Genomic DNA, 115,343 nt, shown 5'->3' with positions numbered 1-115,343 from the left:
TCAGCGGCGGCGGCTAGGTGTCCTGCTAATGGGAAATGTAACGGAAATGCACCCAGCCGTGCATCATAAGGTTCGAGAATTGAATCGGAAGGAAGGGACATGACGAAATCCGGGGCGCATCCCTTCAGCCAGTTCGGTATCGCCGAGCTGGAGAAAATAGTTGCTGGAAACCTGACCGATCGCGCGACGCTGGAGGCTGTTCTGAGTGAACTGGGCTTTCGCCATACACAGCAGGCAGAGCGCCTGCGTCTGCGGCTGGAAAAGACGCTCCAGACGGCTTGCCCAAGTTCGAGGGAGGCCGAAGCTGTGACCGATCGCGCCGCTGAGGCCAATAGCGGCTCGCAGCCCAAACCGTCGCCCGAACTCCCGTTCTCGGCGCATCAGCATCGCAGGGCTGAAGCGCAGCCTCGCAAAGGTGAAGCGGCGCCGGTGGTCCCGGAACCGCTTCCCGGTCGCGCGCAGGAAAACCGAATGGAGGACATTCTTCGCGCCTGGACGGTGCTGGAGGTTCTCTCACCCGCGACCTTCCGGCGCCCGGCCGATCTTGCTGCCGGCGACAACCGGCGGATCGCACGGCTCGATCGCGGACTGCCCTGGGATGATGGCCCTGCAAGGGGAGCCATGGGCACCAGGGTCTATTTCCAGATCGTGCTCGGGACCGTCTCCATGAAGCCGGCGATGGACCAGCTTTTGGCCCGCTTCGCGGATAAACGGCCGGAAAAACCTCAGGCAAGGGGAGAGAACCCGCTCGCGATCGTCGTTGTCGACCGCTTCGGCAGGCCTGTTCCGGACGCCTGCGCGACCATTTCCAGCTTTGCCTGGGGACTGCCCCGGGCGCTGCGCGACGAGCCATCGACACTGGCAGCCTGGACCGCGCAGGAGGAGCGGCTGCAGGGTGAGCTCCATTCCCGCCTTTACTGCGAGGATGAAACAGACGGTGTGCGCCCGCTCACCCTTGCAACCCTGAACGCCGCTTTCGAATGGCTCGTCGATGAATGCGGGCTGGAGCGCGGCAGTGTCTCGCGCCCGTCCTTTGCGGTCCGTTCGCTGGTATCGTCGAGATCCAACGAACCGCCTGAGCCGATCCTGCTCAACAGTTTTTACCTGAAAGATCTGGCAAGAGCGGGCGAGCTCGTTCGCAAGGGCCAGTGCCCCGAGACCTTGCAGCGCTTCCTCGGTGCAAAGCCGCCCGCCGAGCGCCGCGACCTGCTGAGTGACAGGGACGCGGTAGAAAGCGCGCTCGCACCGGCGCGATTTCCTCTCGCCCGCTGGCCGGGGGCAGGGCGCCATCCGCTCGTCCTCATGCAGCAGGCCGCAGTCAACCTGGCAAGCGAGCAGCGCGCGGGCGAGATCCTTGCCGTCAACGGTCCGCCGGGTACGGGCAAGACAACGCTGCTGCGCGATGTCGTGGCGGCGCTGGTCAGCCAGCGGGCTGATGCGATGGCGCGGTTCGACGATCCGGAAACGGCGTTCACCGCATCGGGCCAGAAGCAGCGCTTCGGCAGCGCCTTCGTGCACCTCTACCGGCTGGACCCAAGCCTGAAAGGCTTCGAGATGCTGATTGCATCCTCGAACAACAAGGCGGTCGAGAACGTCAGCGCCGAGCTTCCGGCAATCGGGGCGGTGGCCGAGGATGCCGCGAGCCTTCGGTACTTCGAGCCTTTGGCCGACGAGCTGCTTGGTACCAAGGCATGGGGGGCGATTGCGGCGGTGCTCGGCAACGCCGGCAACCGTGCTGCGTTCCGTGACCGGTTCTGGTGGAACAAGGAAACCGGGCTTTTTGGGTATTTGAAGACGGTCTGCGGCACGCCTGCTGAAATCGATCTGCCCGGCGGCGCGACCCGGCCGCCGAAAATCGTCTCCGACATGCAGCCGCCGAAAGATCGCCGCGAGGCACTGCGCCGATGGCATGCCGCGCGTGCTCGTTACACGCAGCTTCGCGGGCGCGTCGAAGCGCAGCACGAGGCGGCTGAAACGCTTCGCCTTGCATCCGTGCATCTGCCCCGACTTGAACGTGCATTCGAGGCCTGCCGGGAGCACGCGGCGATGCGGCCCGGTCTTCTCGCGCGCCTGTTCGGTTCGGCCGCCTGGCGTCAGTGGAAGGCCGAGCACCTGGACCTCTCGGCTACACTGGCGAAATCCGGCCGGCCCCTCGCGAAAGGCGGGGCCTTGCCGTTATCCGAAGCCGTGCTGGCAGCTTCGCCGTGGCTGCGGTTCCGGCCCGGGCAAGCGGTGGAGGCAATCTCCGGCGCGCTTCGTCCAGCCCTCGCGGCTTTGCGCGGGCAGCAGACGATCCGAGGCGTGCCTGTGCTCGATGACGCGTTCTTCGATGGCCCGCGGGAGACCGTCCAGACGGCTGCCCCCTGGCTCACGCCCGCCGAGCACCGCGACCGGGATGCGTTGTTCGAAGCCGCGCTCGATCTGCACCGGGCCTTCATCGACGCCGCCGCCAAACCGCTGCGGCAGAACCTTGGCATGGCCATGCAGGTGCTCGACGGCAAAGGGCTCGATGCTCCCGAAAAGGACAGCCTGATACCGGACCTGTGGTCCAGCCTCTTTCTGGTGGTGCCTGCGGTGTCCACGACATTTGCCTCTGTTGGCAACATGCTGAAGATGGTCCCGCCCGAAGGGCTGGGCTGGCTCCTTGTCGACGAGGCAGGGCAGGCAAGCCCCCAGCAGGCCGTCGGCGCTCTCATGCGTGTGAAGGGGGCGATTGTTGTCGGCGATCCCGTCCAGGTCGAGCCCGTTGTCCTTCTCCCGGAAAGCCTCACGGGCGCTATCTGCCGAAGCTTCGGCGTCAATCCTGATCGGTTTTCCGCTCCGGCCGGATCGGTGCAGACGCTGGCGGATGGAGCAACGTCTTCCTTCGCCGAGTTTCCGGCAAGGTCTGGCACGCGCACCGTCGGCGTCCCGCTTCTCGTTCACCGGCGCTGCGCCGACCCCATGTTCAAGGTGGCCAACCGCGTAGCCTACGAAGGACTGATGGTGCAGGCGAAAGCTGCAAGGACTTCGCCGATCCGCGACCTCCTCGGCCCCGCGCGCTGGATCGATGTTCGGGGCAGCGGTGAAGACAAGTGGTGCGAGGCGGAAGGGCAGACGGTTGTCGGCTTGCTTGAAGAGATCGCTCGGGCAGGGCTGGAGTTTGATCTCTATATCGTTACGCCGTTTGTCATCGTCGCCGATGGCTTGAGGCGGATGATTGCGGAGAGCCCGGTGCTGGCGCAAGCAATCCCGGATATTGCGGCCTGGGCGCGTAGCCGGGTCGGAACTGTCCATACCGTCCAGGGCAGGGAGGCTGAAGCGGTTTTGTTCGTGCTGGGCGCGCCCGATGCTGCGCAGTCAGCGGCAAGGAACTGGGCGGGTAAGACGCCGAACTTGCTGAATGTCGCCATGACCCGCGCGAAGGAAGTCGCTTATGTGATCGGTAATCGGGAATTGTGGAAACGGGCGGGGGTGTTTGCCGATCTTGACGGGTTGGTGGGGTGATGGGCTGGCGTCGTTCATGTCAGTGAAGTCGGACAGTCCGGAACGGCGGCTTCGCAGGCATGAGAACGGGATAGCGGACATTCTATCGCCCCGGTGCCGACCCTGTGTGGACGGCTCTCCGTTGGCAAGTGGCATATTGAGCTTTTGCAGCGGTGGTTGGTGCGGCCATGTGTCCGGCCTTTTGATGCGGCACATATTACCGCTGGCCATAATGCCATTAGCGCGGCTCGGGTCCCAACCATTCTCGCGCACTCGAGGTGCTGGGTCGAAACATGGGTTTTCCCGATCCGGCGGTTTCAACCGACTTTGTGCATTAGCTCCTGTCCGCCCTTCCCAACATCGTCAGCGCTGAGCGCTATACTCTATGCAATCTGCGGCTCGCGGTACCGTTCACCGTTGGTCATCATCGCCCAGATCATGCGGGCATTCTTGTTGGCGAGCGCCACGGCGGCAACCTTGACCTTCTTACGCGCCAGCAACTGCACGAGCCAGGGCCGCTTCGACTTATGGCGCTCAGCAAAGCGAATGACCGCCACAGCACCGACGATGAGCATTTGCCGCAAATAGCGATGTCCTGCCTTCGTGATGGCACCAAGGCGCTCCTTCCCGCCGCTGGAGTTTTGTCGAGGCACCAGCCCGATCCAAGCCGCTAGGTCGCGGCCTGAGCGAAAGATTGAGGGATCAGGGACAGTCGCAACGATCGCGCTTGCCAATAATGGTCCCACGCCCGGTATCTCCATCAGCCGCCGGCCGATTTCCGTTTTCCGCGCACTTGCCATGATCCGGCGATCATTCTCGAGGATCTGCTCTTTCACAATGCGCAGTTGGGCTGCCAGCATGTCCAGGCAGGTCCGGACATCGGTGGGTAAACGAGCGTCTTCCGTGTCAGCCACAATATCGAGGAGCTGGTCGATTCCATTCCTGCCGATTGGCGCGACGATACCAAACTCTGCGATATGCGCTCGCAGGGCGTTGGATAGCTGTGTCCGCTGGCGGTTGAGAATAAGGCGAACACGATGCAACATCATCGCGCCTTGCTGTTCCGGTGACTTGATTCCGACGAACCGCATGGTCGGGCGCGTAACCGCTTCGCAGATCGCTTCGGCATCGGCAGCATCATTCTTGCCGCGTTTGACGTACGGCTTCACATACTGCGCCGGCATCAGCTTTATATCATGACCCAGCGCCATGAGCTGACGCGCCCAGAAATGTGATGAGGCGCAGGCCTCGATCCCGATCAAGCAAGGCGGCAGCTTCGCAAAGAACTTCAGCATGCGCCCGCGCGTCAATCGCTGGCGCAATACCGCCGCACCATCGGCATCCACACCGTGCACCTGGAACACGTTCTTCGCTAGGTCCAAACCAATCGTCGTGACTGTTCCCATCGTGGCTCTCCTTCCGGCTCATCCGCAGGTCATCCTGCGGGAGGGTTGGAGAGCCGTCCACGTCATCATTCTCGGAAGCCTGGCACCCAATTTCCCGTCGCTACGAACAGACTGTCCCCCTTTTCATCGGACTCGCAGGCTAGCTGCTAGCGATTTTCAGCGCATCTAACGTCTCCGGAGTTATCGTACCGGTCACAGTGAGTTTGTGGGTTGCTTGGAATTTGCGTAGGGCCTTGCGCATTGCAGGTCCAACATGACCATCGATTGTACCCGCATAATCACCGTGGCCAAGAAGTCCGATCTGGACGCGGCGGACCACGGCCTTGAACCTTTCCGTCCGTCCGTCCATCGTCGCCGACGGCCCTGACTGGGGAGGCGACGCTCTGTCGGGTCCCGCTGTGCTTGGCAGATCGGCGAGCGATCGCGGACGCAAGGTTGAATTCTGATCCGGGCTCGCTGTGGAAGTGTCCTCCGCCGTGCTATTTTCCGGAGCCGAGTAGACGGGACTTGATACAGGTGGAGAATAATAGGGTGAGCCATATCCTCCCGTGCTCGATCGGTGACTGGTATGGCTGTAATGGCCGCCCCCGCCCGAGCGATGGCTGCTGTGGCTCCTGTGACTGCTGTGGCTCCTGTGATCTGCAAAATGCATCGGATGGTCTTGGGTGAACCGTTGAAGCAGTTTTGCATCGTTCGGGTCGTCCACGGGGGTGGAGGCTGCATGCGCCAGCGCAACTTGAAGACTGTCAGGCCTGAACAGGCCAGCGGCGATGAGGCTGGGGATAAGGAATTTCTTAGGAATCATAGCGGCGTGACTTTCGTGCCAGCTTCATCATCTGGATGCCATTCGAAGAATCCAGAGCACATGTCCCGTTCCCTGCACGGTGCGCAAGCGGGTTGGTATTTGCGCTTCCAGTCGGAGATCGATGCCGGCGCAAGCTCTCGGTAGGGAGCGGGCACAGAACATCGCGGAAAGTTGAACAATCGGATGTCGATCCCATGGAGCAAAGCGTGGTCGACAGCGTTTCCGATCGGATCGAACTGTCCCGAATGGTCTACGAAGAGTTCCGACCACCGGTTTCTGGCAAAGCCGATGTTCTCAAGTTGCATGATCGACCACGTTTCAATGAAGCGCAGCCGTGCTGCAACATATTGCGATAGCGCAAGCAAATCATCGAGGTTGCTCGACGTGAGTACGGTGCGCAGCTCGATCCTCGAGCGCGCCTGCAGAAGAGCGCCCAGACTGGCGTGGAGGCGATGGAAGGCACCCTGCTTGCCAACGATGAAGTCATGCGTGGCTGGCACGTTCGAATATAAGGGAATGCCCCACGCCACGCGGTCGTAGAGCGGGGCGCGAAGCCTTGCGATGTCCTCGGGACCAAAATGCTGCGCGTTGGTCAATATGTGAAAGGTGAGATCAGGGCGCCGGGTAAGAACTGTCTCAACGAGATCGAGCAGTTGGGGCTTGTATAAAGTTGGTTCACCGCCGGAAATGCCGATCACGCTATCAGCCTCAGCCAGCAGGCAGGCGTCTTTGAAATGGTCGAAGCGATCGACGTGGGTCTTCTTCGGCGGCTGCGAGCACATCACACACAACTGGTCACAGCGTTCGGTGACGAGGAGGGTATTGTGCGCTGATTGACTGCGAAGAAGTCGCTCTGCACGCCCAATCGCTGGTTCCACGAGCAAGACGTCGCCTGCAAGCTGCTCACCGTTGAAACCATCGATGGAGATGAGGCCCTGCGCGCCGGCGAAGACTGTTCCACTTTCATCATCGGTCAGCAGGAGAGAATCCATTTCGTCCTGAAGCTGGGCCTTATCCGCGCGCAAACGGGTAACGAACGCCTTGTCCGCTTCGGCCGCTATCTGGAGAGTGAGTGGGATCATGACAGCCGCGGCCCCAGCTCATTGGGCACAGCGGGCAGGCGCAACCATTTTGCTAAGGAGAAACGCACGGCCGGATCATCTGAGTACGCAAGTTCAAATATGAAATCGTAGATGTGCATATGCCGGCGGCAGAATTCGGTATCCGTACGTTCGCGATCCACCCTCCCGTAGCGCGCAAGGTCATCTACAAGATCGCGGCCACAGTAGGGCTGATACGCGCACACGCTACAACTTGGGTCGAACTGGTTAGTCGACGCCTCGTTCAGGATCTGACGTTTCTCGGTGTTCCACCCGGTGGCCACGTCGCCAATGGAGAGGTCGATAATTCCCGAACGCGCCAACATGCGGGCTTCATCGGTCGGAAATACGGTTCCGTCGTAGTCGATCACCACGTAGTCGACCCCAATAGGGTTGGGATTCCTGAGATCCACATGTCGGTCGGATCCGGGCTGGAAAATCCTGCGGAGACAGATGCTGAAGTAAGTTTCTTCCAGGCACTGAGATTGGTCGAGCCAATTTCGTTCGATGATGCGCCGCACGAAACTTTCGTAATAGCCGCGCCAGGCCTGATCCTGCTCCTGCGATTCCTTGTGGCGCTTTCGGGCGAAACCCTGAAAGTTGATCGGGCGAAGGAAGACGCTCGAGAGACCAAAAGCTGTAAAGGTGTCGATGATCTCGTCGATTTCGGGAGGATTGCGTGGGTCCAGCGTCGGCAGTGCCGAGATCTTCCCAGGGCCGTAACGCGAGGCCAAGAACTGTAGATTATCGAGGAAAGTAGAAGTGGCCGGCCCCGTTCGGTGCGCTTCGTGCGAGGATATCGTGCCATCAAGGGAGGTGCTGATATACACGTCCTTGCGGTCGAAGATCGAGAGCACTTCGTCCGGGATTTGCTGCAGGTTGGTGCAGATCACGAATTGCTTATGCGAAAAGCGCTCGCAACGCTCCATGACGGCCCGAATGAGGTCGGGACGCAGCGTTGGCTCCCCACCCTGGAATTCGATCTTGATGCTGTCTGTCGCGAGTTCATCGATGATCTTGCAGACAGCAGCAAGGGTTTCATCGTTCCAGTCGAACCCCTGCTGGTTGAGACCTGCACGAGAGACCTGGCAATAGCTGCAATTCAAATTGCAGCGCAGCGTAGGAACGACAATCAGGTAATCTAGAGAATTTGCGTGATCGAGGCGTTCGGCAAGGGCATAGGCATGGCTGTGCACGCAGAATTCGTCATCGGGATCCACAGCATGGCCTAACGCGCGCAGCGCGGCGCCATCCGCTTCAGAGATACCGCTGGTGACCGCACGCTCCACAAAGGCATCGGAAGCCAGCAAAAAGCGTCCGGTATCGCTTACGAACAGACTGCCGGTCGACAGGGCACGCACTCTCGCAGGATGGACTATCATCGCAAGAGGCGCTCCCAGATGTCATGGCGGAAATCAGCAGTGCGCGCGGCAAATCGTACTGTGAGGGAGGCTGTAAGGAACGCTCGTCGCAGGTCCGCCTCAAGGCTGCCCGCGTGGCCGAGAGTCAGGGATCCTTCGCCTGCCTCCACCATGACATGGGGATGAAACTTGGCGAGATGAGACTGTATAGCTGGCAGATTGTCGGCGTCTTCCGGCACCGGCCGGCACACGATACTTGTCATCAGGTCCCCCACTAGCGCACGATTAATAGGAGTTTCCCATGATCAGGCAAGAGGCGTTTGATTAGGAAAGTGAAGATGGCCACGAAGCAACAAGTTGCTTGCAAAGGCTATTTGCTCCGCCGATAGCGTTAGTCTTTGCTGGGGAACGGACTGAATTGAAATGACGGGGGCAGGAATGTCAAAGCCAAACAATGGCGCCGCGGGATGTGGCATCTTGGTCGTCATCATTGTGATTGTGATTGCGATGGGGAAGTGCTCGTCAGCCCCAAAGAGTGAACAGCAACAGGCCGCCGCGAACTTCACCTCACAGACGAGCGAGGCAATCGCAAGTGCCGCCCCGCCGGCCGTCGAACCGCTGGAATCCCCGAGCATCAAGTCCGCCGCCAAAAATTTCAAAACGGTCTACACCGCTGAAGCGCTGGCTGGAGCGATGATATTCAGCCAGAATTGCTATGAGGGGCTGGCTCATGAGTTTTCATGGGCACGCTTGGATGAGTGCGGTGCGTTCGACGTGATGGCTGTTCAGAAACTTGATGCAGATCCGGGTAACACATCGAGCGAAGCAGCGTATTTTGAGCCTGAGACTACGGCGGGGCGCTATCTCGCGGCTGTTACTAGCGCAGGCGAGAACCCTGATTCTGCAGATCAACGGCTGGAAGAGCTGCAGTCGAAAAGTGTGGCGCTGGCTCCGCGCACGATCGTGCCACCTAGCGAACCTATCCAAGCCCCGGAGACCGAGACCAACCAAGAGGGTGACGCGGGTTGGGAGGCGCAAGCTTGAATGGAAATCCCTGCAGGCGATATTCCATAATTGGATCCAAAGGTGGAAGGTCATTGGCCCGGCATTGCCGAACGGCAAGGTTGCCATCCATTACCGTGGATTGATATCGACCCTTCTTTGCCGCTCAGCCGCCAATTTGCGCTCCTCAGCTGCGGAATGTCCGGTTTGGAGTTTGGCTCTGAGAATGCAATGCTGAACGTTTCAGCAGCCCTTCGTATTCCGCTGAGGCAATTCCAGTCTGGCTGGATGGTTATGAAAGACATCAGCAGCAATCCGGTGGGTGGGCGAATAAACCTCCGCGAGGACGGCGAAGAGCAGAAGTGGCTCGGTTTGTCTGAACAGCCTTTGACATTTGATAAGTGGATCGTCTGCGGGTTGGTTGTTCAAGCTGCCTCCTGCGGGGCGTCATGGAGGTCGGGCGTAGCCCGGCCGGAGTGACGCCCCGCAAGTCGCGGCCAATTCACGCTGCCACGGCCTGTGGCAGATTGTCAAAGTAGGTTTGATCGGGCGGACGCCCACCGAGGCTCGAGTGAGGTCTCCGGGCGTTATAGAAACCCAGATTCGGCCGATCGCGTTGCGCGCTTCGCTGACCGAAGCGTAGGCGTGCAGGTAGACTTCTTCGTACTTCACCGAGCGCCACAGCCGCTCGACCACGACATTGTCGCGCCAGGCGCCGCGGCCGTCCATGCTAATCGCGATACCCTCGCGTCGGAGCACGCCGGTGAAGGCCTGGCTCGTGAATTGGCTCCCCTGATCTGTATTGAAAATCTCCGGCTTGCCATAGCGCGCCAGGGCTTCCTCGAGCGCTTCCACGCAGAAGTCGGCCTCCAGCGTGATCGAAATCCGATGGCTGAGAACCTTGCGGCTGAACCAGTCGACGATAGCTACGAGATAAACGAAGCCCCGCGCCATGGGGATGTAACTGATGTCTGTCGCCCAGACTTGATTGGGCCTCACGATCGGAAGCTTGCGCAGGAGATAGGGGTAGATCTTGTGCCCTGGCGCCGGCTTCGAGGTGCTGGGGCGGCGATAGACCGCCTCGATCGCCATCTTCTTCATCATGCTCGCGACATGGCAGCGGCCAATCTCGATACCCTCCTGGCGCAGAAAATCACGTAGCATTCGGCTTCCCGCGAACGGAAACTCCAGGTGCAACGCGTCGATGCGCCGCATGATCGCGAGATTCTCCGACGAAACCGGCCGGGGCAGATAATAGACACTGCCCCGGCTGATCCCCAGTTCCTTCGCCTGACGCTTCACCGGTAAGGTGTGCGTTCGGTCAATCATCGCTTTGCGCTCGGCAACAGTCCTGCCTTGCCGAGCGCGCCTTCCAAAAAATCGTTCGCCAACGTCAGTTCGCCTATCTTGGCATGCAGCGTCTTCACGTCGACGGCGGGCTCGTCCGAGGACTTCTCCGACCCGAATACGCCGGCCGCTCCTTCGAGCAACTGCGTGCGCCACGTCGTGATCTGGTTGGGATGCAAGTCATAGTCCTGCGCCAGCTCTGCCAGCGTCTTCTCGCCCTTGATCGCGGCAAGTGCTACCTTCGCCTTGAATGCCGGGCTGTGATTGCGCCGGGGTCGTCTGCTCATTCTCTGCTCCTGTCTCGCAGCCTTCCTGGCTGCTCTAAGGCAGAAAATCCAATTATCTCAGTGTGCAGATTCTCCAGGCCACCTCTCTTTGCTGCGGATAGACGATCTTGAACTTGATCGGGTGAAGCGGACCGTGATGCGCGGCGGCCAGCGCATCGACCTGCAGCAGCAGGAACTCAAATTGCTGGAATACCTGATGCTCCACGCGGGCGCGGTGGTTACACGGGCGATGCTGCTGGAAAACGTCTGGTCATTTCACTTCGACCCCAAGACCAATGTCATCGAAAGCCACATGAGCCGATTGCGCGCGAAAGTGGATCGCCGGTTCGGCAAGGAACTGATCCAGACGGTGCGAGGTGCGGGGTATCGTATTGGTGACGCCTGAGCGCCGGGCATCTGGCCCGATTCGCAGCGCGGCTTTCCGTTTTACGCTGCTTCTTGCCGGCGTGTTCGCTATCGGTGCGGCCGCGCTGCTGATCGTCGTCGAACAGCAGATCGGGCGTTATGCCGCCGAAGCGACGAACGGCGGCCTCCAGGCAGAGATGATCGTGCTTAAGAGCGAATACGCGCAACTCGGGCAATCCGGGCTGACCGATGCGATGGCGCGACATGCAGGGGTTCGTCCCGAGGCGCCCTATCGCTACCTTTTGCTGGATGCCGAAGGCCGCCGCCTGTTCGGCGATCTTCCCGCGGAGGCAATGGAGGACGGCTGGAGTACGGTCAACGTAACGGAGCCCGCACCGGGCCAGCAAGGCACGCGCCAGGAAAGCATGACGACGCTAGGCGCGCAGCTGCCTGACGGACTGAGGCTTGTCGTGGCCAGCGACAATTACGATGTCCAGATGCTGCGCCACCGGCTCGGCCGATTTACGCTGTTCAGCGGGGTTGGCATCACCCTATTCGCGCTGCTGGGCGGATACCTTACCGGCAGGCTATTCCTGCGCCGTCTCGACCGGGTAAACCGCGCAGTCGATCGCATCGTCGAGGGCGACCGTGCTGAGCGCCTGCCGATGATCGGCCTCGGCCCGGAATTCGACGAGCTGGCGCGGAACCTGAACCGGATGCTCGATCGCAATGCGGCGGCGATGGAGGCCTTGCGACAGGTTTCGACCGACATTGCCCATGACTTGCGCACGCCGCTAAGCCGCCTGCACCAGCGGCTTGAACAGATGCAGGATAGCTCCGAGGTCGAACCGGCGATGATCGACGATGCCCTTGAGCAGACCTCGGGTATCCTCGCGACTTTCCAGGCCCTGCTGCGGATCGGCGCGCTGGAAGGCGGGGTTGGCCGCAGGCGCTTCACGCGGGTCGATCTCAGCGAACTGATGGACCGCGTTCAGCAGGCCTATGCCCCCGTGGCCGAGGATGCGGAGCATACCTATCTTGCCGACCATGCACCGGGCATCGTAGTGGACGGCGACTGTGAACTGCTGGCGCAGCTCTTCACCAATCTGGTGGAGAACGCCATCGTCCACACGCCCACCGGAACGATGATCACTTCGCGGCTCTTCGTGGACGATGGCGGCGTCGTGGCCGAGGTGTCCGATACCGGGCAGGGCATCCCGGCATTGGAGCGCGCCAAAGTCTTCCGGCGGTTCTATCGCCTCGATGCCAGTCGCCATACCGAAGGCTCGGGCCTTGGCCTGGCACTGGTGGCGGCGATCGCGGCCCTGCACGACGCGGCCTGGACCATACCGGAGCATTCTCACGGCCTTACGGTCCGGATCACGTTCCCGTCCGCTCCTTCCTGACGGGTCGGTCTTCGGCGCCGATCCCGTCACTCACTTTGCCCCTCACGGAATCTGCGTGGAGAGGCTGATCCTGACCGTGGCTGGAAGGCCTTGTGCGAGCAGGCTCGATCCGGTGGATGCCCAGTAGCGCTTGCCCGTGACATTCTCTCCGTAAATGCGCGCCGTGGTGCGGTTTCCAAGAAGATCGAACGTGTAGCTCGCGCCAAGGTCGAACGTCTCGTAGCCCGGGACGAAGCCCTGGTTGAGCGCATTCACGGCCCTGCGCCCGACATGGAACATGCCCGCAGAAACCCGCAAGTCCTGGACCATCGGCACGTGGTATTCGAGGAAGAGCGATCCGGAGTACTTGGACACGTTCTCGATCAGCTTGCCGACCACCGACGCGTTGCCGGACTTCTGCATGGCGTCGAGATACATGGCGCTCGCGGCGATCGACAGGTTGGGCACCACCTCGCCGACTAGGCTGAACTCGGCCCCTTCGTATGCGGCTTCGGCATCCTGGACGAAGAAGTTCGCGCTGTTGAGGTAGGCCGAAGGCCGCTTGATGTGGAAGTAGGCACCGGTTGCGAGCAGGCCCCGGATCGGTTCGATCTTGACGCCGACTTCTTTCTGCTTGCTGATCGCGGCAGGCAGGATTTCGCCTGCGTTGTTCGCGATCTGTTGGGCGATGGGGCCGGGCTCCAGCCCTTCGATGTAGTTGGCGTAGATGTTGGCCCAACTGATCGGCTTCACCATGACCCCGTAAGTCCAGGTGCCCGGCTTGATCTTGTAACTCGTGGTGCGACTGACGTCGCTGTAGTCGGTCTTGCGATAGCCGACGGTCGCTTGCAGCCAGTCGCCAAGCGATACCCGGTCGAAGATGTAGAGCCCGAGGTCTTCGACACGCGAGGGGTTGGCGATGATCCGGGGCGGGGTCGGCTGGCGCGGGATCACCACCGGATCATAGAGGTTCTGCGCGAAGCTATAGCGCACGGCGGTCGGCACATTGCTGGCGCGGGTATAGAACGACACGCCGAGCAGCAGGTTGTGCTCGATCGGTCCGGTGCGGAACTTGCCGGAAAGATCGCCGCGATAGATCACGTTCTTGTAGTCGTTGCCGTCCGTCATCGCGACCGTCACGGTGCCGTCACCGGTCGACAGATTGTAACCGCCGAACGAGGAATAGGCTCGGCTGCGGGACAGGTAGGATTGTCCGATCGCGGCGGAAATGCGCCAATCGGGCGTCAGGTCGTAGTTGACGCGGGCCAGCAGGTTGGTTTCCCAGCCGCGCCCTTGCATCCAGGCCGCGCCGAGGTTCTTCGACGGCGATTGCAGCGGCGGTATCGCGATGACGCCGTTCACCGCAGCCGGCAGGCTGAATTCGGTCGGCTCGGTGACGGACTTGTAATTGTATTCGGCGTCGAGGAGGATTTCGAGCCCGTCGGCTGGGCGCCAGTCGAACGACCCTGAGGCAAAGCGGCGAATGCCCTCGCTGCGCTTGAGGCCGGTCTCGATGATCGAGGTTCCGGCGTTCACGCGTAGGCCCGCCGAGCCGAAGCTGCGCCCGATGTCGAAGCCCGCGCCGACCGATCCGTTGCTGTCGCCCTGGACATCGAAGCGGGTCACAGGCGCGGCGGTCGGCCGCTCGGTCACCAGGTTGACGATGCCGGACGGCGTTGCGAACCCGTAGTAGAGCCCCGCTGCGCCCTTGAGCACTTCGATACGGTCCTTGCTCTCGATGGGCTGCTCGATCAGGTTGACGATCGGCAGCACGCCGTTCCAGCGCACGTTGGTGAAGTTGTTGAGGACGATCCCGCGAATGGCGAGGTTACTGTAGATCGCGGTATTGATCTGCGCCTGCGTGACGCCCGGCGTGTTGCGGACGGCGTCGATCAGTCCGCGCGCCTGCTGGGTTTCGAGCAGGTCCTTGGTCATGACCGCAATCGTCAGCGGCGTATCGCGCAGCAAAGAATCACGGAACGTGCCCGCCTGCACGTAGTCGGCGCTGAAGGTATCCCGCCGGTCCGCCGTCACCACAATCTCGTCGGCACGCACCCCTGGTTTCTCGTCGGCAGTCTGCGCTGCGGTTGTAATCGGGATTGAGGCCGTGATGGCCGCAGCGATGAGGCCCGCTCGGCAAAGAGCGTTCTTCGAAAGCACGTGAATGCGTGTTGCGGCCAAAGTGTTGCTCCCTACGATATTTGTCGCGGGGGGCATTGAAGTATTTGAGACGCATTTGCAATAAGTGGGAAACGTTTCGTTTGCTTGATGCGGGCCGGTTGCCGCTCCGGCTTTGGCCCATTGTGCCGCAGGGCCTGGAGGGCGCTGATGCGGACCAGCGGCGATGCCGATCATGCTCAAAAACTATATGCTGATCCACGGTTGTCCTCCGTATGATGCTGGGCCCGGTCCAAAATCGTGAGCCCGTTCTTCATCTTATCGGGGGGCAACCAACCTTCCAGTATCCCGTGCACCTGGCCAACGGCCACCGCTCCCGCAAATACGTCATGTTCGTACAAGTCCCATCGCCGGCCGTTCAGCGTATCTGATCCCTCGGTGAATGTACGGCCGCTTCGGGGGGCGCTCATATGAGGGGCTGAACGGGGGCTCTGTCGGCGGAATCTTGAGGTAAGCTGGGCAGGGCGCTTACGGCGGGTCGCGACCCTTCCCGGTCATTCAGCGCCAGACTTGCAATCTCCACCTGCGGAACGTCAGCTATTGAGAGGCGGCCGGCCGAAGTAGTCTATTGCCTGGCGCCAAAGATATCCCATCCCAACTGGAACCTGTTGATCAAGCTTCTTTGACAAAACCTTGCTCGGAATGTGCGCCAATTGAGAGAAAATGGTGGAAGAGCGGCTTGCCTCCCACCATTTAACTTCTCGCGTTTCGATTAATCTGCTGTCAGTCAATGCGAAGACCTGAACCTTCCTTCAGGATCAGGGCTTTGCGGCGACGGGAAGGCGAAACGGCGCGCCGAGCCGATTGAAGGCATTCATAGCGGCAATCACTAATGTAAGATCGACGAGATCCTTCGCCTCAAACACCTCCGCGACTGCTGCATAAGCCTCATCCGATGAATGGGTTTCACTGAGGTTGGTCACTTCCTCGGCCCACGCCAGTGCGGCTCGATACTGGTCGCTGAAGAGATGAGGAACCTCGTCCCACACCGGCACCAGCACCACTGTGTCGATCGGCATGGTCTTGAGCAGATCGCGGGTATGCAGATCGATGCAGTGGGCGCAGCCGTTGATCTGGGATACGCGCAGGAACACGAGGTGGATGAGCTCCTCCGGCAGGCTGGTGCCTTTGGTGATGTAGTGGTGGACGCCCATCAAGGCCTTTGCGCCGTCGGGAGCGATTTCAAACCAGTTCAGGCGGTTCATGACATATCCTTTCTATGTCTCGGTGTCGTGATGGTGGGAGTGCGGGTCAGTTCTGCTTTGCTGGTGTCGTCAGGACGGCATCGTCAGTGTCGACGATGAAGACCGCGAGCAGCTTGGCCGGCTCGGTCTTGCTGGCGTTGGCGCTGATGTTGTGGAAGTCGCCGGGCAGTTCGGTGAAGTTCTCGCCGGTCTTGAAGGTGCGGATCTCCCCGCCATTCACCTGACTGACGACGGCGCCCTGGATGACGGTGGCATAGATGAGCGCCGAGCGCGCGTGGACATGCGATCCGTTGGAGCCGCCCGGCTGATACTCGACGAGTACGCCCTTGACGCTCTTGCCGGGGACGTCCGGGATCGCATGCTGGTAGACGAGCGTCGCCTTGACGCCCGATGGTGAGGGAGCCGTCTCCCGGGCCGCCGCGTGATCGTGGGCGTGCGCCTGCGCGTGGGCGACTGGGGTAAGTGCCGCGAAGGCGGCGGCGATGGCGAGCGTGGAAATCAGGGTTTTCATGGGACTGTCCTTTCACGAGCGGATTGTGAAGAGTTCGGGCGGCATCAGGCGGTGGGTATGGCCTGCGCGCTCATCCAGGTGGTGAGATCCTGCTTGCCCTGCCGATGGAGACCGAGCGGGACGAGCGAGAGATCGTCGACGCGGCCTCCGAAATAGTCGGCATCGGGATCCCGTTCGACGCGGCGAGCATCGCCCCGCATCTTGAGATAGCGGCCGATGATGAGATCGAAGGGCCTGCGTTCCGGCCCGGCGATCTCGACGATGCCGTTTACAGGTGCCTCCAGCGCGATCGAGGCGAGGTTCGCGGCGACATCGTCGGCAGCGATCGGCTGAAACTGCGCGCCGCTCACCCTTACGACACCATCGGCGGTGTATCCGTCGGCGATGGCGGCCAGGAATTCGAAGAACTGGGCCGAGCGCACGATGGTGTAAGGCAGCCCGGAACCGGCGGCTATCCGCTCCTGGATGAGCTTGCCGTCGAAATAGCCGTTGCCGGGCATGCGGTCGGCACCGACAATGGATAGAACCACATGGTGCTTCACGCCGGCAGCAGCGGCCGCGCGGATGAGGTTCCGGCCCGAGGCGTCGAAGAAAGCGCGCACCTCGGCGGGATCGAACGACATGGCATTCGATACGTCCACGAGGATGTCGGCGCCGGCCAGCGCCTCGTCGAGCCCCAGGCCGGTGACGCTGTTGACCCCGGTGCCGGGTGAGGCCGCGACGACCTCGTGCCCTGCCACCCCGAGCAGCCGGGCCAGCTTCGCACCGACAAGGCCGGTGCCACCGATGATCGTGATCTTCTTCCTGTCCATCTTGTCCTCCTGTCGGGCGCAGCATGCGCCTCCTGTGAGAAGAGATGTACGGGATTGCCCGGTTCGCTTCTGTCGCGGGGTTGCGGCGACTGTCGCCAGATTGCGGTTGATGCAGAACGGCGTTCGGATAGTGTCAGGCGACACGCCGAGGATGAACGATGGCCGCTTCCCCGTCCGAGACAGCGAATGTTCCGTCAGCAGGCGAACGCGCGTCCACACGCGCGGAGATGGAGCATATCCTCGATACGCCGCCGGTGCTGGCCGACCAGGATTTGCGCGGCGGCACCCGGCTCACCCGGCCCTGGACCCACGGCGCGCTCCACGCAGCGCTTCCGGGCTTGGATACCCACGTTGTCATGACGTACTACGGCACTGCCCAGCAGGCGACCTGGCGGCAGGGCAGCAAGCGCGTGGAATCGCGCACGCGCCGAGGATCGATCACCCTCATTCCGGAGGGCGAGGACGGGCGCTGGGATGTCGAAGGGCCGATCCAGGTTTCGCACGTTTACCTGCCGGATTGGCGGCTTCAGTCGGCGGCGGAAGCGATGGCCGTGCCACACCGCGTCGAACTGATCGGCCGGAACTGCTTCGATGATCCGACGTCGGCGCAGATCATGGCGATCCTCGGCAAGGAAGCAGCCTCGTCCGATGCCGGGGCCTCGCTGTTCGTGGAGCAAGCGGTGGATCTTCTGTGCACCCAGCTGATCCGCGCGCACTCCAGCTTCGGCGCCGCACAGGCTGTCGCACCGCGACGGGGTTTGGCGGATTGGCAGGTCCGGCGGATCAACGATTACATGATCGCCCATCTCGACCACGCGATCAGCCTCGACGAACTAGCCGGGATCGTCGAACTGAGCCGCTTCCATTTTGCCACCTCGTTCCGGCTGGCGACCGGGATGACGCCGCATGAATGGCTCACGTCCTTGCGCATGAACCGCGCCCGGGAGCTGCTGGCCCACACCGGGTTACCGATCATCGCGATCGCGCTCGAGGTGGGGTTTGAGACCCCCTCGGCGTTTAGCACGCCGCGGAAAAAGTCAGTTTCGGACCGTTTGAGCGCCTGATTTTGATTAGGTTTAGCGCCAACGGGGTGGTGTCATCGGTATCTGTTGACTGCCGCGCTTGCCAGGACCCTTCTTTCTGCGGATTTCGGGCACAGTTATGCTGCCACCAGCAGCTTTGGTAGCCTGATGAGATTGTAAGCCGCAGCGGTCAATGTGAAGTTCCACCCCACGCGGGCTTGCCCTCGATGTCGGGTCTTGCGCAGGTTTCCGCTGGTCTTGGCCCAGCCAAAGACCTCTTCGATCCGTTTCCTGATCCGCTGAGAAACCGCGTAACCAGGGTGGCGGGTGGTGCGCCCATCAATGGCGGAGCGCCTGCCATTGACGTTCTGTGCCACGTGCGGGGTAACTCCGATCTCGCGCAACGCGGCGACGAAGTGGACGGTATCGTAGGCTTTGTCTGCCGCCAGCGTGATGCGATGACGCCCCTTCATACGGCTAAGCATGGTCAGCGCGGCCTCCCGTTCGGCCGTGCCCGTGGCATGGGTGAGCGTTGCATCCACAACCAGACCGTGCCGGTTTTCCATGAGGACATGGGCCATGTGGCACAGCTTCGCGGCCTGACCGCGTGCCTTCTTGAATAGCCGGGCATCAGGATCGGTGGTTGAGGCGTGGGTGAGGTTGCTCCACTTCTCGCCATGGAAATCGCGCTCAGCATTGCGCCCCTTGGCCTTGGCGTGACCGTTTTGTCCGGTACCCGAAGCGCTGTCGTCGTCGTCACCGTCCGAGGCGGTGTCATCCTTGGGCCTGAAGCTCTTTATGCTCGCCCAGGCTTCGATCAGCGTACCGTCCACCGAGAAGTGGTCGTCTGACAGCAGCGCCTGCACGCGCGATTGCCCTACGATCGCGGACAGAAACTTGGCGGCGATATCGCCGCCAAGCAGCCTCTCGCGGTTCTTGGTGAAGACCGTCACATCCCAGATCGGCGCATCCATCGCCAGCCCTACGAACCAGCGGAAAAGCAGATTGTAATCCATCTGCTCCATCAGCTGGCGTTCCGAGCGGATCGTATAGAAGGCCTGCAGCAGCAGCGCACGCAGCAGCTTCTCGGGCGGGATCGACGGCCGGCCAATACGCGAGTACATCGCGTCGAAATCCCCCGACATCACCTCAAACGCCTCGTCGACAATTGCACGGATTGCCCGCAGCGGATGATCCGCCGGTACCCGAGCTTCGCAGCTCACGTAAGAAAACAGCCCTTCGCTCCGGTGATCGCCGCCGCGCATCTTCAATCCTTCAACCTCGGTCGAGGCGACTTGAATCACCTCAACGGCCTCAAGGGAAGTTCCTTTTTCCGCGACCTGTTAGCGCCAGCTTCCGCAAGTCCGCCAAGATGACACCCAGCGCCTACCGCCGCGAGACGTCGACAAGATGATCGCGACGCGCGGCCCACGGCGAGAACGAGCCGTGGAAACGTGCGCAGCGAGCATGAGGAACAGATGATCCAGGTGCCAATGCTGGAGTGAGAGCCGCTGCGCGCGCCCGACGATACTACCATTCCTACGAATATCGCTTTGCGATTGTCTAGAAAGAACACCCCGTCCATCGCGAGGAGACTGACCAGAGACGCTCTGCGGCTTCATCGTCGATAGCCCAAGGCGCCACGCCTTTGCGGCCGGTTTCTTCGGCATTGATGCCAGCGATGTCGCAATCCTCGCAATAGACGCCGCCCATGCCCTCAAGAAGCGGGCTCGTAGCGCACCAAAGGGCCGTTGCCGCGCCTTGCTCAACGGTCTTCATGCCGCGTGCAGGGTCGATGATCGGCATGCCTTGCGCGTCGAATGCATCGAACCCTGCCATTTCCTCTTTCGAGAGATGCCGTGCCAGATCGGTAATGATCTGTCCGGGGTGCAGCGAGAAGGCGCGAACTCCCTGCTCCTCGCCCCTCTGGTCCAGAGCACGGGCGAACAGGACGTTAGCCGTCTTGGACTGTCCGTAGGCTGCCCATTTGTCATAGGCGCGGCGTTCGAAATCGATGTCCTCGAAATCGACACCCGCAATCTGGTGTCCGCGCGAGGATACGGCAACGACGCGGGCACCCTCGCGCGCCAAGGCCGGCCAGAGATGGCAGGTAAGTCGGAAATGGCCGAGATGGTTTGTCGCGAACTGCGCCTCATGGCCGGCCGCGTCGCGCCGCAAGGGTGTGGCCATGATGCCTGCGCTGTTGATCAGCAGGTGAAGCGGCTGCCTGCGAGCGATGAAGGCACTGGCAAAATCGGCAACCGATGCTGCGTCGATCAGGTCCATGGGCGCGATTTCCACCCGCTCGATACCCGCGAGCGCGGCTTCGGCCCGTTCAAGGTCGCGCGCAGGCACGATCACCTCTGCGCCCGCACTGCAGAGCGCTTTTGTCGTAACAAGGCCGAGGCCGGAATAGCCGCCGGTGACAATGGCGGTGCGGCCGGAAAGGTCGAGGCCGGCGAGTACATCGCCAGCGGTGGAGGCGGCGCCGAAGGGCGATCCGATGGGTTCTTGCAAGCTCGTCATGAGCCAATTTCTGAAGTAAGGCGATCGGATGATCGACCCTCATTCATCCGAAATCATGTCGTGATCGTCCAGGAAGCGCCGGCAGACCCCTTGTCCGATGTGCTTGGTCTGGTGCAAGCGCGCGCGGCATGCACCGTCCGTTTCACCGCGGGCGGTGCATGGGCGCTGCGGTTCTCGCCCACGCACGTCAAGTTCAACGTCGTTCGCTCCGGCACCTGCTGGATTTTGGCTGAAGGCTCCGTCCGGCAGTTGTCGGCCGGAAGTTGCTTCATGGTGGCGGCCACACCCTTTGTACTGGCCAGCGACCCGACATTGCAGCCGATCGATGCATCGCTAGTGTTCGAGGATGATGCCACTCGTGGCCAGGTAGGAGCGGCTGCGGAAACAGAGATCCTCGGCGGGAGCGTGAACTTTGACGACGCCCAGGCGGACTTGCTGCTGCCGCTGCTACCTGGCCTGTTGCTGATCGACGCGGAGCAGGCCTCCACAACGCCGATGGGATGGTTGATCGCCCAACTCGACGCCGAGTGGCGAAGCAATCTACCCGGCGCGCGAGCCGCGTGTAACGACATGATCCGCCTGCTCTTCGTGCAAGCCCTTCGCAGCCAGCTCGGTGCCAGGACGGAGGTCCCCAGCTGGCTCGGCGGCCTGTCGGACCCTCCGGTCGCAAAGGCGCTGCATGCCATCCATGCGGATCCGGCACGCCCTTGGCGGCTCGACGAACTCGCCTCGCTAGCAGGACTGTCACGATCTTCCTTTGCCGAGCGGTTTGCGCGCCGCGTCGGCATGCCGCCGGTCAGCTATGCCACCAATTGGCGAATGCGGGTGGCCGCGCGCCAGCTTGCCGCAAGCACGACGACCGTCAGCGCCGTGGCAGCACAGGCAGGCTACCTCAGCGACAGCGCCTTCCATGCCGCTTTCCGCCGCGAGATCGGCCTATCGCCTGTTGCATATCGACGAAAACTTCGTCGACCATAAAGCGTAGTTCATTTGCTCGCCCCTGTGATATCTTAGATTGAGGTGCCTTCTGTAGGTGCAGGCTCCATCATCCCGCATATCTTGACAAATCCGCAGGTTTGCATCGGGCGCGAAGGATGAATCGACCCTTACCGGGCGTTCAGAGGCAATTTTTGTTGCCCAGGTGCGGACGGGCAGCTTTCCCTCTCAGGGTTCCCAAGCTGCCTGCCAGAAGAGGAGGTCGACGAAGCCCTTGCTTGTCGATGGAATCAGAGACTCCTGGGCCGGCTGGTGCGCCGGCCCCGTCTAACGTCAATAATCCATCGCCGGCATCGGGGCGGATTTCTCCTCTTTCGGCAGTTCGGCCACGAGCGCCTCGGTGGTGATGAGCAGCGAAGCGACCGACGCTGCATCCTGGAGCGCAGTACGCACGACCTTTGCCGGATCGATGACGCCAGCCTTTACCAGATCCTCGTACGTGCCGGTGGCAGCGTTGAAACCCCAGTTGTAGTCCTCGCTCTCGAGCAGCTTGCCGACGATGAACGCGCCGTCCTCGCCGGCATTGTCAACGATCTGCCTAACGGGTGCCCGAAGAGCTCGGCGAACGATGTCGATGCCTGACTGCTGATCGTCATTCGCCACCTTGAGACCATCAAGTGCTTTCAATGCTCGCAGTAGTGCGATCCCGCCGCCCGGCAGGATGCCTTCCTCTACGGCAGCACGGGTCGCATGAAGTGCATCGTCGACGCGGTCCTTGCGCTCTTTGACCTCCACCTCGGTGGCACCACCGACGCGGATCACCGCCACACCGCCCGCGAGCTTGGCCACACGCTCCTGCAGTTTCTCACGGTCGTAATCGCTGGTCGTGTTTTCGATCTGTGAGCGGATCTGGGCGAGGCGGGCATCGATGTCGGAACGCGAGCCCGCGCCATCGACGACGGTCGTGTTATCCTTGTCGATGATGATCTTCTTGGCGCTACCCAGCATCGAGACGGCGACGGTCTCGAGCTTGATCCCGAGATCGTCGCTAACGACATTGCCGCCGGTGAGGACGGCGATGTCCTCGAGCATCGCCTTGCGCCGATCGCCGAAGCCCGGCGCCTTGACCGCCGCGACCTTGAGCCCGCCGCGCAGCCTGTTGACGACCAGCGTTGCCAAGGCCTCGCCTTCGACGTCCTCGGCGATGATGAGTAGCGGGCGCCCCGACTGCACCACCTTCTCGAGCAGCGGGACGAGCGCCTGCAGATTCGAGAGCTTCTTCTCGTGGATGAGGATATAGGGATCGTCGAACTCAACCTTGAGCTTCTCGGCATCGGTGACGAAGTAGGGCGAGAGATAGCCGCGGTCGAACTGCATGCCCTCGACCGTTTCGAGTTCGGTCGCGAGGCTCTTGGCCTCCTCGACGGTGATGACGCCTTCGTTGCCGACCTTATCCATCGCCTCGGCGAGAATACGGCCGACTTCCTCGTCGCCATTAGCCGAGATGGTCGCGACCTGCGCGATTTCGCTGTTGGCGCTTACCTTCCTGGCGTGGCTTTCGAGATCGTTGACGACGGCGTTCACGGCGAGATCGATACCCCGCTTGACGTCCATCGGGTTCATCCCCGCGGCGACCGCTTTTGCCCCCTCACGAACAATCGCCTGGGCTAGAACGGTGGCGGTGGTGGTGCCGTCACCGGCCTTGTCGTTCTGCTTGTTGGCGACTTCGCGCAGCATCTGCGCGCCCATGTTCTCGAACTTGTCCTTGAGTTCGATTTCCTTGGCGACGGTGACGCCGTCCTTGGTGATGCGCGGCGCACCGAACGACTTCTCGATCACGACGTTGCGGCCCTTGGGCCCAAGCGTCACCTTCACCGCGTTGGCCAGCGTATCCACGCCGCGCAGCATGCGATCACGCGCATCGGACGCAAACTTTACTTCCTTGGCAGCCATTGCCAAACTCCTTTCCGATTTTTCCTTCCTGAACGTTAGAGGGACGGCAGGCGTGCTCAGGCCGCCTGCTTCAGCTCAGCCTGGGTTTCGACTACGCCAAGGATATCGCTCTCCTTCATGATGAGCAGATCCTCGTCATCGATCTTGACCTCGGTCCCCGACCATTTGCCGAACAGGATCCGGTCACCGACCTTGACAGATAGTTCGGCGAGTTGCCCGCGATCGTCGCGCGTACCAGGACCGACGGCGAGGACTTCGCCTTCTTGCGGCTTTTCCTTGGCGGTGTCGGGGATAATGATGCCGCCTGAAGTCTTCTCTTCAGCTTCAATGCGGCGGACGACCACACGGTCGTGCAAGGGGCGGAAATGCATGGCAAAACCTCCAGATGCAAAACAAGATGTGATGGGCCTATCGCTCTTCTGCGCGACAGGTGCGGGCAAATTATGAAAACCCCTTTTGCGCTTCAAGAGGGTGCCAAAAAAATTTTGGCAGTCCCGCCCAACGAGTGCCAAAAGCGCGCGTTCGAGCGGCATGCAGCCACTGCATTGGCATCTTGACGCGACTCAATGAACCACCAAAATATCTCGTGTGCGGCATCACCGCGCACTTGATCACCGCGACTCAAGGAAAGGAGAGACGGCCATGTCGCAGCCATTCTCGCGTTTTCTTCACCCCTTCGATGTTGCACATCACCCGAGCCTGGAGCCGGAAGTGAAGCGTGCCATACTCGCATCGTGGGCTTCCGATCGGTCCGCGGTCCGAAATGAGCCCGCCTTGCGCAAACCGCCCGGTGCGAAACGCGCCGTACCGATCGACGACATCCTTGCCGCAATGCGCGATCTTGAACGAGGCGAGAATCCGATCCGCTCGCGCCAATGATGGACCGCAGCTTTCTGGCGCAGTTGGAAGGTTACGGGCTGACGACTGCGGAAATTCATTTCTACCTTCCGGATGCGCCCTCGATCTTGCAACCGTTCATCTGGCAGGAATACGATCTTGCGCCTGATTTTCCGGTGCTGTTCGACTTTCTCGACCACTGGCGGCGCGAGATCGAGGGCGCTCTCCATTCAGTCAGAATTGCCCATGACCGTCTGATCCGACCGACCGAATGGCGGCCGGTGAACCATGTCCTGCGGCTGGAATGATATTCTGTCGCGCCAGGGATGAGACGCCGTTGCCGCCGATGCATCCCGTTCTGCAAAAAATCTTCGAGCCCCATCTTGAAGCGGAATTCGACTACATTAGCTAGCGATTGCCGGGCGCCGCGTTCGGGCCCGGTGGGTCATGGAGAACGCCGGCTCTTTTGCTACCGGCGTAGCTCATGCCCAGATCGCTCAACAGAGGATTTGGAAAAATGAGAACCAACTTTGACTTTACGCCTTATCAGCGCTCGACGGTCGGTTTTGACCGGTTGTTCAATCTGCTCGAAGCAGGCGCGCGTGAGGAGGACGGCTATCCGCCCTTCGATATTTTGAAGCTCGGCGAGGATAGCTACCGCATTACGCTCGCGGTCGCTGGGTTTAGACCCGAAGATATCGAACTGGTCGCTCAACAGAACTTGCTCATTGTCACCGGCAAGCGCGCTGAAGGCGACAGCAAATGCGAGTATCTGCATCGCGGCATTGCGGCGCGCTCTTTTGAGCGGCGGTTCCAGCTTGCTGATTTCGTCGAAGCCGGAAATGCCACATTCGAAAACGGCCTGCTTTCCGTCGATCTCAAACGTGTCGTGCCCGAGGCGATGAAGCCGCGGCGCATCGAGATCCGCGGCGGCGAGCCGGTCACTGCTCGACTTGGCGAGACGAAGGATCAGGTTAGCGAAGCTGCCTGACCCTGGTTGCTGGCCTGTCGGTGTCGCGTCTTTCCCAATTTCCTTAGCGGCGGCGACAGGCCAGAGTGCCACTCGCGACCGATCCCGCCACGCCGGGGCGCAACGGCGTCCATGGGGGCAGCGAAGGACTTGCAGCTCTAATCCACCGAAACGGTGATCTCTGATACGGCAAAGGAGAAGCAGTCCTGGACGATGGTGCAAAGGATTTGTGATGCGAGGGGAAGAGCCGACCGGGACGGCTCCGTATGCTTTTCCGAGGCTTTGCGCGACAGAGTGGAGACAAAGAGGATGAGACAGATTGATCCCTCGGACCTGACTCTCTATGCGCTGACGAGCACCGAACTCACGCGGTTCTCACGCGGCGTCGCCCTTGGGCTGCTCGAACCGCCATGTTCCGTGATCCGTCGATCCGACACCGAAATTAGCGTCAGATTTCGCTCCCATCGCGAAGCGGAACGAACGAGAAAGTACATTTCCTAGCACTCGGATTGCTCGGCACTGGTAGCGCAAAGCGGTGCGAATGATCAGTCGGCGGGCCGCGCACCTTGATCAGCCGATATCTGAGGTGGTTGGCCACCCTTATAGGCCGGAAGTCGGGCTTGTGGATCGCAATCCGCCGGCCGTTGGATTATCGGGACTTGCAGAAGCGTTATTATTGGCATGCGTGCGAGACGCGTTCCCTGGTGCCAGGGCGTCAATGGCCAATCGATCTGTCGTTCTATATACGACGAAGTTTTACGCGGCTGACGAAGACGCGGGAGTAACCTCGCGCAGCCACAGTACCCTCAGTCACCAAGCTTCTTGGTTGATGAGCGTGGCAAGACGGAGGGGAGCCAAGCGGCTCCCCTCGCTGGCCTTATAGAGATTTGGCCATCAAGCGCTCAAGCCGCTCCACGAATCCCCGCGGGTCGGCCGGTGCTTCGCCCTCGGCGATCCGGGCTTCGTCGAGGAGAAGAAACGAAAGGTCGCGCCGTTCATCGTTCGTGGCACTGCTCTGCGCCAGCTTACCGATCAACGTGTGCCCGGCATTGACTTCCAGAACAGGCTTCGCCCGCTCCGGTGCACGGCCGGCGGACGCCAGCATCTTCTCGAGCTGGAGGTCCATCGCGTTGTCGGGGGCGACAATGCAAACCGCGCTCGTGGTCAGGCGGTCTGAAATCCGAACGTCGGAGACATGATCTGCCAGGGCTTCCTTTGCGAAATCAATGAACCCGGTCACATCCTCGGCGGCCTTGGCTGGCTCGCGACCTTCCGCCAGGGGAATGAGGCTGAGATCGGCCGCACCCTGTGTAACCGACTTGAACGGCTTGCCTTCGTATTCCGCGCCCATCGACGTCCAGAAGTTGTCGATCTGGTCGGGTAGCAGCAGTACTTCGATGCCGCGTGCCTTGAAACCCTCAAGCTGCGGGGAATCGGCGATCCGTTCGAGGTCGGTACCGGTCGCATAGTAGATTGCCGTCTGGTTTTCCTTCAGTGCGGAAACGTAATCCTTGAGCGAGCGCCACTCACTGTTCGAGGTCGTGGTCTTGAAGCGGGTAAGGCCGAGCAGGGTCTCGCGCCGTGCAAAGTCTTCGTAGAGACCTTCCTTCAGCACGGCCCCGAAGTTTTCCCAGATCGCCGCAAAGCGTTCGGGCTCGGCGTCGGCGAGCTTCTCCAGCTCGGAAAGAACGCGGTTACTCACGCCCTTCTGGATTGCCGAAAGGACGGGGCTGTCCTGGATCATCTCGCGCGACATATTGAGCGGCAGGTCCGCGGAATCGACGAGGCCGCGCACGAAGCGCAGATAGCGCGGCAGGATCTCCGCCTCATCGGTGATGAACACGCGCCGGACGTAAAGCTTAATGCGCCCGCTGCGATCGGGATCGAACAGATCGAATGGCTTGCTTTCCGGAATGAAAGTCAGCACCGAATACTCATGCCGCCCCTCTGCCCGGTAATGGAGCGTCAGGGTGGGCTTATCGAACTGGCCCGCCACGCTGCGATAGAAGTCGGTGTAATCTTCCTCGCTGATGTCCGACTTCGGCTTGGTCCACAGCGCCAAGCCGTCCGCGAGTTGCCGAGCTTCCTCGTCGGTTCCGGCTTCCTCGATGAAAATGGGGACCGGTACATGGCCCGATTGGGCCTTGACGATCCGCTCGAGGTTGTAGCGCTCCGCATAGCTTTTCGCGTCATCAAGAAGATGGAGAGTGACTTTGGTCCCGCGGGCAGGTGCTTGCGCTGGATCTACGGGCGCAATTGTGTACGTGCCAAGTCCATCGGACGACCAGCTGGATGCATCACTTTCACCCGCTCGCCGCGACACGACGTCGACTTTGCCCGCCACCATGAACGCCGAATAGAAACCGACGCCGAACTGACCGATTAGCTGCTGGCCTTCTCCGTTCTTGTCCGCGGAGAGCCTGTCCATGAAAGCCTTGGTCCCGGAACGGGCGATGGTGCCGAGCGTTTCGCCCATATCGGCAGCGGTCATGCCGATGCCGTTGTCCGCCACGGTCAGCGTGCCGGCATCCTTGTCCAGTGTGATGGTGATTTTCGGCTGCGGATCGTCGCCTAAAAGCGACGGATCGCCAATCGCTTCATAGCGCAGCTTCTCGCACGCATCGGCGGCATTCGAGATCAGCTCGCGCAGGAATACGTCCCGGTCCGAATAGACCGAATGGACCATCATGTGCAGCAGCTTGGAGACATCCGCCTCGAAGGCGCGGGTTTCAGAGGCGATAGCGGAATCTGTCGTCATCGTATCCTTGGCTCGCATGGTTCAGATTTGCCCCGGTCAGATGGAAAGCCCCTGGGCTCTCGTCAAGGCGTTGAGCGTGATAAGGGTTTATGCGGGAGCCACCGTTCTAAGGCCAACTTGCAGGCGTGTTGGGACCTTGTGAGGGTCAGTCTAGGAGCACCGCCGTTGGGATTTCGATTCTGCGCACTGCCTGGGCCAAAACAGCTGATCTTCGACCCTGGTCTTGGCACCGCCAAAGTAGGCGATGTTCTCCAGATTCAAAGCGGCTCCGAGTGGCTGGGATGTTGGACTGTCCAGAACGACAGTTTCGAAGACGCGGAACGAGATAGCTGGCATTCGATCGGGTCGGCGTGCGGTTTCGTGACCGACCCTTCCCGGTCGTTCAGCCGCCGATTTCGCGTTCCCAGGTCCGGACTGTCCGGTAACCGGCAGTCGCGACCAGCTCAAGCGATTCCGCGACCCACGCACGAATGACCGTTCCTTCCGGGATCTGCCGTTCCGACTCCATTGAGCGGCCCGGCGGCAGTGCGCCCTTTCAAAACATCCGGCGAAAGCCCCGGCGATCCTGGAAACTGACCGACCCTGTGCCTCATACCAAGTTTTGGAAAAGCGGCTCTCGTTAGCGCATTGGGTTTTCTACGAGTCGTGTGCTGAACTGCCTTCTCAGCTCATACAGAGATTTTCAAAACGCCTGTTTCAACAAAACCGGCTTCTTCTAGCCAATGTATTTTTGAAGATTGATCTGGCCTATTCCCATTGAAGGGCGTCACAACGCAAAGAGGGCGCAACTAAATTGGCAAATCAAAATAATCCCATCGATCAAATTTCGCGACGACGGAGATGGGGGCTAACCAAAATAATATGACCGTTAATCAGTAGCTTGCCGCATCGCCTCGGGTGACGCCTAACGCACCTAACCATACACTGAGAATAACTCTCATTCTTAAACCCGTTCGACACCCGGTATAGCTATCCATTTTGATTTAGTTTTTGCCTAATTTTCCGTCCAATTCCGGGACGAAATGAGCTCCGCAAGCGCTGAAACGTGGAACTTTTCCTGTTTTTGCCGAAATATTGCCAATGTTCCACCGGTTTACCTCTAGTAAGAATCTGAATTTAATCGGGAAAAATCAGGTTAGCTTTTCCGATTGACGTTGATCCGTTCAAAAAGGATCATTGGCTCGTCTCTGGGGAGAGGCAAAAGACGGTCGGGGCCAATCAGAACAAGTACGGCATTGATCGCACAGAACCGCAGTTGCGGCTCGAAACATCTCTCGTCGGGACACGAGACGCCGCAGCGATTGCTTCGGACAACTGTACACCAACTCGAACCGTAAACCCTGTCGGTTTGTTTCCGGCAGTGGAGGTCCTGTAACTGGGAGTCCGCCATGACCAAATTCATCCGCGATTTCGTTTCCGATCAGTCCGGCGCTTCGGCAGCCGAATATGCGCTCATCCTCGCCATTGTCGGGGCAGGTATCGGCACCGCCGCCTATGCGCTGGGCACCTCGATCAAGGGCGCCATGGACGGCGCGGCGACCAAGATCACGGCCTGCAGCAGCACCGCCGGCTGCCCCTGATCCTCTCCGCGTTCCCCGCCGCCCCGGCGGCGGGGTCTTCGCCATTCCTCTGGGGGCAACTTGGGAGAGGTGCCATGGCAAAAGGGCGCAATCTTTTACTCGTCGGCGCCGCAGTCACGATCGGCCTCGGAGCCACTTTTCTGGCCAATACCTACTTTTCCGGAGTAGAGCAACGTCAGACGCAAGTCGCACAGCAGCAACAACTGACCCGCATCGTCGTTGCCGCCACCGATCTTCCGTTCGGCACCGTGCTCAACGCGCAGAACCTGAAGCTGGTGGGCTGGCCCGCCATCTCGGTTCCCGCCGGAGCCTTCACGACCATCGCCGATGCCACACGAGGCGGACAGGCCACGATACGGGCCGTCGTCCGGGGTGAACCGGTGCTGGTCTCGAAACTGTCCGGTCGTCCGACCCTGTCCGCCAACTTGCCCAAGGGCCAGTTCGCCGTGGCCGTGCCGATCAGCGCCGCCACCGCCGCTGGCGGCTTCGTCCGGCCGGGCGACATCGTCGACGTCCTACTCACCCGGCAGATGCCCGGTGACGGGGCAGGCAACCAGGACAAGATGACCGACGTGGTGCTTGCCGCAGTCCCGGTCCTGGCCGTCGATATCGATGCCAACGACAAGAGCACCGACCCGGCCGTCGGTAAGACCGCGACGCTTCAGGTCGACACGCTCGGCGCGCAGAAGCTGGCGCTTTCGCAACAGCTGGGCATTCTCAGCCTGGCGCTGCGCAATGCTGCCGATGCGACCGTCACCTCGTCCTCGACGGTGATCCCGCCGCAGCTTTCCGCCCGCAACTATCGGATCGGCGCGCCCCGTGCGAGCGCGCCTGCCGTCCCCGCCGCCCGTATCGCCCCGATGCGCGTCAACCTGACGATGCCCCGGATCGACACGCCCGCGCCCCGCCGCGCCGGACTGCTGATGAGCGTGTTCCGCGGCAACGAACGCAGCGAATACGAGGTGCAAAGTGGTTATTGATCGCAACAGGGCCGCCGCCCGTGCCATGGCTTTCGCCATCGCCCTTGCCGCGCCCGCCTTCGCCGCTTCCGAAGCCAGTGCTCAGGCAGCCCGTCCTGCCGCGCTTGCTCCGTCCCTTCACGCCGGTACGCTCGCCGTGCCGCTCAACAAGAGTCAGGTCGTCAGCGCCGACCGTCCGATCGCCAAAGCCATGGTCGGCAGCGCGGATATTGCCGATATCCTGCCGGTCACCGATCGCTCGATCTACGTGCTCGGCAAGAAGATGGGCACGACCAGCCTGACGCTCTACGACGGCGGCGGGCGGGTGATCTCGATCCTCGACGTGGCCGTCGGCCCCGATGTCGAGGCACTGGGCGACCAGATCCGCCAGCTCGTTCCGGGCGACCCGATCGAGGCGAGGATCTCCAACGACTCCGTGGTCCTGACCGGCATGGTCAGCAGCCCCGGCAATGCCGACCGTGCCATGCAGTTGGCCCGCGCCTTCGCCGGCGACAAAGTGGTCAACCTGCTTTCGGTCGGCTCCAGCCAGCAGGTCATGCTCGAAGTCCGCTTCGCCGAAGTGAACCGCTCGACCGGCAAGGAGATCGGCGTCAGCGCCTTCTTCCAGTCGCGCGGCGGATCGTTCTCGGGCGCGATCGGCAAGGGCGCACAACTGGTTCCGGGCAATGCAACCACGACAACGACTGTTCCTTTACCGGGCGGCGGGTCGACGCAAGTAACCTCCACCAGCAATGCCGGCGTTCTTGGACTGGCTGCGATCACCGATACCTTCGGGATCTTCCGCAAGGTCTTTTCGTTGGGCGGGCTCGATATCGACGCGACGCTCAACGCGCTGGAATCGCGGGGCATGGCCAAGACCCTGGCCCAGCCCACGCTGATAGCCCTCTCGGGCGAGCGTGCCTCGTTCCTGGCGGGCGGCGAGTTTCCGGTGCCGGTGGCGCAGGCCAGCAGCAATTCCAGCAACGGCAACCAAGCGATCACGGTTGAGTTCAAGCCCTTCGGCGTCAGCCTGGGCTTCACGCCCACCGTGCTTAGCGACAAGACGATCAGCCTCGTCGTCGAGCCTGAAGTGAGCGCGCTCGACCCTTCCGCCTCGATCACCGTGGGCAATATCACGATCCCCGGCCTGCGTACGCGGAGGGCGAGCACGACGCTGGAACTGCGCGACGGTGAGAGTTTCGCCATTGCGGGCCTGCTCCAGAAGGACTTCCAGACGACAGTCAGCCAGGTGCCCATTCTCGGCTCGCTGCCGATCATCGGTTCGCTGTTCCGCTCCAGCGCTTTCCAGAAGGGCGAGACCGAGCTGCTGATCGTAGTGACGCCGCATCTGGTGGCGCCGATCAAGCCCTCGCAAGTGCGCCTGCCGACCGATCGCGTCGCCGATCCCGGCGAGCTGAACACCTTCCTTGCCGGGCAGGCCTATGCTCCGCAGCCGCTGGCGCCGACCGAGCCTTCAGGCGCCCAACCTTCCACCACCAAGCCGAAGGGAGATGGCTATGACTTCTGACCGCAGGCTTCCCGCGCTCCTGCTGGCACTGCTCGTCACCGGCTGCGCCACGCCGGACGGCAAGTTCTACATGGGCGGCAAGGACAACTTCGGTGAGGCCAACCGTCAGACGATGGCCGCGCAGATTATCGATCCCGATCCGCACTACGACACCGCCGTTCCGGAGGGCAGCGCCGCCCACGCCGCCGCTGCCGTCGAGCGCTATCGCACCGACAAGGTGAAGAAGCCCGAACGCGTCCGCACCAGCCGCGATCTTGCCGGTTCCGCCGCCGGCGGGTCCGGCCCCAACTGAGTGCCCCGGAGCCCCGGCCATGATCAGCCCCGCGCCTTTCCACCGCTTCATCGCCGACCAGAGCGGCGCCGTTGCGGCCACTTACGGACTGTCGCTTTTCGCGCTGATCATGGTCGGCGGCGTCGGCTTCGACTATGCCCGGCTTGCCGGGATGGACAGCGAGTTGCAGAACGGCGCCGATCAGGCCGCACTCGCCGGAGCGACCCAGCTCGACGGCAGGAGCGGTGCCTGCTCGCGGGCCGCCGCCTCTGCAATCGGGCTGGTGACGAACGCCACGGTCCTCGCCAGCACCCACACTATCTCGATCGCCAATGAAAGCGCCTGCGACGCCAGCGGCACGGTCCGCTTCTGGCAGGATCGCGCCGGTACTCAGGCCGCCACCAGCGATGCCAATGCCCGCTATATCGAGCTCGATGTCGCCGCGCGCAGTGTCGATTATGCGCTCACGCCAGTTGGCGGATTGCTCCACGGCACCGCGAAGGCCAGTGCGATGGCGGGCATCGGATCATCGATCTGCAAGGTGCCGCCGGTCTTCATGTGCAATCCCGCCGAAGCGAGCGATGCCGCCTTCACCACCGCCAACTACATCGGCAAAGGCATCCGCCTGATCGCCAACGACGGCGGCGGCAATTATGGGCCGGGGAACTTCGGATATCTCCAGTCCAACGCAGGCAACGGCGCCCAGGCCGTGGCCCAGACGCTCGGCCGCACCGAAATTCCCGGCGACTGCCTCGGCATCGACGGCGTCGATACCAAGCCCGGCGTGCAGGTCAGCGTGCTCGATGCGCTCAACACCCGTTTCGACGTCTATGCCAATGGTCTCAACCAGGCCTGCGGTAACGGCAACGGCCTTTGCCCGCCTTCCGCCAACACACGCAAGGATCTGATGCACAAGGGCGGAACCGGTAACTGCGCGTTCCAGACCGGCAACGGCAACGGCTGGCACGAAGCGCCGCACCCCTATGCGCCCAGTTCGGCCTCTACCCCGCTGACTGCGGCGCAGATCACCGGACTCTCGCCGATGGGCTATCCGCGCGACATGTGTCACGCGGTCAGCCTGACCGGCAGCTGCGCCAAGGGCCAGATCGGCGACGGCAACTGGGACCGCAACGCCTACTTCAAGACCAACAGCGCCAATTACGCCGCGACGTTCGACATCGCCGGTACTTTCGGCACCGCCACGCCGTCCCGCTACCAGGTCTATCAGTACGAGGCGGCCAATGCAGGCTCCCGGCTGCAGAACCAGGTCGACAGCGGCAATACCTCCCGCCCGCAGCCCTATTGCCAGGCCCCCGGCGTTCCGGTGGGCGGTACGGCAGCGGACCGGCGGGTGATCTCGGTGGCGGTGATCAACTGCCAGTCGCAGGGCATCGGCGGCGCTTCCTCGGGCGTGCAGGTACAGAAGTGGATCGACGTGTTCCTCGTCGAACCCTCGGTCGCCCGCAAGAACGGCTCCACCAAGCTGACCGAACAGAGCGACGTCTATGTCGAGGTGATCCGCGAAACCTCGCTCGGCAGCGGCGGTGGCAGCACTGCCGCGCAGATGATCCGGCGCGACGTGCCGTACCTGGTGAAGTGACGATGCGCCCGCGCCCTTCCTTCCGCCGGGACCGCTCCGGCGCCGCCGCCGCCGAGATGGCGCTGCTCCTGCCGCTGGCGCTTGTCCTGCTCTTTGCGGCGGTCGAGGGCGGCTGGTACATGGTCTGCGAGCACCGCGTAGTGAAGGGCGTGCGCGACGCCGCGCGCTATGCCTCGCGCCTCGATTTCAGCAACTATACCTGCCCCTCGACTTTCAGCGGCAACGGCACGGCGGTGAAGAACCTCGCGCGGACCGGGCAGCTTACCGGCGGCACGCCGACGGTGCCGGGCTGGACCGATGCGCAAGTGACGATCGCCGTGACATGCGCTTCGGGCACCGGCGGGCTCTATTCGGTGGTTTCCGGCAATGCGCCGCGGGTGAAGATCAGCGCGCAGGTGCCTTACCCCTCGCTGTTTGGGACGCTGGGCTTCAGCGCCACTTCGCGCACGCTCAACGCTTCGGCGCAAAGCCCGGTGGCGGGCCTGTGAGCCGGGTTAGCGCCTCGATACGCGCCTTCGCGCAGGACCGCAGGGCAGCGAGCGCGGCGGAATTCGCGCTGGTCCTGCCGCTGCTCGTGCTGCTGATCCTCGGCACGATCGATGCCGGTCTCTATGCCTGGCGCATCAACCAGGCCGAGAAGGCCACGCAGACCGGCGCGCGCTGGGCCGTGGCCACCGACATGATCGCCAGCGGCTTGCAGGGTTACAGCTTCGCCAGCTCGGGCGGCATCCCGCAAGGCACCACGGTGGGCGCGAGCGCCTTTCCCGGTGTCGTCTGCCAGAGCGGCGGCTCGAGCGTAAGCTGCACGTGCGCAGCGGGCGGCTCCTGCGCCTTCCCGCTGACCGCCAACAACACGGCTTTCACCACGCTGGTGAACCGCATGAAGCAGATCGACCCGCGCATCGCCGCCAGCAACGTCGTGGTGACTTACGGCTGGTCGGGCCTCGGCTTCGCGGGCGATCCCAACGGGCCGGACGTGGCGCCGCTCACCACCGTCAGCCTGCGCAACCTGAGCTACAAGCCGATCAGCACTGCGATCTTTGCGGTGCAGGTCCCCCTGCCAACCTTCGCCTACACGCTGACCATGGAAGATGGCAGCGGCACGGTCTCCAACTAGGCGCTTCTCATGGGCAAGAACGTGCATCTCGACCAAGCGGACAGCCGGAGCAGAGCCGGGCGCGCCGCGATCCTCGTCGTCGCCTCGCAACCCGCGATCGCGGCTTTCGAAGCCGACAGCAGGAATGAACGCATGCCGGGCCTGCACCTGCTGGCGATGGCGCCGCACGCTCTTATCCCGGCCCATGTCCTTTGCGATATGACGATGGCCGTGATCGAGGTGCGCCCCGACGATCAGCATTCGATGGCGCGGCTCACCCAGGTCTGCGAGGCCTTTCCCGACCTCCCGGTCGTCGCCGCGATCAGCGATGCCAGCGTGGCGCTGGTCCGGACGCTGGTGCGCGAGGGTATCCGCGATGTCGTGGCGCTCCCGCTCGATCTCGACGAGATACTCCAGATCTCGCTCGATACGGCGGCCCGCCAGCAGGTCCATGCCCCGCAGACGAGCACTTTGGCGCCGGTCGTCGCCGTGACCCGCGCCACCGGCGGCTGCGGCGCCACCTCAATTGCCACCCATCTCGCCGCCGATCTTGCCGCTCACAAGGCAAATGGCAGGGGTACCGTCATCGTCGATCTGGACCTCCAGTTCGGAGACGTCGGTCATTATCTGGGCGTTACCGCACGCGGCGATCTCAACGATCTCCTCGCCGCAGGCAATCGCCTCGACGAGGAACTGTTGGCATCGGTCCTCGCGTCGGCGAGCGAAGGTCTCTCGGTGATTGCCGCGCCCGAGGCGATCATGCCGCTGGAGGCCGTCGATACCGACCAGCTCCTGCGTGTCATCCACTTGCTGCGCCAGCGCTTCGACCATGTCGTGCTCGACCTGCCCGCGAACTGGACCAACTGGACCCTTTCCGCCGCCGCCGGTGCCGAAGCGATCGTGCTGATCGTCGAACTGTCGATCGCCAGCCTGCGCGAGGCGCGGCGGCGGCTGGACCTCTTCGCCTCGGTCGGGATCGATCCGGAGGCGATCGCCATTGTCGTCAACCGCGCCGAAAAGCGCCTGTTCCGCACGATCGACGTTGCCGATGCCGCCCGCACCCTGGGCCATGAGGTGCTCGCCACGGTTGCGCTGGATGCGCCCCAGGTCGCAGCGGCGCAGGGACAGGGACGGCTCGTCGGCCAGATCCAGCGCAAGAGCCGCTTTGCGGCCGACATCCGGGCGCTGGGCGAAGCGCTGAGGACGGAATTACTGCGAGGGGAGAACTGACATGTGGCAACTGCGTCGATCGCCCGGAGATCTCGATCATACCGCCGAGCTGCAGATTCCTGACACGGCGCCCGCAAAATCGCTCGGCGAGCCTTATGAGCAGGCGGCGGGACAAGTCTCGACGCTCAAGATCCACATCCACCGCCAGCTGCTGGATCGCATCAATCTCTCGGTGCTGGAGAAGATGCCGCGCGAGACGATCGCCGGCGAAGTCTCCGCGATCATCACCGAACTGCTGGAAGACAGCAGCGAGATGCTGAACCGCGCGGAGCGCCTGCTGCTCTGCGAGGAAGTGCTCGACGAACTGCTGGGGCTGGGGCCACTTGAACCGCTGCTCAAGGACGAGACGATCAACGACATTCTCGTCAACGGCCCCGATGCCGTCTTCGTCGAACGCTTCGGCGTGCTGGAGAAGGTAAGCACGCGCTTTCAGGACAGCCGCCACCTGCTGCGCATCATCCAGAAGATCGTCAGCGCCGTGGGCCGCCGTGTCGACGAATCCTCGCCCTTCGTCGATGCCCGCCTGCCGGACGGTTCGCGCGTCAATGCCATCGTGCCGCCGCTGGCGATCGACGGCGCGCTGCTCTCGATCCGCAAGTTTTCCAAGAAGCCGATCAGCATGGACCGGATGATCGACCTCGGCAGCATGCCGCCCGCCATGGCGCAAGTGCTGCAGGCGGTCGTGCTTGCCCGGCGCAATGTCATCATCTCGGGCGGCACCGGCTCGGGCAAAACGACCATGCTCAATGCCCTGTCCTGCTACATCGACACCCATGAGCGGATCGTCACCATCGAGGATTCCGCCGAGCTGCAATTGCAGCAGGAACATGTCGCCCGGCTGGAAACGCGGCCCGCCAACATCGAAGGCAAGGGCGAAGTCACCCAGCGCGAACTCGTCAAGAACGCGCTGCGCATGAGGCCGGACCGGATCATCCTCGGCGAATGCCGTGCCGGAGAGGCATTCGACATGCTCCAGGCCATGAACACCGGCCACGACGGCTCAATGACCACGATCCACGCCAATACCCCGCGCGACGCGCTTTCCCGCATCGAGCAGATGGTCGGCATGAGCGGCATCGACATCGCTCCGCGCTCGGTACGGGCGCAGATCGCCTCGGCCATCAATGTCGTGCTCCAGATCGGTCGCCTGCCCGACGGCAAGCGCAAGGTTCTCTCGCTCAGCGAGATCACCGGCATGGAAGGCGAGACGATTTCCATGCAGGAAATCTTCCGCTTCCACCGCACCGGCCGCGAGGACGGCGGAACCGTTACCGGCCACTTCGAGGCCACCGGCATCCGCCCGCGCTTCATGGCGGACCTCGCCGCCCACGGCATCCATCTCGACCCGGAACTGTTCCGCCCGACCACGAGGCTGGAAGCATGAGCGCCGTCCTCGTCCGGCTCGTGACCATGGTCGCGGTTTTCGCGGCGGTGTTCCTCATCGCCCAGGTACTGCTGCGCCTGAGCTGGCAATATCAGGCCGACCGCGCGGCGGTGAACGAGCGTCTGCGCATGCTCCATGCCGGGCACGACCGCGACCGCGTGGCCTATACCCTGCTCAAGAACGCGCCGCCGCGCCTCTCGCCCGATGCGGGATGGCTGGAAAAGGCCCATGTCGCCTTCGTGCGCACGCTGATGGTCGCGGCGATCCGCATCGATGCCCGGCAGATCCTGCTGCGCATGGGGCTGGCTTTCGCTGCCGTGGTGGTCCTGGCGTTGTTCCTCGTCTCGCTGTCGGGCCGGACGGTGACGCTGGGCGTGCTCCAGCTTGTCCTCGCCTTCGGGGCAGCCCTGGCCTTCGCCCTGCCGTTGCTGCTGATCAACCGCAAGGCACAGAAGCGGCGGCGGCGGATGGAGGAACTGTTCCCCGTCGCCCTCGACATCTTCTCGCGCTCGCTTCACGCCGGGCACCCGATCGCCTCGGCCATCGCCCTCGTCGCCGAGGAGATGGACGATCCGGTAGGCTCGGAATTCGGCCTCGTCTCCGACGAAGTTTCCTACGGCGCCGAACTCAACGATGCGCTGGCCGCCATGGCCGAGCGCTGGGACCTCGAAGACATCCGCATGTTCGTTGTCTCGGTCTCGGTCCAGAGCGAGACCGGCGGCAATCTCGCGGAAATCATCGAGAACCTGACCAAGGTGATCCGCGAGCGCGCCGCGCTGTTCCTCAAGGTCCGCGCGCTCAGTTCGGAAGGGCGCATGACCGGCTGGATGCTGACCGTGCTGCCGGTGTTCACCTTCGTCAGCATGTTCCTGATGAACCCCGCCTTCTACATCGAAGTCGCGCAGGACCGCATCTTCACGATCGGCTTCCCCTGCCTCTTCGCGCTCTACGCCATCGGCATCCTCGCCATCCGCCGCATCACGGACATCAAGGTGTGACATGTTGAACCTGCTCGTCGGCAACACTTTCGCCCGCTTTCTTGCACTGGGATTGGTCTTCGCGATCGTCGCGGGTCTCGTGCTCACGATCCTGCTGATGGTGAGCCAGCGCGCGACAGTCCGAAGGCAGCTCGATACCCTCGGCCGCCGCACGCTCGACGCGCGCATGCCGGTATCGCTGCGCCGTTCCAGCGACGATGCCTGGTCGCGGCTAGCGGACCGGATCGAGAAGGCGGGGCTCAACCTCGCCGACACCAAGGGCGACGCCTTGCGCGACCTGATGGTCTCCGCAGGGTTCGAATCCCCGGCGGCGCCGCGGGTCTATACGCTGTCGCGGCTGGTGCTGGTCGTTGCGCTGCCGCTCGCCGTGATCGCGCCGCTGCTGTTCGGCGGCAGCGAGATGGGCTATCTCAAGCTCTATCTGCTCGGCGCGATCCTCGCCCTTGCGGGGCTCTACCTGCCGAACATCTATATCCGCTCCCGCGCGGCCGGGCGGCGGCGCGACATCCTCAACGGCTTCCCCGACAGCCTGGACCTGATGCTTGTCTGCATCGAGGCGGGCCTCGGCCTGGAAGCGGCGATGGACCGGGTGGGTCGCGAAATGGTGGCATCGCATCCCGCCGTCTCGCAGCTTCTCGTCACCGCCACCCTGCACCTGCGGGCGGGCGCCTCGCGCGAGATGGCGCTGCGCAACATGGCCGAGCGCGCACGGCTGGACGAGATCGCCTCCTTCGCGACGATGCTGATCCAGTCCGACCGGCTCGGCACCAGCATCGGCTCAACCCTGCGCGTCTACGCCGCCGAAATGCGCGAGAAGCGCAGGCTCCGCGCCGAGGAGCGCGCACACCGGATTCCGGTGCTGATCTCGGTCCCGCTGGTCGCCTGCCTGCTGCCGACGATGATCGGCACGCTGATGCTCCCGGCGGCGATCCGGGTGGTGCGCATTCTCATTCCCCAGATGGCAGGAGGTTGACATGACGATGAAGCCCGTCGCTACGCTCTGCATCGCAATCGGAATCTTGGTGCCCTTGAGCGGATGCAGTGGCACGCTGAAATTTCTGGGTCTGCGGCATGACAACCGCTCAGAGATCGCGGTTCGCCCTATCGGCAGCCAGCCCTTGCCGGACGGCAATGCGACCCGCCAGGGCCGCGAGGACCTCGCCGCCGGACGGACCGGCGCCGCGATCGCCCGGTTCCAGATTGCGCTGGCGGCGGGCGAACCCGTCGGCGCGGCGGCCAACGGCCTCGGCGTCGCCTATGCGCGGCTGGGCCGGTTCGAGCAGGCCCACCGCTTCTTCTCCGAAGCAATCGCTGTCGAGCCGGACAATGCGAAATACCGCGCCAACCTGGCGCTCCTCATGCGCTCGCCGCTCATGGTCGAGCGCCATTCTGCCGATTTCGCTGCACAAGTGGCCCAAGCGGTCGCTCCACGGACGATGGCGCCCCCCGCCGCCGCGAGCGCGCTCACGCGCTTATCGCGCGGCGCAGTTGCCTTGCGCACGTCTGGCGGCGCAGTACCCGGACGCGGCCCCTTGCCGCGTACGGGAGCATCCGGCAGCAAGGGCTTCCAGCCGCTCGTCCGCATCGAGTTTTCGGACGTGGCGGAAGAAGCTCCGGCAGCGCCTCAAACCGCCGATGCTACGCCGGCACCGCAGCCCGCGCCGCAATCTGCCGGGACGACCGGCCACTCGGTTCATTTCACCGCCGATGCGCGCGGTTTCAAGCCGCTCATCCATATCGAACTCGGCGGTCCCGCCGCTTCCTCCAGCACGGAGCAACAGTGATGGCAGTGACATTCTGGGCCAGTCTGGCCCTGCTTCTCCCGGCCTGCCTCCATGCAGCATGGTCCGACCTGTTCCGGCGCCTGATCCCCAACATGCTCTGCCTCGCGACCACCCTTACCGGCCTCGCCTGCGCAGGCACGACCGGCGGTTTTGACGCACTTGCCAGCCACGCCGCGCATTTTCTGCTGGCGCTCGCCGGGGGGATGCTGCTGTTCCGTCTGGGCATGGTCGGCGGCGGAGATGCCAAGTTTTACGCGGCCTGCGCTGCCTGGTTCGCCTTGCCGCAGGCGGTAAGCCTGCTGGTCACTGTGACCCTGGCCGGTTTCCTGCTGTTTCTCGGCTGGTTCGTCATCCGCCGCATCCAGCGCCGCCCGATACGCGCCGCGTCAGACCGCCTCTTCGACCGCTTGCCTTACGGACTGGCGATAGCAGGCGGCACACTGCTGCTAGCGTTCCAGATCGTCTAAAAACAATCCGTCAGCGGCGAAAAGTCGCTGACGGATCAATCGGCTGTCCGAAGCGTCGCAGTTCATAATGGAGATGAGGTCCGGTAGAACGCCCGGTGGAACCGACAAGACCGATCAGTTCCCCCGCTTCAACAGCCTCTCCGGCAGCAACACCCAACCGGGACAGATGCGCATAGCGTGTTTCCAGTCCGCCGCCGTGATCGATCGTGACTACAAGGCCATAGCCGCCGCTCCATCCCGACTGTACGACCCGTCCGGCCGCCGTGGCGAAGACTTCATCGCCCTGCCGCGCGGCGAGATCGACACCGGCATGGAAGCGAAGGCCTCCAAGCAACGGGTGCAGGCGCATGCCGAACCCGCTGCTCAATCCACTGGTCCGCAAAGGGGAACCCGCAGGTGAATGCGTCGGTCCAGCGGCTGGAGCCATCGAATACATGGATAAGGGAGGAATTCGAAAGGCCTCGACCTTTTCTTGTCCGCCTGCCAGCACATACATCGTCCCAGCACCCTTGGATAACCGAACGAAATGAGGGGTGGCCTGACCGGAAAGGTCTTGTTCCCGTCCTATCCTGATGTGCGATGGGGCGATCATCTCGACTGAGCCAGAAGGTGCGCCTTCGTCTGCAAAAGCAGCGAGAGGAAGAAGGGAGCTAATTCCGACAGCAGCTCTTACGATAACGCGAACGAACATATGCAGATCTCACGTAATCTGGATATGCAGAATATGTTTGTAACAAATATTATTCAAATTAAATCGATCTTGAAAATGTATCAATATGACGCCACTGACATAAAAATCCGTCAAAATTATATTCAAATTAATATGAGAATTTTTCTAAAATTAACATCGAAAATTATGCAAAGTTAGGGAGATATTAATACTTAATATCCCTTGCAATTCCAGTCGAGCAGCAGACGGCCAGGGTTGCTCACTCTGGGGCCGATTGCCGTGGACCACGAACGTCCGCTTCGATAACCGAAACCTGCAGCTTCCCAGCCTGATCGCGAAGGACGGTATGTCCCAAGCGCCTTCCTTCCTGCTGGTCTATCTCGTCCCTCAGCGAGTGACAGCTCCTGGGGGTCGCGTCCGAGCAGTTAAGTGACCGGGATTGGGCGCAGAGCAGCCGCCAAGCTGTAGGCCCTGGGTCCTTGCAACGGCAAGGACCCAGGGCAGTTTCAGATTTCAGTGCCCTCTGCGAGCGTCAAAGCGTCCTCCACGTCCACGCCAAGGTATCTCACCGTGCTTTCGATCTTCGTGTGCCCAAGCAAAATCTGGACGGCTCGAAGATTTCCAGTCGCCTTGTAGATGATCGACGCCTTGGTTCGGCGCAGCGAGTGAGTCCCATAATCCTCGCTGGGCAAGCCAATCCCGGTGACCCATTCGTCAACAAGGCGAGCATATTGCCTAGTGCTTATGTGGGCTGCGTGATCGGTACGGCTCGGAAATACAAAATCCTCCAAGGATCCACCTCTCAGTTCCAGCCATTTGAGCAGGCTGGCGCGAGCATCGGTCATCAGTTCAAACTGAACCGGTCTGCCGGTCTTTTGCTGTACGACCGTGGCCCGTGTTCGAATTTTCCGATCACAAACGATATCGCTGATCCTGATCTTCACCAGATCGCATCCGCGAAGCTTGCTATCGATGGCCAAGTCAAAGAGGGCACGGTCCCGGATCCGCCCATGCTGGTCGAGAAAGAAACGGATCGCCCATATCTGACGGGGCTTTAGCGCCCGCTTCGCCCCAACCTTACGCCCGGCGTTCCAAGATACCCGCTCGCGAGCGGCGGGATCAAACTCTGATAATCCCATGACACATCTCCTATGGCCGTGACGGCCATAGGTAGAACGCTTCAAAGGAGGGCCGACCCTTGTCGGTCGTTCAGCCCGTGATTTTCCGTTTCTAATTGCGGCCCGTCCGCTTCTTCATTTCGGATGCCCAAGACCGGCCGGAATGTGTGCGCCGGTCGTCGCACGCCCTATTGGACCAACCCGCATCATGCGCTAGGCGACAGGAATGCGGGGGCTGAACATTGCGATTGCCGGCTGTGGGCCGTGCGGACTGGCGGCGGCCCTGTTGCTTCACCGTGCCGGGCATCACGTTACCCTGTTCGAACGGTTCGAGACACCCCGGCCTATCGGGTCCGGACTGATGATCCAACCTACGGGGATGGCGGTCCTTGACCGGCTCGGCCTGCTGGACGCGGTGCTGGCGCGCGGCGCGCGCGTTGACCGCCTGTTCGGCATGGCGGGCGAGCGGGTCGTGCTCGATGTGCATTACGCTGCGCTGCGCCGTCCAGACACCTTCGGCATTGGCATACACCGCGCCAGCCTGTTCGCGGTCCTGCACGAGGCCGTGCTGCAATCGGGCATTCCCCTCCACTCCGGATGTACCTTGGCCGCGAGTACGCTGCTGGGAAACAAACGCGCATTGCGCTTTGCCGATGGCCAGACGAGCGGCCCCTACGATCTCGTCGTCGATGCTCTGGGTACGCGGACCCCGCTTGCTCCACCGACAGGTCGGGAACTGGCCTACGGAGCACTGTGGGCCAGCCTGGACTGGCCTCAGGGTGCCGGATTTGATCCCCACGCCCTTGCCCAGCGTTACGACCGTGCGAGCATCATGGCGGGCGTTTTGCCCATCGGAACACCACCGGGCGCGACTGTGCCTAAGGTCGCTTTCTTCTGGTCGCTCCGGGCGGATCGGCTGGACGACTGGCGCGACGTTGGACTTGCCGCCTGGAAGGCGCAGGTCGCCGCGCTCTGGCCCGATTGCGCTGCGCTACTCGATCAGATCAACGATCCGGATCAACTGACTTTCGCGCGCTATGCGCATCGCACCCTGAACTCCCCGGCGGAACCGGCGCTGGTCCATATCGGTGATGCATGGCATTCCGCCAGTCCGCAACTGGGGCAAGGCGCCAACATGGCGCTGCTCGATGCCTGGGCGCTGGCGCGTGGTCTGGAGCATGCGGACACGGTCGACGAAGGCGTTCGGCACGGCATCCGGCTGCGTCGTCGCCACGTCCTGACGTATCAATGGCTTACTGCGCTGTTCACCCCTGTCTATCAATCCGACAGCCGGCTGCTGCCGTTGATCCGTGACCGTCTCGTCGGCCCCCTGTCGAAGCTGTGGCCGGCCACTGCCATACAGGCATCGATGGTGAGTGGACTGGTAGGCAATCCGCTCCGCCCGCTGGGTCTGGAAGGCGATCTTCAGATGGCCCGGCCCGTTGAGGAAGCGGCATGACCGCCACTTCGGACAACGGCGATCACCCGATCATCGTGTTCGATGCGATGTGCGTGCTGTGCTCCGCCAATGCCGCCTTCGTGCTGCGGCATGACAAGTTCGGGCGATTCCGGCTTGCCTCGATGCAGGGGGAGGTCGGAGCCGCGCTCTATCGACGGTTCGGCATCGATCCAGCCAACCCAGAAACATTGATCGTGGTGGAGGGCGACACGGCCTTGCGGAACAGCGATGCGGTGCTGGCCATATGGGCAGGCCTTGATCGTCCGTGGAACGTGCTGGCAATGTTGCGGATGGTGCCGCGCTGGCTGCGCGATCCGGTCTATCGCTGGATCGCACGGCATCGCTACCGGCTGTTTGGGCAGAGGTCGGCCTGCTGGATACCGACGCCAGAGCAGGCTGGCCGCATCCTGTGACCCGCATTCTGCTCCTCGGCGGCTATGGCGGCTTTGGCGGGCGCATCGCCCGGCGGCTTGCTGCTGCGGGGCATGAGGTGTTGGTCGCGGGCCGGTCCTTCGACAAGGCGCGGGCCTTCTGTGGGGAAACGCCGGGCATGGTCCCGCTGGCGCTGGACCGCAGCCGGATCGCTGAGGCTCTGGGCCAGCACCAGCCTGCCATGGTGGTGGATGCATCGGGTCCGTTCCAGGCGATGGACCATGCCATTCCGAAGGCCTGCATCGCCGCCGGGGTTCATTATATCGACATCGCCGACAGCCGCGATTTCGTGTGCGGTATCGCGGTACTCGACGCTGCGGCGAAAGACGCCGGGGTCGTCGTCCTTTCCGGCGCATCAAGTGTGCCAGCCTTGTCGGGCGCGGCCGTACGGCATCTCGCAAGGGGCATGGACAGGGTCCGTTCGGTCGAAATGGCGATCAGTGCCTCGAACAAGGCGGCGGCGGGCCCGGCCGTGTCCGCGGCGATACTGGGCCAAGTCGGGCAGCCCATGCACCTGTGGCGGGGGCAGCGCTGGACGCAAGCCTTTGGATGGCAGGAGATGCATACCGCGCGGTTCGAATGCGCGGGGGTCGAAACGATCGCGCGGCGCAGTGTTGCGCTCGTCGACGTGCCTGACCTTTCCCTCCTGCCCCTCAGGCTGGCAGGCCGTCCCGCCGTCGCTTTTCGCGCGGGCACGGAGCTGGGGTTTCAGAATTGGGCGCTGTGGTTCGCAAGCTGGCTAGTGCGCACGCGCCTCGTCGCATCTCTCGCGCCGTTCGCATGGCTCCTCAACCCGCTCCAGACACTAACCCGTTCGCTCGGCAGCGATCGCTCCGCTATGATCGTACGGCTGTTCGGCGATACGGCCGGACAACGAGTGGAGCGGCGATGGACACTGATTGCGGAACGGGGGGACGGGCCGGAAATACCGACCTTGTCCGTCGCGCCGATCGTCGCGCGCATCCTTTCGGGCAAGGCGGCGGCGGGCGCGCGCGATGCCGGCGAGGCGCTGACGCTCGACGACTATGCAGATGCGTTCAGGCAATTAACCATCCACTGCTGCACGCAGGAACTGACGGCATCGCCCTCTTTGTATGAGCGCGTGATGGGCGACCGCTTCGCGCAACTGCCGCTGGAACTCCGCACAATCCACGATGTGCATCGCGATGCGGGCGCGACCGGAGAAGCGCAGGTAACGGGCGCCGCGAACCCCATCGCCGCATTCGTCGCCCGGATCGTGTGAGAACGGCGGAGCAATATTCGGCCACGCTAGCGGCGGGATAGTCCCGCTGCGGACGGCGTAAAAGTCGTCCACCTTGAAGCCTTTCTGCCAAGTCAGGGAGGTGTGGGGATCTACAGCGTGGAACTTTATCTTCAGGTCCGTTTGGCTTGCGCGGAAGGTATGAGCCAGCGGGCGGCGGCGAAGCGTTTCAATGTGTCGCGCGATACGGTACGCAAGATGCTGTCGTTTTCATCGCCGCCGGGTTACCGGCGTCAGTCTGTACCGCAGCGCCCGAAGCTGGACGGGTTTGTGGCGATCATCGATGGATGGCTTGAAAGGGACCGCAGTGTCCCGCGCAAGCAGCGCCATACGGCGAAGCGGGTATTTGACCGTTTGCGCACCGAGCATGGTTTCACCGGCGGCTATACGATCATCAAGGATTACATCCGGGAGCGTGAGCAGCGCGGCCGGGAGATGTTCGTGCCGCTGGCGCACCCGGCGGGAGATGCGCAGGCCGATTTCGGGGAAGCGCTGGTGGAGATCGGCGGGGTGGAGCAGAAGGCCTACTTCTTCGCGCTCGATCTGCCGCACAGTGATGCCTGCTATGTGCGGGCCTATCCGGCGGCAGTGGCGGAGGCCTGGGTGGACGGGCACGTTCATGCCTTCGCGTTCTTCGGCGCGGTGCCGCGCTCGATCGTCTATGACAACGATCGCTGCCTTGTGGCGAAGATCCTGCCAGACGGCACGCGCAAGCGTGCTACGCTATTCAGCGCTTTCCTGTCACATTACGTGATCCGCGACCGCTATGCCCGCCCGGGCAAGGGGAACGAGAAAGGCAATGTGGAAGGGCTGGTTGGTTACTGCCGCCGCAATTTCATGGTGCCGATCCCGAAGTTCCCGACCTGGGAGGCCTTCAACCTGTGGCTGGAGGAGCAATGCCGCAAGCGCCAGCAGGACAAGGTGCGCGGGGAGAGCGAGACGATCGGTGAGCGCTTGCAGCGCGATCTCGCGGCCATGCGGCCTCTGCCCGCAACACCCTTCGAGGCCTGCGACCAGACCGGTGGGCGGGTCTCCTCGCAATCTCTGGTGCGCTACAAGACCAACGATTATTCGGTTCCGGTGGCCTGGGGCCATCAGGAGGTCTGGATCAGGGCCTATGTCGATGAAGTGGTGATCGGATGCCGCAGCGAAGTCATCGCCCGTCATCCTCGTTGCTATGCCCGCGAGGAGGTTATCTTCGACCCGCTCCACTATCTCCCGCTGATCGAGCAGAAGATCAACGCATTCGACCAGGCCGCCCCTTTGCAGGGGTGGGACCTGCCCGAAGCGTTCACGACACTGCAGCGGTTGATGGAAGGGCGCATGCACAAACATGGCAGGCGCGAATATGTACAGGTGCTGCGCCTGCTGGAAACGTTCGCCGTCGCCGATCTCCAGGCAGCGGTGGAACAGGCCATCGACCTTGGCGCCATCGGCTTCGATGCCGTCAAGCACCTCGTGCTGTGCCGGGTCGAACGCGTACCGCCCAGACTGGACCTGGACGTCTATCCCTTCCTGCCACGCACCACGGTCGAGAAGACCTTTGCCAGAGCCTATCTGAGCCTCCTGTCCGACCAGCAGGAGGCCGCATGAGCGATCAGGCCCCGGAGATTCTTCTCGCTCACCATCTCAAGGCACTCAAGCTGCCTACGTGCCTGCGAGAGCATCACAAGCTCGCGCGGCAATGTGCCGCTGAAGGCGTCGATCACATCCGCTTCCTCGCTCGTCTCGTCGAGATGGAGATGATCGACAGGGAGCGTCGTATGGTCGAGCGGCGCATCAAGGCTGCGCGCTTCCCCGCCGTCAAAAGCCTCGACAGCTTCGACTTCGCCGTCATCCCCAAGCTCAACAAGATGCAGGTGCTCGAGATGGCGCGCTGCGAGTGGATCGAGCGGCGTGAGAACGCCATCGCTCTGGGGCCATCGGGCACCGGAAAGACGCACGTAGCTTTGGGGCTCGGACTGGCTGCATGCCAGAAAGGACTGTCGGTGGGCTTCACCACTGCGGCGGCGCTGGTCAGCGAAATGATGGAGGCGCGCGACGAGCGGCGTCTCCTCCGCTTCCAGAAGCAGATGATCGGATACAAGCTGCTCATCATCGACGAACTGGGCTTCGTACCGCTCTCCAAGACCGGCGCCGAACTGTTGTTCGAGCTGATCTCCCAGCGTTACGAACGCGGCTCCACCTTGATCACCAGCAACCTGCCCTTCGACGAATGGACCGAAACCTTCGGATCCGAGCGGCTTACAGGCGCGCTCCTCGACCGCCTGACCCATCACGTCAGCATCCTCGAGATGAATGGCGAAAGCTATCGCCTCGCTCACAGCCGGGCCCGCAAGGCCAAAACCAGACCCTGAAAATTACGCCAATGCCGGGGGGAGTGCCCCTCGGGCTACGCCCTCACGCCACTCCCCCCGGCATGTAACACGATGGCCTGGTTTTACGCCGCCGCATGGCCGACTTTTGCTCCGCCGTTGACAGCGATGGGTGTCGTGTCCGGCCGGCGGCTATGCTGGACAGCTCCATGAGAGGCGCAGCCACCGGCATTCCCGGTCCCTCGGCGCCGCGCTCGCGTGCTGCGCCGAGGGTCCGCCAGATCTAAAAGGAAGGCTCAGGGGGCCTTCGCCGGCCTGGCGTAAGCAGCGTCCAGAAACGCCTGGAGTTCACCTTGCTGAAAGCCCGAGACAAGCTTGCCGTCCACAATCAGCGTCGGCGTGCCGGATATTCCCATCTTGCGGATGGCCTCCGCTTCGCGTGCGACGCGCTCGGCGCCTGTCTTGCACTTTCGCAGCGGAGCGGGGCGGGCGCCCGCGTAAATCGCCTTGAACTCCTTTTCCGGATCGGGCGAGCACAGGATGTGCTCGGCCTTGGCGGCAGCGGCCGGATGAATGCCGCTCACGAAGTAGACCTGCCTTTGAACCGGCTGTCCTTCGGCTATCCGCGATATCCAGAACCGCTCGAGCGCCTGGCAGTAAGGGCAGTCGGGATCAGTGAACTCGATAACCTTCGGCGCACCATCGGGTCCGATCAGCAGGGCATCGGCGGGATCGATTGCGTTTAACCGCTTCCTTGCGGCGGCATCCTGGGCGAGAGCCGTCAGATTCGCGCCGCCCCTGTCATAGACAGCTCCGAAGATCAGATGCTCTGTCTCGGGGGCGAAGTAGATCACCTTGCCTCCGGCGAGGGCTTGGTAGAGCGGGCCGTGAACCGGAGCGGGGCCGAATTCCTCGAAGGTCAGGTTCATGAAGGTCTGATGGAGCAGCTTCTCGGCCTCTTTCGCAGAGCTGCCCAGCATGACTGCAGTCTCGTTCCTGCCTGCATCTCCGGCATATGCGCTCGTGCTCAAGCCGAGCGCCATGAGTGCAGCGCCGGCGAGTGCGGAGCCGGCGGCGAATTTAGCGCTTGGTCGCATGGCGCATCTCCTCGCGAGATGAAAACAAGGCTCGATCGAGCTTCGTCGAGCCGCCGACACGAACGGACGGCTGCGGCCTTGAGGGACGGCTCGGCTCACTTGCCCGGATCGAGAAGACGCCGCCGGTCTCGACGATGTCCAGGACAGGCGCAATTTGGGTTGGTTCGACGGGCAGCGCGGGCTTATCCGGCATTGCTTGCGCTGCTACCGAGACAAGGGCGACAGTGGTATACAGGGCAGCAAATGTCATTCGACATGCCTCCTTCTCGCGGGATAGCCCGCGCAGTGAGATTGCGCTCGTTGATGTCAGGAACGCTGTGCTGGCTCGGTAACCACCGAATGCAGTTTGCGTCTGGAGCAAGAACATCACGGCGGCCCTCGGCCCGCAAGCACGAGGGCATTGAACAGCCGGTCCGGTGAAACAAAGCTCAGATGGTCCGTTTTATAGACCGCGGCGCGGAAATCTGGGCGACTTGGGCTGCAAATCAACAGAAGCGGCATTTCATTGCCGATTCCCGGACGATCCGGGTTTGTTTTTGAATGTCTGAATCGGTGAAAATGCTGTGCTCATTCCATTGGGGAGTAGGTCATGAGCCGAGCTACAAGGACTTTCAAACTGCGCCTCTCACCCGCGGGCCTTGACGTATTGATCGCATCGCATTGCCTGTTGATCCGGGAGACGCGCGCGCTCCTGGCCTGGGGAACTACCCTCCATGTCGCGGTCGAGCACCTGGACACATGTTCGGAAACCGTCCTTGCCGATTGTCTTTCGCAAGTTCGGCGTGCCGGACTGGCAGGATGCGAGGAGCACCATCTTGGAGCGCCGCACAGGATGGGGGAGATTGCCGGCGCAATAGCTGCTAGATACCGACTCGCCTACACGGATGGCCCTGCTCTCACGCTCGGAAATCTCTACCTAGCGGCGTTGCTGCAACTCGGTCAGGCGACGCGAGTGAGTTTGCTTGCTGCGTTCGTCCGTGTTCAGGCAGTTCCGACATCCGCCAGGTGAGTTGACGCTACGGTGTTCTGAGTATCTCGCGATGATACGGACAAGTTGTCTGCGGTTCTATTTGACACTGGTGGTATGCACACCTTAGCTAACCCCAATTGTATTGGCCTTGGCAGGCGGTTTCTCCCCTAAGGAGACATGGATATGTCGCTTTCGAACGCGGCTGCCGATGCCGAGAGTTCGCTCGACTACGTCAAGATGCAGTCGGGTCGGCAGATCGAACAGGCACGGAAGCGAAAACGCATTACTCAGGTTGAACTTGCCCGGGATCTTGGAATGGGTGTCAGATGGCTACGCGAGATCGAGGGCGGAAATCCGAAGTCGAAGCTCGATGATCACTTGCTCTGCACGTACAGGCTCGGGCTTTCGACCGGCCATATTCTGATTCCGCTGTTGTTCGCCGGTCAGCGAATGTGCTTTCCACGCCAGCTGGCGATCGGCGATCTCACCGAACGAGCGCACCTGCATAGAGATCATCGCCCGGCGCAATCTCGATCACCTCACCCAGGCGCTTACTCCAATCTGGCATTCCGGCCATGAACCCGCAAGGCACGGGTAAAATGTCGGCAATGGACCCCTACACCCAGGAGCGCGTCTATTGGACCCTCAAGGCGGATTACCTTGCCGGCGCCTTTGTTCCCGGAATTCGTTTTGATCTCCAGGCGTTTGCGGATCGGCATAGGGTGAGCAGAACACCTCTGCGCGAGGCAGTGTTCCGCCTGATGGGGGAACGCCTGTTCGAGCGCCATCCCGACGGCGGATTTATGGTCCTTTCCCCGCAGCCTGCACTGCTGGCGGATCTCTATGCCTGGAATGCATTGCTTGTTCTTGAGCCGATGCGCCATATCGACGCGGAAAAGCTCGCGAAGCTGTTGCGGTCTTTGGGGGATGCACCAGCGCCAGACAATGCCGTGGACCTCGCGCTACAGATAAGCCGGCTCTTCCTCACCTTGGTCTCGGAGATCGGCAATCAATCGGCGGTCGATACGATGAGGAATCTCAATGAACGGCTGCATTACGCAAGGATTGGCGAATGCGATTCGCTTCCTGATACCTTCAAGGAGCACAAGTTGCTCCTGACGACAGACGTTCGGGATCTGCAGCGCGTCTTTCGTCGTCGCTTGGAGAGCTATCACCAACGGCGCATTTCCCTCCATTTGCGGCCATAGGCGAGATGCTCCGTCAATTAACATGTCTACATCACTGTGGCGAACTGCCTGCATCTCTGAATTTTTTAAGTCACCGCTGTTGCGTTTTGAGTTCTGTATCGTATTCTTGGACATTTTGTCTGGATATACATGCTGAGCATAATCCCGATCAGCCGGTATTCCTTATCTGGTCACCAATGGAGGTGACCTAAACTGAGGAGTGCAACCATGTATCGCAATGACGAAACGCACGAGGACGAGGTGTTCGACCTGGGTTCGCTTTCCGAAGAAACCAAGGGCATCCCGCTCGGCGAGGTTCAGGACACGTTCGGCGAGTACTCGACCGGTCTCGGCCAGGACTGACCCCACGGTGGTGCGCGGCGATGCCGCGCACCATTGCTCAAGGAAATTCGATATGGATAAGGGACAATTGGCGCGGATGCGCGGATCGTGCGGCCCGGAAACCGGTTTCGTCGTCGACCTGGGAGAGGTGTCAGCGATTACTTTGGGTATCCCCGTGGGTCCGCTGACCGAAACCCTGGGAGACTACGTCTCAGCTGCTGCGCTGGCGCGGGATGTTGAGCGGCATACGGATGCGCGAGCACGTCGCCTCGTCTACGGAGCGATGTCCTGATGGGCTGCATGCTGCGATCGGGCGTGCATTTTTGCATCGTGGGCAGCAGGCCCATCTTTCTCGATCTCGTATCGGATCGGTATTTCTGCTTTGGGTCACCGGAAGAAAACCGGGCCTTCATGGCGCTACTGTCCCGGGGCAATGCCGATTTCGAGCCTCTGGAGCGGCACTACAAGACCGGGCTTCTCGTCCAGTCGGCAGGTGTCGAGGTTCCCCAAACGTGCGGTGAAAACAGCGACGGAGTTCATGAGGTCGCGCCGGTATCAGGCAATTGGCGACAGGCACTTGCCTTTGGCGCTGCATTTCTGAAATCACGCCGTGAGCTGAAGCGCAGAACCGCACGCGAACTTCTGGATCGGCGGCCGGAGTCCTTGGCATTGCCGATGAAGAGTGTCTTGCCGCCTGAGGTAGCAGCACGGATCAACGGCACTATCGCGCAAGCAGCGCTTATCTTCGGCACCTTCGATCGCTGTCTTCCAAAGGCACTCGCGCTTTCGAGACTGGTTCGTGCTCACGGTTATCAGCCGACCGTCGTTTTCGGTGTCACGGGCAGGCCGTTCTCCGCACATTGCTGGACCCGGGTCGGTAATGTGCTGCTGGCCGAGTCCGAAAGCCGCATCCGCAACTACACGCCCATCCTGGCAACCTGATGGGACGTTTTCTGCTCGCTATCGGCGCGCCGCCTGACAGAGCCAGCGATATGTGGAAACGGTTCGAGGAAAGCGGTGCAATGCGGCTCGCAGTCGAACTCGCAGGCGTGCAGCTCTGGTCGTCGATCGACCTGCCGCTGTCGATTGAACCGGGCGGCAGCCGGATGATCTTGGGTCAGGTCCATTCCCGTTCCTTGGGCGATGATGATCATTCATCGGGGATCCTTCCGCGGCATGAGCAGTGGCCCCCGTGGCCGAAGCTCATCGAGGCATTCTGGGGCCCCTGGCTCGGTATCGAATATAACCATCGCTTGCTTCAGCTCGAACTGGTCCGCAGCGCGGATATCGAGATGCCATGCTACTACGCGCTGGCATCCGGCGGCATTTATGCAGCAAGTGACGCAGATCTGCTTGTGGCCGCCGGGGCGTGCACGGGCGAGATCGATCGTGCCGCGCTTGCTTCGGCTCTGGTCTATCCCGCGCACCGCCCCTCGAGCACGGTACTCGCCGGTATCACGGAGCTCGAACCAGGGCGCTGCCTCGAATGGACACCGGGACGCCTGCGCGGGCACGCGCTCTGGAATCCGTGGGACTTCGCCTTGCCCCCCGCACAGATTCACGATCTGCAAATCGCCGCTGAGACAGTTCGCGATGCCGTGCTGATCGCGGTGCGAGGCTGCTCCGCCGGACAGCGGGTCATCCTCGGCATGTCGGGCGGGCTGGATTCGTCGATCGTGGCGGCAGCGCTCCGCGCAACCGGTGCGCAGTGGTCAGGGGTTACCACCGTCTCTGCCGAGCCCGCAGGCGACGAGCGATATTATGCGCGCTGCGTAGCAGAGCACTTGCAGGTCCAGTTGGCCGAGGTGCCGGACAACATCGAGCGGATAGATCTTCCGCAATGCCACGCGGCGCATCTGCCGCGACCAACTTCGCGATCGTTTTCCCAGTCTGCCGACAAGAGCATGCTCGAAATCGCCGCTGCGTCCGGGGCCAAGGCTTACCTTCATGGCGGGGGAGGCGACAATGTGTTTGCAATGCTGGATTCGGTCCGGCCAGTCCTCGATCGGGCGCTCGACACATCAGGTTGGGCCGCTTCTCAAACGGTCTGCGATATTGCCCGGATGACGGGGCGCAGCGTCGTCGACGTGGCGCTCAGGGCAGGACGATTGGCGCTACGGCGCGGGCGGGACGCACCCAGGATTGGAAACAGTGCCTTCCTGTCCCAAAGCGTCCTGGAGACCGCTGAATTTTCGCATCACCCCTGGCTTGATACTCCGCCCGGCGCCCGGCCCGGAAAGGTCCTGCATGTCGGTTGGCTGATCGGCATCCAGAACTTTCTGGAGGGGCACGCCGGGCAGGGCGATCTGCCGTATCGGGCACCGCTCATGGCGCAGCCCGTGATCGAGGCATGCCTGCGCGTGCCGACGTGGATGTGGTGCACCGGTGGTCGCAATCGTGCCGTTGCTCGCCTGGCGTTTGAGGCAATGCTGCCGGCGCAGATCATGACGCGCAGCGCCAAAGGGACGCCCACCAGCTTCCTCTATGACATTCTCGAAGCGAAGCGCGATGAGGCTCGCGAGATGTTGCTCGAGGGCAATCTGGCAAGCCTTGGCTGCCTCGACCGGGACAAAGTCGAGGCAGCGCTCGGCGCCGTGCAGAGGCTCATGAGCGGAGATGTACTTGCGCTCATGCGTCTCATCGACACGGAATCATGGATTCGCGCGCGCATCGCTCGGCAACGAGATTGATAGGAGCTGGCGGTCTCGCTGGGCCTGCCAGGCCGCCCATTGCTCGACTTCGTGTGTCATTTCCGGCGGCCCGCGGCGCTGGCCCTGGAGCCAGTAGGCAAACCAGTTCAGCGCGCGCAGCTGCCGCCAATAGGCATGCGCTGGTTCGCGGCCGAGCCAATGTCCTTCGTTCGGAAAAATGAACATGTCCGCGATGCCGCCTGTCCGGCGGATTTGGCGGTAGAGTTCCAGATTGTTCAGGTACTCGCTCTCGGGAAGCTCCATCAGCACCGGTGCCTCGATCCTGGCTGCGTTGAGCGAGGGAGAAATCCTGCTCCAGGTGCCGCCCGGATCCTGGTCGAGCGGCGGTAGATTGAGGAAGCTGCTCCACAAGCCGGATCGACGAGAATTCGGGGTCGCGGTTGTGAGCTGGTATACCCACGGATCGATGGTTATGGCTCCCCCGAGGACTGCAGCCTTGAACAGCCTGGTATGGCTGACGGCATAGGCGGTGACATTGGCGCTGAAACTGTGCCCGGCTATCCCCACTCTGTCCGGATCGATAATTCCCATGCGGGCGAGCAGGGCGATTGCGGCCTGATAGGATGCGAGGCTCGCTTTGTGCGGTGCCAGAACCGCCGTTTTTTCGCTGAATTGGGGCGCGAGTTCGTTGTCGCCGTTGGTGTTGATGCACAGCGCCGCGAAGCCGTGAGCGGCCAGAACGTGCTCGGAGATCAGATAGGAAGATCCGCCGCGCAGGAATCCCGAGCAGCTGTTCGTGGTGATGACCAAGGGCAGCCGGCCGGAGAATGCGCTCGGAAGTATGAGCTTGCCAGTACCTTCCCGGCCTTCTGCGTCCCGCCAGCTCAGGAACCGGGTTCTCCCGAAATCGCGTGCATCGAGCGCGGCGTTGGGATTGGCCAGCGTTGCGATCTTCGCTGTCTCGAGATTGATGGTAACCAAACGCGGCGGTGTGGACGGGCCGGAGTATGCGCAGGCAAGCAGTGCGCCGCTTTGAGCACAGGGCGTTCGCCGAAAACCTCCGCCATCGAGCAATCCGCCGGGATCGGCGATCTTGCGGACCGAGCCGCTATCGATGTCCCAACGATAGAGCACGGTTCGACCCGATGTCGCGCGCTCATAAGCGATGACGACCTCATTGCGACCAGGCACGAGAAATGCAGCCTTCAGGCTTCGCATGCTTCCGCTGCAAACCTCTGCGGAGCAGATGCGGCTCGCCCCTGACGCATCCGCGGCCTCGACGTAAAGCCGCCGCGAAGCTTGAAATCGTGTCAGCGCTCCGCGATCAGTGATGCGGACGGTCACCAGCGAGTTGCGTGATCCCGCGGTCCCATCGTCGCTTTTATAAGGACTTTTGCTGCCCTGCCGGGGCGGAGCTGGAGAACGCTCTGTCACGGAGAACAGGATCGACTTCGTTCTTGGCTGGCCTCCGAAAGCCTCCTCGGCGGCGCTGTCGCCGCTGAACCTCAAGGCCGTGACACGATCGCCGATGCTGAAGTTGTCGGTAATCCGCAGGCCTTCGGTCGAAAGTCCGGCATCGAAGTGGATGCCCATGGCCTTCTCTCGGGCCTGCCCGAGGGCGATGGTGCTGCGCGCATTGCGTACGACGTAGTCTATCCCATCCCCGTTTTTTCGCAGTGCGAAGGAAGTGACGTCGGCCTCATCGTGGGTCACTAGCCGCCGGGTACCATCCAGACCCAGCCGAAGCACCTGCACGCCCTCGGGGGTCAGACCGCGAACATAGATCGCATCGCTGGCAGGCGACCACACCTGGTCGGCTTCCTCGACGGAATCGAACATCGGAACCCAGGTGGGTTCCAACGGGCTGCCGAGGGGGATGGTCTGCTTCCCGTCGGTCGCTACGACATGCCATTGCAGCGCGGTGCGGTTAAGGTCGACCGAACGCGATACCGTGCGATAGGAAATCCAGCGCCCGTCAGGGGAGAACGAAACGCCGTCGATCGAGGCGGTCTCGATTACTTCCGTCAGCGACACTTGGGGGCTAGCCGATGTGGTGGTGGAATGGACTGCGCCTGGCGCTACGCCTGAGAGCAGAGATAGTCCGAGTGCCGACGCCAGCCATCGCCGATTGTGGCGCGGTGTTAGGCTTCTGGCAGGCACAGATCGGGCAGGCGTTACCATTGCTTGGAGACCCCCAAGCTCACGAACCGGCCGATCGCGGAATAGTTGGCCGAGTCGTAGGGCGGATCGGCAATGTAGGCCGAACGGCTGTAAGGCGGGGCCTTGTCGAAAAGGTTCTGCACCGAGAAGACTACGTCGACACCCTTGAGTATCCCGTGATCGACGTTCGTCTCATGTCGAATTGAAAGATCGACCGTCGTCTGGGCGTCGATCTGAGCGGCCGGTGTGGAGCGCGTATCGTCGAGTGCGCCGGTGTAGTTGACGCTTGCAGCAACGGTGGTTCCGGATTTCCCCCAGGACAAACCGCCCCGCAGACGCCAGTTTGGCGGATTGTAGATCGTTCCGGCAAGCTCGGTGTATTGAGATCCGGCTACGACCTGTTGCTTGCTTTCGAGATAGGTCCCGGCGAGATTTGCCTCGATCCTGCCTGCAGCGCCGATATCCCGGCCGTAGCGCAACGAAAGATCGATACCGCGAACCTGCTGGGCGGCGACGTTCGCAACGCGGTTGTCGATAATGGCGACGACTTTCGACGGGTCGTAGCTACCAACCGAATTGAACTGCAACTCCCGGCCTTCGATTGCGGCTGCAAGCTGCGCAGCGCTCGGATCGAGTGTGACCAGGCTGCCATAGGCCGGGTTTGAAAGCGATTGCCCGGGAACCGCGATGGGGGTCGCGATCCGATTCCTGTATCGAATTGAGAAAACGTCTGCCTCGAGGCGCAGTCCGGGCAATGCTGCCGGGGTAGCAGCAATGGTCGCCGTCCAGGTTTCGGCGCGCTCGGCTTTCAGATCGGGCTGACCCCCGGAGATGTCGAGCACTGTCGATCCGGAGGGATAGCCTGCGCCGCCCCTAGTCGTTGCCAGGCGAACTACGGCGATCTGGTTGTTGTAGCGCTGGTAGAGTGTCGCCGCCTTGAAGGCTTTGCCCCAGGTTGCCTTGATCTCCAGTCCATCGACAGGAACGTAATTGATCCCCAATTTGGGTGTCGCGAGGCTTTCCAGTCCGCTGTAGGATTCGTAGCGCACGGCCGCTGTCGCACTGAGCTTGCGGATGCCGGTCAATTGCATATCGGGCGAGATAAGCGGCACATTCACTTCGCCGAACGCATAGTAGACATCCTGCGTCACGTCGAAGTCGAGCGGCGAGGATAAGGTCCGCTTTGCCCTCAGGCTGTTGCTGCGGATACCTCCACCCAGCGCGACCTTCGCATCTCCGGCAGGCAGGGCAAATGCGCTGCCCTGCGCGTTGACTTCCGCACTCCAGGATGTGTTGCAGAAGCAGGCCTGAAGGGTAGGGGTGAATGCCCCGCCGGTACTGACTTGGGTAGAATAGCGCGTACGATCGATTCCGTAGGTACCGGCGAGCGTTACGGACCAATCCTTGCTGACGTCCCAGGTGAGTGATGGGGCGAAGGCGAGCATCCATGAAGCACCTCCGACGAGATACCTCGGTGAGTTTGCTGCGGCGGTAGCGGAAAACCCGCGTTCGTCGCGGCGCCAGCTATAGACCGCCGCCAGATCGAAATGGGCGGAATTGCCGATTTCCTGACTGGCATTCACGAGTGCATTGTGGCGCCTGAGGTAGGGGTAAAGCGTCAGGCCCGGATTCACATCGCGCGTGTAGGATCGCTCGCTTGCGTCGAGCCCCTCGCTCCGGGAGAACTGATAGGTAGCCATGACGGAGCCGGAATTCCATCGTGTACCCGCCGTGGCTCCCAGGATGACGGATTGCATTCCCCCTTCCGTCGAGTTGCCGAGCCGGGCGGAGGTCCTGAGCCCCTCGAAATCCTTGCGCAGGATGACGTTTGCTACGCCTGCAACCGCGTCGGAACCATAGAGAGCCGAAGCACCGTCGGTCAGAATCTCAAGGCGCTCCACGGCCTCCATCGGGATGGCGTCGATGTCGATGGCCTGGCGGTAGCCGCCATAGACGACCCTTTGCCCGTTGAGGAGCACGAGGGTGGAGTCGGCCCCCAGGCCGCGCAGGTTGATTGTGGAGCCGGAACCGACGTTTTCGCCGTTCGCCTGGGGAATGCCGAAGGCCAGGCCCGGATTCTGGCCCGCTCCGGAATTCTGCGGGATGCTTCGGATTACATCGCCGAGATCGGTGTGGCCGCCCATAATCATATCCTTCCGCGACAGGACCATGAGCGGAGAGGCAAGTTGAGCGCCCTTGATACGCGAACCTGTCACCAGGATCTCAGGGCTCTCTACCGATCGAGGAGTGTCCTCGACCGGTGCCTCGGATCGCCCCCCGATCAGGATTACATCCTTTCGGTATTGCACCTTCAGTCCGGAACCGGAAAGCAGTCGACGCACTGCCTCGTCCGCGCTGTACGTTCCCTCGAGATGAGGTGCACGTCGGCCGATGACCGCTTCCGAACTGAAGATGATTTCGCGACCCGAAAGGCGGCTAACGGCCTGGAGTGCGTCGCCAAGCGCGCCGGCTTCGAGATTGTAATGCTGCTTGCCTGCGGGATCTGCCGCTGCCGGAGAACTTAACAGTATCGATGCGAGTGCCGTTGCCGCAAGAAGGCCCCGCTTTGCCCTTTTACCCTTATGAACCACTTCGATCCCCCCTGTAGGGATCCAGTCATTTTGACTGGATTTTTCAGGAGGCATCGCTGTGGCTCGATGAACTACGGGGTCTGACGGAAAATTTTTTCAATTCTTCTGGCGCAAGGTCACTTGATCGGGAGCAGACTGCTCTACTTTCAGGTCGAACAGCGCGGCAAGGCGCTCGGCGACCTGCTGACCGTCATCGACACGGAAGCGGCCGCTGACTCGCATTTGCCCGAGAGCTGCGTCGGCAACGAAAATCGTCACCCCCGAGGCCGCGCGCGTTTCGGCCAGGACCGCCGTAAGCGGTGTTCGGTCAAATTCGCGTGGCCTAGCGTAATCGACGGGACCCGGAATTGAAGCTGGAATTCCAGCTGAAATTGCCTGGCCGATTGGCGTGCCATTTGAAAGGAAGGAAAGGCTTTCGCCGGCCGAGAGGCGCGAGAATGGCGAACTGCCACCGTCCGCCCGCTTCGGACGTTCCACGTCGATCGCCCCGCGCAGGAGTTTGACAATAACCTGGTGTCCTTCGGCTAAACGAACATCGAAGATCGTGCCGCGGGCCGTAACGATGCCGCCGCCGGCCTCGACTACGAAGGGGCGTCCTTCGTGAGCGACCTCGAAGCGGGCCTCTCCCTTTTCGAGACGCAATTCCCGCCGGTCGGCGCTGAAGTACTGGGAGACTATGCTTCCGGGCTGCAAAGTGACCAATGAGCCGTCCGAGAGGTGAACTGGCCCTGCCTGACCGTTTCCGCCGACGTGCTGCCGCTGCTCGCTGCTATCGCCAAACTGTGCGATCCCGTGGCTTTCAGCGCCGCCGCCAACGCCCATGGAGCGCTGCTGAATTCCCATGGCGACCAAGGCGATACCGAGCCCGAGGGCAGCGGCGACGGCAAGCCATTTCCATGTACCGGCCGCCGATCGAGCGTTGTCGTTCGCAATATGGGTTTGAGACTTGCGCTCGGCCGCCAGGAACCGCCCGGCGGCAAATATCTCGCCGGCCCGTTCGTAGGCGGCCTGGCGAAGCGAGCTAGCTGCCCGCCATTGCTCGAACTCTTCCTGGAAATCGCCGGCATCGGGGCCTCGCATGCGTGCAAACCAAATGGCGCCCTCCTCCAGGAGCGTGTCCGAGAGCTGCTGAGCGCTAAATGGGGGAACGTCAGTCATGACCGGCCACGCTCTTTCCAATGCGAACGACAGCTTGCGCCACGTGCCATTCCACCGTTCTTATGCTGATCCCCAAACGCTCCGCTATCTGGCGATAAGGCAAGTCCTCGGCCCGGTGCAACAGGAAAACCTCTCGGGTTTTTGCCGGAAGCGTATCGACTGCTATCCGATATTGTTCCTGCATTTGCGCCAGTTCGAGGGCTGCATCCGGCATCTCAGGTTGATGTGGCGGCGCCACCTCATCAGCGCGCGCCGCCTTCGATCGTGACCAGGCACGAGCGCGGTCAGCCAAAAGATGGCGAAGAATACCCTGCACATACGAACCGGGGTTCTCCTGGGCAGCGGATGACCGGGCCGCGACGAGGCGCGCAAAGGCCTCCTGGACGAGATCGGCCCGCTCTTCTTCGATCCAGATCCTGCGCTTCAGGAATTGAAGCAACTTCGGAGCCTCCCGACGGTAGAAACTGTCGAATGCCTTTCGGTCTTCGAACAGGGCTTTCGAAGCGCCTTGGCGCTCTTCCTCTTTAATCCGAAGCATTGCTTCTAGAATGCAATGCAATCGCCGGCGCGGACCATGCGCCTGGCCGAAAAACAATCAGAAACTCGCACGACAGAGCCACCACCGGCGGCGGGCATTAAGTTCCAGTGCCTGCGTGCGACCTACCCGGTCACGCGCCTGTTCATGCGTGGAAGGCTTTTCCTGCAGCCGGTTACCCGCCTCTCAACGCCAGCTGCAAAAGCAACTCTGCCTCCGAACTCGGATAAGTTCAAGCCTTCAGATCAACTCTCGCCTGCCAGTTCAGCCGGTGCCTGCGGCGCTGCCGTCTCGCGCTGGACCATCGCCCTGAATTCGGCACTGGAGGCCCAATCGTCCAGGAATGCCTCGATCGCCTGTCGCCCTGCATCGGTAAGCCTGACGACCGTTCTCCTGCCGTCCGTCGCGTCACGCACCGTTTCCACCAAGGTCAGTTCTTCCATGCGGTGAACGATTCTTTGCGAGTTCCGCTCGGATGTGGTCGTCACGGAGCTTAAACCGGTTAGCGAGTGAGTTTGATCGGCAGGCTTGCTGTACAGTTCGAACAGCATCTCGAGGGCTGGCTGACGAAAGAGGTCGAGACCAAGTTCTGTGATAAGAATTTGCAGCCCGCGGCGGGCCAGTTCCATCATCATCAGCCGGCGGTTGTCGAAGCCGTCATCGGCAGCCGGGATGCACATCACCGCGAACCGCCGCTGGAATCAATTTTGCGTCGGCATGACTCTGGAGGCCGCGGGGAATCCAGCCGGCCTTCTGATCCGTATACGCGGCCGGGCGAACTCTCTTGCCGGCAAGTTTGCCATTGCGAATTCGTGCTGTGAGCAAAATCGCGGGTCGCCCATTCCGGACCGTCGGCAGCGGTCATCGTCGCAATCAAGACGGAAGGTCGGTGAGGCATCGCGAAGGAACTTGGGTCAATTTGGTGGCTCGCCATCAAGAACTCCTTGAGGTGTGCGGGAGGGCTCAGAATGCCGCGTCGGTGCCGCCAATCTTGTAAGATACTGTCTTAAAAGTGTCATTAAAGGCAGTGCGTCTACGTATTCGCCAGGGAGTGGAGTGGGGGAGGAAAGAGGAAGCCCTGGCCGGGGAAACGGCCTTTCCTGAGCGAGGTTCTCTCTTGGCATCAACCCCGGAACTGGTCGCCGCTGGGCGAAGGATCGTGACAGCACTTTCCGGGACCTGGCATCGGGACCGAGGCGTATGCTGTTGTCCTGCCCACGAGGACAAGGTCGCGAGTTTGTCCGTGCGCGTGGGGGACCGGTCACTCCTGTTCAAGTGTTTCGCCGGCTGCGATACCGCATCTGTCCTCGCTGCCTTGCGGGCCAGGCGCTGCGACGTACCCCGGCTCAAGGAACGGGGGCCCGCGGATCACGAAATCGGCGGCGAGGTCCTGGCTCTCGGGCGGTTGCGCAGACTCTGGTTCGAAGCAAAGCCGCTGTCCGGCACGATCGGCGAGGCATACCTGCGCGATCGGGGGATCTGTGCGCTACCCTCCGCGCTTCGTTTCCACCCGCTCTGCCCGGTCCGGCAAGGCCGCTGGCTTCGTTTTCGGCCCGCCGTTATAGCAGCCGTCACCGGTCAAAGGGGAATGTCTGCCCTGCAGCGCATCTTTCTGGCGCCCGGCGGCAAGGGGCTTGCCTCGGATATCGGTGTTCCCAAGCTCAGTCTGGGACGGCTTCACGATGGCGCGGTCCGCCTCTCGCCCGCGGGACCGGAACTCGGCCTTGCCGAAGGTATAGAAACGGCGACGTCGGCCACAGCGCTATTGGGCATTCCGGTCTGGGCGGCCCTTGGCAGCAGCCGGCTTCATGCGGTCGGTATTCCGCCTTTCGTGAAGCGGCTCGTCCTTCTCCCCGACAATGACATGGCTGGTCATCTTGCGGCGAAAAAGGCTGCTCAAGCCTATTCCCGCTCCGACCTTGAACTGGACATCGAGTGGCCGCCGGACGGCCTCAACGATTGGAATGACGTCTTGAGGCGCCACACCCGCAGGGAGGGAAGAGGGGGGAGGTGAGGCGGATGGCAGGCTGGCTTTCAGCCGATCCGCAACAAGGAGTTTCCCATGCAATTGGTGAACATCATTTACGTCCGTGCGCTCGACTGCACGGTATCCAGCCATAATGTGCGCACTTCCAGCGATGAGGTCGCCGATGCCGAACTGGAAGCCAACATCGGTGAAACCGGCGTCATCCTGCAAAACCTGATCGGTGTGCCTGTTCCAAGAAAGAAGGGGCGGTACGAAATCGTCGGCGGGGGGCGGCGCCTTGAATGCGTACACCGCAACATTGCAAGCGGAAAGCTCGGCGAGGACTTCATGGTACCGGTCCTGGTGGTCAAGGGCACTCGCGATGCAATCGAAATGAGCTTCGCCGAGAATTACTACAATCTGCCCATGAATCCGGCCGATGAATGCCGGGCCTTCCAGGGCATGATCGAGCGTGAGAAAAAGACGCCCGAAGATCTAGCCAAGCGGTTCGGCAAGACCGAGCGGTTTGTACTTGGCCGCCTTCGCCTCGCCAATCTGGCCGAACCGATCTTCCAAGCCCTACGCAGCGGTGAGATCACGCTCGATGTGGCAAAGGCCTATGCCGCAACGGGCGATGCCGATCGGCAAGCCCAGGTTTTCGAGCAGATGGAGGCCAGCTACTATGGTCACACCGTCATCGAAATCAGGCGGCAACTGGCGACAGGATCCTACAAGGGTGGCGATCCCAAAGCGCTGCTTGTCGGCCGCGATGCCTACCTAGCCGCAGGCGGCCGCGTTGAAACCGATCTCTTCAGCGATTCCGCCACCGAGATCTGGTGCGATGGCGAACTGGTCGAACGCCTTGCCGCGGAAGAAATGACAGCAGCAGCAAGTGCACTGCGTGAGCGCGAGGGCTTCGCACAGGTCCGAACCGTGACGTCGTCCTCCATCCCCTATTCCGAGACTTTCCGGATGGCCCGCGTCGAGCCGGTTGCCACGCCCTTCGAGCCCAAGGCGCAAGCCAGGCACGATGAAATCGTGACCCGGCTCGAGGAAATCGAGACCGAAGCGAGCGTGGCTGGTGAATATACCAACGAGCAATTGGGCGAGCTGGATGCCCTCAATGAGGAAATGGAAGCTCTGGTCGGCGCCTCGCTCCAACTCACACCGGACCAAAGGGCCGGCGCGATTGCCTATCTGCTGATCGATGCCGAAGGCAAACCGCACCTCCACCATGAGTGCTTCGCGGTGGAACCCGAGATCGACGAGGATAGCGGGGACGGCGACGACGGCTGCGGCGAGGATGAAGCAGCCGATTTCGACGGCGCAAGAACCGTTGGAGGATCAGACGAAGCTGCTGAGCCCGAAGAAAGCTACAGCATGCGGCTGCTCGACGAATTGGCAACCATGAAGACCGAGTTGCTCGCGGTCCACGTCGCAAACGATCCGCGCTTCGCTCTCGATCTTGCCACCTTCATCGCAGCGGACCGGGCGACCTGCCGCGGTTGGAATGCGATGCCCAGCGAACTGCGTGCGGACGCCGCGGCTGCGCGGATCCAAGGTTTCGTCAGCGAAACTGTGGCGGCACATAAATGGGCCGACCTCGAAGATGCGCTCGACCGCAGCTGGTGCGAACATACCTATATGGCGGAGCGCTTCGATGCGTTCTGCGCGCTTGACGATGGACTGCGAGGCGCCTGGCTCGGTTGGGCCGTCGCACGCTCCCTGCATTCGGTGCCTTACGGTCAGGCCGGCGCCGACTTCCTCGACCATCTTGGCCGCGCGCTCGAAATCGATGTCTCGACCTGGTGGCGCCCAACCGCCCGCAACTTCTTCGATCGGCTGACCAAGCCGAAAATCCTCGATCTCTTCGAAGCGATCGGCGGCGTAGAACTGCGAAATCGCCATGCATCTGCGCGCAAATTCGATCTCGCGGTGTCGGCAGAACGGCTCTTTGCGGGTGAGGCGGTGATCGAGGCCGAACTCAAGGAGCGCGCGGCGGCGTGGCTTCCTGCGCCCATGAAGTTCAGCTCTGCTTCGGCGCCACCAGGCGAAGCGGCCGAGGGCGAAATCGAGAGCCCGGAGCCTGAGGAAGATTTGCCCGAAGCGGCATGAACCTGGACGGAGGCGCTTGGTAGCGGGCGTCTCCAGCTCCCCTTTTCGGTCGCAGAACATTGCGGGTCATCGCCGATGATCCGCGAGGCGGAGCCAACAAGCCGCAGGTGCGGCGCCGGTTCATCTCGGCAGAGAGGCCGGCGCCGCGCACCTGCGGTGTCTGCCTTCGACTGAGGCCCTCCCGAACCAGCACCAACATTCCGGCCGCGCGCTTCATGCCGCGCGGCTGCGCGGAGTCACGCCCATGGCACAGTTTCAGATCCTCTATTCGCCTGCCGAAACCGAATGGCGACAAATCACCACCGAATTCTGCATGGCACCGGTCAGTGACCAGCAATACGTCTGGCCTTCGTTCGAAGAAGCCGACGCCGTGCGCAAACGCCTTTCGCGTCGCTTTCCCGAAGCCCGGCTTCGCATCGCGATAGAGGGCATCGGCGCGGGCGATATCGACTGGCGAACCCGTGAAAAACTTCGGTTTGCCGATGGCACTTACACAGAGACGCCCTGGCACGACGAGCCCTGGTATCAGGCAGTGCACGGCGAGCATTTCTGCCACCTCTCGACCGACCAGGCAGGCAAGATCGCCTTCACTGAAAATTGCGGCAAGGGACAGCTCGATCGCCAGCTGGTCATGTCGCCAGGACGCTATCTCCATCGATACTTCCCGCAAATCCTCGACAACAACGCGATCGAGAGCTGGTGCGCCAGGCTTTCCGTTCTGCTTGCCGAACACGCCCTCAAGATCACCCAGGATGCGGACGAGATCGAGGAGGTTTACGTCGGAGGGCCGGCAAGCTGCATGGCGCGTGCTGCCGATGACTTCGAGAGTTGCTGCCATCCGGTACGGGTCTACGCCGGTCCCGATACGGCGCTTGCCTATATCGGTGCGCGGGATGACGCGCGGGCTCGCAGCGTGATCTGGCCGGATCGCAAGATCTACACGACCATTTACGGCGATGTCTCCAGGCTGAAACTTCTCCTGGAAGCGGCAGGGTTCTGCGAAGGCGGTCTGAACGGTGCCAGGATACAGCGCATCGAGGACGGCGAGGGATTTGTCGTTCCCTACATCGATGGCGGCGATGATCTCGGCGACAACGGCGAGTTTCTCGTTATCGGACAAGGTAGCATCTGTTCCGAAAGCACCAACGGCCTTGGGCGCGTTCCCTGGTACTGCCCGCGATGCGAGAACGACGCAACGGCCTATGACGAAGTCTGGTTCGCCGACGGCTCCTGTGAGGAATGGTGCCACGGCTGCTTCCACAACTGCACCACATTCTGCGAGCACAACGAGCGCCATTACAGCGATTCTGAAGATTTCATCGTCGTGTGCAGCACAGATGCATTCCATGACATCCTCGAGCAGTCTGCGGAAGCCTTCGGCGCTGTCTTTCTGGGCGACCGCAGCGAGTGGTGGACAGCGCCAAACTGCCGTAAATGCGATGGCTCCGGCGAAATGTTCCACATCAATGACCTCACCGAATACTTCGGTGAGTGGCTCTCCACCGACTATGTCCCGGAGCCCTTCGACGACAGCGCCGCGGATATCCCGAACGCGCATGTGATCGCGCAGCGCCGGTCCCAGGCAGGGCTCAGCGAAATTGCTTCCGACGCGCAAAGATTGAATTTCCAAGGCGAGGAAACAGACAGGGACACGTCTTCCAGGGGCTGCCCCGGCGCCGACCCGGCTGTTCTCGCTCCGCTGGCGGGCGCAATGTGGACTTCCGAACCACCGGCCGCCAGCCCGCCGCCGCTATCTGGAAATTTGTGCGAAGTCACGCCGCCTGCGCAGCATATTGCTGCGTCCTCCTCACCTGCGGGAGCCTGACCGATGAACCACGTATTGATGGGCAGGCAGGGCCTCCTCGAAATTCTCTCCTGGGCACGGCCCCATGACAGCAGCATCGAACGCGCATTCTGCCGCGAGTTTCTCGACAGCGTGCCGGGAATGAATGCCGATGGCTTCGGCAACAGGTGGCTCGCGATCGGTGACAAACCGCGTGTAATGTGGAGTTGCCATGTCGATACGGTGGCCGCGCGTTCGGGACCGCAGGAAGTCCTTGTCGATAAGCAGGGCATCGCCCGGCTGCGCAATGGCAAGCCCGGCATGTCGCTGGGGGCCGACGACGGAGCCGGCATCTGGATCATGCTGGGCATGATTGCTGCCGGACGCCCGGGTCTCTACGTCTTTCATCGCGGCGAAGAGGAGGGCTGTCTTGGCTCGGCATGGATCAGGCGCAGCAACCCCGGATTTCTGCGCGATATCGACGCCGCCATCGCATTCGACCGCGCGGGCTTCAGCGACGTCATCACCCACCAGGCCTTTGGACGCACATGTTCGGACGCCTTTGCGCTCGGTTTTGCCGCATCCCTGAACAGTCTCGACAAAGGCTTCAAGTACCGTCCGGACAACACCGGGGTCTTCACCGACACCAATGAATATGCAGGCATCGTTGCCGAATGCACAAACCTGTCGGTTGGTTATCACGGGCAGCACGGGCCTAGGGAAACGCTCGACGTCGGGCACTGCGAAAAGCTCCTTGCCGCGATGTTGGCTTTCGATGCTGCCGGTCTCCCGATCGCGCGCGATCCGGTTTCTTGCATCGGGGATAGTTGGGAATGCCTCTCCGGCTATCCGGGGGAGCTCGAAGACTTTGCTGACGCGGTTGCCCGCAGCCCCATGGCGGCCGCGCGCGTGCTCATGGAGTGCGGCATAACTCTCGACGATTTTGAGTTTGCGATGTGGGAGGCCGACAGGAGTAGCGCAACGGAACATCCTTCCTGGATCGCTCGGTAGGTCGCGGCCGGTGGCGGAGAGCTTGCTCGGCCATGGTCGTCACGGTTTGAGGGTATTGGCCGCGTTGCAAGGATCATGGCGGCGGCCGAGGGCCCATGATGGACCGTCATGGCCCGTTCCGCTTTGCGCTTTTCCCTGCCCGAAGGAGGAAAGCGGGGATGGGGGGAGGCCGCCGGGGAAAGTCGGCGGCCGCCAATCAGGAGATATGCCATGCCCCATTCGACTTCCGTCGCAGACCTCTTCGTGGCCACTTACAATGCCGATCTTGCCGAGCTGGGATCGCTTGCCCGGGTTTCGCTGCCCGACCAGAACAAGCATCCCGATACCCTGGAACTGCGGCGCGGCGACGGCGAGCTTCTCGACCTCATACCGGCAGAGACCGAGCCGGTCATGGCAGCGATCGCATGCCGGCTTTACGATCATGGATTCAATGAGGGATGCCGCGCGGGCGAAGCAGGCGCCTGGGCTGCCCTGCGCAGGTTGATCGGTGCGGCATCAGCCTGATGCTGCGAAATGGTTCATCCGCCCTGGGCGATCGCGGCCCTGCGCAAGGCTGCCTTCAGGTCGCTCTGGCTCGCGATTTCCCGGCGGCCGGTTCGGTACTGTGCGATCGGTATCGCCGGGTCAATGTCACGACAGGGATGCCGCGAGTTTCATGTCGCGGGCGGCGCAGTGCAGCCCTGTCGCCGCGCCGCGTTCCTCGCTTCATGGGCAGTGGTTCCGGCTTGCCGAAGGCATCGCGGCTCCCTGTCCTCCCGTTCGAACATGTGGTGCGTCGGCCCGGCAGGAGGAGAGGAAGGGAAAAGGGGCGACGCGGAATGGGTGTCTGCGTCTGCAACCTCATGAGGAGATTACGACATGACCAATTCCTCCAGTCTTCCGGCAGCGGCGCCCGGCGCGCCTTACCGCGTAGATATCAGCCGGGGCGAGAACGTATCGCGGGTATCATCCGAATGGTTCGCGCGGCCTGCCGACGAGCGCTTCCTTTCGCTCGGTGCGCTCTACGCCAGTGTACTTGCCCGGGCCGAAACGGCATCGACCCGAATCGTGGAGAGCAGATCGATCGAGGTTCGAGCTGAGCCGGGCAACGCCGACCGGCTGACGTTGCTGGCGCCCGGCTCAGCCGGACCTGTCGCTCCGACCAACTGGTCGTTTAGCCAACTTTGTAGTCTGGTGGGAGCCCCCGGGGCCTACTTGCGAGGCCTGCCTGCGACCTTGGCGGGGATCAATCTCCAGCACGGCCTGCTTCAGCACCGGGGCGAGCACATCAAATTGCTTGAGACAACGGACGGGCGGACCGAGCTACGCGCGGTGACCGGACCGGACTACGGCCGGATCTGGGATCACGAACTGGTCGCGGCCGTGATGGCAATCGCGGGCGACGGAACCGGAGATACCCGCTGGAAAGTACCCGGTGTGCTCGATTGGTCGACGATGACGTACAACCCTCACGTTGACGTGGCTGCCGACACGACCACGCTCTATGCCTCCGACCGGGATGTCTTTCTTTTCCTTGTCGATGATACCCATCCCATAGAGGCCGGGAAGCTGCCAAGCGGCGATCCTGATCTGTATTTTCGGGGGTTCTATTGCTGGAACAGCGAGGTCGGCTCGAAAACTCTGGGAATTGCGACCTTTTACCTCAGGGCCGTCTGCATGAACCGAAATCTCTGGGGCGTCGAGAATTTCCAGGAAATCAGCATTCGCCATTCGAAGTTTGCTCCCAGCCGGTTCACAGAACAGGCGGCTCCGGCGCTGGCGCATTTCGCCAACTCCTCGGCGCGGGGTTTTGTCGAAGGCATGCAAACGGCCAGGGCACGGATCGTTGCCCGAACTGACGAAGAGCGCACTTCTTTCCTACGCGGCCGGGGTTTCTCGAAGGCCGATACGGGCAGGATCATCGCATCTGTTCTGGAAGAAGAGGGACATCCGGCCACTTCGCTTTACGATTTCGTGCAGGGCATCACCGCCGTGGCACGTTCAAAGCCCCACCAGGATGACCGTCTCGATTACGAGAGCAAGGCGCGGCGACTGCTTGAACGCGTGAATTGAGGCTGGCCTTGCCGGTCGCAACAAGACGGAGGCTGCTGCGATAGACCTATATCGCGAGCCGCCGAAATCCTATCGGCTTGGCTGCGCAGAATTCTACAGCGCCGAGACGCTGTTTGCGGTGGAAACCTTTCTGATTGAGGCACCGAGTGCCGGAGAAGCTCTCGCCCTTGCGCGGCAATACGCGGAGCAAAGTGCTTACTTCAACCTCGCTGTCCCGGACCTTGTCTGTCTCGTGCGGGTGAAGAGGGGGGCTTCCGGTTAGCTTTGGTTTAAGACCTCCGGCGAGCCGATCGGTCGGTCGCCCGAAATTGAGATTGCGCGGCACGCAGGATCTTCCTAAGTGGAGTCCTGTGCGGTTTCCCTGAATTTGTTGGTCCGCTTGGCCGGACGATAGAGTGCTGCTCATGCAAAGCGGCACCGTGCCTTTGCTCCAAAGCGGTCATTCGTCCAGGTTGGGCCGGTCTGTCTGATGGAATAGCCGTCCCTTCCGCTCACGCCCCCTTTGCGGTCGGCCATCCGGCGATCCGCTCATCCTTAAAGCGGTTGTCGTCCGAGCCCCGCGCCGTAGAGCACTGGTGAAAACTTGCGTCGGCATTATAGAAAATGGGATAGGCCCGGCGCGGGCCGTTAATTAGGAGCCAGACATGTGATTTGGACGCGCTGGCGAGGGCAAGCTTGAGAGCCGAGGTCGAGGGATGAGCATGGATATATCTGTTGCGAACGACATATCCGCCATCGGGCGGATTGATTCCATCCCGTTTATTCTCGACCTGTGCTGCCGGAACACGGGCCTGCGGTTTGCTGCCGTTGCCCGGGTGACCGACACGTCCTGGACCGCCTGTGCGGTTCGCGATGAAATTCAATTTGGCCTCGTTGCTGGCGGCGAACTGGACCTGAAAACGACGATTTGCGATGAAATCCGCGCCAGCGGCACAGGTGTTATCATCGATCAGGTCAGCGACGACCCGATCTTCTGCGAGCATCACACGCCTCGGCAGTATGGCTTCCAGAGTTATATCTCGATCCCAATCGTTCGACCGAATGGAACGTTCTTCGGCACGCTCTGCGCGCTGGACCCTGAGCCCGCAAAGCTCAAGTCCCCAGAAGTGATCAGCATGTTCGAGGGATTCTCGCAGCTGATCGGCCTACATCTCGACGCGCAGGATCGGATTGCCGAAAGCACGGCCGCGCTTGAAGAGGCGGGCAAGGAAGGCGCCTATCGCGAGCAATTCATCGCAATCCTCGGCCATGATTTGCGCAACCCGCTGGCGTCAATCGAGGCGGGCGCGCGTATGCTTTCGAAAGCGGACATCAAGCCGCGTGAAAGCACCATAGTCTCGCGCATGTTGGAGAGTTGCAGCCGGATGTCGGGTCTCGTCAGCGATATGCTAGACTTGGCTCGAGGTCGCCTTGGCAAAGGTGTTCCATTGTCGTTTAGAGAGGGTCATGACCTCGAAGCCTCGCTCGGTCATGTCATAAACGAACTTCGGATGATCCATCCCGATCGCATGGTGGATGCGGCGATCGTACTGGGCGTGCCAGTGAAGTGCGACGTTCCCCGCATTGCCCAGTTGTTGTCCAACCTTCTGGGTAATGCACTTAGCCACGGAGATCCCCGCAAACCCGTCCGCGTAACCGCGCGATCCGACAGTGATGGTTTCGTGATCGACGTTGCCAATGGCGGCGATCCCATTCCGGCCGAGCGTCTCCCCACTCTGTTTGCGCCGTTCACTGACCGCAATACTGGAAGCGCGCACGACGGCTTGGGACTGGGCCTGTTCATAGCGGGCGAAATCGCATCGGCGCACAATGGCCGGATCAATGTCACCTCCACGAAGGACGAGACCCGGTTCACGCTTATCATGCCTTGCAGTGTGGGGGATGCATGCTCGGACGAAGCACTTCTTTCCCCGCCTGGTTAGAGGCTGCGGCAAGAAGTCGGACGGATCTCACGTCGGGCGGTACGCTGATGACCGGCGGCTTCTCTTCTTCGTCGTATGCACTCTGCTATTCCGCAGCCGGCCAACGCAACCCAAACAGCGACCGGTCAGCTGTGCGCCCAAGTCGGTCGCTAGGTGCCTGATTTGACGCAGCAGGGAGCGGACCGTCCGGTCTTCCCTTGCCGCGCCGATTCGTCAGCAGCGGAGAGAGATGAGAGCGGAATGGCCGTTTCGGCAAGGTGGATGGCGATAGCGTCATTCAGGGCTTGGTCGCTCGAAGCGGTACAACGCGCCTTCCGGCAAGATCACCTACTCAGCGGCACGCGTTCCCCTCAGCAGGACCAGCAGGACATGATCAACCAGGTCGCTCAGCCGCTCGCGCGTAATAGGCTCCCCGGCCGGTCCGCCGTAATGGGCCAGCAATGCAACGACGGTATCACGCATAAGATCGAGTTCGACACTCGAGAGAGGCTTGTATCCCTCCCGGAGGGCGCGAGCCGCGAAGCCTTCGAGTTCCTCACGCAGGAAGGCGCCAAAGCGACCGGAGACGGTACGATATAAGTCCGGGTGCGACCGTGCCATCTCATATGTCGCGGTCACTAATTCCGAATTGCCATCGCAACTGCCGGCTTGCTCTAAGAGCGCAAGCAGATCGTCGCGCATCGATGTGCCGGGGTAGCGCGGTGTCTTCATAGGACTCAGGGTAGCAACGGCATCGGCCACGAGGTCTGCCTTCGCGGTCCACCGTCTATACAGCGTCGCCTTCGACACGCCCGCCCGCGCTGCCACGTCCGTCATCGTGAGACCGTGATACCCATTGGCGCTGAGAAGATCGAGCGCCGCATTGATGATGAGGTCGTCGCGGCTGCTATCCTGTGCGCGACCGCGTTGCGCTGGGGGCAGGCGATGTTCGTGACTGCGAGGTTGATCGTTCATGACAAACATGTAGCAGCCCCTACACGAAAATCAATCGTACCGAAACTCTTGCGTTTCGTATATGGCAGCCCCATTCTTGGATCTTCAGGGCAACAGCGCACCCCGCGCCGTCCCTCATGAAAGGCTCAAGATGTTGAACACCGATACCCACCCGATCCTCGTGGCTGGCGCCACCGGAAAGCAGGGCGGCGCTGTCGCCCGCGCGTTGCTGCAGGCAGGACGCTCCGTCCGTGGTCTGGTTCGAGATCCCGCATCGGCCGCTGCGCAGGCGCTCGCGGCGCAGGGCGTCGAGATCGTGAAGGGTGATTACCACGATTCCGCTAGCCTTGATGCGGCGATGGAGGGTGCATGGGGCGCGTTCTCCGTCCAGATGGGATCGCATCCCGGCGACCCGGATACCGAGGTCGTGACCGGCAAGGCGTTCCTTGATGCGGCCAAGCGCGCCGGCGTCGCTATGGTCGTCCACACCTCCGTCGCGCGCGCGGGCGATCAGCATAATTTCGTTGGCTGGGACGGGGGTCGCTGGGAGCAGCTGTACTGGAACAACAAGTCGGCCGTGAACGACATGGTCAAAACGCAGGGCTTCCGAAATTGGACGATCCTCAAGCCAGCTATGATCATGGAAGACCTCGTGCCGCCAACGGCAGATTTTCAGTATCCGTCGCTGCGCGAGCGTGGTCAGTTCGAGACCGGGATTGAAGCGGGATCACGCGTCGACTGGATTACAGCCGACGATATCGGAGCATTCGCAGCGGCTGCCTTCGCTGATCCGCAGCGCTTCCACGGCCATGAGATCGATCTTGCTGCTGAGACCCTCACTATGCCCGACCTCGCGGCGAAGATCGCCGCTGGCACGGGGAAGTCCGTTTCAGCCGTGACCGTGTCGAAAGAAGAGGCGCTGAAAAAGCCGATGGGTGAGTTGGTTTACCAGCGTGAGACATGGGACAACGTCGAGGGCTACAAGGTCAACCTTGACGCCGTTCGCCGTTGGGGCTTGCCGCTGACGACCCTTGACGACTTCATCGCGCAAAACCGAGACAAGTTCGCCATCGGCTAATCGCTCGCACGTTTCATTCCACGGCCTGGCACGTCCCGTTGAAAGGGCGAGACGCGCCGGGCTGAATATCTGAAATGAGGGCGTGTGTTGCTTGCCCGCTTCGCGCCCATTCCGGTCGCTAATCTGAATGGGAGCCTTTCCCGAAAACCGCCATTCTAGCATGCCTCGGCAGCATGAAGGGTGGGCATCATGCCCACCCTTCTCGTATCAAGCCACGAGGTGCTGTTTGAAGAACGCGGTCAGTTTATCGAATGGAATGATGTCCACCTGGTCGTAAAGGTCGGTGTGCGTGGCGTCCGGAATGATCATCAATTCCTTGGGCTCTGCTGCCGCCGCATAGGCCGTCTCGCTGAAGTAGCGCGAATGGGCGTTTTCGCCGTGCACGAGCAAGACCGGCCGGGGCGATATTTCCGCGATATAAGTGAGGATCGGCAGGTTCATGAACGACAGCGGCGTGGTGAGCGACCATGCGGCGTTCGAGTTGATCGCACGCGGATGGAAGCCGCGCTTGGTCTTGTAGTAGGCCGCATATTGCACGACGAACTCCGGCTCGCCACCCTTCAGTTCCAGCGAGACCGGGCCGTAAGCAGGGCTGCCCTTCTCGGCGTCGGTCCAGCGCTGCCGGCTCATTTGCTCCAGCGCCTCGGTACGCTGTTGCGGGGTCGTACTGTCATTGTAGCCCTTCGACATGACCCGGGTCATGTCGTACATCGTGCTGGCGACGACGGCCTTGATCCGCTTATCAATTGCGGCGGTGCTGAGTGCCATGCCGCCCCAACCGCAGATGCCGATGACGCCGATCCGCTCGCGATCGATCTCCGGTCGCAGCCCGATGAAATCGACGGCCGCGCTGAAATCTTCCGTGTTGATGTCAGGCGATGCGACGTTACGCGGTTCACCGCCGCTCTCGCCGGTGTAGGAAGGGTCGAAGGCCAGCGTCGCGAAGCCGCGCGCAGCCATGGTCTGGGCATAGAGACCAGAGGACTGCTCCTTCACGGCACCGAAAGGCCCGCTGACCACGATTGCCGCGAGCTTGTCCGTCCCGCGCTCCTTGGGGAGATACAGATCCGCGGCGAGAGTGATACCGTAGCGGTTCTTGAACGAGACCTTCTGGTGATCGACCGCTTTGCTGCGTGGGAACGTCTTGTCCCAATCCTGTGTCATACTTGGTGCCTTTGCTGAGGAAATGTCGGGGATCGAAAGAGTGCCGAGGGTGACAAGGCCGGCAGCGCCGGCCTTCAGTACACCGCGGCGCTCGAATGAGAAGGATCGGTCGGTCATGGCGAGGCTCTCCCTGGTCAGGCGGGTTGTTCGGTGAAGCTCGGCGTGACGCCGATGCGTGATGTGACGATTGCCAGCAGCGAGGCGACCACGAGGAGACCGGCGGCGAGGCTGAATGGACCACGATAGCCCCAGGCGTCGAACAGCGTGCCGCCGACAATCGCGCCCAGCATGATCGCAAGCTGGATGATCGCGACCATCAGCCCGCCGCCGGCCTCCGCCTCGTGCGGCATGGTTTTGCTGAGCCAGGTCCACCATCCGACCGGCGCGGCGGTTGCCAGCAGGCCCCAGAGGGTCAGCAGCAGACCGACGTTCAGCGGGGTGCCGTCGATTTCGACGAGCGTTATGGCGATGACCGCCATTATGGCGGGAATGGTGATCAGCAGACTGTAGAGCTGCGACTTGAGCAGCCAGCCGATCACGATCGTGCCGACAAAGCCCGCAACGCCGAGCGCCAGCAACATGCCCGAGATCAGCGGTGCGTCGTTACCCGTCACCAGGTCCAGGAACGGGCGCAGATAGGTGAATAGGGTGAACTGGCCGAAGAAGAACAGCGACACCGCGACCATGCCAATGGCGAACTTGCGATGCTTCAGCAGAGCGAATACGTCGCGCGCGCGGATTGTCGCCTTTTCAGGTGGCAAGGCGGGAAGGCTGCGCCACTGCCACAGCAAAGCGATGACGGCGAGCGGCACTACGCAGAAGAAGGCGCCGCGCCAGCCGATCAGGCCGCCGAGCAGGCTGCCGATCGGCGCGCCCAATGTGGTCGCTACTGCATTGCCGCCATTGAGCAGGGCCAGCGCCTTGGGGACTGACTCCTCGGGCACAAGGCGCATGACGATCGCCGCCGATATCGACCAGAAGCCGCCAATCGCGACGCCGAGCAGGGCGCGTCCTGCCATTAGTAACGGGGCATTGGGCGCGAGTGCGACCATCACGCCCGACACGACCATCAGCGCAGTAAAGATTAGCACGACGCGGCGCCGGTCCGACACGCCGATAATCGCCGAGATGAACAGGCTGGTGACAAGCGCGAAGAAGCCGGAGATGGAGATCGACTGTCCGGCATGCCCCTCGGTGATCGCGAGATCGCGCGCGATCGGGGTCAACAGGCTGACCGGCATGAATTCCGATGCAATCAATATCGTGGCGCACAGCGTCATTGCGATCACCGCGCCCCAGGCGGGCGCAGTCGTGGCTTTGCCGGATGCCGGCATGGACTACCTCATTCTTCTCTGATGAATTCCTTCTCCGCTATCTAGCTCGCGCGCCGATCCATTATTAGAGGTATAAGTCTTCTGATAATCAGTAGGGATTGTAATCAATGGCGCGGGACACGCTGAGTGACATAACCGCTTTCGTGGCAGTGGCGCGCGAGCGCGGCTTCACCAAGGCAGCCGGTAAGCTCGGCCTTTCCCAGTCCGCGATAAGCCAGATCGTCAAGAAGCTGGAGGAGCGTCTCGGCGTTCAGTTGCTGGTTCGCACGACCCGTAGCGTGGCCCCGACCGAGATCGGCGAGCGGCTGCTCCAGAAGGTGAGCCCCTATCTGGACGGGATCGAGGCGGAACTGGCCGCCGTCAACGAAACGCGGGAACGGCCCGCGGGCAAGATCCGTATCAGCGCATCGGACCACGCGATCAACGAGCTTCTACTGCCGAAGCTGTCCGATTTCATGAGGGACTATCCCGATGTGAAGGTCGAGATGATCACCGATTACGGTCTGATCGACATCATCAGCGAACGCTACGATGCCGGTGTGCGCTACGGTGAAACTCTGGCCAAGGACATGATCGCCGTGCGCATCGGGCCGGACGCACGCATGGTGGCGGTCGGATCGCCGGCCTATTTCGAGCGCTATGGTCGACCCAAAAGCCCGTCCGATCTGCAATCACACAATTGCATCGGATTGCGCCAATCCTCCGGTCGCCTCTACGCGTGGGAATTGCAGCGGAAGGGCGAGGCGGAGATCAAGGTGCAGGTCAGCGGGCAATTGATCTTCAATAACAGCTATTCCTGCCTCAGCGCAGCCGTGGCGGGACTTGGCCTCGCCTTCATCCCACAGGATCTGGCCGAAGCGTATCTACAGGCTGGAAAGCTCGAAATCGTGTTGGACGAATGGAGCCTGCCGTTCCCAGGCTTCTACCTTTACTACCCGACTGTCACCCAGCCATCGCCCGCCTTCTCGCTGCTGGTTGAGGCACTCCGATATCATTGGCCAAAGCCCAAGGCACGATGACCTTGAACAGCTGAATGACTGACATTTGTCGAGGTCAGCAGGGGCAGCAACGCGCCTATTTGTCGCCGTTCAGGAGCGATATCCTCGCGCCTGGAAGCGGACATTCGTATCATGACGTGGGTCGGGACGAAGCTGTCATCCCCGTAGCTTCGCTTGCTCAAGCAGGGGAAGCCGAAAGGCGATGTCACAGGACTGGTCATCGCATTTCGACTTCTCGTGCTTCAACGAAACCGGATATTGCAAACCCTATGCTGACAGCTACCATTCCCGAGAACTGCAATGGCCACGTGGATAGCTCGGGATATGTAAAAGGTCCGGCCGGAGAAAAAGAAAGGGAGAGGTAGGTGAGCGGCAGGCAGCCCAAAGCTATCAGAGAGTTGCTTAACTTGCGACGCCCTAAAAGTAGGCTTCCCAAACCCCAAATCCAATAGTTGATGATAGCTATCAATATAGGTCGTTTCATCTTTCAAGCTCCGTATCGAGTTTTATGAATTAAGCCATGAAGGACAGCTTGATTGGGATAGTGAAGGTGATGGATTGAGCCGTGCGATGGTTTGAAGCGGCCAGGACACAATTGCCGCGACGGTCGCTGCAGTTCGCAAGACTAAACGGCGCTGCACCGCCTAGCGCGCGCTGTCGATTATCTGGCCGCCGTCAGGGGTTAGGCTGTAGCCGGTGATGAACTGGGCGTCCTTGCTGGCGAGGAACAGGGCCACGGGCGCAATATCCTCTTCCGGCGAACCGAAGCGGCCGAGCGGCGTAGTAGGAACCGGCGCGTTGGATTCGGCCGCGCCCCATGTGTCGGCTACCGGCAGCAGATTGTTGACCGTGATCTTGTCCGGGCCCCATTCGCGCGCGGCGGTGCGTGTCAGCGCCCGCACCGCCTCTTTCGCCATGTTGTAGGGCGCATAGGGCAGGAGGCCGGTGATACCGGCGAGGGAGCCGAAATTGATGATACGGCCCGCCCCGCTCGCCTTTAGGTGCGGATAGCAAGCTTGCATCGTGCGGAGGTAGGAGATTGGTCCCATATCGAAGTTGCGCTGCAACTGCTCGACGCTCAGCTCCATCAGCGAGGACGTGACCACGCTGGGGTCGAAGGCGACGTTGGCGAGAATGTCGATGCCACCCCACGTCGCCACGACCTTTTCCACGAACGCTATAATCTGTGCGGGATCGCTCACGTCCGCCGGCACGGCGAGCGCCGTCCCGCCAGCCGCCTCAATATCGGCGACGACGGCTTCGACATTGGCCGGGGTGAGTGAGACGACGGCGACCTTCGCGCCTTCCGCCGCGAACAGCTTGGCGGTGGCGCGGCCGATGCCTCGCCCCGCGCCGGTCACGACCGCGACCTTTCCTTTGAGACGATCCATATTCAACTCCGTCAGTTCGAGGGGATGGCAAACAATGCGAATGCCTCGCCGGGCGCGTAGGGCGACGGCATGGGGCGCGCGTCGTTTTGCATTAGAAAGGACGCGGCCAGCAGGACGAGCCCCACGGCGGCAGGGATAGCGCCCTTGACGCTCCGCACGCCAAGATGAGCGATGCCCGACAGGATTAGATGATAAAGGATGCCGGCATAGGCGAGGTCGCTCAGTGGCACGCTGACGCGCGTTAGGATCGCGAGCGGCCCCAGCACCTTCACGACGATCATGACCGGTACAAGGTGCGCGGCTTGATAGCCAAGATCGGCCTGCGCCTGACGGACGAAGGCGGGCTTTGCGACGTACAGCGCCGCCGACGACAGATAAAGCAACGACAACAAAGCCGTGCTGATCCAATAGGTGTAAGTCGCTGCCATGCTGCTTTCCTGATCATCCGAATCTCGGCCGAACGTCGGGCTCAACTGGCGCTTTGCGCGCTTGCCATTCCCAAAACTGCCGAATGCCTATATGGAAATTGAAGGCTTGCACGAATATCCGCAAGTAGGATGAATTGTAGGCAGTAAGTATGGAATACCAGACTAATGGCAGACACTGACTTCACAATGCAGGACGAGATGCGGCGTGCGTTCGCGATGCTCTCAGGCAAGTGGAAGCTCGAAATCATGTGGCTGCTCAATCAGCGGGTTTATCGCTTCGGGGAACTGCGTAAGGGCATCCCCGGTATCACCCAGCATATGTTGACCGCGCAGCTTCGCGAGCTGGAAGCGGACGGCCTGGTGTCGCGCACTGTCTATGCAGAAGTGCCACCCCGCGTCGAATATGAGATGACCGATCGCGCGCGCGGGCTCGCACCGACAATGGAGGCTTTAGCGGCCTGGTGGGCCGAACATGGTGCCTCTTTGCCACTGAAACCGGGGGGACGCGGCCGTAAGCTTGGACAGTGACAGGCTCAGCATCCGCTTTTCAGCAGAGATCGCCAATCAAACAAACATCAAATCGGTAGGCTTGGAACTGGACGGTAGGCAGCGAGCTTGAACGCAAATATCGCCGCATGCCGCTTTCAACCGGAAATTCTCTTGTCGGCCCTTGCCGACCAACAAACCGTCGTGCTGCTACGCGCCCATCCAAGCCGCTCAATTGGGAAATGAGCGCACCTAGGAGCGGTCAGCCCGCTTATGACCGGGGCTGGGACGAAGCTGTCGTTCGCAGATCCAGCGGCGAACGTCGGCTCTCGGCTGAAGCGGACAAGAGAGGCGCAACGGACCTTGATCGGGGAACGACAAGGGTTGAGCCGATTGCGGACTGTCCGTTTACGGGCGCAGTAGCGGGTCAAATTGCCGATCGGGGGGGCGGGCGGTACGCCGGTCGGTGGCTCCGACAAAGCGCGCTCAACGGCGCGCTTCACACGGATTCTTGTGTTGCCGATCCATTGGCTCGTGCTGGCGTCGGCTGCACAGCGGCCTGGGAACCTTGCGGCCACACCAGCAGGATCAGCATTGCCACCGCCAGCAGAGCCATCGTCAGCACGCTGCTTTCCGGCCCAGCGTTGCCGCCGGTCAGGAAATCCGGGCCAACAGGCTTCAGTTTCACAAGCAGGGCCGGCAGGTTCAGATCGAACCCGGTAATCGGCATGGCAAAGCCAACGCCTGTGATCCAGTTCCAGCCCGCATGCCATCCCATCAGACCCCAGATGCTGCCGGCGCGCCAGGCCCAAGTGCAAGCAAATAGCCCAAAGATGAACGCCAAGATAGTTATGCTAATCGGCTCGTGTGGCGAGAAGTGAAGGAATGCGAACGCTACCGAACTGGCGATGATCCCCGCCAGCAGGTTCCAGCGACGCGTCGCCGTCGAGAGCAGCCAGCCACGGAAGATGAATTCCTCCACGCCCGACTGAAACATGAACCCGAGCAGCAGGACCGCGATCCAGAACAGCGATACGGGAGAGGAAAAGACGGGAAGGACGTCGTTGCTGACATAGCCGCCGGCGAGCCAGATCGACACGACCGCTAGGACCATCATGCCAACCCCGATCGCCAGTCCCGCCATGTACTTTCGCAATCCTTGCGTGCCGGTCAAACCCAAAGTCGCGAGGCTGCGGCGTTCCACGAACCGCGACCATGCCCAGACCGCAGCCCCCATCCCCGCGAATGGCAGCGCCAGGTTCAGGCAAAATCCGGCGGCGGACCGTGGCTGCCCATTGGCATTCATTGCGCCTATCCATTCGAGGGCAAAATCGAGCGGGAGGCTGGAGAGTGCGACGAGCAGAATGCAGATCACTGGCGAAAGCCAGGCCCAGGGCAGCCAGCCGCGATGGGGTTCGGAAGAGAAGATCGTGTTGGTCATCCCGACCCCTTAGCCCACGGGCCGATCCGAATTATAGAACGATTGTGCGCGGCTGCCCGGACCGGTGCCAGGCCAATGGTGTCGTCCCGAAAGTCCGCTTGAAGACCCGACCAAAGTGGCTCTGGTCTGCGAATCCGGCCTCGTGGGCCGCTTCGGCCATGCCCAGCCCGGCACGCAGCAGCCGCCCAGCCCGCTCAAGCCTGCGGCATTGCAGATAGCGATAGGGACTGGTCCCCAGCAGTGTACGGAAGTCGCGAGAAAGCTGCCAGCGGTCATAACCGGCGAGTTCTTCGAGCTGAGCGAGATTCGTCCCCGGCGCCGGAACGCAGTCAAGGAACTCGCGCACCCGCATTACCGCTTCGCGATTGACATTCTTCCTGGCCGGCGGCGCGCGCCCCTCGCACCGCTGCATCGCGCACACGAACTGGTGGAGCGCATCCTGATAACCGAACAGATCACCCTCGGCGGTGCTCATCGCGATCAGGCCAAGCGCCGAGGCGACGAGATAGGCGTTGGTTGAAACACCTTCGGCCAGAAATGGCAGCGCCGCTCCCCCAATCACGTTCTGGATGTGAGCAGGTGGCACATAGGCCGCCCTATAGGAAAAGCCGGTCTGGTCGCAGCAATATCCATCGTGTACTTCGTCAGGGTGCAGGACCACCGCTTGCCCGGGCAGCGACTGCCAACGCTTCCCCAGATAATTGAACGATTGCACCCCGGCTGTGGTCAGCGCGATCGTATAGGTATCGTGGCGGTGCGGCGAAAACGCGCCCTCGCGAAGCTGCGCTTCTACCAGCTCGACCCCGGAACCATGCAGACAGGCTTCGTGATTCTCCGCATTGGACTGCATCGGTTGATATTGCCGCGGAACCGGGCGTTTGCAAGTGTCTGGGCTTGCCACCGGTGACGAGTTTATGTCCGCTTTCAGGCGGTCGCTAGCAGAGCAACAATGCCTGAAACTGTGGCGCAAAGCCGACCGGCCGGTTTGCGCGACCCGAATGGCGGGTTTCAGCAAAAGCCGACGCTCACATCAACGACACCGAATGTCTTGAGCTGGTCGGCAGGCGACGCAGCTGAGCGGCAACTATCTCTGTATCTGCGCTCCAAACGTGACAGTCGCCTACCGGCCATACCTGCGGTGGAGGGGGGCTTGGGACCGGACGTGACAATCGTGTAGAGAATAGCCGGGATCGAACCAGCGTCACTCGCAAATAGATTTAGCGCATCCTTCGATGCAAATTATAAAATAGGCAAATAAAGTATGTGATGTGTGGTAAGATGAAATCTCGGACGAGCTAAAAGGCCACGACATGATGTGACTTCTCGTTCCGATATGGAAAATTGGCCATGGACCTCAATGAGTTACTATACCAGCATCAGCTTGCGCTCATTCGCGCGCGAGCGTCTCAGCCCGGCGAAAATCGGGACGCGTATTCCAGGATTGCAGCCCATTACAAAGAAAGACTCCGCACCTACCGCAGTCGACGCAATATCCAGCAATATCATGGAAATGCGATCGAAGATGAATTGAGTTCACTTCTCCCTCAATTCGCCGCCCCTTCCGATGAGAAGGGATTCTCACTGGAGGAAGTTGAAATGATCAGCCTTGCCGCAACTCGACATGACGGAACCACAGAAGAGCGAAAAGTGCTGGCGTTGGAAATGATCGCCGATCAATTGCTTCTGATCCATGCCGACCTGCTTGCTATCGATGCCCACTCTCGATCCGATGTCACAGGGCAAACGGCGTCACTTGATCTCAGCGAGACAGATTTGGACGGCTGGGAAAATGAAGGCGGGCACTTGGATGTTCCTGCGGTTGGGCTGCCGCATGGAGTGACGAAAAAGACCGTAAGCGTCTACTCCGTCGGACCATACAACTATTCAGACCTCTCTTCTGCCTTGCGGGAGGCAGCGAGGCAGAGCCTTCACTGATGGGATCTGTAAGCCGAAGCTTTCTTTCTGATCCAGAGGCTTTGCCGTTGGGAGATAGCTGCAAATCTAGACCGGCGGCAGGGCTCAAGCCTGTGCCTTGCAGATATAGCTCCGGTTCATTCGACACAGGGCAAGCTGTGAAGCATGATGCTCTTTGGCTCGTTCCAGTGGCAATCGAAACGCGCAAACACTCGTCGGTAAAATGTCCGATTCGCCGGCGGCTCCGGAACGGCAGGTTCCAGATTAAAATCGTGAAAAGCTGCTATCTGACCGGTTCAGGCGCATGCCGCCCGACCGCTCGATAAAATGGGAATGGCGGGTTCCGGCATGGAGCGGCCCTTCGTGCGTGTGTCGCGGAACGGCTTAAGTTGGTCGGTTCCGGAAGCGAGCCGCCCGATAGTGGGACATTTTTGCGCGTCCCAAGCGGCATGTCGATTTATCGCCTTCGGTATACGCCCAGGGCAGCAGGCAGCCCTCAATGATCTTGGCGAGGCGGCAATGAGCTTCAGGTCTTGGCGACGAATTACGCCAGGTCATCATGAGTTCGCGCACCGAAGCCCCACGAACCAGTGGCAGGACGACGATGAGCTTTCCGCGAAGCTCGTCTGACCGAGCATGAAGGACAGGGATTAGCGACAAGCTCATTCTCGTTGTCACCATCAGCCGGAGCGTGTCGAGCGTCGTCCCTGCAAAATCCTGCGCTTGGATGGCTCCGAGATCATTGCATAAAGCAGCGATCTGATCGTGCAGCCGTTTTTGCCCCGTTTTCAGGTTTCGTAACTTCACGAAAATTCTAGGTCATTTGTGGGAAATCATTCTATGAATATTCTTGCGTTTTGACTATTATCTTTGAGAAACGTTACGGCGGCGAGGCATTCTTTCTCGGTCGAAAACCCAGAGCCCTTTGCAATCAACGCGCCGGTACTCGCGCGAAGTTTCCAACGCCAATCTCCTCCGGCGGGCCGGGTAGAGGTTAGCATGACGCGATCAGCTCGAAAAATACTGAAGCAGGCGTTTCTCGGTGGCGTTAAAGGAACTGCGAACGAGCCGCCCTCATTTTCCCACTCCTCGCGCTGGCCGCGATCCGACGCTACTTGTCGTGATCCTAGACCATCCAAAGGCCCGACCTTTTGTGGCTCGAAAGCTATAGCGATTTTAGGGTTCGTAACAGGGCGCGGGGAGTGTCGCTGCTCGACGCTCCCGAGAAAGTGTTCGCAGTAATGGCCTGTCGTCACGTAATCCTGCTCGTAAGACCCAAGATCGTGTCCCACCCCAAAGCGCACATTCAATCGCTCAAAAATTGCTGGATCGTCGTCGGCGAGATCGCAGATAAGCGCTTGTAGGATGCGTTGATGAGCAAGTACGCGCCGCTCCAGAGCAGTTTCCTCGCTCGGCTTGGCATTAGCGCCGTGCTCAGGCGAGTCCACTAAGCCAGTTTCCTTCTGGCGGGTAGCATATGCAAACTGTTCAGCCTCGTCGCTTGCCGATAAAAGGGCTGAAAATGTGCCGGCTCGGTTGTTAGATTTCCTGGTCATCGGAGTCACCGCTTGAGCGGGAGCACTTAACTCTCGGTCGCCCTTGCTCAAAAATAAAGATGGCGATTAATCTTATATGGAGGCGCCAAACGAAATTTCAACGTCGACGATAAATAATAATAAGGCAGTTACAAAGCCGCGTTATCACTCTACATCCTGCGATTTGCGTGTTTGAAGCGCTTTGATATGACACATTTTTTAACCAAAATTCACATTGTTGCGACGTCCAGCTGATCTGAAACCGACTTTATACAATAGCGCCCAGGAGGCCTCGTTACGAGGCCTGCATTCAGAAGTCATGTGCCTGGCTAGATAAGGGGCCCTCAGTCTGGAAATTACGCCGAAGGCGGATGGGCTGCTCGGTACACCCCGAACGGCAGCTTTGGACGCTCGCGGCCTTTGAGAGTATAAGGCAAGAATGTCTGGATCTGGTCGCGAGCTGCCGGGAACCGAACCGTCTGCATCTGGGCATCGGGATTGCCGTCTGAAGGGCAACAAAGGTTCGGGTTTCATCGGGGCGTAAGGCCGGATCGCGGACCGAGGCGTCATTTGCCCAGAATGCGGCCATGGCCGCTCTGGTTGGAAGCGTTCGCAGCGTAGGACCAGAGCGTTAGTGCGCCGAGGCTAAAGCAGAGGCCCGTCAGGCAAATCCCGCCCCAACTCCCGAGACTGTAGACGTATGTCGATAATGCGGTGCCGGCTGCGCTTCCGGCGAGTAGAAGACCATGTATCCGGTAATGATCCGGGCGGCGGCGTCCGGGTGCCTGTCGAAGATAAGTGTGGCCTTGGCCTGCAAGGCTTGGATAAATCCGCGCGGACCGGTTTGGGCAGTCCGCGCGGATTTGATCCATGGCTCCTGAGCGATGTCAGCCGGCGATCGGTTTCTTCACTTCGTCGGCGGGCGCCGTAACGGGAGCGGTATCGGCCGGAGCCTTGGGCTCAGTCTTCCCTTTCGCGGCAGCCGGCTTTGCGGCATTGCCCTTGGCCGGGCGAGCCTTGGCGGCAGAAGGCTTTACCGCGCTCTTTGCGGCGGGAGCCTTTGCAGCTTGCGCCTTGGGCTGCTGCGCGGATGCCGTCTCGGCCTCGACCGAAGGCACCTTGATACCAAGCTTCTTGCGGCTCTTCGCTGCGGCCGGGGCGGAAGCTGCCGCCGGTTCCGACGGCACGGCCTGGGCCGCGCTGGTCGCGGGACGTGCCATGCGCCGTCCGGCCGACTTGGCGGTGGTCTTGCCCGAAGACTTCGTCTTTGCCTCGGGCTTTGCCGAGACCTTGCCGGCATCCGTCTCGGCCGCAGCAGGCGGGGTCACGGGGGCTGCATTGGTGACCGGGGCGGCAACAGACTTTGCTGCCGACTTGGCCGATGCCGGTTTCGCCTTGGCGGCGGACTTGCCGGCCTTGGCAGGTGCCTTCGGGGAAACCGGCTTGGCTGCAGCCGCTTCCGGAGCCGGTACCGCGACTGCCGCCTTCGGCGCGGGGGAAGGCTTCGCAGCACCCGTCTTGGGGGCCGGTGCCGCGGTGGCAGTTGCTGCGGGCCTGCGTCCGCCCAGACCGCTTGCCTTGGCCACGTTACGGCGCTTCTCGGAATAACTCGGTGCGACCAGGGGGTAATCCGCCGGGAGCTTGTAGCGGGCGCGGTATTCTCCGGGGGTGAGGCCGTTGTTGGTAAGATGTCGCTTCAGGGCCTTGTAGGGCTTGCCGTCGATCAAGCTCAGGATGTGATCGCGCGAGGCAAGACTTTTCTCGATCGATACTGCCGGGGTGTACTCCAGGGCTTTTGCCTCGGCTTCTGCCAGTGCGGCCGCCTTTGCAGTACCTTCGCCTGCAAGCGCTGCGCGCGTGGACTCGATCAGCGCGGCAAGCGCATCGCTGGGAACAGAATTGTTGGCAACATAGGCGCTCAGCAATTCTACGGTGAGGCGTGCCAGTTCGGGCTGCTCGGTCTCGGACATGGGGGATTTCCCTTTTCTGGGCAGGATAGTGAAACGCTTCTCGGCTCAATGGATCGCCATGTAAAGCATCATATAGTTTCCAGTTCCCGGCCGCTTATCTTTATCACGCCCGCGCAGTCACCGAGGTACAACTCTGCCTGGACCTGCCATTTGCCGGGTTCCTCTGTTGTCGTCGCATCGCCGTTGAAAAGTGACAGGTGAAGAGCACGGGCGGATGCCCGCTGCGCGGGCACCGCGCTCGATCTGCGCGATGCATTCGCATCGCTTCGATCAAGCTTTGGCTGCGCCAAATCTTGGCCCTTCGGGTCACGATCGCTTCCGCAGGCGAGGTTGTCCGGCCGCTGCCGCGCGCACTCGCTCGATGTGTGGGCAACGGATGGGCAAGGCGCGGGGAATGGGCGCGATGCACGGGGCGCCCGGTCGGGGCGGCGAGGGCCGGGGCGGGAGAAGAGGGGGTCCTTTGAAGGTGTCGTTTCAAGCTTGTTTGAAGCGGCGGACAGTCAAAGGAGAATTGAGATGAATATTGGTGAATTCCAGCTGCGCGGCGGCCGTCTGATGGGTTCGATTGCCACCCGGACCATCGATCTGCCCCACCTCGGTCTTCGTCCCGTCGAAAGCCAGAACGAGCGCGCCCCGGTCTTCGAGATCGTCGCGCTCAATGTCGGCAATCGCTGGGTCCAGATCGGGGCACTGTGGGAAGCCGTCGCCCGCAATACGACCGGCGAAGCCTTCCTCCAGGGCTCGATCGACGATCCGAGCCTTCCCGAGCCGCTGCCGATCGCCCTGTTCGGCACCGAGCAGGAAGGTCTGCGCGTCGCATGGCGCCGCCCCCAGCGCCGCGACGACTTCGGTCCCGCGACGCGGACCGCGCGGCGCGACTACGAGGACGGCAGCGACGATGGTCGGATGGGGGCCGGAACCGGAGGTGACTTCGGCGACAGCACTGCCGATGAGGCGGGTTCGCTCTCGGGCGGATTGGCTGGCGAGCTCGATGACGAGATTGCTTTCTGAAGTCTCGTTCCACTGCCGGGGGGCGCGTGCTGCGCGTCCCCCGGTTTTACCCTGTTCAACGCGGGAGACGCATCATGTCCCATTCTTCCATCGATCGTTTTGCCGACCTCAAGACCCTCTATGCCGAAATGACCGCGACGCCTGAGTTCCGTGCGGCCTTCGGCGATCCCATGCCGCTTTCCATTTGCGAACCTGGCGAAGATGCCGGCGAGCACGAAATGCCCGAGCCTCTGGCAGCGCAGGCCGACTGCGGCGGGATCATCGCGGCGATCTTCGATCTCTTCACCGGCACCCGCCTCGAACCGCTCGCGCACGAGCTCGCCTGGGGCTTTGTGAACTCCTTTCACTTCGTTGCGGGGAAACTCGAAAGACGCGAGGACGCGCTTGCCGACGAAATCGGTGAAATGGCGCGCTCGCCCGATATGAGCGAAGTCTTCACCGGGAGCCTCGAGGAAAAGCAACTGCTGTGCCGGTCGACCGCCGAACAGCGCGAGGCCCTCGAATGCATGCGCGACTATGCCGCCGAAATGTACCGGGCCCTGTCGGGCTGGCCGTGGTCGCCGGCGCGCGGCAGTAAAGTCTCGCCCGCCTCCTCGGCAAGCCAGATCGCGGCGCAGGATTTCCTGCGCCAGCGTGCATTGGTGGCCCGGGAACGGCACCTGCCGCAGGGACCGATCGTGGTCTTTTCCGGCCCCGCGCAGTGGCATGACTGGGCGCCGATCTGGGAGCGGCTCGATCAGATTCGGATGCGGGTTCCAACCATGACGCTGGTGACGACCGGACAGCGCAAGGGTGCCGATGCGATCGCCGCGGCATGGGCGGCGCGGCCCGAGGTCGCGGTGCCGCTTGTCGCCTACGGGCTCTATGGATCGGGGCGCAAGGTTGCCTTCACGCGCAACCGCAAGCTCGTCGAACTGCAGCCCGTCGAGGCCGTCCTGTGCGAAGGATCGGGGCTTCAGGCGAACCTCTACCAGCTGCTGCGCAAAGCCGGAATCCCGATCCATGCCTTCCGCAAGGCGAAGCAGGCGGCCGACCCGGGTTCGCCGAGCGTTCCGCGCCCGCGTCTTCGCGTTGCTGCCTGAAGGAGGGAAGCCATGGCCATTCCGCGCCCCTTCCGCCGCAATTTCGAAACCCTGCGCCGCGCCGCACGTGAGGGCAATCTCGCGCTGCTTGAATGTACTTGCGTCCACACTGGTGAACGTCGCTACGTCATCTGCGCTGTGGGCCACGACGAGAAGGGCTTCGTATTTACGCCCTTTGGTCATCTCCACGACGGCAATCCGTTCGAGGCCTACATCCCGCCCGCGTCCTGATCCCTTGGGGCACTGGCGAGACCTGGCGCATCCGCTTCCAAAGGGAAGCGGATGCGCTGCTCCCTGTTGTGCTTGGCAGGACACTCTCGCCCTGCCGAAATGGCCCTCAGGGGGCATTGAACCCCCTTCGGTCCAGCTCTCCCATCTCTCTCAGGTCCTCCGAGTCTGGCACGGGGCCGCTGCGGCCTCAAGGACGACGGGGCCCCACCATTTTGCTTCGCAAAATCGTTGCCCCCATCGCCGCTGGCGCGGTCACGGGGCTAAAGCCCCGCGATCCTTGACCCCGCAGCTCGGAGCCCGTGCCGGTGAAGGGATCTCTTCAAGAAAAGGAGGTCACGATGACTGATGCTTTCCGGATTTCCCGCAGCTTCGCCGAGATTGCCGATCTGCTCGCTGAGGAGCGGCGCGAGCCCGCAGACAGTTTCGCCGCAGCATTCGCCGAGACGGCATGCGAGGTGCGGCTTGCGGCGACAGAGGATGCGGTCTCGGCAGACATGCCCGAGGCGCGCGAGGTACAGCTGGCGGTCGAGATGATGGTGACGACGCTCTTCGACGTGCTGCGCGATACCCGCCTCGAGCCCCTTGCCGAGCGCATTGGCTGGGGCGTCGTGCACAGCTTCCACAAGGTGGCGGAAGGGCTCGGGCGGGAAGCCGATCACGCGGCGCGCAAGCTCGGCGAGCGCGTGCGCGAGAACGACGGCAGCGAGATCGCGGCGGGCGAGATCGAGGAGGGACAGGCGCTCTGCAACGGGCTCGACGAAGCCTGCGAAGCGCTCGCCTGCATGCGCGACCATGCCGCGCAGATGTTCCATGCCGAGACCGGCCATCCGTGGTCTTCCCCACGCGCAACGCTTACCTCGGGCAAGCGTACGGCTTCGGTGATTGCGGCAGCCGATTTCCTTGCCGCCCGGCGGGCAAAGCGTATCGAGGCGCAGGCCCCGAGCGGGCCGATCGTGCTCTTTTCGGGAGGACAGGTCTGGGAAGATCATGCCCGGATCTGGCGAGAACTCGATGGCATCAAGATGCGCATTCCGGGGATGGTCCTGGCCACCAGCGCTCAGGACAGGGGCTGCGATGCGATAGCGGCAGCATGGGCGGCGCGCTCCGGCGTCAAGCTGGTGGCGTTCACGCTCGACCGGCGGCACGGCAAGCGCGCGGGCTTTGCGCGCAACGAGGCGATGATGCGTCTGAAGCCGGTGGAAGCGGTGGTCTGCGAAGGCTCAGGGCTCCAGTCACACCTCGCACGGCTGGTGCGTAGCGGCGGCGTGCCCGCGCACTTCATTGCCTGCGACGAGACGCGGACGCGGCATCTCGGCTGAATGCGCATGGCAGGGAGCCGGCGAGGGCGAGGCCTTCGCCGGCTCCCTTTTGTTGTGTCGTGAGGGAAGAGATCGCCGGGCTCAGGGACCCGTCAGAGGACGGGTCCGTCGCCTGGCGATGCGGCGACCTGGTCGGTCGCCGGCCTCCTGCGCGCGGCTCCGCCGTGCTCGTCGCCGGGACGCCGTTCCGGCGCAGTTTGGGTTTTGCCTGGCGGCGAGGCTTGTGCCTTGAGCGCGGAGATCGTCGCTGCGCCGCCAAGCCGGATGGCTTGGCTCACGACTTCCCTGAATTCGCGTTCGGACAGGCGCTCGACCGCAAGGTCGGTGCAAATCGCTCCGTAGCTCTGGCGCAAAGTGCGCCTGACAGTCTCGGCTTCTTCGGCAAGCTTCTTCTGGTCGTGCTCGATCTTGGCGAGGCGCTCTCGCTCTGACATCTTGGGCATCGTAGTCTCCTTGCATGAGGAGGCCTGCCCGCCGCACCAAGCATTGCGCGTCGAGTGAAGCCGCGCAAGGCAAGATTTGCTGCGGACCTTCGGTCCGCGAAGAACGAGTGGTCCCCTCCCGGGGAGCCCCGCGCCTTCCGGCACGAGGCGGCGCAGCGGGCAGGCCGCTGCGTAGAAGCGACGCACGCCGCAGGGGCGTTTGTAATGCACCGTACGCACGGGTGCTGCGGCGCGAATCGCTCATGTTTCCGGGGGCTTGCGCCGTCGCTTATGGTCTGACGGCGGGTCACAGAGTGTCGGGTGTGTCGGACACGCCGGTAGCCGATGCGGTCCAAGTGATTGATCTCGCTCGGCACCGATCGTCGCACGTGTCGGACAAGTCAAAACCTTGAGAAATCCTTGGTTTCCTGATACCAAGGAAAGGCTTCACCACGTGCCGGCGCAGCATGGACCTGCGCATGGCAAGAATTACCATCCGTCTCTCCGACGAGCTGTTCGAGCGCCTGCTCGATCAGGCAGCCACTCTTGGCACCACTCCATCGGGCTACATTCGCGATGTCCTCGAGCGCTTCGAGGGCAACGATCCCACCGGCTACCACGCCCGTTTCGACGAACTCCACGCAACCGCAATCCAGACGCTGGCGATCCTCGCCAAATCGGTCGGCGTCCGGGCGCCTGCTCTCCTTGAAGAGGGGCTGGGCGAGGCCCGCCGGCTCCTGCGCGAAAGGGGGCTGCTCGATCCCGAGCAGGACCGCTCGTGAGCATCTTCCGTCACGACACCCTCGGCTCCTGGACCCGGGGCGGACAGGCCACCGTCCACAACGTCCGAATGACGACGCAGGTCTTTTATCAGACCTGTCTTGCGGGTCTGGTCGTCTGGATCGGCGGGATCGTCTGGTATGCGCTTGAGCGCTCCAGTGCGTACGAACGCTTTGTCCTTGCCAAGATCGGCCAGGCTCTCGTGATGGGAGACACCGTCCCGGGTAATGCCACCCCCATCCTCTTCCATACCGAAAGCGGTGAGCCCTACTGGACGACACCGGCGCGGCTCATGGACGCCGAAGTTGCCAGGGATACCTTGCGGGCTTTCGAAGGGTATCTTCTCCATGGGGCCGCCATCTCCGGTGTCTTTGCCCTCGGGATGCTGCTTTGGGCTTGGTTCTACTTCACGCGAACGGGAAGGGGGTTGGGTTCCAACCAGTTCCTGCGTGGAGCCCGGTTCGGGACCATCAGGCAAGTACGCCGGGCGCTCTGGGCGCAGGCGCGCGGCAGCTTCGAAATCGGCGGTGTGCGGGTGCCCGATGCCTTCGAGCCGGAGCACATCCTGATCTGCGGAGCGCCCGGGACCGGCAAGACCAACATCATCGTCAAGATGCTGGCAGGGATCCGTTCAGCGGGGCGCCGCGCGATCGTCTACGACACGGCAGGCACATTCGTGGAGAAGTTCTACCGGCCCGGGATCGACGTCCTGCTGAACCCGCTAGACCTCCGTTCGGACCGATGGTCGCCCTGGGTCGATGTCCCGCGCGATTACCATTACGACCAGATCGCCGAGTCCACGATTCCCGATAAGTCCGGCGATCCGTTCTGGGCGAAGGCCGCTCGCGGCACTCTGGTTGCGGTCATGCGCAAGCTCGCGCGCCAGGAGCGAACACTCGTTTCGATCCTTCTCGATACCCTCCTGCGCTCGAAGCTGAAGGACCTTGCAGCCTTCGCCGCAGGCACCGATGCCGCCGCCTTCATTTCCATGGAAGGAGAGCGGACCTCGGCGGGCATCCAGGCCGAGCTGGCCTCCGTGCTGCGCAGCTTCTCCTATCTCGACGATACTGCCGACGGCCTCTCGATCCGCGATTGGGTAGCGAACGAGAAGGATGACAGCTGGCTCTTCATCAGCGTGAAGGCAGATCAGCTGCCCTCGCTGCGCCCCCTGATCACGGTCTGGCTCGACATTGCGATCAGCGCGATCATGAGCCTTACGCCAGATCGCAATCGCCGGCTTTATTGCGTCATCGACGAGCTGCCGTCGCTTCACAAGCTGCCCTCGCTATCCGACTTCCTTGCCCGTGCGCGGAAGTACGGCGGCTGCGGGGTGCTGGGGTACCAGAGCTACCCGCAGCTGGAGGCTACCTATGGCATCCAGGATGCTGCTGCGATCACCGGGTACTGCTCGACCTGGGTGGCGCTGAGGGCGAACGACACGCCGACCGCCAAGCATGTCAGCGAGAACCTCGGGCAGGTGGAACAGGTCGAAGCCAACGAGGGCATGTCCTACGGCGTCAACGACATGCGTGACGGCGTCAACCTGTCTCGCATGCAGGTGACCAGACCGCTCGTCATGCATACCGAAGTAACGAACCTGCCCAACCTGGTGGGTTACCTGCGCTTCGGACGTGATCTCCCGGTGGTACGCTTCGAGGACAGCTTTCACAAAGTGCCGTCCGTCGCCTATGCTTTCGAAGAGAAGCTCGATCCGCCGGTTCGACTGGCAGTTCACGAGCAACCTCGTGCTCCCGACATTGCGGATTCTGAAGTCCCAGTTCCCCCGAAACGAGGATCAGCGAAACGTCGCTCGTCTCCGACTGCCGATGCTGCGGCCTCACAGATGCTGCCTCTCGATCCGGTCGCGGCGACACAATCCGAGGAGGGCCTCCAAACTGACAACCGGGAGGTAGAATCCGCTCCTGCGGAGAGCGCAACGCAGCCCCTCATGCTTCTCGGCAAGCCCTCCGATTTTCGTCTTCATCAGCATGGTCGCCGCACCGGCACGCGTGACGCGGCGAGGCCGGCATGATCCATCCTCGCCGGCTCAAGGGCACACCGAAGAACCTCGCGCGGTATTATGCCGTCGGTGACTACTACACCAAAGGTGAGGGGGAACATTCGGCGTGGGGCGGGCTGATCGCCGATGAGCTGGGTCTCTCCGGCAAGGTGGATCCTGCCGTCATGCGGGATCTGCTGGCAGGCAAGATCGGCGATCTGCAGCTGGGGCGCCGAAAAAGCGACGGGACCGTCGAGCACCATCCCGGCTGGGACTTTGCGGTCAATGCGCCAAAATCGGTTTCGATCATGGCTCTCGTCATGGGGGACGAGAGGATCGTTGCCGCTCATGAGGCGGCGGTAAGCGAAGCCCTCGGGTATCTCGAGGAACACGCGACCCTGCGTCGCCGCAGCGACGGCGAAGTCGTCCACGAGAGCACGGGGCGGCTCGTTTACGCCCGTTTCACGGAGCACGCTTCGCGTGAGCTTGACCCTCATCTCCACACCCACGTGGTTATCATGAACGTGACCAACAGAGGGGAAGGTGAGCAGTTCGTGAGCCTCGAAACCCGGGCCATGTACGCCGAGCAGATGGTCGCCGGGCAGGTCTATCGAAACGAGCTTGCTCACCGGATCCGAGAGCTCGGCTATGAAGTCGATTTCGATCCTCGGCGGGGGCTGTTCGAGATCCGCGGCGTTCCCAAGGATCTGGTGAATGAAATGTCGCAGCGCGCCGAGCAGATCGACGCGCATGCGAAGGAGCATGGGCTCGAAGGCCAGGCAGCACGGCGCAAGTCGTTCTACGAAACCCGCGGGGCAAAGGCGCGCGCAACCCTCGAGGATCTTCGAGGGCAATGGGGCTCCCGTCTCGGACCACACCGGGAGGCGCTTGAAGGTGCCAGGGAGACAGCCGAAGAGCGTGGCCCACGCATTCTCGAGCCTGGCCATGCTGTCTCGGCGCGCGCCATGCTTTTCGGACTGCGTCATTCCGAAGGCAGGGAGGCGGTTAACAATCTAGGGCAGCTACTGAGGGCAGGGCTGGCTTCGCACCTGGGCGAAGTACGGCTTTCCGATATCCGGCCGTTTGTAGAGGAGCACGAAGCACGGCGCAAGCTGCTGGAAACCCGCCATCCGACTGGCGATCTGGTACTGACTCGTGGACGCACTACGCGCAGGACCGCCCGCCTTGAACTGGCCTTGTCCGATCACCTGGCTCCGGCCTTGAACGATGCCGCTCCGCTCGCACAGGACGCCCGGCTGGTTGAAACAAGCGTAGAACACGGCCTTACTCCGGCGCAGCAGGCAGGCCTGCTGCATCTTGGAACAAGCCCGGATCGCCTCGTCGGTGTCCATGGCGTCGCTGGCGCCGGCAAATCGACACTCGTGGGGGCGCTTCGCCGTGCTGCCGACGAGCGTTTCACCATGATCGCCCTAGCCCCTACCTCGTCCGCGGCAGCCGAACTTGGTGGGCGGGCCGGGATCGAAAGCCGTACAGTTGCCAGTCTTCTCGCGCGGGGAGGGCGGGGGCTGGACGAGAACTCGGTGCTGATTCTCGATGAGGCCGGGCAGCTTGGCAACCGGCAAGCCATACGCCTGCTGGAGCTGAGCCGGCTCTCGGGGGCGCGGCTCATCATGCTTGGCGACAACCGTCAGACCGGGGCCATCGAGCAGGGGAAACCCTTCTGGCTGATGCAGCAGCTGGGCTTGTCGCGGGTCGACCTCATGCAGTCCGTTCGTCAGGAAACCAAGGCGATGAAAGCCGCAGTCGCGCTCGCTCGAAGCGGCGACTATGCCGGTTCTCTTGCTAATCTCGATAAGGTCCTGACGCAGGAGAAACCCGAGGAGCTCGCGCAAAGTTTGGTTCGCGAATGGACGAGGCTCAAACCCGAAACTCGAACCACGACCAATATCCTGGTGCTGGATAACGCCACGCGGCTCATCGTGAATACGAAGGTACGCGAGGCGCTCCGAACCGAGGGAGCGATTGGTGCCGAGGACGCGCGTCTCTCGGTGCTGACGCCGGCCGGGCTTTCCGATGCCGAGAAGCGCTATGCAAGGTTCTACAGCCGTGGGCAGGTCCTGACCTTTTCGCGGGGCGATCACCGGCTCGGGATCGCGCGCGAGGGTGAATACCGTGTCGTGCGCATGGTTACGGATGATAACGATCGGCAGGTGCTCGAGCTTGCCGATGAACATGGCCGGACGGTCCGCTGGAATCCGCGGGTCGGCAAGGCGCAGCAGGTCAACGTGTTCAATGTGGAAGACCGGGATCTGACGCGCGGCGATCGCATCCAGTGGCGCTTGGTGAACCACGATCTCGACATCAAGAACGCCGAGCGGGGAACGGTCGAGGCGCTCGAAGGCAGCCGGGCAACAATTCGATGGGACCGGGATGGCCGGCGCCAGTCCATCGATCTGGATCATCACAAGACCTGGGACCACGGGTACGCGGAGACGATCTACGCGGCTCAGTCGAAGACGTACGACAGGGTCTATGTGCTGGCACCGCTTGGTTCGCCGCTGGTGAACGGAAAGAACTACTACACTGCGATCACCCGAGCTCGCTTCGGCGTAAAGCTATGGACCCAGGATGGGGGCAAGCTTGCCGAATTGCTGACCATGAGGTCGGGCGAAAAGACCTCCGCACTCGAGGGGCTGGGCCGCGTTGAGCGAGATAGCCTGAAGTCCAGGGCGGTGCGTCACTCGGCACGATGGGAGCGTATGAGGGACGAACAGGCAAACGAGCGGTACCAGCGCAAACTCCGGCTCGCTGCCGAAAGGAGTTCAGCGGGTCGGGGAGGGCGCGAGGGGCTTGCCGCAGGTCTCGCCGAGCGGGGGCGCTCCGCGGCGGCAATTCTCGATGCATGGATCCAGTCGATCTTCACCCATGGTCGTTCGGGCGATGTTGCACCCGAAATACAGGCCCGATCAACTGGCCCGAACGAAAGTGCGGCACCTCACAATGGAGGCGACCGTGATCGGTAAACCCTTAAAGCTAATCTTGAGCGTTGCCGTCCTTGCCGCGGCACTGGTTCCAAATGGAGCGGGTGCGCGTCCCACTCGGAACCTGGAGCAGGAAGCCCTGATCGGCCGGTGCATCCGCGAGGCCGCCTCTGGGCGAGAATGGCTGGAGCGAACTTTGTGGGGGCTGCGGGATCAGGAAGCCGGGTGGATCGGTGCCGAGGTTCCAAACACCAACGGGACGCATGACCTTGGGCCGATGCAGATCAACACCTGGTGGATCCCAAAGCTCTCTGCTCTCATCCACAAGCCTCCAGAGACAGTCAGGGCTTGGCTCATCCAGGATGCTTGCTTCAATGTCCAAATCGCGCGCTGGATATTTCTGACAGAGCTCAGCGCAAATCGCGACTATTGGAGGGCAATCGGCGCGTATCACAGTCCGACCGATTGGAGGCGCCGAGATTATGCACTCTCGGTCTCGAAAAAGCTGAGAGCACGGTTCGGCACGAATTGACGAGTGTTAACTCCCTTTCGTTCAGGTCGTTGCTATGGTCTCATGGCGGGCGGATGCGCATAGCGATTGGTAAAACATGCTGACTGATCTCGATCATCTCCCACAGGAAATTCGACCCGATCTTCAGCTCGTTCTCGAGGTTCTCTTTTCGGAATTCGCGAACTCGCTGGTACTCTCCACGCAGGAATGGAAACGACAGGGACGCATTTTGAAAGTCATCCTGTTCGGCGCCTATGCGTGCAGTGCCGGACCGCGGGAATTACCGGGTGGGCGCGCGCCAAAGTACTCCATCCTTGTGGTGGTTAGCGATGACCGGCTTGCGCAAAAATCCAACTTCCCATTGCATGCCGAAGATCGCCTCACGCGTGAACACGCCATCACGCGGCAACTTGCCGTACCGGTCAGCCTGTCGATCCGCGGTATCAAATCAGTCCACCGCGAACTGTCGCACGGTAAATCGTTTGTGTGTGGGGCGGTGGCTGACGGCACAGTCCTATACGAACTGCCAGGGCATCCCCTGTCATTGCCAATGTTGTCGGACCACGCTGCCGTGCTTCAGGAGCGCCTCGCGGATTTCGATTACTGGTTCTCCAGTGCGAGCGAATTCCTGGAGCTTGCCCGGATTTCGCTTGCCCGAAAATGGCTCAATCGTGCTGTCTTTCAATTTCATCAGGCGACGGAGGCCTTGTATCACACCGTACTGTATGTGCTGACGGGAGACAGTCCGCGATCGCACAACATTACCTGGCTTCGCGACCGAAGCGAGGACATTGTTCCTGGGTGGGCTAGGGTATGGCCTGGGGAGACGAAGTCAGAGCTACGCTGCTTCAAGCGACTGCACGTCTCCTACGTGAAGTCGCGATACGATCGGAAATACCGGATAGCTGAACATGAGTTGGCCTGGATTGCGGCGCGTGTAGAGACGCTGCATGGCGAGGTTCAGGCATTGGCTTGCGATCGATTGGGTGTTGATCTGACAGTGGCGTTGGCTGAGGTTCCCTGATCTTGACCTTCAAGCTGGGCTTTGGATGCAGACTCGCCCCGACGTCGCTGCTGCTGATCGGCGCCGGTAATGCTGCGGAATATTTTGTGGCTAATGAATATTCGAACGACGATTTTTTGGCCGATAGGCGAATGTCCGGTCTGTGACCGGGTTGCAGCGATAGCTGACACTAATTCGCTGTCGGCTGCCGACCAATTCACGGATTTTAGAGCGGAGCCGATAAATAGCAGGGCACATCGCAACTCGCCGGGGCCCTTTGCGATTAAAATTGAACACCGCCCGTTAGGCCGCCGTCAACCAGCAGGTTGGTACCTGTGGTGAATGCAGCCGCGGGGCTGGCGAGGAAAACCGCGGCGCTTGCTACTTCTCGTGGCGTGGCCATGCGACCTAGCACGCCGCGGAAAAAGTCAGTTTCGGACCGTTTGAGCGCCTGATTTTGATTAGGTTTAGCGCCAACGGGGTGGTGTCATCGGTATCTGTTGACTGCCGCGCTTGCCAGGACCCTTCTTTCTGCGGATTTCGGGCACAGTTATGCTGCCACCAGCAGCTTTGGTAGCCTGATGAGATTGTAAGCCGCAGCGGTCAATGTGAAGTTCCACCCCACGCGGGCTTGCCCTCGATGTCGGGTCTTGCGCAGGTTTCCGCTGGTCTTGGCCCAGCCAAAGACCTCTTCGATCCGTTTCCTGATCCGCTGAGAAACGGCGTAACCAGGGTGGCGGGTGGTGCGCCCATCAATGGCGGAGCGCCTGCCATTGACGTTCTGTGCCACGTGCGGGGTAACTCCGATCTCGCGCAACGCGGCGACGAAGTGGACGGTATCGTAGGCTTTGTCTGCCGCCAGCGTGATGCGATGACGCCCCTTCATACGGCTAAGCATGGTCAGCGCGGCCTCCCGTTCGGCCGTGCCCGTGGCATGGGTGAGCGTTGCATCCACAACCAGACCGTGCCGGTTTTCCATGAGGACATGGGCCATGTGGCACAGCTTCGCGGCCTGACCGCGTGCCTTCTTGAATAGCCGGGCATCAGGATCGGTGGTTGAGGCGTGGGTGAGGTTGCTCCACTTCTCGCCATGGAAATCGCGCTCAGCATTGCGCCCCTTGGCCTTGGCGTGACCGTTTTGTCCGGTACCCGAAGCGCTGTCGTCGTCGTCACCGTCCGAGGCGGTGTCATCCTTGGGCCTGAAGCTCTTTATGCTCGCCCAGGCTTCGATCAGCGTACCGTCCACCGAGAAGTGGTCGTCTGACAGCAGCGCCTGCACGCGCGATTGCCCTACGATCGCGGACAGAAACTTGGCGGCGATATCGCCGCCAAGCAGCCTCTCGCGGTTCTTGGTGAAGACCGTCACATCCCAGATCGGCGCATCCATCGCCAGCCCTACGAACCAGCGGAAAAGCAGATTGTAATCCATCTGCTCCATCAGCTGGCGTTCCGAGCGGATCGTATAGAAGGCCTGCAGCAGCAGCGCACGCAGCAGCTTCTCGGGCGGGATCGACGGCCGGCCAATACGCGAGTACATCGCGTCGAAATCCCCCGACATCACCTCAAACGCCTCGTCGACAATTGCACGGATTGCCCGCAGCGGATGATCCGCCGGTACCCGAGCTTCGCAGCTCACGTAAGAAAACAGCCCTTCGCTCCGGTGATCGCCGCCGCGCATCTTCAATCCTTCAACCTCGGTCGAGGCGACTTGAATCACCTCAACGGCCTCAAGGGAAGTTCCTTTTTCCGCGACCTGCTAGAGGATTTCGCTTCATGCACTGTGCAAAAACTCCGGGTGTTTCCCGTTCAATCTGACCCCACACCCCGTCGGAGAAATAGACGTTGCCTGGAGACACCGTGTTGACCCTGATACCGTCGGGCGCGTGGCGCACAGACAAGGTCTTGCCAAAATGCGTCAGTGCGGCCTTGAGTACGCCATAGGGTTCAGCGAACATGTCGATCTCGCGTCCTGAAACGCTGGAGATTAGCACTGCAGACGCCGCCTTGGACGCCTTCAGAAAGGGTAAGGCGGCGCTGACCATGCTGACGGTGCCAAGCAGATCCGTTTCGAAAGCGCGGCGCCACGTTTCCAGGTCGCTCCCGCTGGCTAGGGCGCTTACGTTCGGCACGACGATATCGATCCCGCCCATACGCTCCCCGGCGTCGGCGATCCAGGACTCTACCTGCGTGGGATTGGTGATATCGACGACGGAACCAAACGCCGAGCCGCCCAGCGCCTCTTCCGCACCACGCACCCCAGCTTCTCTGCGCGCGCAGAAGGCGACCTGCGCGCCTTCAGCCAGAAAGAGCTCGACAATCGCACGCCCGATCCCGCGCGACCCTCCGCTGACGATGACCTTCTTGCCTTTCAGACCAAGATCCATGTTTTATACTCCTTGTAAGATCCGGGGGCGGCTTCATTCAAAGCCGCCCCATTGATTGTCAGTTGCGAGGCAATGCGAAGGCGATTGTCTCGTCGCCGTAGCGGGTGCCAAGAGCACCATGGCCACCTGCGGTGATGACGACGTACTGGCGGCCATCAGCGCCGCGGTAGGTCATTGGCGTCGCGGTTGCCCCCGCCTTCATGCGGTGCTTCCACAGCTCCTTGCCCGACTTGGCGTCAAAGGCCCGGATATACTGGTCTGTCGTTGCCCCGATGAAGACAACTCCGCCTGCGGTCACGATCGAGCCGCCCAGGTTTGGAGTCCCCGTCGGCAGTGGCAGGTTGTGCTGCAGGCCGAACAGGTTGTTGTCGCGCGCGGTACCAAGCGTTTTCTTCCAGACAACCTTGCGCGTATCGAGGTCGATGCCGACCATCTCACCCCATGGCGGCGGCACGCAAGGCACCATGAAGGGGCTCAGCCAAGCCCGGAGCGTGGCAAGGTAGGGGGTCTTCTCCTGGACGCGCACATCGAGCTTCTTGGCATTCTCGCCGCCGCTGCTCTTGCGTTTTAGCAGTTCCTTGCCCCATTCGGACGTGCGATCCACCAGCTGAAAATAGAACGGCATGTTCATGGTGTTGATGAACATCATCCGCCTTTGCGGATCGATCGAGGCACCGCCCCAGTCGGTCACACCGTCAAACGCGGGGTTGCCGATCGATTTCGTCGGCCCGATGGGCGTGAAGATGCCGCTGTTGCGAGCACGGGCCAGATCGATGCGGCAGCTAAGCTGGTCGATCGGAGTGGCGCCCCACATATCCTGCGGCGTCAGCTTGGGAGGAGTGAGATCCGGCATGCCCACCGAGAAGGGCTGCGTTTTAGAGATGAAGGTGTTCGGCGTTGCCCCAACCTGATCTACAGGACGTTCTTCGATGCGCGCCAGCGGCTTACCGGTGGCACGGTTGAGCATGAAGATCTGCCCTTCCTTGGTGGTCTGGATCAGTGCCGGAGTGCCGTCCTTCAAGTTGAAGAGCGAAGGGCCGACAGGAACGTCGAAGTCCCACATGTCATCATGCACGAGCTGATAATGCCAGCGCAGCTTGCCCGTGGTGACGTCGAGAGCGACCAGGGAGGTGCCGAACTTGCGATCGAAAGGTCGGCGGAAGCCTGTGTAGTAGTCTGGCGCCGGATTGCCTGTGCCCAGATAGACCAGGCCCAGCTTGGGATCGCCCGTGATTGCGCCCCAGACGTTGGGCGTGCCGCGGGTATATTCCTGTCCTTCCGGCAGGCGCCCCGGCAGCGCGTCGTCAGAGCGGCCAACGTCCCATGCCCAGACCTGATGGCCATTGACGGGATCGAATGCGCGCACAACGCCCGAGGGTTCATCAGTCGACATGTTGTCGATCACGCGTGAGCCGATGACAAGGCGATCGTTCATGACCAGCGGGGTCGAGGTCGAGACCTGCCACCCGGCCGGCCACTTGCCGGTCTGGTCGCGCAGGTCTACCCCGCCATCCTTACCGAAGCTGCGGCACAGTTCGCCAGTGTCAGCATCGACCGCCATGATGCGGGCATCCATGGTGGGCAGGAAGATGCGGCGCTTGCAGCTCTGGGACTCCGGAGCCTCGTAGTAGCCCACGCCGCGGCACACCAGGTAGGGATTGGTGCGCGGAAGCTTGGGGTCGAACTTCCACTTGGTCTTCCCCGTCTGCGCGTCGATCGCCAGCGCCATCGAGTGGGGCGTGCAGGTGAAGAGGGTATTGCCGACCTTGATCGGCGTTGCTTCCGAGTGATATTCGCGGCCCTTGTGATTGATTTCGGTCTCGTCTGGACCGTCACCACTCTCGTTGGTCCAGGCAACCTGCAGCTTGCCGACATTCTGCGGCGTGATCTGCGCGACATCGGCAAAGCGTGAACCGCCCGCATCATTGCCGTAGAACTGCCAGTCGGTCGCACCTGCGCCATCGCGCGAGGTCACAAAGGTCGCTTCTCCCGGGGTTGGACCGAAGCTGGCATAGAGGATCAATCCCAGAAGGCCGACCGCGCCTGCTACTGTCGCGACTTGAAACGAGCGCCACAATGCCGGTATCTTTTCGCGTGCGGCGCCGCCAAGCGTCGGGACCAGGAAGAGCGCCAGCAGAACGCTGGGCGCAAACAGGCGCACTTCCAGCTTCCACGGATCCGCTCCCGATTCCCATATCGCCCACACACGGGTGAAGACCCACACGGCAAGGTAGATGAAAAAACCGGAAGACCGGCCACGAACTACCTGAACGCCGGCGAGCGCCATAGCGACACCGGTGATCAGGTAATAGACTGTGCCGCCCAGCGTCATCAGCCATCCGCCGAAACCGGCGAAATAAGCGCCGAGTGCAATCAGCACGGCACCAAAAATCCATTGCGCTATCTTCGCGCGGTCGAGCGATCCCAATTTTTAACTCCGCGGTAAGTGGCGGCGGATGCGCCGCCAGGCCGAGAAGGCACCCGCGCGCAAGGAACCGGCGCAGCATGCCAAATGACCGCTTATGTTGCTGGCAGAAGCACCTCAAGGCATTGGGATCTTGCGTGAGAAACTATCACGCTGAATGAATTTAGCTCATGTTCTTGATTCTGCATGACCCACGTTGATGATGAGGCGGTTGACATGGATAGGTAAGTCATGAAGCTCTATATCTACGAACACTGCCCCTTCTGCTGCCGAGCCCGCATGATCTTCGGCTTGAAGGGTCTTTCTGTCGACATTGAGGTCGTGATGGAAGGAGACGCCGAAACACCCCTTCGGCTTGTGGGCCGTAAGGTTTTGCCTATTCTCCAGAAGCCGGATGGCACGCATATGGCCGAGAGCATGGATATCGTCCGCTTCGTGGATGGACTGACAGGTTCGCCGATCATTGGGCAGGCAGGATCTTCCGATCTGGCACAATGGTACGAGGCTACTTGGCCGCTCGCCTTGAAGCTGTTCATCCCGCGGTTCACACTCGCGCAGTTTGTCGAGCTGTCCACGCCCGACGCCCGCGAAGCGTACCGGCTGCGTGAGGTCGAAGCGTTCGGCGATCTGGAGGAGCTTGTCAGCCAGACGCCTGCGCTGCTGCGCCAGATGAACGTTATGCTCGAAAAGCTCGAGCGGCTCCTTGCCGCGCACCGCTCCCTCAACACCGACGACTTCTTGATTTATCCGCTTTTGCGATCCTTGAGCATCGTTAAGGGCACCGGGTTCGGTCGCGAAGCCCGCGCCTATATGAAGCGCATGGAAGATGCCACCGGCGTGCCCCTGCTTTTTGCCCAAGCCGCCTGATCACAGCGTAAGGAAAGCACTGGCACCCAGCACCACGACCGTCGGTCGATCGCCTCGGCCGCCAGGATGCAGGTAGAGCTGGACGTTCGGTCTCACACTGAGAGCCGGATGGACGGCGATCGAGTAGGTCAGCTCGGCCACATATTCGGAACGTTGCGGCACTCGGCCGGTAAGCCCGCGGTCATACTCGATCTGCTGAATTTCAGCGAGACGACCATTGATGTGCGTTCTTGCAAAGGCGATGCCCGCCTCATCCTTTGGCCGCCCCGGGATCATGCCGGTCTTGGTTATCCCGGCGACGAAGATCGAGCGGATGAGGTTCGTGCGGCGGTCCGTTACGACACCACTGAAATTGACGCTTATGGCACCGACGCCTTCAGCATCGGGGCCATGCAGCTGCTGGCGAAGAACTACATAGCCGCCCCAGCGCCCGCGCTTTGTCGCTGCCGGCCGCCCGGTCAGTGCCGCGTAGTTGCCGTCCAAGTCGCGCACCAGATCGTTGCTGATCGACGTGTCATGCCAGACACCAATCTTGTAGATGCCTGACCGGGAGGGATCTCCGCCCAGATTAACGGTGAAAGCCCGCTCGACGGGGATGAGCGCTCCCTTCGCGCCCGAGATGCCGAGATTGAAGCCCTTCTTGGGATCAAGATTGTCGGGATTGAGCTCGTAGATCCCGACCTGCGTGTAGCCCAGCTTATCCGTGATCCTGGTGCGGGCGCCCCAGACGCTGACGGGCGGATTGTACCAATATTGCGGAGAGACATGGCCTGGCACGATGCCGCAGAAGGTCAGACTTTCAAAGAAGCACGGCGCGGTGCCGAAATCTTCGCCAACGCTCATCCGGCCCATTTTCAGCTCGGAGTTACCGAATTTCTGAAGGTAGAAGAGTTGCGAAAGGCGCCAGACCTGCCCTGCCCCCCAAACCGCTTGGGGGAATTGCAGCAAGCCGATGTTCGCCGTTTGATTGACGTTGGAGCCATGGCGATTGGTGATGAGGCCCTGGATGGAGCCGCCCTTGATTCCAGCGATTTTGCCTAGGTCGAACTTTGCTCCGAAGGTCAGCTGTGCCGTATAGGCCGTCTTCGAGCCGGTGCCACCATTCACGTTCCAGGCCGGCATGGCAATATACTGGATCGAGGGCGTGATACCGGCGCTTTCCAGCGCGGGACGCATGCCGCCCCAGTCTCCGAGCAGATGAGGTTGCCCGGCGGGAGTCGCGGAGCTGGTCGCAACGACCTTGGCGCGAGCGGAAGCCGGGCTCGCCTGCTGCTGGGTGGAGACCGGGGCGGTGGCCGCCGGTTGGGTGGCGGCGGCCGTATGAAGCCCATCCGGTGCCGGTGCGGTGATGGCTGGCGGCGGGGGAAGATCGATAGGCATAGGCAAGGCTTCGCCGGACGCTGCCGGCGCCTTTCTATTATTACCCGGTGGGAGGCGCACCTCTCCCGATGCGCTGGTTTCGGTCTGTGATTGTCAGCGGTTGACGCTCTTGGGCACGAGCAGCACCAGGGTAGCGCCCAGGAGAACCGAGCCAGCAATGGCATAGAGGCCGAGGCGCAGGTCGCCGGCAACCGAGACGAGGGAACCAATTACATAGGGCGACACGAAACCTGCGACGTTGCCGATGCTGTTGATGGCGCCGATCCCGGCAGCGGCCCACACCCCACCCAGGAACGCGGGCGGCAGGCTCCAGAACATCACTGTCGACGTGAGCATCCCTGCAGTCGCAATCGACAGGAGCACGATCGAGATCGCCAGGTTGTGCGGGAAGAACGATGCCAGGGTAAGGGCCAGTGCGCCGACTACCATCGGGATAATGAGGTGCCAGCGGCGCTCGCGGGTGCGATCCGCGCTGAAGCTGAAGAACAGCATCGCAGCCATCGCGGTCAGAAACGGCAGGCTGATCAGCATACCGTTGAGCAGCGGTGTGGTCGCGCCGGCGTTCTTGACGATAGTGGGCAACCAGAAGGTCATGGCATACTGGCCCATGACGACGCAGAAATAGACGGCGGTCAGCAGCCACAGGCGCTTGTCGGAGATGAACTGCTTCACCGACATGTGCTGGGTCGTGGTCCCCGCGTCTTCTGCCAAATCCGCCAGCACCACCTGCTTTTCGGCATTAGAGAGCCAATCGACGTCAGCGGGGCGATCGGGCAGAAAGCGCCAGGTTAGGAGACCGGCGGTCAGTGCCGGAAGAGCTTCCAGAACAAACATCCAGCGCCATCCTTCCCACCGCGCAACGCCGCTCATGTTCTCCATGATGAGGCCCGAGAGCGGGGCGCCGATTATCCCGGCGAGCGGAATGGCGAGAAACATGGCGCTGTTCGCGCGCGAGCGGCGGGCAGCCGGGAACCAGTACGTCAGGTAGAGCAGTGCGCCCGGCGCAAAGCCCGCTTCCGCCACGCCGAGCAGGAAGCGCAGCATATAGAAATGCGCCTCCGTCTGGACGAAACCGAAACATGCAGAAACCACGCTCCAACTGATCAAAATGCGCGCAATCCAACGGCGGGCGCCGACCTTGTGCAGCATCAGGTTACTCGGCACTTCGAAGATCGAATAGCCGATGAAGAAGATACCGGCGCCCAGCCCATAGGCGACCTCCGAAAATCCGAGGTCGGAAGCCATCTGCAGCTTGGCAAAGCCGATGTTCACACGATCGATGTACGCCGCGAGGTAGCACAGCAGCAGGAACGGCAGGATACGCCATGCGATCTTGCCGTAAGCCCCGCCTCGCATATCGACGTCGGTGCCGGAAATGATCATCGTAGTCATAGTCCTCTCCGGGATGATCCGGCCTGGAATTCCAGGTCCGCTCTTGTTGTGTTCACTGAGCCAGCCAGCTCTTGATCTTGTCGCAAATCGCCGTCGTCGAGATGCCATAGCGATCGTGCAGCGTCGGCAGCGCGCCGGCATCCAGGAAAGCGTCCGGCAGAGCAACCTGGCGGAACGGCGCATGGACCCCGGCACGCATCATCGCAGTGGCGACAGCTTCGCCCAGGCCACCGATGACCGAATGGTTCTCGGCGACAACCACCAAACGTCCCGGTTTCGCGCCGATGGCGGCCAGGATGCTGGCTTCGTCCAGAGGCTTGATGGTTGGCACGTGCATGACGGCCACATCGATCTTGTCCTTCTTCAGCGCATCGGCCGTTTCCAGCGCGCGCATAGACATGAGACCCGAGGAAACGACGAGAACATCGGCACCATCGCGCACCATCTTCGCCTTGCCGAGCTCGAACTTGTAGCCGTACTCGTCGAGCACCGCCGGAACCTTGCCGCGGAGCAGTCGCATATAGACAGGCCCGCGATGGTCTGTCAGCGCTGTCGTAGCCTGCTCGATCTCGATCGCATCGCAGGGATCGAGGATCGTGAGGTTGGGCATACCGCGGAAAATGGAGATGTCTTCCGTCGCCTGGTGCGACGGGCCGTATCCGGTCGTAAGCCCCGGAAGGGCGCAGCAGACCTTCACATCGAGGTCTTCTTCCGCGATCGCAAGGCACAGGAAGTCGTAAGCGCGCCGTGCCGCGAACACGGCATAAGTCGTCACCCACGGCTGGAAGCCTTCGCGCGCCATGCCGGCGGCCGACATGAGGAGCAACTGCTCGGCCATCCCCATCTGGTAAAAGCGATCCGGATTCGCCTGCTGGAAAATGTGCAGGTCGGTATACTTGCCGAGGTCGGCGGTCATGCCTACAATGCGGTCGCGGGTCTCGGCAGCCTTGGCAAGCGCGTTGCCAAAGGGGGCTGCGATCGTGCGCTGTCCTTCGGCGGCAATCGAGGCGATCATGGCGGAGGTCTTGAGGCGAACGGGGGCGTTCATGGTCTTGCTCTCTCCCGGATGGTTCAGATGGCGGTGTTGACGGTGCCGCCGCGAGCGACCCAGTCGGCATCGACGGCAGCGATCGCCTGATCCCATTCATCCTCGTCGACGCGGATGAAGTGGGTTTTCTCGCGCTTCTCGAGGAACGGCACGCGCTTGCCCATCAGCGTGTCGCAGATGATGATCCGGGGTTTAAGTTCGCGCAGTTCGCGCGCCGCATCGAAGGCGGCGACAAGCGCGGCCACGTCGTTGCCATCCACGCGTTGTGCATGCCACCCGAATGCCTCAAACTTGGCGACCAGTTCGGGATGGCCAAGCACATCCATCGACGGACCGTCAGCTTGCTGGTTGTTGAAATCCACGATGGCGATAAGGTTGTCGAGTTTCCAATGCGCGGCGGACATCGCAGCCTCCCACGTCGAACCTTCCCCAAGCTCGCCATCGGACAGCAGGTTGTAGACGAACCGATCGGACTTCTTGCGCTTGAGGCCGAGCGCCATGCCCACGGCGATACCCAGGCCTTGGCCCAGCGATCCGCCCGAAATCTCCATTCCGGGCGTATAAGACGCCATTCCCGACATCGGCAGACGGCTGTCATCGGAGCCATAAGTCTCGCGCTCTTCCAGCGGCACGATTCCCGCTTCGATCAGAGCAGCGTAGAGGGCGATGGCATAATGACCGATTGAAAGCAGGAAGCGGTCCCGTCCTTCCCATTCGGGCTCAGTCGGACGGTAATCAAGTGCGCGAAAATAGGACACGGCGAGCACATCCGCGACGCCCAGTGCCTGGCCAATATAGCCTTGGCCTTGCACAGCCCCCATGCGCAGCGCATGCTTGCGGATATGGTAAGCGCGCTCTTCCAGCTCGCGCAGCGGCATGTTCGCTGATGCAGTAGTCACTTTCAAACTCCTCTCACGCAGCTTTGTGCGGTTGCGCGTAACTGCTTCGCCTGCTTAAATTGCATCAAGCCAATTTCATCAAATGGTATGTTTACAACGAACATGAATCTAGTTCATGTAAGGCCATGGCTCTACACCTTCTCCTTGGTCCTCTGAAAATCTTTGAAGCAGCTGCGCGCCTGGGCTCGTTCAAGCTTGCTGCATCAGAACTCAATCTGTCGCCCAGTGCGGTGAGTCACGCGATCGCGAAGCTCGAACGTGAACTCAATGCGCGCCTTTTCGACAGGGATCGACGACAACTCGTGCTGACATATGACGGGCAAGTCCTGCATGGCCCCATCGAACAGGCATTCGCTCTGATACGAACAGGCATGCAGTCGGTTCAAAACCGGCATGCCCAGATTTTACGCCTGCACGCAGCTCCCAGTTTCGCAGCACAGTGGCTGACGCCGCGGTTGCAGAAATTCTTGAACGCGCACCCTGACATGGAAGTGCAAGTGGCAGCTGACACTGACTATACGCGCTTCGTCAACGATGACTTCGACGCTGATATCGTCTACGGGACACGTGATCAGTCAGGTCTTATGGTCCATCCTTTGGGGCAAGAACGGGTGGTTCCCCTCTGCTGCCCGGAGATTGCCGAAAAGATCACCACTCCGAAGGACGTGTTGGGTTTTACCTTGATCCGAAGTGCGCTGAAGACAAGCACCTGGGAACGGTGGCTTCATGCCAACGGTGTGGGTCTTTCTCCTCCGGCCGGAATGCGGTTTGATCGCAGTTTCATGGCCATCAGCGCCGCTGCTGATGGCCTGGGCATCTGCCTCGATTCAACCAGGCTTGCAGAGCGAGAGCTCAAGAGCGGGCGCCTGGTCGAACCCTTGGCGGGCCTCGCGAAGGCCCCTGCAGATACTCAGCATTTCCTTGTTTACCCCGAGCGAAACAAGGATCGGCCGGCGGTGTCGGCCTTTGCCAAATGGTTGCTCGCGGAACTCCATCAAGAGTCCAGCGAGCAACTGGGGGTCAGTGAATGAGCATGCCGCCATTCACATCGAGCGTGATCCCCGTAAGGTAGCTCGACAGATCGCTGGCAAGGAAGAGAGCGGCATTAGCAACATCGTTCGCAGCGCCCAGGCGTGCTAGCGGAATGCCGTCGATGATCGACTGTTCCTGCGCGTCGCTGAGCTTGCCGGCAGTGATGTCAGTAGCAATGAGACCGGGTGTGATCGAGTTGACGCGAACCTGCTTGCCTCCAAATTCACGGGCCATCGCCTTGGCCAAGCCGAGTACACCTGCCTTGGCGGCGCTATAATGAGGACCACCGAAGATGCCGCCCCCACGCTGCGCTGATACCGACGATAGGCAGACAATGCTTCCGCCGCCTGCGGCTACCATATGGGGGATGACTGCTTGCGAACAGATGAGCGCCCCGCGCAGGTTTACGTCGAGGATACGGTCGTAATCGTTACGGCCAATTTCAAGAGTTTTGACCGGCTGCGTGATCCCGGCATTGTTCACCAGAACATCGATTCGCCCGAACCGCTCTATGACTGCGGCGACTGCGGCAGCGACGGCAGCCTCATCGGCAACGTTCGCGCTCAGACCAAGATGGTTTTCGCCCAAGCCCGCGGCGGCTGCCTCTGCGGCCTCTTGATCCAGATCGAAGATGACGACCTTGCCGCCCTCTTCAGCAAAGCGCACCGCCGTAGCCCGGCCTATGCCCCGTGCTGACGCGGCACCAGTAACGATACAAATTTTGTCTTTCAAAAGCACGATTACCTCTCCGAACACCAAGCATGTCTTGTTTGTTTCGTGGGAGAACAGCAAACTGTTTGCAAACGCATTTACCTCACCGTTGATGAACCTAATTCACCTGATGAAATTTTGATGAAATTTCCAATCCGACTTAGTGTGAGGGCCGCTTCTGCGCCCAGGCGAGCCGATGCGCGCGCTGATTATGTCGCCCGAAGGTGTCACCCCACTTCAGTCATGAAGGCCGATTGCGCTGCTGTCTGAAAGGCGAACGGCGGCTTGGCCGTGTTCTCATCGATGACGGTTCGGTCTGGAGACCGCAGGCACAAACGAATGTGTTGATGACCGGAATGGGCGGTGGGTTCAACGGGTGGAGGCAACACATGCTTGGAACCGTTCTGCGGACGTTTGGTATTCGAGCGTTTTTCTAGGCCGTTGGTTAAGTTGCCGTGCAACGGCACTCAGCTTGGCCTGGCTGTATAGCGACAGATCGGTTCCTTTGGGGAAATACTGTCGCAGCAGGCGATTGGTGTTCTCGTTCGAGCCTCGCTGCCAAGGCGATTGCGGATCGCAGAAATAGACTTCGACATCGCTAGCCAGCGTGAGGCGGGGGTGATCGGCCAGTTCCTTGCCGCGGTCCCACGTAAGCGATTTGTAGAGTTCGCGCGGCAGGCGCTGCGTCTGCCTGATCAGCGCCGACACGACGCTCCTTGTGTCCTTGTTGGCGACCTTGACCAGCATCACATAGCGCGAATGCCGTTCGACCAGCGTGGCGATGTAGCTGTTCTTTGTGCCTCCGATCAGATCGCCTTCCCAGTGGCCGGGAATGGCGCGGTCCTCGACCGAGGCGGGGCGCTCACTGATCGACACGGCATCCTTGATCTGGCCATGTCCGTTACGCTTGAGGCTGGCGTGCCGCGACCTGCGGATCGTGCGCCGGGCGCGCAGATGCTCCAGCAGTTCCTTCTTCAGAACCCCGCGCGCCTGTATGTACAGGCTTCAGTAGATGGTCTCGTGCGACACCTGCTTATGCGGCTCCTCGGGAAAGCTGCGCCTGAGCCACCCCGCAATCTGTTCCGGAGACCATTTGCGGCGCAGCTTGGCCGATACTGCGCGGGCCAATGGCGGCGAGCAAGACAGCTTGCAGGGCTTGGGCCGCAAGGCACGGTCCCATGCCGCCTGATCGGACGCGGTCACACGATACCGTGCAGGGCCGCCATTGCGCCTGACTTCGCGACTGATCGTCGAGGACGAGCGGCCCAGTCGCCGTGCTATTGCACGCAAGGGGGTATATCATAGTTAATCTTGCACGGCTCAGAAGGCGGTCCGGCATGGGTAATTTAAGAAAAATTTTGATCAATTGAAGCGGCGAGCTCAATAGAGACGAGCGCGGTCGTTTGATGATCTGTCAAGATCCAACTACTGACGGATCACGCCCTTTGAACATTTCGCTGATAAGCCGTCGTAGCCAACTTACGGCCGGATCATCGTGAACCCGGCGATGCCAGAATTGCTGGATATCGATGCGCGGGGTCGACAAGGGTGGATCAATTACCCGTAGTTGGGCCATGGTGGCGAAGATCTCCCCTACTGCCGCAGGCACCGTGCTGATGAGATCGGATCCAGCGATCAACAGCGGCACGCTCATGAAATGAGGAGACTTCAGCTGAATGCGTCGAGAAAGCCCACGTTTCTCAAGGCTTTCTTCAAACAGTTCCTGGCTTCGCCCGGTTTGCGAGACGACGATATGACCCAGGCTCAGAAACGTATCAAGCGACCATCCCGGCGCCGCTTCGGGGTGGTCCGCTCGCGCGATGCAAGTAAAGGGATGATCGAAGAGCTTCTGGGTGAAAAAGCTGTTTCCTTCAATATCTGGGAAGAAACCCAGCGCGAGATCCACCGCCCCTTCTGCCATGGCGTTCCGGAGCTGCCCTGGCTGGAGTGATCGGGATTCCAACGTGACATGCGGCGCGCGCCGGGAAAGCTCCGTCATCAACTGGGGCAGGAATACGAGCTCGCCGATATCAGATAAGCTGAGGACAAACCGGCGATCGGATAGAAGCGGGTCAAAAAGCCGCTCGGCAAGAATCTCACCTTCAAGAAGACCAAGCATACGTTGCAAGGGTGCTTGCAGCGCCTCCCCCAGCATTGTGGGCTGCATGCTGTTGCCAGTTCGAACAAGCAGATCGTCTGCAAATTGGGTGCGCAACTTGCTCAAGGCGAAGCTAACGTTTGGCTGGCTTATGTTCAGCCGGCGAGCGGTTGCGCTGACGCCGCGCTCCTCGAGCAGGACGTTCAAAACAATCAGCAGGTTCAAGTCAAAGCGACGATAGTCCACGAGGTTATCCGACTCACTGATATGCCGTATCAACATTAACAGCGATGCGGATAGGCTGGCAGAACGCTATCTCTTTTGCAAACGAGTGAGAGGATGAGGCCTGTGGAACAACCACTTTATCTCAAGAACGTCTGGTACGTGGCGGGCTGGAGTAGCGATATCAAACGTGGCGATCGCATCGGCCGCACCTTCCTCGACCAGCCCGTCGTGCTCTGGCGCGATCAGCAAGGCACTGCGCATGCGCTTGCCGATCGATGTGCCCACCGCGCGATGCCACTTTCCGCAGGCGTCGTGGAAGGATCGGCCATCCGATGCCCTTATCACGGTCTGGAATTCGGAGGTGACGGCAGATGCACCCGGATCCCTGCTCAGGATCGGATTCCCGAAACTGCGCGCGTCAGAGCCTATCCGCTCGTCGAACAGCAGGGACTGCTCTGGATCTGGATGGGTGACATCGGACGTGCTGATGTGATGCTCGTGCCCAGCTATCCCATTCACGAAGATCCCGCCTACGCCTGGCGCTCGGCACACTTTCCCGTGAACGGAAGCTGGCAGCTGCTCGTGGACAATCTTATGGACCTCTCCCACCTGCCGTACATCCACGCAAAGACGATCGGCGGAAACCCGGACCTTCATTTCCGCACGAAGACGCAGTCCGAGAAGCTCACCAATGGTGTGCGGGTAATCCGCCACATGCCTGATTCCGAGCCGCCGCCCACTTATGTCGACGCCGCCGGATTCACCGGTCGTATCGACCGCTGGCAGGAAATCGAGTTTGAACCGGTGCTGATCCGCATCCACACGGGTGCATGCGATGCAGGCACCGGCGCGTATGAAGGCCGGCGCGATCACGGATTCTCGATGCGCGGCTTCCACGGCATTACTCCCGAAACCGCGACGACCACGCATTACTTCTGGTCGATGGCAACCAACATCCTGCGCGACGGAATTCCCGATGAAGTGTTCGAACAGACGGCCCGCACCTTCCGTGAGGACCAGGAGGTTCTGGAGTTGCAGCAGGCGCGTATATCGGCCGACCCGGATCAACCGATGATCGATATCGCAAGCGACGTGGGTGGCCGACATACGCGCCAGTTCATTTCTCGTCTGCTGCGCGAAGAGGCAACGGAGCGGTTGGCGGCTGCCTAAGGGGCGACTTCGGTTCAATAACTGAATCGGTGTCGTCCTGGCCCTGCTTCTTGTTCGCCGTCCGGGAGCGCCACGGTCGCGATGCAGTTCGCAGGCACCGACACGTCCAGCGATAGCTGCCCCGCGGAACGGGACCAATAAGTCTCGATGCGGCCACGAACGGTATCAAGGGTGGCTCCCGCAGACGGGATGCGTTCGTCGGGCAGAACTGCGACACGAAAGCGCGCGAACCCCGGCTCAATGGGCTCGATGCCCGCTACACGTTGGTACAGGAAAGCCGCTACCGCTCCCAGCGCATAATGGTTGAACGAATTCATCGCCACATCGCCCGTGTCGCCGTTCCAGCGTTCCCAAATCGTCGTGGCGCCTCGATCCACCATATAACCCCATGAAGGGTATTGATTGCGCAGAAGCAGGTCCCAGGCGAGCTTTTCCTCTCCCACCGCAGCAAGCGCATCAAGTGCAAGGGGGGTACCGAGAAAGCCCGTCGACAGCAGCGTACCGCGCCGCCTGATGTCCGCCGCCAGCAGCTTGCCTGCTGCCGCATGCTGCTTCGGCGCGAGCAAGCCCAGTGCAAGCGCCATAATGAAACTGCATTGACTGCCGTTCCCCACCGTCCCGTCCGCATCGACGAACTTTTGCTGGAACGCGCTACGAACCCGCTCATGGGCTTCCCGCCAATGCACGGCATCGACGTCTCGTCCTGTCCAGGCAGCCATCTTCGCGACCTGATTGATCGAGCGAGCAAGCATGGCGGTGGCGATGAGAGTTTTGGGCGTGGTTTCGTCCATCGGCGATTTGGCATCGAGGGCCAGCCAATCGCCCAGATCAGCGCCTCTATCCTTTTCCCAAAGACCGCCGGGATTGGTCGCAACTATGCCTTTAAGATAGGCGGTCATCGCTTCCCAGTTCTCCTCGACGACGGCCGTGTCACCGCTATGCAGGAACGACACATAAGGCAGCATGATCCCGGCGTCCGCCCAGCCGGGCGTGGCGCTTGTCGTGCCCCAGCCCAAGCCGGATGGACTAGGCGCCCAAAGCGGATAAGCGCCATTTTCGCTCTGCGCGTCCCGCAGGATGCGGCAGTAGGAGCGCGTGAAGGCCCCGACGTCCATGTTGAAGGCAGCCGCATCCCAGAACACCTGCGCATCGCCCGTCCACCCCAATCGTTCGTCGCGCTGGGGGCAGTCGGTGGGAATTCCGGCGAAGTTCGACCTCTGGCTCCAGAGGATATTCAGCCACAAGCGCTGCAGGCGCGGGTTGTCGATGCGGAAGGTGCCCGTCTCCTCCAGCGCGCTGGACAGCACGAGACCACTGATCGCGTCAGCTTTCAGATCGGTAATGCCCTCGACTTCGGCATAGCGAAATCCCTGATAGGTGAGCATTGGCTCCAACCGCTCGCCTACCGGGTCTCCTCGCAGAATATAACAGTCCTCGGCGCGGGCGGCGCGCAGGTTCCTGCGGTCGGGGAGTCCGGCCTTGTCCAGCACTTCGGAATGGCGAACCCTGATCTGGTGACCGCCCTTCCCTTTGAGATGGAGGCGCACCCTGCCGGCGAAGTTTTGGCCAAAGTCGATCAGAAAGCGATCCTCGGCAAGTTTGCGGATGGAGACGGGAGTCAACTTGCGCACGATGCGGATCGGCTCTGCGTGCGCAGGTGAACAGATGGCCGACGGCGCCGGCGCTTCCCAAACCTCGCTCCAGGCCGATGCGTCGAAGCTTGGATCGAGCCAGCCGTCCGGCCAGAGTCGCAAGTCCTGATCTTCGCCCGCGTAAAGCTCCGACATCAACAGAGGTGAGACTGCGTGTCGCCACTCCTTGTCGCTGACGAGACGCT

102 protein-coding genes and 2 pseudogenes (1 of these 104 cut by a window edge) are annotated in these 115,343 nt (G+C 61.7%); 58 read left to right on the top strand and 46 right to left on the bottom strand.

Features of this window, described 5'->3' with window-relative positions; translation table 11 throughout:
* Positions 1–99 precede the first annotated feature (99 nt).
* Positions 100–3,486, top strand: a complete 3,387-nt coding sequence (locus tag ACZ1II_RS07345; protein WP_465143756.1) for a DEAD/DEAH box helicase — start codon at positions 100–102, stop codon at positions 3,484–3,486.
* Between the two features lie 362 nt (positions 3,487–3,848).
* On the opposite strand, the gene ACZ1II_RS07340 is transcribed toward ACZ1II_RS07345, so the two are convergent.
* The 4 genes from ACZ1II_RS07340 to hxsB all read right to left on the bottom strand — a co-directional run bounded on the left by ACZ1II_RS07340 (position 3,849) and on the right by hxsB (position 8,137).
* Positions 3,849–4,871, bottom strand: a complete 1,023-nt coding sequence (locus tag ACZ1II_RS07340) for an IS110 family RNA-guided transposase (protein ID WP_465143755.1) — start codon at positions 4,869–4,871, stop codon at positions 3,849–3,851.
* Positions 4,872–5,010: 139 nt separating this feature from the next.
* Positions 5,011–5,220, bottom strand: a complete 210-nt coding sequence (locus ACZ1II_RS07335; RefSeq protein ID WP_465143754.1) for a peptidoglycan-binding protein — start codon at positions 5,218–5,220, stop codon at positions 5,011–5,013.
* Between the two features lie 452 nt (positions 5,221–5,672).
* Positions 5,673–6,758, bottom strand: a complete 1,086-nt coding sequence (gene hxsC / locus ACZ1II_RS07330; RefSeq protein WP_465143753.1) for a His-Xaa-Ser system radical SAM maturase HxsC — start codon at positions 6,756–6,758, stop codon at positions 5,673–5,675.
* Positions 6,755–8,137, bottom strand: a complete 1,383-nt coding sequence (hxsB, locus tag ACZ1II_RS07325) for a His-Xaa-Ser system radical SAM maturase HxsB (RefSeq protein WP_465143752.1) — start codon at positions 8,135–8,137, stop codon at positions 6,755–6,757. The genes hxsC and hxsB overlap by 4 nt, the downstream gene beginning before the upstream one ends.
* Before the next feature lie 477 nt (positions 8,138–8,614).
* Between hxsB and ACZ1II_RS07320 the strand changes: the two genes are divergently transcribed.
* Both ACZ1II_RS07320 and ACZ1II_RS07315 read left to right on the top strand, forming a co-directional pair.
* The gene (locus ACZ1II_RS07320; protein ID WP_465143751.1) at positions 8,615–9,181 is read left to right on the top strand and encodes a hypothetical protein; all 567 of its coding nucleotides are present in this window, start codon (positions 8,615–8,617) and stop codon (positions 9,179–9,181) included.
* Positions 9,182–9,223: 42 nt separating this feature from the next.
* Positions 9,224–9,619, top strand: coding sequence for a hypothetical protein (locus ACZ1II_RS07315; protein WP_465143750.1), 396 nt, complete (start codon positions 9,224–9,226; stop codon positions 9,617–9,619).
* Positions 9,620–9,641: 22 nt separating this feature from the next.
* On the opposite strand, the pseudogene ACZ1II_RS07310 reads toward ACZ1II_RS07315, so the two are convergent.
* Positions 9,642–10,773: pseudogene (locus ACZ1II_RS07310) on the bottom strand (IS3 family transposase).
* A gap of 121 nt (positions 10,774–10,894) precedes the next feature.
* Here ACZ1II_RS07310 and ACZ1II_RS07305 point away from each other — a divergent pair.
* Both ACZ1II_RS07305 and ACZ1II_RS07300 read left to right on the top strand, forming a co-directional pair.
* On the top strand, positions 10,895–11,158 hold the full coding sequence (locus tag ACZ1II_RS07305; protein ID WP_465143749.1) for a winged helix-turn-helix domain-containing protein: 264 nt from the start codon (positions 10,895–10,897) through the stop codon (positions 11,156–11,158).
* 61 nt (positions 11,159–11,219) lie between these two features.
* Positions 11,220–12,524 carry a sensor histidine kinase gene (locus ACZ1II_RS07300; protein ID WP_465143748.1) on the top strand — a complete coding sequence of 435 codons (1,305 nt, stop codon included), beginning with the start codon at positions 11,220–11,222 and terminating at the stop codon, positions 12,522–12,524.
* 42 nt (positions 12,525–12,566) lie between these two features.
* Here ACZ1II_RS07300 and ACZ1II_RS07295 read toward each other — a convergent pair whose 3' ends face one another.
* From ACZ1II_RS07295 to ACZ1II_RS07280, 4 genes are all read right to left on the bottom strand, one after another.
* Positions 12,567–14,558, bottom strand: a complete 1,992-nt coding sequence (locus tag ACZ1II_RS07295; RefSeq protein WP_465143747.1) for a TonB-dependent siderophore receptor — start codon at positions 14,556–14,558, stop codon at positions 12,567–12,569.
* Positions 14,559–15,439: 881 nt separating this feature from the next.
* The gene (locus ACZ1II_RS07290; RefSeq protein ID WP_465143746.1) at positions 15,440–15,886 is read right to left on the bottom strand and encodes a carboxymuconolactone decarboxylase family protein; all 447 of its coding nucleotides are present in this window, start codon (positions 15,884–15,886) and stop codon (positions 15,440–15,442) included.
* A 46-nt stretch (positions 15,887–15,932) separates the two neighbouring features.
* Positions 15,933–16,397: a cupin domain-containing protein gene (locus ACZ1II_RS07285; RefSeq protein WP_054436080.1), complete on the bottom strand. Its 465-nt coding sequence runs from the start codon at positions 16,395–16,397 to the stop codon at positions 15,933–15,935.
* A gap of 44 nt (positions 16,398–16,441) precedes the next feature.
* Positions 16,442–17,209, bottom strand: coding sequence for an SDR family oxidoreductase (locus ACZ1II_RS07280; RefSeq protein WP_465143745.1), 768 nt, complete (start codon positions 17,207–17,209; stop codon positions 16,442–16,444).
* A 158-nt stretch (positions 17,210–17,367) separates the two neighbouring features.
* Between ACZ1II_RS07280 and ACZ1II_RS07275 the strand changes: the two genes are divergently transcribed.
* Positions 17,368–18,273, top strand: a complete 906-nt coding sequence (locus ACZ1II_RS07275) for a helix-turn-helix domain-containing protein (RefSeq protein WP_465143744.1) — start codon at positions 17,368–17,370, stop codon at positions 18,271–18,273.
* 95 nt (positions 18,274–18,368) lie between these two features.
* Here ACZ1II_RS07275 and ACZ1II_RS07270 read toward each other — a convergent pair whose 3' ends face one another.
* Both ACZ1II_RS07270 and ACZ1II_RS07265 read right to left on the bottom strand, forming a co-directional pair.
* Positions 18,369–19,496, bottom strand: a complete 1,128-nt coding sequence (locus tag ACZ1II_RS07270) for an IS5 family transposase (RefSeq protein WP_465144525.1) — start codon at positions 19,494–19,496, stop codon at positions 18,369–18,371.
* A 298-nt stretch (positions 19,497–19,794) separates the two neighbouring features.
* Positions 19,795–20,757: an oxidoreductase gene (locus ACZ1II_RS07265; RefSeq protein ID WP_465143743.1), complete on the bottom strand. Its 963-nt coding sequence runs from the start codon at positions 20,755–20,757 to the stop codon at positions 19,795–19,797.
* A gap of 60 nt (positions 20,758–20,817) precedes the next feature.
* On the opposite strand from ACZ1II_RS07265, the gene ACZ1II_RS07260 reads away from it, so the two are divergent.
* Positions 20,818–21,735, top strand: coding sequence for an AraC family transcriptional regulator (locus tag ACZ1II_RS07260; RefSeq protein ID WP_465143742.1), 918 nt, complete (start codon positions 20,818–20,820; stop codon positions 21,733–21,735).
* A gap of 291 nt (positions 21,736–22,026) precedes the next feature.
* Here the strand turns inward: ACZ1II_RS07260 and groL are convergent, their stop codons facing one another.
* Positions 22,027–23,646 (bottom strand): chaperonin GroEL, encoded by a 1,620-nt coding sequence (gene groL / locus ACZ1II_RS07255; RefSeq protein WP_054436083.1) that lies wholly within the window; start codon positions 23,644–23,646, stop codon positions 22,027–22,029.
* Between the two features lie 56 nt (positions 23,647–23,702).
* Complete coding sequence (groES, locus tag ACZ1II_RS07250) at positions 23,703–24,017, bottom strand: co-chaperone GroES (protein ID WP_054436084.1); 315 nt, start codon at positions 24,015–24,017, stop codon at positions 23,703–23,705.
* A 271-nt stretch (positions 24,018–24,288) separates the two neighbouring features.
* On the opposite strand from groES, the gene ACZ1II_RS07245 reads away from it, so the two are divergent.
* The 3 genes from ACZ1II_RS07245 (at position 24,289) to ACZ1II_RS07235 (ending at position 25,474) form a co-directional block, all read left to right on the top strand.
* Positions 24,289–24,525, top strand: coding sequence for a hypothetical protein (locus ACZ1II_RS07245; protein ID WP_054436085.1), 237 nt, complete (start codon positions 24,289–24,291; stop codon positions 24,523–24,525).
* The gene (locus ACZ1II_RS07240) at positions 24,522–24,791 is read left to right on the top strand and encodes an usg protein (RefSeq protein WP_334185462.1); all 270 of its coding nucleotides are present in this window, start codon (positions 24,522–24,524) and stop codon (positions 24,789–24,791) included. Before ACZ1II_RS07245 ends, ACZ1II_RS07240 begins: the two co-directional genes overlap by 4 nt.
* A 209-nt stretch (positions 24,792–25,000) precedes the next feature.
* Complete coding sequence (locus ACZ1II_RS07235) at positions 25,001–25,474, top strand: Hsp20 family protein (RefSeq protein ID WP_465143741.1); 474 nt, start codon at positions 25,001–25,003, stop codon at positions 25,472–25,474.
* Between the two features lie 856 nt (positions 25,475–26,330).
* Here the strand turns inward: ACZ1II_RS07235 and htpG are convergent.
* Positions 26,331–28,211: a molecular chaperone HtpG gene (gene htpG, locus ACZ1II_RS07230; RefSeq protein WP_465143740.1), complete on the bottom strand. Its 1,881-nt coding sequence runs from the start codon at positions 28,209–28,211 to the stop codon at positions 26,331–26,333.
* A gap of 1,388 nt (positions 28,212–29,599) precedes the next feature.
* Between htpG and ACZ1II_RS07225 the strand changes: the two genes are divergently transcribed.
* From ACZ1II_RS07225 to ACZ1II_RS07165, 13 genes are all read left to right on the top strand, one after another.
* Positions 29,600–29,791 (top strand): Flp family type IVb pilin, encoded by a 192-nt coding sequence (locus tag ACZ1II_RS07225; RefSeq protein WP_465143739.1) that lies wholly within the window; start codon positions 29,600–29,602, stop codon positions 29,789–29,791.
* Between the two features lie 74 nt (positions 29,792–29,865).
* Positions 29,866–30,771, top strand: coding sequence for a Flp pilus assembly protein CpaB (cpaB, locus tag ACZ1II_RS07220; RefSeq protein WP_465143738.1), 906 nt, complete (start codon positions 29,866–29,868; stop codon positions 30,769–30,771).
* Complete coding sequence (locus tag ACZ1II_RS07215) at positions 30,761–32,278, top strand: type II and III secretion system protein family protein (RefSeq protein ID WP_465143737.1); 1,518 nt, start codon at positions 30,761–30,763, stop codon at positions 32,276–32,278. Before cpaB ends, ACZ1II_RS07215 begins: the two co-directional genes overlap by 11 nt.
* A complete protein-coding gene (locus ACZ1II_RS07210; protein WP_465143736.1) occupies positions 32,268–32,570 on the top strand; it encodes a hypothetical protein in 303 nt (100 codons plus the stop codon). The genes ACZ1II_RS07215 and ACZ1II_RS07210 overlap by 11 nt, the downstream gene beginning before the upstream one ends.
* Before the next feature lie 19 nt (positions 32,571–32,589).
* Positions 32,590–34,149 carry a TadE/TadG family type IV pilus assembly protein gene (locus tag ACZ1II_RS07205; protein WP_465143735.1) on the top strand — a complete coding sequence of 520 codons (1,560 nt, stop codon included), beginning with the start codon at positions 32,590–32,592 and terminating at the stop codon, positions 34,147–34,149.
* A gap of 2 nt (positions 34,150–34,151) precedes the next feature.
* The gene (locus ACZ1II_RS07200; protein WP_465143734.1) at positions 34,152–34,637 is read left to right on the top strand and encodes a TadE/TadG family type IV pilus assembly protein; all 486 of its coding nucleotides are present in this window, start codon (positions 34,152–34,154) and stop codon (positions 34,635–34,637) included.
* Entirely contained in the window at positions 34,634–35,266 is a 633-nt protein-coding gene (locus ACZ1II_RS07195) for a TadE/TadG family type IV pilus assembly protein (protein WP_465143733.1), read from the top strand. The genes ACZ1II_RS07200 and ACZ1II_RS07195 overlap by 4 nt, the downstream gene beginning before the upstream one ends.
* Positions 35,267–35,275: 9 nt before the next feature.
* Positions 35,276–36,475: an AAA family ATPase gene (locus tag ACZ1II_RS07190; RefSeq protein ID WP_465143732.1), complete on the top strand. Its 1,200-nt coding sequence runs from the start codon at positions 35,276–35,278 to the stop codon at positions 36,473–36,475.
* Between the two features lies 1 nt (position 36,476).
* Positions 36,477–37,859, top strand: coding sequence for a CpaF family protein (locus ACZ1II_RS07185; RefSeq protein WP_465143731.1), 1,383 nt, complete (start codon positions 36,477–36,479; stop codon positions 37,857–37,859).
* A complete protein-coding gene (locus ACZ1II_RS07180; protein ID WP_465143730.1) occupies positions 37,856–38,857 on the top strand; it encodes a type II secretion system F family protein in 1,002 nt (333 codons plus the stop codon). The genes ACZ1II_RS07185 and ACZ1II_RS07180 overlap by 4 nt, the downstream gene beginning before the upstream one ends.
* A 1-nt stretch (position 38,858) precedes the next feature.
* A complete protein-coding gene (locus tag ACZ1II_RS07175; RefSeq protein WP_465143729.1) occupies positions 38,859–39,830 on the top strand; it encodes a type II secretion system F family protein in 972 nt (323 codons plus the stop codon).
* Between the two features lies 1 nt (position 39,831).
* Positions 39,832–40,641: a tetratricopeptide repeat protein gene (locus ACZ1II_RS07170; protein ID WP_465143728.1), complete on the top strand. Its 810-nt coding sequence runs from the start codon at positions 39,832–39,834 to the stop codon at positions 40,639–40,641.
* Positions 40,641–41,108: an A24 family peptidase gene (locus ACZ1II_RS07165; protein ID WP_465143727.1), complete on the top strand. Its 468-nt coding sequence runs from the start codon at positions 40,641–40,643 to the stop codon at positions 41,106–41,108. Before ACZ1II_RS07170 ends, ACZ1II_RS07165 begins: the two co-directional genes overlap by 1 nt.
* 10 nt (positions 41,109–41,118) lie before the next feature.
* On the opposite strand, the gene ACZ1II_RS07160 is transcribed toward ACZ1II_RS07165, so the two are convergent.
* Both ACZ1II_RS07160 and ACZ1II_RS07155 read right to left on the bottom strand, forming a co-directional pair.
* Entirely contained in the window at positions 41,119–41,700 is a 582-nt protein-coding gene (locus ACZ1II_RS07160) for a M23 family metallopeptidase (protein WP_465143726.1), read from the bottom strand.
* 584 nt (positions 41,701–42,284) lie between these two features.
* Positions 42,285–42,917, bottom strand: a complete 633-nt coding sequence (locus ACZ1II_RS07155; RefSeq protein ID WP_465143725.1) for a tyrosine-type recombinase/integrase — start codon at positions 42,915–42,917, stop codon at positions 42,285–42,287.
* A gap of 205 nt (positions 42,918–43,122) precedes the next feature.
* On the opposite strand from ACZ1II_RS07155, the gene ACZ1II_RS07150 reads away from it, so the two are divergent.
* The 5 genes from ACZ1II_RS07150 to istB all read left to right on the top strand — a co-directional run bounded on the left by ACZ1II_RS07150 (position 43,123) and on the right by istB (position 48,405).
* Positions 43,123–44,355 (top strand): FAD-dependent oxidoreductase, encoded by a 1,233-nt coding sequence (locus ACZ1II_RS07150; RefSeq protein WP_465143724.1) that lies wholly within the window; start codon positions 43,123–43,125, stop codon positions 44,353–44,355.
* On the top strand, positions 44,352–44,768 hold the full coding sequence (locus ACZ1II_RS07145) for a thiol-disulfide oxidoreductase DCC family protein (protein ID WP_465143723.1): 417 nt from the start codon (positions 44,352–44,354) through the stop codon (positions 44,766–44,768). The genes ACZ1II_RS07150 and ACZ1II_RS07145 overlap by 4 nt, the downstream gene beginning before the upstream one ends.
* On the top strand, positions 44,765–46,030 hold the full coding sequence (locus ACZ1II_RS07140; protein WP_465143722.1) for a saccharopine dehydrogenase family protein: 1,266 nt from the start codon (positions 44,765–44,767) through the stop codon (positions 46,028–46,030). The genes ACZ1II_RS07145 and ACZ1II_RS07140 overlap by 4 nt, the downstream gene beginning before the upstream one ends.
* A 117-nt stretch (positions 46,031–46,147) precedes the next feature.
* Positions 46,148–47,641 (top strand): IS21 family transposase, encoded by a 1,494-nt coding sequence (istA, locus tag ACZ1II_RS07135; protein WP_465143721.1) that lies wholly within the window; start codon positions 46,148–46,150, stop codon positions 47,639–47,641.
* A complete protein-coding gene (gene istB / locus ACZ1II_RS07130; RefSeq protein ID WP_465143720.1) occupies positions 47,638–48,405 on the top strand; it encodes an IS21-like element ISSsp5 family helper ATPase IstB in 768 nt (255 codons plus the stop codon). The genes istA and istB overlap by 4 nt, the downstream gene beginning before the upstream one ends.
* A gap of 254 nt (positions 48,406–48,659) precedes the next feature.
* On the opposite strand, the gene ACZ1II_RS07125 is transcribed toward istB, so the two are convergent.
* Complete coding sequence (locus tag ACZ1II_RS07125; protein ID WP_465143719.1) at positions 48,660–49,460, bottom strand: DsbC family protein; 801 nt, start codon at positions 49,458–49,460, stop codon at positions 48,660–48,662.
* On the bottom strand, positions 49,444–49,710 hold the full coding sequence (locus ACZ1II_RS07120; RefSeq protein ID WP_465143718.1) for a hypothetical protein: 267 nt from the start codon (positions 49,708–49,710) through the stop codon (positions 49,444–49,446). The genes ACZ1II_RS07125 and ACZ1II_RS07120 overlap by 17 nt, the downstream gene beginning before the upstream one ends.
* Before the next feature lie 903 nt (positions 49,711–50,613).
* Between ACZ1II_RS07120 and ACZ1II_RS07115 the strand changes: the two genes are divergently transcribed.
* The 6 genes from ACZ1II_RS07115 (at position 50,614) to ACZ1II_RS07090 (ending at position 54,649) form a co-directional block, all read left to right on the top strand.
* Positions 50,614–51,009, top strand: a complete 396-nt coding sequence (locus tag ACZ1II_RS07115; RefSeq protein WP_465143717.1) for a helix-turn-helix domain-containing protein — start codon at positions 50,614–50,616, stop codon at positions 51,007–51,009.
* A complete protein-coding gene (locus ACZ1II_RS07110; RefSeq protein WP_465143716.1) occupies positions 51,006–51,638 on the top strand; it encodes a GntR family transcriptional regulator in 633 nt (210 codons plus the stop codon). Before ACZ1II_RS07115 ends, ACZ1II_RS07110 begins: the two co-directional genes overlap by 4 nt.
* 207 nt (positions 51,639–51,845) lie before the next feature.
* Positions 51,846–51,980, top strand: coding sequence for a benenodin family lasso peptide (locus ACZ1II_RS07105; protein WP_465143715.1), 135 nt, complete (start codon positions 51,846–51,848; stop codon positions 51,978–51,980).
* Between the two features lie 52 nt (positions 51,981–52,032).
* A complete protein-coding gene (locus ACZ1II_RS07100) occupies positions 52,033–52,251 on the top strand; it encodes a hypothetical protein (protein WP_465143714.1) in 219 nt (72 codons plus the stop codon).
* Positions 52,251–52,901 (top strand): lasso peptide biosynthesis B2 protein, encoded by a 651-nt coding sequence (locus ACZ1II_RS07095; protein WP_465143713.1) that lies wholly within the window; start codon positions 52,251–52,253, stop codon positions 52,899–52,901. Before ACZ1II_RS07100 ends, ACZ1II_RS07095 begins: the two co-directional genes overlap by 1 nt.
* Entirely contained in the window at positions 52,901–54,649 is a 1,749-nt protein-coding gene (locus ACZ1II_RS07090; protein WP_465143712.1) for an asparagine synthase-related protein, read from the top strand. The genes ACZ1II_RS07095 and ACZ1II_RS07090 overlap by 1 nt, the downstream gene beginning before the upstream one ends.
* On the opposite strand, the gene ACZ1II_RS07085 is transcribed toward ACZ1II_RS07090, so the two are convergent.
* The 5 genes from ACZ1II_RS07085 to ACZ1II_RS07065 form a co-directional block, all read right to left on the bottom strand.
* Positions 54,611–56,644, bottom strand: a complete 2,034-nt coding sequence (locus ACZ1II_RS07085) for a prolyl oligopeptidase family serine peptidase (protein ID WP_465143711.1) — start codon at positions 56,642–56,644, stop codon at positions 54,611–54,613. The genes ACZ1II_RS07090 and ACZ1II_RS07085 overlap by 39 nt on opposite strands.
* Positions 56,645–56,784: 140 nt before the next feature.
* A complete protein-coding gene (locus ACZ1II_RS07080; protein ID WP_465143710.1) occupies positions 56,785–59,415 on the bottom strand; it encodes a TonB-dependent receptor domain-containing protein in 2,631 nt (876 codons plus the stop codon).
* Positions 59,416–59,457: 42 nt separating this feature from the next.
* Positions 59,458–60,519: a FecR family protein gene (locus ACZ1II_RS07075; protein WP_465143709.1), complete on the bottom strand. Its 1,062-nt coding sequence runs from the start codon at positions 60,517–60,519 to the stop codon at positions 59,458–59,460.
* Positions 60,512–61,057 (bottom strand): RNA polymerase sigma factor, encoded by a 546-nt coding sequence (locus tag ACZ1II_RS07070; RefSeq protein WP_465143708.1) that lies wholly within the window; start codon positions 61,055–61,057, stop codon positions 60,512–60,514. The genes ACZ1II_RS07075 and ACZ1II_RS07070 overlap by 8 nt, the downstream gene beginning before the upstream one ends.
* A gap of 242 nt (positions 61,058–61,299) precedes the next feature.
* Entirely contained in the window at positions 61,300–61,689 is a 390-nt protein-coding gene (locus ACZ1II_RS07065) for a winged helix DNA-binding protein (protein WP_465143707.1), read from the bottom strand.
* Between the two features lie 770 nt (positions 61,690–62,459).
* Here ACZ1II_RS07065 and ACZ1II_RS07060 point away from each other — a divergent pair.
* The 7 genes from ACZ1II_RS07060 to ACZ1II_RS07030 all read left to right on the top strand — a co-directional run bounded on the left by ACZ1II_RS07060 (position 62,460) and on the right by ACZ1II_RS07030 (position 71,903).
* A complete protein-coding gene (locus ACZ1II_RS07060; protein ID WP_465143706.1) occupies positions 62,460–63,068 on the top strand; it encodes a DUF7146 domain-containing protein in 609 nt (202 codons plus the stop codon).
* Between the two features lie 48 nt (positions 63,069–63,116).
* Positions 63,117–65,135 (top strand): ParB/RepB/Spo0J family partition protein, encoded by a 2,019-nt coding sequence (locus tag ACZ1II_RS07055; protein WP_465143705.1) that lies wholly within the window; start codon positions 63,117–63,119, stop codon positions 65,133–65,135.
* 244 nt (positions 65,136–65,379) lie between these two features.
* On the top strand, positions 65,380–66,960 hold the full coding sequence (locus tag ACZ1II_RS07050; protein WP_465143704.1) for a hypothetical protein: 1,581 nt from the start codon (positions 65,380–65,382) through the stop codon (positions 66,958–66,960).
* Positions 66,961–66,963: 3 nt separating this feature from the next.
* Positions 66,964–67,929 (top strand): M28 family peptidase, encoded by a 966-nt coding sequence (locus ACZ1II_RS07045; protein WP_465143703.1) that lies wholly within the window; start codon positions 66,964–66,966, stop codon positions 67,927–67,929.
* 210 nt (positions 67,930–68,139) lie between these two features.
* Positions 68,140–68,433 carry a hypothetical protein gene (locus ACZ1II_RS07040; RefSeq protein WP_465143702.1) on the top strand — a complete coding sequence of 98 codons (294 nt, stop codon included), beginning with the start codon at positions 68,140–68,142 and terminating at the stop codon, positions 68,431–68,433.
* 354 nt (positions 68,434–68,787) lie between these two features.
* The gene (locus ACZ1II_RS07035) at positions 68,788–69,981 is read left to right on the top strand and encodes a DUF932 domain-containing protein (protein ID WP_465143701.1); all 1,194 of its coding nucleotides are present in this window, start codon (positions 68,788–68,790) and stop codon (positions 69,979–69,981) included.
* 701 nt (positions 69,982–70,682) lie between these two features.
* Positions 70,683–71,903 carry a GAF domain-containing sensor histidine kinase gene (locus tag ACZ1II_RS07030; RefSeq protein ID WP_465143700.1) on the top strand — a complete coding sequence of 407 codons (1,221 nt, stop codon included), beginning with the start codon at positions 70,683–70,685 and terminating at the stop codon, positions 71,901–71,903.
* 327 nt (positions 71,904–72,230) lie between these two features.
* Here ACZ1II_RS07030 and ACZ1II_RS07025 read toward each other — a convergent pair whose 3' ends face one another.
* Positions 72,231–72,866, bottom strand: a complete 636-nt coding sequence (locus tag ACZ1II_RS07025; RefSeq protein ID WP_465143699.1) for a TetR/AcrR family transcriptional regulator — start codon at positions 72,864–72,866, stop codon at positions 72,231–72,233.
* A 124-nt stretch (positions 72,867–72,990) separates the two neighbouring features.
* On the opposite strand from ACZ1II_RS07025, the gene ACZ1II_RS07020 reads away from it, so the two are divergent.
* Complete coding sequence (locus ACZ1II_RS07020; RefSeq protein ID WP_465143698.1) at positions 72,991–73,914, top strand: NmrA family NAD(P)-binding protein; 924 nt, start codon at positions 72,991–72,993, stop codon at positions 73,912–73,914.
* Between the two features lie 207 nt (positions 73,915–74,121).
* Here ACZ1II_RS07020 and ACZ1II_RS07015 read toward each other — a convergent pair whose 3' ends face one another.
* On the bottom strand, positions 74,122–75,195 hold the full coding sequence (locus ACZ1II_RS07015) for an alpha/beta hydrolase (protein ID WP_465143697.1): 1,074 nt from the start codon (positions 75,193–75,195) through the stop codon (positions 74,122–74,124).
* A 17-nt stretch (positions 75,196–75,212) separates the two neighbouring features.
* Positions 75,213–76,319: an MFS transporter gene (locus tag ACZ1II_RS07010; RefSeq protein ID WP_465143696.1), complete on the bottom strand. Its 1,107-nt coding sequence runs from the start codon at positions 76,317–76,319 to the stop codon at positions 75,213–75,215.
* Between the two features lie 200 nt (positions 76,320–76,519).
* Between ACZ1II_RS07010 and ACZ1II_RS07005 the strand changes: the two genes are divergently transcribed.
* Positions 76,520–77,431, top strand: a complete 912-nt coding sequence (locus ACZ1II_RS07005) for a LysR family transcriptional regulator (protein ID WP_465143695.1) — start codon at positions 76,520–76,522, stop codon at positions 77,429–77,431.
* A 623-nt stretch (positions 77,432–78,054) separates the two neighbouring features.
* On the opposite strand, the gene ACZ1II_RS07000 is transcribed toward ACZ1II_RS07005, so the two are convergent.
* Entirely contained in the window at positions 78,055–78,801 is a 747-nt protein-coding gene (locus ACZ1II_RS07000; RefSeq protein ID WP_465143694.1) for an SDR family NAD(P)-dependent oxidoreductase, read from the bottom strand.
* 11 nt (positions 78,802–78,812) lie between these two features.
* Positions 78,813–79,229, bottom strand: coding sequence for a DoxX family protein (locus ACZ1II_RS06995; protein ID WP_465143693.1), 417 nt, complete (start codon positions 79,227–79,229; stop codon positions 78,813–78,815).
* A 165-nt stretch (positions 79,230–79,394) separates the two neighbouring features.
* Between ACZ1II_RS06995 and ACZ1II_RS06990 the strand changes: the two genes are divergently transcribed.
* On the top strand, positions 79,395–79,757 hold the full coding sequence (locus tag ACZ1II_RS06990) for a winged helix-turn-helix transcriptional regulator (protein WP_435567834.1): 363 nt from the start codon (positions 79,395–79,397) through the stop codon (positions 79,755–79,757).
* Positions 79,758–80,214: 457 nt separating this feature from the next.
* On the opposite strand, the gene ACZ1II_RS06985 is transcribed toward ACZ1II_RS06990, so the two are convergent.
* Positions 80,215–81,156, bottom strand: a complete 942-nt coding sequence (locus ACZ1II_RS06985; protein ID WP_465143692.1) for a lysostaphin resistance A-like protein — start codon at positions 81,154–81,156, stop codon at positions 80,215–80,217.
* Positions 81,157–81,187: 31 nt separating this feature from the next.
* Positions 81,188–82,006 carry an AraC family transcriptional regulator gene (locus tag ACZ1II_RS06980; protein ID WP_465143691.1) on the bottom strand — a complete coding sequence of 273 codons (819 nt, stop codon included), beginning with the start codon at positions 82,004–82,006 and terminating at the stop codon, positions 81,188–81,190.
* Positions 82,007–82,503: 497 nt separating this feature from the next.
* On the opposite strand from ACZ1II_RS06980, the gene ACZ1II_RS06975 reads away from it, so the two are divergent.
* Positions 82,504–83,091: a hypothetical protein gene (locus ACZ1II_RS06975; RefSeq protein WP_465143690.1), complete on the top strand. Its 588-nt coding sequence runs from the start codon at positions 82,504–82,506 to the stop codon at positions 83,089–83,091.
* 363 nt (positions 83,092–83,454) lie between these two features.
* Here ACZ1II_RS06975 and ACZ1II_RS06970 read toward each other — a convergent pair whose 3' ends face one another.
* The 3 genes from ACZ1II_RS06970 to ACZ1II_RS06960 form a co-directional block, all read right to left on the bottom strand.
* On the bottom strand, positions 83,455–83,877 hold the full coding sequence (locus tag ACZ1II_RS06970) for a type 2 periplasmic-binding domain-containing protein (protein WP_465143689.1): 423 nt from the start codon (positions 83,875–83,877) through the stop codon (positions 83,455–83,457).
* A gap of 26 nt (positions 83,878–83,903) precedes the next feature.
* Positions 83,904–84,626: a YegP family protein gene (locus tag ACZ1II_RS06965; RefSeq protein WP_465143688.1), complete on the bottom strand. Its 723-nt coding sequence runs from the start codon at positions 84,624–84,626 to the stop codon at positions 83,904–83,906.
* An 866-nt stretch (positions 84,627–85,492) separates the two neighbouring features.
* Entirely contained in the window at positions 85,493–86,575 is a 1,083-nt protein-coding gene (locus tag ACZ1II_RS06960) for a Ros/MucR family transcriptional regulator (RefSeq protein WP_465143687.1), read from the bottom strand.
* A gap of 516 nt (positions 86,576–87,091) precedes the next feature.
* Here ACZ1II_RS06960 and ACZ1II_RS06955 point away from each other — a divergent pair.
* The 4 genes from ACZ1II_RS06955 to ACZ1II_RS06940 all read left to right on the top strand — a co-directional run bounded on the left by ACZ1II_RS06955 (position 87,092) and on the right by ACZ1II_RS06940 (position 90,218).
* Positions 87,092–87,586, top strand: coding sequence for a DUF736 domain-containing protein (locus ACZ1II_RS06955; protein WP_465143686.1), 495 nt, complete (start codon positions 87,092–87,094; stop codon positions 87,584–87,586).
* A 74-nt stretch (positions 87,587–87,660) separates the two neighbouring features.
* Positions 87,661–88,668 (top strand): SLOG family protein, encoded by a 1,008-nt coding sequence (locus tag ACZ1II_RS06950; protein WP_465144542.1) that lies wholly within the window; start codon positions 87,661–87,663, stop codon positions 88,666–88,668.
* A gap of 12 nt (positions 88,669–88,680) precedes the next feature.
* Positions 88,681–88,899, top strand: coding sequence for a DUF6117 family protein (locus ACZ1II_RS06945; protein WP_465143685.1), 219 nt, complete (start codon positions 88,681–88,683; stop codon positions 88,897–88,899).
* A gap of 338 nt (positions 88,900–89,237) precedes the next feature.
* On the top strand, positions 89,238–90,218 hold the full coding sequence (locus ACZ1II_RS06940; RefSeq protein ID WP_465143684.1) for a DUF2493 domain-containing protein: 981 nt from the start codon (positions 89,238–89,240) through the stop codon (positions 90,216–90,218).
* Positions 90,219–90,310: 92 nt separating this feature from the next.
* Here ACZ1II_RS06940 and ACZ1II_RS06935 read toward each other — a convergent pair whose 3' ends face one another.
* Positions 90,311–90,661 (bottom strand): hypothetical protein, encoded by a 351-nt coding sequence (locus tag ACZ1II_RS06935; protein WP_465143683.1) that lies wholly within the window; start codon positions 90,659–90,661, stop codon positions 90,311–90,313.
* 458 nt (positions 90,662–91,119) lie between these two features.
* On the opposite strand from ACZ1II_RS06935, the gene ACZ1II_RS06930 reads away from it, so the two are divergent.
* The 6 genes from ACZ1II_RS06930 (at position 91,120) to ACZ1II_RS06905 (ending at position 98,042) form a co-directional block, all read left to right on the top strand.
* On the top strand, positions 91,120–91,422 hold the full coding sequence (locus ACZ1II_RS06930; protein WP_465143682.1) for a hypothetical protein: 303 nt from the start codon (positions 91,120–91,122) through the stop codon (positions 91,420–91,422).
* Entirely contained in the window at positions 91,419–93,452 is a 2,034-nt protein-coding gene (locus tag ACZ1II_RS06925) for a type IV secretion system DNA-binding domain-containing protein (protein ID WP_465143681.1), read from the top strand. Before ACZ1II_RS06930 ends, ACZ1II_RS06925 begins: the two co-directional genes overlap by 4 nt.
* Positions 93,449–96,403, top strand: coding sequence for a MobF family relaxase (mobF, locus tag ACZ1II_RS06920; protein ID WP_465143680.1), 2,955 nt, complete (start codon positions 93,449–93,451; stop codon positions 96,401–96,403). Before ACZ1II_RS06925 ends, mobF begins: the two co-directional genes overlap by 4 nt.
* Positions 96,381–96,893 (top strand): lytic transglycosylase domain-containing protein, encoded by a 513-nt coding sequence (locus ACZ1II_RS06915; protein WP_465143679.1) that lies wholly within the window; start codon positions 96,381–96,383, stop codon positions 96,891–96,893. Before mobF ends, ACZ1II_RS06915 begins: the two co-directional genes overlap by 23 nt.
* 76 nt (positions 96,894–96,969) lie before the next feature.
* Complete coding sequence (locus tag ACZ1II_RS06910; RefSeq protein WP_465143678.1) at positions 96,970–97,896, top strand: HEPN domain-containing protein; 927 nt, start codon at positions 96,970–96,972, stop codon at positions 97,894–97,896.
* Positions 97,897–97,898: 2 nt separating this feature from the next.
* The gene (locus tag ACZ1II_RS06905; RefSeq protein ID WP_465143677.1) at positions 97,899–98,042 is read left to right on the top strand and encodes a hypothetical protein; all 144 of its coding nucleotides are present in this window, start codon (positions 97,899–97,901) and stop codon (positions 98,040–98,042) included.
* Positions 98,043–98,158: 116 nt separating this feature from the next.
* Here the strand turns inward: ACZ1II_RS06905 and ACZ1II_RS06900 are convergent, their stop codons facing one another.
* From ACZ1II_RS06900 to ACZ1II_RS06885, 4 genes are all read right to left on the bottom strand, one after another.
* Entirely contained in the window at positions 98,159–98,290 is a 132-nt protein-coding gene (locus ACZ1II_RS06900) for an SDR family oxidoreductase (protein ID WP_465143676.1), read from the bottom strand.
* 135 nt (positions 98,291–98,425) lie between these two features.
* A complete protein-coding gene (locus ACZ1II_RS06895; RefSeq protein ID WP_465144525.1) occupies positions 98,426–99,553 on the bottom strand; it encodes an IS5 family transposase in 1,128 nt (375 codons plus the stop codon).
* Positions 99,554–99,602: 49 nt separating this feature from the next.
* A complete protein-coding gene (locus ACZ1II_RS06890; RefSeq protein WP_465143675.1) occupies positions 99,603–100,259 on the bottom strand; it encodes an SDR family NAD(P)-dependent oxidoreductase in 657 nt (218 codons plus the stop codon).
* A gap of 58 nt (positions 100,260–100,317) precedes the next feature.
* Positions 100,318–102,687: a membrane-bound PQQ-dependent dehydrogenase, glucose/quinate/shikimate family gene (locus ACZ1II_RS06885; protein WP_465143674.1), complete on the bottom strand. Its 2,370-nt coding sequence runs from the start codon at positions 102,685–102,687 to the stop codon at positions 100,318–100,320.
* A 228-nt stretch (positions 102,688–102,915) separates the two neighbouring features.
* Here ACZ1II_RS06885 and grxB point away from each other — a divergent pair, with 228 nt between their 5' ends.
* Positions 102,916–103,551 carry a glutaredoxin 2 gene (gene grxB, locus ACZ1II_RS06880; RefSeq protein WP_465143673.1) on the top strand — a complete coding sequence of 212 codons (636 nt, stop codon included), beginning with the start codon at positions 102,916–102,918 and terminating at the stop codon, positions 103,549–103,551.
* On the opposite strand, the gene ACZ1II_RS06875 is transcribed toward grxB, so the two are convergent.
* The 4 genes from ACZ1II_RS06875 to ACZ1II_RS06860 form a co-directional block, all read right to left on the bottom strand.
* Positions 103,552–104,931 (bottom strand): carbohydrate porin, encoded by a 1,380-nt coding sequence (locus ACZ1II_RS06875; RefSeq protein WP_465143672.1) that lies wholly within the window; start codon positions 104,929–104,931, stop codon positions 103,552–103,554. It lies immediately after the preceding gene.
* A gap of 93 nt (positions 104,932–105,024) precedes the next feature.
* Positions 105,025–106,323 (bottom strand): MFS transporter, encoded by a 1,299-nt coding sequence (locus ACZ1II_RS06870; protein ID WP_465143671.1) that lies wholly within the window; start codon positions 106,321–106,323, stop codon positions 105,025–105,027.
* Positions 106,324–106,375: 52 nt separating this feature from the next.
* Positions 106,376–107,371 (bottom strand): transketolase family protein, encoded by a 996-nt coding sequence (locus ACZ1II_RS06865; protein WP_465143670.1) that lies wholly within the window; start codon positions 107,369–107,371, stop codon positions 106,376–106,378.
* A gap of 23 nt (positions 107,372–107,394) precedes the next feature.
* Positions 107,395–108,249, bottom strand: coding sequence for a transketolase (locus ACZ1II_RS06860; RefSeq protein ID WP_465143669.1), 855 nt, complete (start codon positions 108,247–108,249; stop codon positions 107,395–107,397).
* Positions 108,250–108,395: 146 nt separating this feature from the next.
* Here ACZ1II_RS06860 and ACZ1II_RS06855 point away from each other — a divergent pair, with 146 nt between their 5' ends.
* A complete protein-coding gene (locus ACZ1II_RS06855; RefSeq protein WP_465143668.1) occupies positions 108,396–109,301 on the top strand; it encodes a LysR substrate-binding domain-containing protein in 906 nt (301 codons plus the stop codon).
* Here ACZ1II_RS06855 and ACZ1II_RS06850 read toward each other — a convergent pair.
* The 3 genes and pseudogenes from ACZ1II_RS06850 to ACZ1II_RS06840 all read right to left on the bottom strand — a co-directional run bounded on the left by ACZ1II_RS06850 (position 109,291) and on the right by ACZ1II_RS06840 (position 112,357).
* Positions 109,291–110,094, bottom strand: a complete 804-nt coding sequence (locus ACZ1II_RS06850) for an SDR family NAD(P)-dependent oxidoreductase (protein ID WP_465143667.1) — start codon at positions 110,092–110,094, stop codon at positions 109,291–109,293. The genes ACZ1II_RS06855 and ACZ1II_RS06850 overlap by 11 nt on opposite strands.
* Positions 110,095–110,382: 288 nt before the next feature.
* Positions 110,383–111,303, bottom strand: a pseudogene (locus tag ACZ1II_RS06845) (IS30 family transposase); the annotation flags it as partial.
* A 124-nt stretch (positions 111,304–111,427) separates the two neighbouring features.
* Positions 111,428–112,357 carry a LysR family transcriptional regulator gene (locus ACZ1II_RS06840; protein ID WP_465143666.1) on the bottom strand — a complete coding sequence of 310 codons (930 nt, stop codon included), beginning with the start codon at positions 112,355–112,357 and terminating at the stop codon, positions 111,428–111,430.
* A 102-nt stretch (positions 112,358–112,459) separates the two neighbouring features.
* Between ACZ1II_RS06840 and ACZ1II_RS06835 the strand changes: the two genes are divergently transcribed.
* Positions 112,460–113,506 (top strand): Rieske 2Fe-2S domain-containing protein, encoded by a 1,047-nt coding sequence (locus ACZ1II_RS06835; protein ID WP_465143665.1) that lies wholly within the window; start codon positions 112,460–112,462, stop codon positions 113,504–113,506.
* Positions 113,507–113,520: 14 nt separating this feature from the next.
* On the opposite strand, the gene ACZ1II_RS06830 is transcribed toward ACZ1II_RS06835, so the two are convergent.
* On the bottom strand, positions 113,521–115,343 hold the 3' portion of the coding sequence (locus ACZ1II_RS06830; protein ID WP_465143664.1) for an alpha-L-rhamnosidase. 1,258 nt of this gene lie beyond the right edge of the window; only the last 1,823 of its 3,081 coding nucleotides appear in the window; the start codon falls outside the window, past its right edge; the stop codon is at positions 113,521–113,523.

It is taken from the genome of Novosphingobium sp. BL-S-20, assembly GCF_055521635.1.
This window is presented reverse-complemented; position numbering and strand designations above follow the sequence as displayed.

Coding starts and splice junctions, on each gene's coding strand:
- ACZ1II_RS07345 (WP_465143756.1), top strand. CDS start 100: ATGACGAAATCCGGGGCGCATCCCTTCAGCCAGTTCGGTATCGCCGAG.
- ACZ1II_RS07340 (WP_465143755.1), bottom strand. CDS start 4,871: ATGGGAACAGTCACGACGATTGGTTTGGACCTAGCGAAGAACGTGTTC.
- ACZ1II_RS07335 (WP_465143754.1), bottom strand. CDS start 5,220: ATGGACGGACGGACGGAAAGGTTCAAGGCCGTGGTCCGCCGCGTCCAG.
- hxsC (WP_465143753.1), bottom strand. CDS start 6,758: ATGATCCCACTCACTCTCCAGATAGCGGCCGAAGCGGACAAGGCGTTC.
- ACZ1II_RS07290 (WP_465143746.1), bottom strand. CDS start 15,886: ATGAACCGCCTGAACTGGTTTGAAATCGCTCCCGACGGCGCAAAGGCC.
- ACZ1II_RS07285 (WP_054436080.1), bottom strand. CDS start 16,397: ATGAAAACCCTGATTTCCACGCTCGCCATCGCCGCCGCCTTCGCGGCA.
- ACZ1II_RS07280 (WP_465143745.1), bottom strand. CDS start 17,209: ATGGACAGGAAGAAGATCACGATCATCGGTGGCACCGGCCTTGTCGGT.
- ACZ1II_RS07275 (WP_465143744.1), top strand. CDS start 17,368: ATGGCCGCTTCCCCGTCCGAGACAGCGAATGTTCCGTCAGCAGGCGAA.
- ACZ1II_RS07270 (WP_465144525.1), bottom strand. CDS start 19,496: ATGCGCGGCGGCGATCACCGGAGCGAAGGGCTGTTTTCTTACGTGAGC.
- ACZ1II_RS07265 (WP_465143743.1), bottom strand. CDS start 20,757: ATGACGAGCTTGCAAGAACCCATCGGATCGCCCTTCGGCGCCGCCTCC.
- groL (WP_054436083.1), bottom strand. CDS start 23,646: ATGGCTGCCAAGGAAGTAAAGTTTGCGTCCGATGCGCGTGATCGCATG.
- groES (WP_054436084.1), bottom strand. CDS start 24,017: ATGCATTTCCGCCCCTTGCACGACCGTGTGGTCGTCCGCCGCATTGAA.
- ACZ1II_RS07245 (WP_054436085.1), top strand. CDS start 24,289: ATGTCGCAGCCATTCTCGCGTTTTCTTCACCCCTTCGATGTTGCACAT.
- ACZ1II_RS07240 (WP_334185462.1), top strand. CDS start 24,522: ATGATGGACCGCAGCTTTCTGGCGCAGTTGGAAGGTTACGGGCTGACG.
- ACZ1II_RS07235 (WP_465143741.1), top strand. CDS start 25,001: ATGAGAACCAACTTTGACTTTACGCCTTATCAGCGCTCGACGGTCGGT.
- htpG (WP_465143740.1), bottom strand. CDS start 28,211: ATGACGACAGATTCCGCTATCGCCTCTGAAACCCGCGCCTTCGAGGCG.
- ACZ1II_RS07225 (WP_465143739.1), top strand. CDS start 29,600: ATGACCAAATTCATCCGCGATTTCGTTTCCGATCAGTCCGGCGCTTCG.
- cpaB (WP_465143738.1), top strand. CDS start 29,866: ATGGCAAAAGGGCGCAATCTTTTACTCGTCGGCGCCGCAGTCACGATC.
- ACZ1II_RS07210 (WP_465143736.1), top strand. CDS start 32,268: ATGACTTCTGACCGCAGGCTTCCCGCGCTCCTGCTGGCACTGCTCGTC.
- ACZ1II_RS07205 (WP_465143735.1), top strand. CDS start 32,590: ATGATCAGCCCCGCGCCTTTCCACCGCTTCATCGCCGACCAGAGCGGC.
- ACZ1II_RS07200 (WP_465143734.1), top strand. CDS start 34,152: ATGCGCCCGCGCCCTTCCTTCCGCCGGGACCGCTCCGGCGCCGCCGCC.
- ACZ1II_RS07190 (WP_465143732.1), top strand. CDS start 35,276: ATGGGCAAGAACGTGCATCTCGACCAAGCGGACAGCCGGAGCAGAGCC.
- ACZ1II_RS07185 (WP_465143731.1), top strand. CDS start 36,477: ATGTGGCAACTGCGTCGATCGCCCGGAGATCTCGATCATACCGCCGAG.
- ACZ1II_RS07180 (WP_465143730.1), top strand. CDS start 37,856: ATGAGCGCCGTCCTCGTCCGGCTCGTGACCATGGTCGCGGTTTTCGCG.
- ACZ1II_RS07175 (WP_465143729.1), top strand. CDS start 38,859: ATGTTGAACCTGCTCGTCGGCAACACTTTCGCCCGCTTTCTTGCACTG.
- ACZ1II_RS07170 (WP_465143728.1), top strand. CDS start 39,832: ATGACGATGAAGCCCGTCGCTACGCTCTGCATCGCAATCGGAATCTTG.
- ACZ1II_RS07165 (WP_465143727.1), top strand. CDS start 40,641: ATGGCAGTGACATTCTGGGCCAGTCTGGCCCTGCTTCTCCCGGCCTGC.
- ACZ1II_RS07160 (WP_465143726.1), bottom strand. CDS start 41,700: ATGATCGCCCCATCGCACATCAGGATAGGACGGGAACAAGACCTTTCC.
- ACZ1II_RS07155 (WP_465143725.1), bottom strand. CDS start 42,917: ATGGGATTATCAGAGTTTGATCCCGCCGCTCGCGAGCGGGTATCTTGG.
- ACZ1II_RS07150 (WP_465143724.1), top strand. CDS start 43,123: ATGCGGGGGCTGAACATTGCGATTGCCGGCTGTGGGCCGTGCGGACTG.
- ACZ1II_RS07145 (WP_465143723.1), top strand. CDS start 44,352: ATGACCGCCACTTCGGACAACGGCGATCACCCGATCATCGTGTTCGAT.
- istB (WP_465143720.1), top strand. CDS start 47,638: ATGAGCGATCAGGCCCCGGAGATTCTTCTCGCTCACCATCTCAAGGCA.
- ACZ1II_RS07125 (WP_465143719.1), bottom strand. CDS start 49,460: ATGCGACCAAGCGCTAAATTCGCCGCCGGCTCCGCACTCGCCGGCGCT.
- ACZ1II_RS07120 (WP_465143718.1), bottom strand. CDS start 49,710: ATGACATTTGCTGCCCTGTATACCACTGTCGCCCTTGTCTCGGTAGCA.
- ACZ1II_RS07115 (WP_465143717.1), top strand. CDS start 50,614: ATGTCGCTTTCGAACGCGGCTGCCGATGCCGAGAGTTCGCTCGACTAC.
- ACZ1II_RS07110 (WP_465143716.1), top strand. CDS start 51,006: ATGAACCCGCAAGGCACGGGTAAAATGTCGGCAATGGACCCCTACACC.
- ACZ1II_RS07105 (WP_465143715.1), top strand. CDS start 51,846: ATGTATCGCAATGACGAAACGCACGAGGACGAGGTGTTCGACCTGGGT.
- ACZ1II_RS07100 (WP_465143714.1), top strand. CDS start 52,033: ATGGATAAGGGACAATTGGCGCGGATGCGCGGATCGTGCGGCCCGGAA.
- ACZ1II_RS07095 (WP_465143713.1), top strand. CDS start 52,251: ATGGGCTGCATGCTGCGATCGGGCGTGCATTTTTGCATCGTGGGCAGC.
- ACZ1II_RS07090 (WP_465143712.1), top strand. CDS start 52,901: ATGGGACGTTTTCTGCTCGCTATCGGCGCGCCGCCTGACAGAGCCAGC.
- ACZ1II_RS07080 (WP_465143710.1), bottom strand. CDS start 59,415: ATGCCTCCTGAAAAATCCAGTCAAAATGACTGGATCCCTACAGGGGGG.
- ACZ1II_RS07075 (WP_465143709.1), bottom strand. CDS start 60,519: ATGACTGACGTTCCCCCATTTAGCGCTCAGCAGCTCTCGGACACGCTC.
- ACZ1II_RS07070 (WP_465143708.1), bottom strand. CDS start 61,057: ATGCTTCGGATTAAAGAGGAAGAGCGCCAAGGCGCTTCGAAAGCCCTG.
- ACZ1II_RS07065 (WP_465143707.1), bottom strand. CDS start 61,689: ATGATGATGGAACTGGCCCGCCGCGGGCTGCAAATTCTTATCACAGAA.
- ACZ1II_RS07055 (WP_465143705.1), top strand. CDS start 63,117: ATGCAATTGGTGAACATCATTTACGTCCGTGCGCTCGACTGCACGGTA.
- ACZ1II_RS07050 (WP_465143704.1), top strand. CDS start 65,380: ATGGCACAGTTTCAGATCCTCTATTCGCCTGCCGAAACCGAATGGCGA.
- ACZ1II_RS07045 (WP_465143703.1), top strand. CDS start 66,964: ATGAACCACGTATTGATGGGCAGGCAGGGCCTCCTCGAAATTCTCTCC.
- ACZ1II_RS07040 (WP_465143702.1), top strand. CDS start 68,140: ATGCCCCATTCGACTTCCGTCGCAGACCTCTTCGTGGCCACTTACAAT.
- ACZ1II_RS07035 (WP_465143701.1), top strand. CDS start 68,788: ATGACCAATTCCTCCAGTCTTCCGGCAGCGGCGCCCGGCGCGCCTTAC.
- ACZ1II_RS07030 (WP_465143700.1), top strand. CDS start 70,683: ATGGATATATCTGTTGCGAACGACATATCCGCCATCGGGCGGATTGAT.
- ACZ1II_RS07025 (WP_465143699.1), bottom strand. CDS start 72,866: ATGTTTGTCATGAACGATCAACCTCGCAGTCACGAACATCGCCTGCCC.
- ACZ1II_RS07015 (WP_465143697.1), bottom strand. CDS start 75,195: ATGACCGACCGATCCTTCTCATTCGAGCGCCGCGGTGTACTGAAGGCC.
- ACZ1II_RS07010 (WP_465143696.1), bottom strand. CDS start 76,319: ATGCCGGTCAGCCTGTTGACCCCGATCGCGCGCGATCTCGCGATCACC.
- ACZ1II_RS07005 (WP_465143695.1), top strand. CDS start 76,520: ATGGCGCGGGACACGCTGAGTGACATAACCGCTTTCGTGGCAGTGGCG.
- ACZ1II_RS07000 (WP_465143694.1), bottom strand. CDS start 78,801: ATGGATCGTCTCAAAGGAAAGGTCGCGGTCGTGACCGGCGCGGGGCGA.
- ACZ1II_RS06995 (WP_465143693.1), bottom strand. CDS start 79,229: ATGGCAGCGACTTACACCTATTGGATCAGCACGGCTTTGTTGTCGTTG.
- ACZ1II_RS06990 (WP_435567834.1), top strand. CDS start 79,395: ATGGCAGACACTGACTTCACAATGCAGGACGAGATGCGGCGTGCGTTC.
- ACZ1II_RS06985 (WP_465143692.1), bottom strand. CDS start 81,156: ATGACCAACACGATCTTCTCTTCCGAACCCCATCGCGGCTGGCTGCCC.
- ACZ1II_RS06980 (WP_465143691.1), bottom strand. CDS start 82,006: ATGCAGTCCAATGCGGAGAATCACGAAGCCTGTCTGCATGGTTCCGGG.
- ACZ1II_RS06975 (WP_465143690.1), top strand. CDS start 82,504: ATGGACCTCAATGAGTTACTATACCAGCATCAGCTTGCGCTCATTCGC.
- ACZ1II_RS06965 (WP_465143688.1), bottom strand. CDS start 84,626: ATGACCAGGAAATCTAACAACCGAGCCGGCACATTTTCAGCCCTTTTA.
- ACZ1II_RS06960 (WP_465143687.1), bottom strand. CDS start 86,575: ATGTCCGAGACCGAGCAGCCCGAACTGGCACGCCTCACCGTAGAATTG.
- ACZ1II_RS06955 (WP_465143686.1), top strand. CDS start 87,092: ATGAATATTGGTGAATTCCAGCTGCGCGGCGGCCGTCTGATGGGTTCG.
- ACZ1II_RS06950 (WP_465144542.1), top strand. CDS start 87,661: ATGTCCCATTCTTCCATCGATCGTTTTGCCGACCTCAAGACCCTCTAT.
- ACZ1II_RS06945 (WP_465143685.1), top strand. CDS start 88,681: ATGGCCATTCCGCGCCCCTTCCGCCGCAATTTCGAAACCCTGCGCCGC.
- ACZ1II_RS06940 (WP_465143684.1), top strand. CDS start 89,238: ATGACTGATGCTTTCCGGATTTCCCGCAGCTTCGCCGAGATTGCCGAT.
- ACZ1II_RS06935 (WP_465143683.1), bottom strand. CDS start 90,661: ATGCCCAAGATGTCAGAGCGAGAGCGCCTCGCCAAGATCGAGCACGAC.
- ACZ1II_RS06930 (WP_465143682.1), top strand. CDS start 91,120: ATGGCAAGAATTACCATCCGTCTCTCCGACGAGCTGTTCGAGCGCCTG.
- mobF (WP_465143680.1), top strand. CDS start 93,449: ATGATCCATCCTCGCCGGCTCAAGGGCACACCGAAGAACCTCGCGCGG.
- ACZ1II_RS06915 (WP_465143679.1), top strand. CDS start 96,381: ATGGAGGCGACCGTGATCGGTAAACCCTTAAAGCTAATCTTGAGCGTT.
- ACZ1II_RS06910 (WP_465143678.1), top strand. CDS start 96,970: ATGCTGACTGATCTCGATCATCTCCCACAGGAAATTCGACCCGATCTT.
- ACZ1II_RS06895 (WP_465144525.1), bottom strand. CDS start 99,553: ATGCGCGGCGGCGATCACCGGAGCGAAGGGCTGTTTTCTTACGTGAGC.
- ACZ1II_RS06890 (WP_465143675.1), bottom strand. CDS start 100,259: ATGGATCTTGGTCTGAAAGGCAAGAAGGTCATCGTCAGCGGAGGGTCG.
- grxB (WP_465143673.1), top strand. CDS start 102,916: ATGAAGCTCTATATCTACGAACACTGCCCCTTCTGCTGCCGAGCCCGC.
- ACZ1II_RS06875 (WP_465143672.1), bottom strand. CDS start 104,931: ATGCCTATCGATCTTCCCCCGCCGCCAGCCATCACCGCACCGGCACCG.
- ACZ1II_RS06870 (WP_465143671.1), bottom strand. CDS start 106,323: ATGACTACGATGATCATTTCCGGCACCGACGTCGATATGCGAGGCGGG.
- ACZ1II_RS06865 (WP_465143670.1), bottom strand. CDS start 107,371: ATGAACGCCCCCGTTCGCCTCAAGACCTCCGCCATGATCGCCTCGATT.
- ACZ1II_RS06860 (WP_465143669.1), bottom strand. CDS start 108,249: ATGCCGCTGCGCGAGCTGGAAGAGCGCGCTTACCATATCCGCAAGCAT.
- ACZ1II_RS06855 (WP_465143668.1), top strand. CDS start 108,396: ATGGCTCTACACCTTCTCCTTGGTCCTCTGAAAATCTTTGAAGCAGCT.